Origin of the sequence: Curtobacterium sp. JUb34, from assembly GCF_003755065.1 — a bacterium.
In the GTDB taxonomy this organism is placed as follows: domain Bacteria; phylum Actinomycetota; class Actinomycetes; order Actinomycetales; family Microbacteriaceae; genus Curtobacterium.
On sequence record NZ_RJVH01000004.1, the window covers coordinates 340601 to 452137 of the forward strand.

Annotated in this window: 115 protein-coding genes (2 of these 115 only partly in view); 55 read left to right on the plus strand and 60 right to left on the minus strand. The window is 71.9% G+C overall.

The genetic code is table 11. The features are described from left to right. Window positions 1–232 carry the final stretch of an amidohydrolase family protein gene (locus EDF63_RS15645; RefSeq protein WP_123313915.1) on the plus strand. Its footprint begins 1403 nt before the window's first position, so 232 of the gene's 1635 nt are visible here — the last part of the coding sequence; its start codon lies off the left edge, out of view; the stop codon is at window positions 230–232. A 24-nt stretch (window positions 233–256) separates the two neighbouring features. Here EDF63_RS15645 and EDF63_RS15650 read toward each other — a convergent pair whose 3' ends face one another. Beyond that, on the minus strand, window positions 257–658 hold the full coding sequence (locus EDF63_RS15650; RefSeq protein WP_123313916.1) for a RidA family protein: 402 nt from the start codon (window positions 656–658) through the stop codon (window positions 257–259). 206 nt (window positions 659–864) lie between these two features. On the opposite strand from EDF63_RS15650, the gene EDF63_RS15655 reads away from it, so the two are divergent. Beyond that, window positions 865–2106, plus strand: a complete 1242-nt coding sequence (locus EDF63_RS15655) for a hypothetical protein (RefSeq protein WP_123313917.1) — start codon at window positions 865–867, stop codon at window positions 2104–2106. Window positions 2107–2203: 97 nt separating this feature from the next. On the opposite strand, the gene EDF63_RS15660 is transcribed toward EDF63_RS15655, so the two are convergent. The 3 genes from EDF63_RS15660 to EDF63_RS15670 all read right to left on the minus strand — a co-directional run bounded on the left by EDF63_RS15660 (window position 2204) and on the right by EDF63_RS15670 (window position 4820). Next, window positions 2204–2695: a pyridoxamine 5'-phosphate oxidase family protein gene (locus EDF63_RS15660; protein WP_123313918.1), complete on the minus strand. Its 492-nt coding sequence runs from the start codon at window positions 2693–2695 to the stop codon at window positions 2204–2206. A 228-nt stretch (window positions 2696–2923) separates the two neighbouring features. Then, a complete protein-coding gene (locus EDF63_RS15665; RefSeq protein ID WP_123313919.1) occupies window positions 2924–3553 on the minus strand; it encodes a hypothetical protein in 630 nt (209 codons plus the stop codon). 157 nt (window positions 3554–3710) lie between these two features. Next, entirely contained in the window at window positions 3711–4820 is a 1110-nt protein-coding gene (locus EDF63_RS15670) for an LLM class flavin-dependent oxidoreductase (RefSeq protein WP_123313920.1), read from the minus strand. Between the two features lie 124 nt (window positions 4821–4944). Between EDF63_RS15670 and EDF63_RS15675 the strand changes: the two genes are divergently transcribed. Continuing rightward, window positions 4945–5853: an SDR family oxidoreductase gene (locus EDF63_RS15675; protein WP_123313921.1), complete on the plus strand. Its 909-nt coding sequence runs from the start codon at window positions 4945–4947 to the stop codon at window positions 5851–5853. Window positions 5854–5926: 73 nt separating this feature from the next. Here the strand turns inward: EDF63_RS15675 and EDF63_RS15680 are convergent, their stop codons facing one another. Next, window positions 5927–6718 (minus strand): NRDE family protein, encoded by a 792-nt coding sequence (locus EDF63_RS15680; RefSeq protein WP_185021463.1) that lies wholly within the window; start codon window positions 6716–6718, stop codon window positions 5927–5929. A gap of 64 nt (window positions 6719–6782) precedes the next feature. Here EDF63_RS15680 and EDF63_RS15685 point away from each other — a divergent pair, with 64 nt between their 5' ends. The 8 genes from EDF63_RS15685 (at window position 6783) to EDF63_RS15720 (ending at window position 13530) form a co-directional block, all read left to right on the plus strand. Next, window positions 6783–8051, plus strand: a complete 1269-nt coding sequence (locus EDF63_RS15685) for a phosphopantothenate--cysteine ligase family flavoprotein (protein ID WP_123314087.1) — start codon at window positions 6783–6785, stop codon at window positions 8049–8051. A gap of 29 nt (window positions 8052–8080) precedes the next feature. Then, complete coding sequence (locus EDF63_RS15690; protein WP_123313923.1) at window positions 8081–8479, plus strand: hypothetical protein; 399 nt, start codon at window positions 8081–8083, stop codon at window positions 8477–8479. Continuing rightward, window positions 8476–9267, plus strand: a complete 792-nt coding sequence (locus EDF63_RS15695) for a YqjF family protein (RefSeq protein WP_185021464.1) — start codon at window positions 8476–8478, stop codon at window positions 9265–9267. Before EDF63_RS15690 ends, EDF63_RS15695 begins: the two co-directional genes overlap by 4 nt. Then, window positions 9264–9737 (plus strand): DUF1810 domain-containing protein, encoded by a 474-nt coding sequence (locus EDF63_RS15700; protein ID WP_123313925.1) that lies wholly within the window; start codon window positions 9264–9266, stop codon window positions 9735–9737. The genes EDF63_RS15695 and EDF63_RS15700 overlap by 4 nt, the downstream gene beginning before the upstream one ends. Window positions 9738–9817: 80 nt before the next feature. Then, window positions 9818–10468 (plus strand): GntR family transcriptional regulator, encoded by a 651-nt coding sequence (locus EDF63_RS15705; protein WP_123313926.1) that lies wholly within the window; start codon window positions 9818–9820, stop codon window positions 10466–10468. Between the two features lie 186 nt (window positions 10469–10654). Further along, window positions 10655–11110 (plus strand): MarR family winged helix-turn-helix transcriptional regulator, encoded by a 456-nt coding sequence (locus EDF63_RS15710; RefSeq protein ID WP_123314088.1) that lies wholly within the window; start codon window positions 10655–10657, stop codon window positions 11108–11110. A gap of 291 nt (window positions 11111–11401) precedes the next feature. Then, the gene (locus EDF63_RS18755) at window positions 11402–12289 is read left to right on the plus strand and encodes a hypothetical protein (protein ID WP_185021465.1); all 888 of its coding nucleotides are present in this window, start codon (window positions 11402–11404) and stop codon (window positions 12287–12289) included. Between the two features lie 74 nt (window positions 12290–12363). Next, the gene (locus EDF63_RS15720) at window positions 12364–13530 is read left to right on the plus strand and encodes a low temperature requirement protein A (protein ID WP_260233132.1); all 1167 of its coding nucleotides are present in this window, start codon (window positions 12364–12366) and stop codon (window positions 13528–13530) included. Here the strand turns inward: EDF63_RS15720 and EDF63_RS15725 are convergent. Then, a complete protein-coding gene (locus EDF63_RS15725) occupies window positions 13441–14361 on the minus strand; it encodes a helix-turn-helix transcriptional regulator (RefSeq protein ID WP_123313927.1) in 921 nt (306 codons plus the stop codon). The two genes, EDF63_RS15720 and EDF63_RS15725, sit on opposite strands and share 90 nt — an antisense overlap. A gap of 321 nt (window positions 14362–14682) precedes the next feature. On the opposite strand from EDF63_RS15725, the gene EDF63_RS15730 reads away from it, so the two are divergent. The 3 genes from EDF63_RS15730 (at window position 14683) to EDF63_RS15740 (ending at window position 17148) form a co-directional block, all read left to right on the plus strand. Then, complete coding sequence (locus tag EDF63_RS15730; RefSeq protein ID WP_123313928.1) at window positions 14683–15834, plus strand: FAD-dependent monooxygenase; 1152 nt, start codon at window positions 14683–14685, stop codon at window positions 15832–15834. A gap of 75 nt (window positions 15835–15909) precedes the next feature. Next, a complete protein-coding gene (locus EDF63_RS15735) occupies window positions 15910–16569 on the plus strand; it encodes a DUF1275 family protein (protein WP_185021466.1) in 660 nt (219 codons plus the stop codon). A gap of 192 nt (window positions 16570–16761) precedes the next feature. Continuing rightward, a complete protein-coding gene (locus tag EDF63_RS15740) occupies window positions 16762–17148 on the plus strand; it encodes a nuclear transport factor 2 family protein (RefSeq protein WP_123313930.1) in 387 nt (128 codons plus the stop codon). Window positions 17149–17152: 4 nt separating this feature from the next. Here the strand turns inward: EDF63_RS15740 and EDF63_RS15745 are convergent, their stop codons facing one another. Both EDF63_RS15745 and EDF63_RS15750 read right to left on the minus strand, forming a co-directional pair. Further along, a complete protein-coding gene (locus tag EDF63_RS15745) occupies window positions 17153–17959 on the minus strand; it encodes a family 1 encapsulin nanocompartment shell protein (RefSeq protein WP_123313931.1) in 807 nt (268 codons plus the stop codon). Beyond that, on the minus strand, window positions 17956–19050 hold the full coding sequence (locus EDF63_RS15750) for a Dyp-type peroxidase (RefSeq protein WP_123314090.1): 1095 nt from the start codon (window positions 19048–19050) through the stop codon (window positions 17956–17958). The genes EDF63_RS15745 and EDF63_RS15750 overlap by 4 nt, the downstream gene beginning before the upstream one ends. 332 nt (window positions 19051–19382) lie before the next feature. Here EDF63_RS15750 and EDF63_RS15755 point away from each other — a divergent pair, with 332 nt between their 5' ends. After that, window positions 19383–22007, plus strand: coding sequence for a helix-turn-helix transcriptional regulator (locus tag EDF63_RS15755; RefSeq protein WP_123313932.1), 2625 nt, complete (start codon window positions 19383–19385; stop codon window positions 22005–22007). A gap of 9 nt (window positions 22008–22016) precedes the next feature. Here the strand turns inward: EDF63_RS15755 and EDF63_RS15760 are convergent, their stop codons facing one another. Beyond that, window positions 22017–23240 (minus strand): MFS transporter, encoded by a 1224-nt coding sequence (locus EDF63_RS15760; RefSeq protein ID WP_123313933.1) that lies wholly within the window; start codon window positions 23238–23240, stop codon window positions 22017–22019. 255 nt (window positions 23241–23495) lie between these two features. On the opposite strand from EDF63_RS15760, the gene EDF63_RS15765 reads away from it, so the two are divergent. Next, window positions 23496–26405, plus strand: a complete 2910-nt coding sequence (locus EDF63_RS15765; RefSeq protein ID WP_123313934.1) for a LuxR family transcriptional regulator — start codon at window positions 23496–23498, stop codon at window positions 26403–26405. Here EDF63_RS15765 and EDF63_RS15770 read toward each other — a convergent pair. Continuing rightward, window positions 26383–27114 (minus strand): acetolactate decarboxylase, encoded by a 732-nt coding sequence (locus EDF63_RS15770; protein WP_185021467.1) that lies wholly within the window; start codon window positions 27112–27114, stop codon window positions 26383–26385. The genes EDF63_RS15765 and EDF63_RS15770 overlap by 23 nt on opposite strands. Before the next feature lie 171 nt (window positions 27115–27285). On the opposite strand from EDF63_RS15770, the gene EDF63_RS15775 reads away from it, so the two are divergent. Continuing rightward, window positions 27286–27645 (plus strand): UBP-type zinc finger domain-containing protein, encoded by a 360-nt coding sequence (locus tag EDF63_RS15775; RefSeq protein WP_123313936.1) that lies wholly within the window; start codon window positions 27286–27288, stop codon window positions 27643–27645. 23 nt (window positions 27646–27668) lie between these two features. Here EDF63_RS15775 and EDF63_RS15780 read toward each other — a convergent pair whose 3' ends face one another. Both EDF63_RS15780 and EDF63_RS15785 read right to left on the minus strand, forming a co-directional pair. Then, window positions 27669–28379: a hypothetical protein gene (locus EDF63_RS15780; RefSeq protein ID WP_123313937.1), complete on the minus strand. Its 711-nt coding sequence runs from the start codon at window positions 28377–28379 to the stop codon at window positions 27669–27671. A 19-nt stretch (window positions 28380–28398) separates the two neighbouring features. Then, window positions 28399–29676 (minus strand): NAD(P)/FAD-dependent oxidoreductase, encoded by a 1278-nt coding sequence (locus EDF63_RS15785; protein ID WP_123313938.1) that lies wholly within the window; start codon window positions 29674–29676, stop codon window positions 28399–28401. Window positions 29677–29934: 258 nt separating this feature from the next. Between EDF63_RS15785 and EDF63_RS15790 the strand changes: the two genes are divergently transcribed. Further along, window positions 29935–30477 carry a hypothetical protein gene (locus EDF63_RS15790; protein WP_123313939.1) on the plus strand — a complete coding sequence of 181 codons (543 nt, stop codon included), beginning with the start codon at window positions 29935–29937 and terminating at the stop codon, window positions 30475–30477. A 23-nt stretch (window positions 30478–30500) separates the two neighbouring features. Here the strand turns inward: EDF63_RS15790 and EDF63_RS15795 are convergent, their stop codons facing one another. The 6 genes from EDF63_RS15795 to EDF63_RS18760 all read right to left on the minus strand — a co-directional run bounded on the left by EDF63_RS15795 (window position 30501) and on the right by EDF63_RS18760 (window position 34183). After that, entirely contained in the window at window positions 30501–31403 is a 903-nt protein-coding gene (locus tag EDF63_RS15795) for a helix-turn-helix transcriptional regulator (protein WP_123313940.1), read from the minus strand. A 23-nt stretch (window positions 31404–31426) separates the two neighbouring features. Further along, complete coding sequence (locus EDF63_RS15800; protein ID WP_185021468.1) at window positions 31427–32407, minus strand: AraC family transcriptional regulator; 981 nt, start codon at window positions 32405–32407, stop codon at window positions 31427–31429. A 122-nt stretch (window positions 32408–32529) separates the two neighbouring features. Then, window positions 32530–32838 (minus strand): hypothetical protein, encoded by a 309-nt coding sequence (locus EDF63_RS15805; RefSeq protein ID WP_123313942.1) that lies wholly within the window; start codon window positions 32836–32838, stop codon window positions 32530–32532. Then, entirely contained in the window at window positions 32835–33452 is a 618-nt protein-coding gene (locus EDF63_RS15810) for a hypothetical protein (RefSeq protein ID WP_148061799.1), read from the minus strand. Before EDF63_RS15810 ends, EDF63_RS15805 begins: the two co-directional genes overlap by 4 nt. Next, on the minus strand, window positions 33449–34003 hold the full coding sequence (locus tag EDF63_RS15815) for an RNA polymerase sigma factor (protein WP_123313944.1): 555 nt from the start codon (window positions 34001–34003) through the stop codon (window positions 33449–33451). Before EDF63_RS15815 ends, EDF63_RS15810 begins: the two co-directional genes overlap by 4 nt. Before the next feature lie 9 nt (window positions 34004–34012). After that, window positions 34013–34183 (minus strand): hypothetical protein, encoded by a 171-nt coding sequence (locus tag EDF63_RS18760; protein WP_185021469.1) that lies wholly within the window; start codon window positions 34181–34183, stop codon window positions 34013–34015. 104 nt (window positions 34184–34287) lie between these two features. Here EDF63_RS18760 and EDF63_RS15820 point away from each other — a divergent pair, with 104 nt between their 5' ends. Next, entirely contained in the window at window positions 34288–34917 is a 630-nt protein-coding gene (locus EDF63_RS15820) for an MOSC domain-containing protein (protein ID WP_123313945.1), read from the plus strand. Here EDF63_RS15820 and EDF63_RS15825 read toward each other — a convergent pair whose 3' ends face one another. Continuing rightward, window positions 34918–35307 (minus strand): MmcQ/YjbR family DNA-binding protein, encoded by a 390-nt coding sequence (locus EDF63_RS15825; RefSeq protein WP_123313946.1) that lies wholly within the window; start codon window positions 35305–35307, stop codon window positions 34918–34920. Between the two features lie 155 nt (window positions 35308–35462). Here EDF63_RS15825 and EDF63_RS15830 point away from each other — a divergent pair, with 155 nt between their 5' ends. Beyond that, window positions 35463–35762: an excalibur calcium-binding domain-containing protein gene (locus tag EDF63_RS15830; RefSeq protein ID WP_243649928.1), complete on the plus strand. Its 300-nt coding sequence runs from the start codon at window positions 35463–35465 to the stop codon at window positions 35760–35762. 56 nt (window positions 35763–35818) lie between these two features. Here EDF63_RS15830 and epsC read toward each other — a convergent pair whose 3' ends face one another. The 4 genes from epsC to EDF63_RS15850 form a co-directional block, all read right to left on the minus strand. Further along, window positions 35819–36403, minus strand: a complete 585-nt coding sequence (epsC, locus tag EDF63_RS15835) for a serine O-acetyltransferase EpsC (protein WP_260233133.1) — start codon at window positions 36401–36403, stop codon at window positions 35819–35821. After that, entirely contained in the window at window positions 36400–37338 is a 939-nt protein-coding gene (gene cysK / locus EDF63_RS15840) for a cysteine synthase A (RefSeq protein ID WP_123313948.1), read from the minus strand. The genes epsC and cysK overlap by 4 nt, the downstream gene beginning before the upstream one ends. A 63-nt stretch (window positions 37339–37401) precedes the next feature. Beyond that, complete coding sequence (locus EDF63_RS15845; protein WP_123313949.1) at window positions 37402–38505, minus strand: YhcG family protein; 1104 nt, start codon at window positions 38503–38505, stop codon at window positions 37402–37404. A 78-nt stretch (window positions 38506–38583) separates the two neighbouring features. Then, a complete protein-coding gene (locus tag EDF63_RS15850) occupies window positions 38584–39621 on the minus strand; it encodes a dipeptidase (RefSeq protein WP_123313950.1) in 1038 nt (345 codons plus the stop codon). 44 nt (window positions 39622–39665) lie between these two features. Here EDF63_RS15850 and EDF63_RS15855 point away from each other — a divergent pair, with 44 nt between their 5' ends. Both EDF63_RS15855 and EDF63_RS15860 read left to right on the plus strand, forming a co-directional pair. Continuing rightward, window positions 39666–40241: a GNAT family N-acetyltransferase gene (locus tag EDF63_RS15855; protein WP_123313951.1), complete on the plus strand. Its 576-nt coding sequence runs from the start codon at window positions 39666–39668 to the stop codon at window positions 40239–40241. Next, window positions 40238–40735: an SRPBCC family protein gene (locus tag EDF63_RS15860; RefSeq protein WP_123313952.1), complete on the plus strand. Its 498-nt coding sequence runs from the start codon at window positions 40238–40240 to the stop codon at window positions 40733–40735. The genes EDF63_RS15855 and EDF63_RS15860 overlap by 4 nt, the downstream gene beginning before the upstream one ends. On the opposite strand, the gene EDF63_RS15865 is transcribed toward EDF63_RS15860, so the two are convergent. From EDF63_RS15865 to EDF63_RS15890, 6 genes are all read right to left on the minus strand, one after another. Further along, window positions 40702–41535 carry a MurR/RpiR family transcriptional regulator gene (locus EDF63_RS15865; RefSeq protein ID WP_111084374.1) on the minus strand — a complete coding sequence of 278 codons (834 nt, stop codon included), beginning with the start codon at window positions 41533–41535 and terminating at the stop codon, window positions 40702–40704. The genes EDF63_RS15860 and EDF63_RS15865 overlap by 34 nt on opposite strands. After that, entirely contained in the window at window positions 41532–42791 is a 1260-nt protein-coding gene (locus tag EDF63_RS15870; protein ID WP_123313953.1) for an allantoate amidohydrolase, read from the minus strand. Before EDF63_RS15870 ends, EDF63_RS15865 begins: the two co-directional genes overlap by 4 nt. After that, window positions 42788–44035 carry an alanine--glyoxylate aminotransferase family protein gene (locus EDF63_RS15875; protein WP_123313954.1) on the minus strand — a complete coding sequence of 416 codons (1248 nt, stop codon included), beginning with the start codon at window positions 44033–44035 and terminating at the stop codon, window positions 42788–42790. The genes EDF63_RS15870 and EDF63_RS15875 overlap by 4 nt, the downstream gene beginning before the upstream one ends. Before the next feature lie 43 nt (window positions 44036–44078). After that, window positions 44079–45503, minus strand: coding sequence for an allantoinase AllB (gene allB / locus EDF63_RS15880; RefSeq protein ID WP_123313955.1), 1425 nt, complete (start codon window positions 45501–45503; stop codon window positions 44079–44081). After that, the gene (locus tag EDF63_RS15885) at window positions 45500–46264 is read right to left on the minus strand and encodes an aspartate/glutamate racemase family protein (RefSeq protein WP_123313956.1); all 765 of its coding nucleotides are present in this window, start codon (window positions 46262–46264) and stop codon (window positions 45500–45502) included. The genes allB and EDF63_RS15885 overlap by 4 nt, the downstream gene beginning before the upstream one ends. 64 nt (window positions 46265–46328) lie before the next feature. After that, window positions 46329–47888 carry an NCS1 family nucleobase:cation symporter-1 gene (locus EDF63_RS15890; protein ID WP_123313957.1) on the minus strand — a complete coding sequence of 520 codons (1560 nt, stop codon included), beginning with the start codon at window positions 47886–47888 and terminating at the stop codon, window positions 46329–46331. A gap of 173 nt (window positions 47889–48061) precedes the next feature. Here EDF63_RS15890 and EDF63_RS15895 point away from each other — a divergent pair, with 173 nt between their 5' ends. Together EDF63_RS15895 and EDF63_RS15900 are read left to right on the plus strand one after the other, a co-directional pair. Next, on the plus strand, window positions 48062–48817 hold the full coding sequence (locus EDF63_RS15895; protein WP_260233134.1) for an SGNH/GDSL hydrolase family protein: 756 nt from the start codon (window positions 48062–48064) through the stop codon (window positions 48815–48817). A 116-nt stretch (window positions 48818–48933) separates the two neighbouring features. Continuing rightward, window positions 48934–49521: a VOC family protein gene (locus EDF63_RS15900; protein ID WP_123313958.1), complete on the plus strand. Its 588-nt coding sequence runs from the start codon at window positions 48934–48936 to the stop codon at window positions 49519–49521. Between the two features lie 3 nt (window positions 49522–49524). Here EDF63_RS15900 and EDF63_RS15905 read toward each other — a convergent pair whose 3' ends face one another. The 3 genes from EDF63_RS15905 to EDF63_RS15915 all read right to left on the minus strand — a co-directional run bounded on the left by EDF63_RS15905 (window position 49525) and on the right by EDF63_RS15915 (window position 51928). Then, window positions 49525–50028 (minus strand): N-acetyltransferase, encoded by a 504-nt coding sequence (locus EDF63_RS15905; RefSeq protein WP_123313959.1) that lies wholly within the window; start codon window positions 50026–50028, stop codon window positions 49525–49527. 4 nt (window positions 50029–50032) lie between these two features. Next, window positions 50033–51436 carry an LLM class flavin-dependent oxidoreductase gene (locus tag EDF63_RS15910; protein ID WP_221180575.1) on the minus strand — a complete coding sequence of 468 codons (1404 nt, stop codon included), beginning with the start codon at window positions 51434–51436 and terminating at the stop codon, window positions 50033–50035. A gap of 123 nt (window positions 51437–51559) precedes the next feature. Next, window positions 51560–51928 (minus strand): VOC family protein, encoded by a 369-nt coding sequence (locus EDF63_RS15915; protein ID WP_123313960.1) that lies wholly within the window; start codon window positions 51926–51928, stop codon window positions 51560–51562. Window positions 51929–51991: 63 nt separating this feature from the next. On the opposite strand from EDF63_RS15915, the gene EDF63_RS15920 reads away from it, so the two are divergent. From EDF63_RS15920 to EDF63_RS15940, 5 genes are all read left to right on the plus strand, one after another. After that, the gene (locus tag EDF63_RS15920) at window positions 51992–52462 is read left to right on the plus strand and encodes a MarR family winged helix-turn-helix transcriptional regulator (RefSeq protein ID WP_123313961.1); all 471 of its coding nucleotides are present in this window, start codon (window positions 51992–51994) and stop codon (window positions 52460–52462) included. Between the two features lie 115 nt (window positions 52463–52577). Next, window positions 52578–53183 (plus strand): hypothetical protein, encoded by a 606-nt coding sequence (locus EDF63_RS15925; protein WP_123313962.1) that lies wholly within the window; start codon window positions 52578–52580, stop codon window positions 53181–53183. 4 nt (window positions 53184–53187) lie between these two features. After that, window positions 53188–53430 carry a hypothetical protein gene (locus EDF63_RS15930; RefSeq protein ID WP_221180576.1) on the plus strand — a complete coding sequence of 81 codons (243 nt, stop codon included), beginning with the start codon at window positions 53188–53190 and terminating at the stop codon, window positions 53428–53430. Window positions 53431–53483: 53 nt separating this feature from the next. Continuing rightward, complete coding sequence (locus EDF63_RS15935) at window positions 53484–54059, plus strand: HdeD family acid-resistance protein (protein WP_123313963.1); 576 nt, start codon at window positions 53484–53486, stop codon at window positions 54057–54059. A 23-nt stretch (window positions 54060–54082) separates the two neighbouring features. Further along, window positions 54083–54538 (plus strand): GNAT family N-acetyltransferase, encoded by a 456-nt coding sequence (locus EDF63_RS15940; RefSeq protein WP_123313964.1) that lies wholly within the window; start codon window positions 54083–54085, stop codon window positions 54536–54538. Here EDF63_RS15940 and EDF63_RS15945 read toward each other — a convergent pair. Next, entirely contained in the window at window positions 54492–55067 is a 576-nt protein-coding gene (locus EDF63_RS15945; RefSeq protein WP_123313965.1) for a TetR family transcriptional regulator, read from the minus strand. The genes EDF63_RS15940 and EDF63_RS15945 overlap by 47 nt on opposite strands. A gap of 95 nt (window positions 55068–55162) precedes the next feature. On the opposite strand from EDF63_RS15945, the gene EDF63_RS15950 reads away from it, so the two are divergent. Continuing rightward, window positions 55163–56215 carry a zinc-binding alcohol dehydrogenase family protein gene (locus tag EDF63_RS15950; RefSeq protein WP_123313966.1) on the plus strand — a complete coding sequence of 351 codons (1053 nt, stop codon included), beginning with the start codon at window positions 55163–55165 and terminating at the stop codon, window positions 56213–56215. Here EDF63_RS15950 and EDF63_RS15955 read toward each other — a convergent pair. The 6 genes from EDF63_RS15955 to EDF63_RS15980 form a co-directional block, all read right to left on the minus strand. Next, window positions 56202–56678, minus strand: coding sequence for a GNAT family N-acetyltransferase (locus EDF63_RS15955; protein WP_123313967.1), 477 nt, complete (start codon window positions 56676–56678; stop codon window positions 56202–56204). The genes EDF63_RS15950 and EDF63_RS15955 overlap by 14 nt on opposite strands. Before the next feature lie 136 nt (window positions 56679–56814). Further along, window positions 56815–57264 (minus strand): Fe-S cluster assembly sulfur transfer protein SufU, encoded by a 450-nt coding sequence (gene sufU / locus EDF63_RS15960; protein ID WP_123313968.1) that lies wholly within the window; start codon window positions 57262–57264, stop codon window positions 56815–56817. Continuing rightward, window positions 57261–58553 carry an aminotransferase class V-fold PLP-dependent enzyme gene (locus tag EDF63_RS15965; protein WP_123313969.1) on the minus strand — a complete coding sequence of 431 codons (1293 nt, stop codon included), beginning with the start codon at window positions 58551–58553 and terminating at the stop codon, window positions 57261–57263. Before EDF63_RS15965 ends, sufU begins: the two co-directional genes overlap by 4 nt. A gap of 135 nt (window positions 58554–58688) precedes the next feature. Next, complete coding sequence (locus tag EDF63_RS15970; RefSeq protein WP_311316890.1) at window positions 58689–58943, minus strand: antitoxin; 255 nt, start codon at window positions 58941–58943, stop codon at window positions 58689–58691. Window positions 58944–58997: 54 nt separating this feature from the next. After that, on the minus strand, window positions 58998–60281 hold the full coding sequence (locus EDF63_RS15975) for a chloride channel protein (protein ID WP_123313971.1): 1284 nt from the start codon (window positions 60279–60281) through the stop codon (window positions 58998–59000). Window positions 60282–60341: 60 nt separating this feature from the next. Then, window positions 60342–61325 (minus strand): magnesium and cobalt transport protein CorA, encoded by a 984-nt coding sequence (locus tag EDF63_RS15980; protein ID WP_260233135.1) that lies wholly within the window; start codon window positions 61323–61325, stop codon window positions 60342–60344. A 137-nt stretch (window positions 61326–61462) separates the two neighbouring features. On the opposite strand from EDF63_RS15980, the gene EDF63_RS15985 reads away from it, so the two are divergent. Further along, window positions 61463–62263, plus strand: coding sequence for a tryptophan-rich sensory protein (locus tag EDF63_RS15985; RefSeq protein ID WP_123313972.1), 801 nt, complete (start codon window positions 61463–61465; stop codon window positions 62261–62263). 161 nt (window positions 62264–62424) lie between these two features. Here EDF63_RS15985 and ald read toward each other — a convergent pair whose 3' ends face one another. The 4 genes from ald to EDF63_RS16005 form a co-directional block, all read right to left on the minus strand. Continuing rightward, window positions 62425–63525, minus strand: a complete 1101-nt coding sequence (gene ald / locus EDF63_RS15990; RefSeq protein WP_123313973.1) for an alanine dehydrogenase — start codon at window positions 63523–63525, stop codon at window positions 62425–62427. Between the two features lie 127 nt (window positions 63526–63652). Further along, on the minus strand, window positions 63653–65041 hold the full coding sequence (locus EDF63_RS15995; RefSeq protein ID WP_123313974.1) for an FAD-binding oxidoreductase: 1389 nt from the start codon (window positions 65039–65041) through the stop codon (window positions 63653–63655). 53 nt (window positions 65042–65094) lie between these two features. Continuing rightward, window positions 65095–66054: an AraC family transcriptional regulator gene (locus tag EDF63_RS16000; protein ID WP_123313975.1), complete on the minus strand. Its 960-nt coding sequence runs from the start codon at window positions 66052–66054 to the stop codon at window positions 65095–65097. Between the two features lie 49 nt (window positions 66055–66103). After that, window positions 66104–67066: a sugar-binding transcriptional regulator gene (locus EDF63_RS16005; protein ID WP_165901120.1), complete on the minus strand. Its 963-nt coding sequence runs from the start codon at window positions 67064–67066 to the stop codon at window positions 66104–66106. 191 nt (window positions 67067–67257) lie between these two features. On the opposite strand from EDF63_RS16005, the gene EDF63_RS16010 reads away from it, so the two are divergent. Continuing rightward, window positions 67258–69018, plus strand: a complete 1761-nt coding sequence (locus tag EDF63_RS16010) for a glycerol-3-phosphate dehydrogenase/oxidase (RefSeq protein ID WP_123313976.1) — start codon at window positions 67258–67260, stop codon at window positions 69016–69018. A gap of 94 nt (window positions 69019–69112) precedes the next feature. Here the strand turns inward: EDF63_RS16010 and EDF63_RS16015 are convergent, their stop codons facing one another. Together EDF63_RS16015 and ykgO are read right to left on the minus strand one after the other, a co-directional pair. Further along, a complete protein-coding gene (locus EDF63_RS16015) occupies window positions 69113–69769 on the minus strand; it encodes a histidine phosphatase family protein (RefSeq protein WP_123313977.1) in 657 nt (218 codons plus the stop codon). A gap of 28 nt (window positions 69770–69797) precedes the next feature. Next, a complete protein-coding gene (ykgO, locus tag EDF63_RS16020) occupies window positions 69798–69920 on the minus strand; it encodes a type B 50S ribosomal protein L36 (RefSeq protein ID WP_123313978.1) in 123 nt (40 codons plus the stop codon). A gap of 57 nt (window positions 69921–69977) precedes the next feature. Between ykgO and EDF63_RS16025 the strand changes: the two genes are divergently transcribed. Continuing rightward, window positions 69978–71006 (plus strand): GTP-binding protein, encoded by a 1029-nt coding sequence (locus tag EDF63_RS16025; RefSeq protein ID WP_123313979.1) that lies wholly within the window; start codon window positions 69978–69980, stop codon window positions 71004–71006. A 161-nt stretch (window positions 71007–71167) separates the two neighbouring features. Here the strand turns inward: EDF63_RS16025 and EDF63_RS16030 are convergent, their stop codons facing one another. Continuing rightward, window positions 71168–72700 (minus strand): MFS transporter, encoded by a 1533-nt coding sequence (locus tag EDF63_RS16030; protein WP_123313980.1) that lies wholly within the window; start codon window positions 72698–72700, stop codon window positions 71168–71170. Between the two features lie 191 nt (window positions 72701–72891). Here EDF63_RS16030 and EDF63_RS16035 point away from each other — a divergent pair, with 191 nt between their 5' ends. Further along, on the plus strand, window positions 72892–73416 hold the full coding sequence (locus EDF63_RS16035; protein WP_123313981.1) for a DinB family protein: 525 nt from the start codon (window positions 72892–72894) through the stop codon (window positions 73414–73416). 189 nt (window positions 73417–73605) lie between these two features. On the opposite strand, the gene EDF63_RS16040 is transcribed toward EDF63_RS16035, so the two are convergent. Further along, complete coding sequence (locus EDF63_RS16040) at window positions 73606–74568, minus strand: sugar-binding transcriptional regulator (RefSeq protein WP_123313982.1); 963 nt, start codon at window positions 74566–74568, stop codon at window positions 73606–73608. A gap of 25 nt (window positions 74569–74593) precedes the next feature. After that, the gene (locus EDF63_RS16045) at window positions 74594–75412 is read right to left on the minus strand and encodes a GolD/DthD family dehydrogenase (protein ID WP_123313983.1); all 819 of its coding nucleotides are present in this window, start codon (window positions 75410–75412) and stop codon (window positions 74594–74596) included. Between the two features lie 106 nt (window positions 75413–75518). Here EDF63_RS16045 and EDF63_RS16050 point away from each other — a divergent pair, with 106 nt between their 5' ends. From EDF63_RS16050 to EDF63_RS16065, 4 genes are read left to right on the plus strand one after another with little or no spacing between them, the layout of a single operon-like run. After that, a complete protein-coding gene (locus EDF63_RS16050) occupies window positions 75519–76649 on the plus strand; it encodes a zinc-binding dehydrogenase (protein ID WP_123313984.1) in 1131 nt (376 codons plus the stop codon). Between the two features lie 27 nt (window positions 76650–76676). After that, window positions 76677–77993 (plus strand): MFS transporter, encoded by a 1317-nt coding sequence (locus EDF63_RS16055; RefSeq protein ID WP_221180577.1) that lies wholly within the window; start codon window positions 76677–76679, stop codon window positions 77991–77993. Window positions 77994–78004: 11 nt separating this feature from the next. Then, the gene (locus tag EDF63_RS16060) at window positions 78005–79744 is read left to right on the plus strand and encodes a dihydroxyacetone kinase family protein (protein WP_123313986.1); all 1740 of its coding nucleotides are present in this window, start codon (window positions 78005–78007) and stop codon (window positions 79742–79744) included. Further along, window positions 79741–80223 carry a ribose-5-phosphate isomerase gene (locus tag EDF63_RS16065; RefSeq protein WP_123313987.1) on the plus strand — a complete coding sequence of 161 codons (483 nt, stop codon included), beginning with the start codon at window positions 79741–79743 and terminating at the stop codon, window positions 80221–80223. The genes EDF63_RS16060 and EDF63_RS16065 overlap by 4 nt, the downstream gene beginning before the upstream one ends. Window positions 80224–80310: 87 nt before the next feature. Here EDF63_RS16065 and EDF63_RS16070 read toward each other — a convergent pair whose 3' ends face one another. The 3 genes from EDF63_RS16070 to EDF63_RS18765 are packed head-to-tail and all read right to left on the minus strand — an operon-like array spanning window position 80311 to window position 82814. Next, a complete protein-coding gene (locus EDF63_RS16070) occupies window positions 80311–81780 on the minus strand; it encodes an FGGY-family carbohydrate kinase (protein WP_123313988.1) in 1470 nt (489 codons plus the stop codon). Between the two features lie 47 nt (window positions 81781–81827). Beyond that, window positions 81828–82616, minus strand: coding sequence for an Abi family protein (locus tag EDF63_RS16075; protein ID WP_311316893.1), 789 nt, complete (start codon window positions 82614–82616; stop codon window positions 81828–81830). A gap of 39 nt (window positions 82617–82655) precedes the next feature. Then, window positions 82656–82814 carry a hypothetical protein gene (locus EDF63_RS18765; RefSeq protein WP_185021470.1) on the minus strand — a complete coding sequence of 53 codons (159 nt, stop codon included), beginning with the start codon at window positions 82812–82814 and terminating at the stop codon, window positions 82656–82658. Window positions 82815–83016: 202 nt separating this feature from the next. On the opposite strand from EDF63_RS18765, the gene EDF63_RS16080 reads away from it, so the two are divergent. Genes EDF63_RS16080 through EDF63_RS16090 form a run of 3 tightly spaced genes read left to right on the plus strand, consistent with a single transcriptional unit; the run spans window position 83017 to window position 85974 of the window. Then, window positions 83017–84093, plus strand: coding sequence for a sigma-E factor regulatory protein RseB domain-containing protein (locus tag EDF63_RS16080; RefSeq protein WP_148061800.1), 1077 nt, complete (start codon window positions 83017–83019; stop codon window positions 84091–84093). Window positions 84094–84131: 38 nt separating this feature from the next. After that, the gene (locus EDF63_RS16085; protein WP_123314096.1) at window positions 84132–85094 is read left to right on the plus strand and encodes an ABC transporter ATP-binding protein; all 963 of its coding nucleotides are present in this window, start codon (window positions 84132–84134) and stop codon (window positions 85092–85094) included. After that, window positions 85081–85974: an ABC transporter permease gene (locus EDF63_RS16090; RefSeq protein ID WP_123313991.1), complete on the plus strand. Its 894-nt coding sequence runs from the start codon at window positions 85081–85083 to the stop codon at window positions 85972–85974. Before EDF63_RS16085 ends, EDF63_RS16090 begins: the two co-directional genes overlap by 14 nt. A gap of 24 nt (window positions 85975–85998) precedes the next feature. On the opposite strand, the gene EDF63_RS16095 is transcribed toward EDF63_RS16090, so the two are convergent. The 5 genes from EDF63_RS16095 to EDF63_RS16115 form a co-directional block, all read right to left on the minus strand. Beyond that, entirely contained in the window at window positions 85999–87060 is a 1062-nt protein-coding gene (locus EDF63_RS16095) for an NADP-dependent oxidoreductase (protein ID WP_123313992.1), read from the minus strand. Window positions 87061–87247: 187 nt separating this feature from the next. Further along, a complete protein-coding gene (locus tag EDF63_RS16100; RefSeq protein WP_123313993.1) occupies window positions 87248–88162 on the minus strand; it encodes a metallophosphoesterase in 915 nt (304 codons plus the stop codon). Window positions 88163–88231: 69 nt separating this feature from the next. Then, a complete protein-coding gene (locus tag EDF63_RS16105) occupies window positions 88232–88663 on the minus strand; it encodes a DNA methylase (protein ID WP_123313994.1) in 432 nt (143 codons plus the stop codon). Between the two features lie 21 nt (window positions 88664–88684). Beyond that, entirely contained in the window at window positions 88685–89026 is a 342-nt protein-coding gene (locus EDF63_RS16110) for an L-rhamnose mutarotase (RefSeq protein WP_123313995.1), read from the minus strand. After that, the gene (locus EDF63_RS16115) at window positions 89023–90378 is read right to left on the minus strand and encodes an MFS transporter (protein ID WP_221180578.1); all 1356 of its coding nucleotides are present in this window, start codon (window positions 90376–90378) and stop codon (window positions 89023–89025) included. The genes EDF63_RS16110 and EDF63_RS16115 overlap by 4 nt, the downstream gene beginning before the upstream one ends. Before the next feature lie 419 nt (window positions 90379–90797). On the opposite strand from EDF63_RS16115, the gene EDF63_RS16120 reads away from it, so the two are divergent. From EDF63_RS16120 to EDF63_RS19005, 11 genes are all read left to right on the plus strand, one after another. Beyond that, window positions 90798–91808, plus strand: coding sequence for a LacI family DNA-binding transcriptional regulator (locus tag EDF63_RS16120; RefSeq protein ID WP_123313996.1), 1011 nt, complete (start codon window positions 90798–90800; stop codon window positions 91806–91808). A 47-nt stretch (window positions 91809–91855) separates the two neighbouring features. Continuing rightward, the gene (locus EDF63_RS16125; RefSeq protein WP_123313997.1) at window positions 91856–92941 is read left to right on the plus strand and encodes a LacI family DNA-binding transcriptional regulator; all 1086 of its coding nucleotides are present in this window, start codon (window positions 91856–91858) and stop codon (window positions 92939–92941) included. A 291-nt stretch (window positions 92942–93232) separates the two neighbouring features. Then, window positions 93233–94582, plus strand: coding sequence for an ABC transporter substrate-binding protein (locus EDF63_RS16130; protein WP_123313998.1), 1350 nt, complete (start codon window positions 93233–93235; stop codon window positions 94580–94582). A gap of 4 nt (window positions 94583–94586) precedes the next feature. Beyond that, a complete protein-coding gene (locus tag EDF63_RS16135; protein WP_260233136.1) occupies window positions 94587–95522 on the plus strand; it encodes a carbohydrate ABC transporter permease in 936 nt (311 codons plus the stop codon). Then, the gene (locus EDF63_RS16140) at window positions 95519–96397 is read left to right on the plus strand and encodes a carbohydrate ABC transporter permease (RefSeq protein ID WP_123313999.1); all 879 of its coding nucleotides are present in this window, start codon (window positions 95519–95521) and stop codon (window positions 96395–96397) included. Before EDF63_RS16135 ends, EDF63_RS16140 begins: the two co-directional genes overlap by 4 nt. 120 nt (window positions 96398–96517) lie before the next feature. After that, complete coding sequence (locus EDF63_RS16145) at window positions 96518–98845, plus strand: family 78 glycoside hydrolase catalytic domain (RefSeq protein ID WP_123314000.1); 2328 nt, start codon at window positions 96518–96520, stop codon at window positions 98843–98845. Window positions 98846–99212: 367 nt separating this feature from the next. Then, complete coding sequence (rhaI, locus tag EDF63_RS16150; RefSeq protein WP_123314001.1) at window positions 99213–100385, plus strand: L-rhamnose isomerase; 1173 nt, start codon at window positions 99213–99215, stop codon at window positions 100383–100385. Window positions 100386–100389: 4 nt separating this feature from the next. Further along, a complete protein-coding gene (locus EDF63_RS16155; protein ID WP_123314002.1) occupies window positions 100390–102474 on the plus strand; it encodes a bifunctional aldolase/short-chain dehydrogenase in 2085 nt (694 codons plus the stop codon). Between the two features lie 36 nt (window positions 102475–102510). After that, the gene (locus tag EDF63_RS16160; protein WP_123314003.1) at window positions 102511–103986 is read left to right on the plus strand and encodes a rhamnulokinase family protein; all 1476 of its coding nucleotides are present in this window, start codon (window positions 102511–102513) and stop codon (window positions 103984–103986) included. A 128-nt stretch (window positions 103987–104114) separates the two neighbouring features. After that, window positions 104115–105308 (plus strand): alpha-hydroxy acid oxidase, encoded by a 1194-nt coding sequence (locus EDF63_RS16165; protein ID WP_123314099.1) that lies wholly within the window; start codon window positions 104115–104117, stop codon window positions 105306–105308. A gap of 285 nt (window positions 105309–105593) precedes the next feature. After that, entirely contained in the window at window positions 105594–106583 is a 990-nt protein-coding gene (locus tag EDF63_RS19005; protein WP_260233137.1) for a glycoside hydrolase family 16 protein, read from the plus strand. Window positions 106584–106696: 113 nt separating this feature from the next. On the opposite strand, the gene EDF63_RS16175 is transcribed toward EDF63_RS19005, so the two are convergent. Beyond that, window positions 106697–106945, minus strand: a complete 249-nt coding sequence (locus EDF63_RS16175) for a hypothetical protein (protein ID WP_260233138.1) — start codon at window positions 106943–106945, stop codon at window positions 106697–106699. A 221-nt stretch (window positions 106946–107166) separates the two neighbouring features. On the opposite strand from EDF63_RS16175, the gene EDF63_RS16180 reads away from it, so the two are divergent. Continuing rightward, a complete protein-coding gene (locus EDF63_RS16180) occupies window positions 107167–107616 on the plus strand; it encodes a DUF4279 domain-containing protein (protein ID WP_159572418.1) in 450 nt (149 codons plus the stop codon). 265 nt (window positions 107617–107881) lie between these two features. Here the strand turns inward: EDF63_RS16180 and EDF63_RS16185 are convergent, their stop codons facing one another. Together EDF63_RS16185 and EDF63_RS16190 are read right to left on the minus strand one after the other, a co-directional pair. Further along, window positions 107882–108496: a bifunctional 2-polyprenyl-6-hydroxyphenol methylase/3-demethylubiquinol 3-O-methyltransferase UbiG gene (locus EDF63_RS16185; protein WP_123314005.1), complete on the minus strand. Its 615-nt coding sequence runs from the start codon at window positions 108494–108496 to the stop codon at window positions 107882–107884. Continuing rightward, window positions 108493–109029, minus strand: a complete 537-nt coding sequence (locus tag EDF63_RS16190) for a hypothetical protein (RefSeq protein WP_123314006.1) — start codon at window positions 109027–109029, stop codon at window positions 108493–108495. Before EDF63_RS16190 ends, EDF63_RS16185 begins: the two co-directional genes overlap by 4 nt. A gap of 113 nt (window positions 109030–109142) precedes the next feature. Between EDF63_RS16190 and EDF63_RS16195 the strand changes: the two genes are divergently transcribed. Next, on the plus strand, window positions 109143–109973 hold the full coding sequence (locus tag EDF63_RS16195) for a siderophore-interacting protein (RefSeq protein WP_185021472.1): 831 nt from the start codon (window positions 109143–109145) through the stop codon (window positions 109971–109973). A 168-nt stretch (window positions 109974–110141) separates the two neighbouring features. After that, the gene (locus EDF63_RS16200) at window positions 110142–110858 is read left to right on the plus strand and encodes a CoA pyrophosphatase (protein WP_123314007.1); all 717 of its coding nucleotides are present in this window, start codon (window positions 110142–110144) and stop codon (window positions 110856–110858) included. Here EDF63_RS16200 and EDF63_RS16205 read toward each other — a convergent pair. After that, window positions 110764–111537, minus strand: partial view of an ROK family protein gene (locus tag EDF63_RS16205; protein ID WP_123314008.1) — the 3' portion only. Its footprint extends 483 nt past the window's final position; the window shows 774 of its 1257 coding nt (coding positions 484–1257); its start codon lies off the right edge, out of view — the gene reads right to left on this strand; the stop codon is at window positions 110764–110766. The genes EDF63_RS16200 and EDF63_RS16205 overlap by 95 nt on opposite strands.

Consider the following 111537-nt stretch of genomic DNA (forward strand, 5'->3'; position numbering starts at 1 on the left):
GGCGGTCGGGGCGGTCGCGGACCTGGTGGTCGTCGATCCCGATCGGGTGGCGGCGCGGTCGAGCTACGACGAACCGATGCGCCTGGCCGAGGGCATCGACGACGTCCTCGTCGCCGGCGCCCCCGTGCTCGTCGACGGCGGCCTGACGCACGCGACCCCCGGCGCCGGGCTGCGCCGCTGTCCGGGTCGGATCGACCACGAGCAGGGAGCAGCAGGCACCGGGGGCCGGTGAGGCTTCACACAGCCTGCCCGGTCGTCACGAGGCGCTGGGCAGCACCGCGACGACGTCGATCTCGACCAGGATGTTCGCCAGGTGCGACTGCACGGTCGTGCGGACCGGGTACGGCTGCGAGAAGTGCTTCGCGTACTCCTCGTTGAAGGCCGGGAAGTCGCGGTCGGAGTGCTCGAGGTGCACCGTGGACTTCACGACGTCGTCGAGCGTGGCACCGTGCTCGGCGAGGACCGCTGCGACGTTGGCCAGCACCTGGGCGGTCTGTCCGGCCACGTCGTCGGCGATCGCGCCGGTGGCGGGGTCCTGCGGGCCGAACCCGGCGGTGTAGATGAAGCCGTTGGCGACGATGCCCTGGCTGTAGGGTCCGGCGGGCTTCGGGGCGTCGTCGGTCACGATGGCGGTCTTCGGCGCGGTGGGGTTCGGCACGGTTGCTCCTGGGTTCGTCGGTCGTCGGCGGAGACTCCAGGCTAGGCGGAGGCCGTGCGGTGGTGCCGACCACGCGACCGACGCTTTCCGCACTGCAGAACGCGGGGCGTGCCTCCCGTCCGGGGTGCCGCACCGATCACCCAGGTGGAGGGCGACTACCCTGGCCGGGTGCCGTCCTCCCTGCCCGAACGCCGCCGAGCGCGCGCGTGAGCCGGCTGGACGGCGCGGTCACCGGGACCGCCGCGAGCGGACGGCGCCGCGCACTCGACACCGTCACCTCCCTGCCGGCGTGGGCGGCCGTGCTGCTCGTCTGGACCGGCGGCCGGATCGTGTCGACGCTCTGGCTGGCGCTCGCGTACCCGCTCATCGGCAGGGCGATGCCGGACAACGCCATCTGGGGCAACGAGCACGGCTTCACGGCGTTCCTCACCGCCTGGGACGGGCAGTACTACGAGCAGATCTCGTTGCACGGCTACCCCGACGTGCTGCCGGTCGACGCGCTCGGCAACGTGGCCCAGAACGCCTGGGCCTTCCTGCCGGCCTTCCCGTTCACGATCCGGATGCTCACGGCCTCGACCGGGCTGCCGTTCACCGTCGGCGCACCGCTCATCTCCGTCCTCGCCGGCCTGCTGGCGACCTACCTGCTGCACCGTCTCGTCCGTGACCGTGCGGGCAACGCCGCGGCGATGTGGGCGGTCTTCTTCTTCACGTGCGGTCCGCTGTCGTTCCTGCTGCAGGTCGGCTACGCGGAGAGCATGTTCCTCGCGCTCACGTTCGGCGCGCTGCTGGCCCTGGAACGTCGGCGGTACGGGCTGCTCACCGTGCTCGGGGTCGCCGCCGCCTTCACCCGTCCGGGTGCGTTGGCCGTCCCGCTCGTGCTCGGGGTCATCGCCCTGGTGCGGTGGGTCCGGGCGCGCCGTGAGACCGGGCGCGTACTCGACACGTTCCCGCTCCGTGAACAGGTGCAGGTCGTCGCCGCAGGCGTCGTGATGGTCGCGGCGGGACTCGCGTGGCCCGTCATCGCGTCGCACGTGACGGGGACGCCGAACGCCTACCTCGAGACCGAGATGTCCTGGTGGGTGAACTTCATCGGCCGCGTGGACTTCGTGCCGCTGTCGCCGTGGTTCCTCATCGCGGGGCGCTGGCTCGGCGTCGGCGGGATCCTCATCGTCGTGTTCCTGCTGGTCGGGTTCCCGATCTGGCTGCTCCGCCGGTCGACGAAGCGGCTCGGGTCGACGACCGTGCTGTACTCGGCCGCGTACGCGCTGTACATCTTCGCGGTGTCGCTGCCGATGGCCTCGACCCCGCGGCTGCTGATGCCCCTGGCGCCGTTGTTCGGCTCGCCGGAGCTCGTCGCGAAGCCCTGGATGCGGTGGACGTTCGTCACCGCGGCGCTGGCCGGGCAGCCGGTGCTCGTCGCGGTGCTCTGGCTGCTCGGGCCCCCGTAGCGGTCGCCGACGGCAGCTCTGGCGGCGGTTCCGACGCGGAACGACGAACCTGCTGTCGCACGACAACGGGTTCGTCGTTCGGCGTCGGACCCGGACGCTACAGTTCGACGGTCCCGTGGTCGCCGGTGTCCGGCTGGCTCTGCTTGCCGAGCGCGGCCTTGAACATCTGCACCAGGCTGCCGACGGGGCCGGTGTCCTGGGTCCAGTACTCGACCGAGACCCCTTCGACGGTGAGGAGTCGGATCGACGGGTCCTGACGCCCCTCGGGGAACCAGGCCTCGGCGAACGGGGACCAGAGCTCGTCGACGACCGAGTCGTCCTGCGTCACGGTCGCGGTCCCGGCGATGGACAGGTACCCGCCCTGCGACTCGATGGCGACGTTGACGTGCGGGTTCCGAGCGATGTCCTCGACCTTCTCGCTGCCGTCCTGCACCAGGAACCGCAGGGTCCCGTGGAACGTCTTGTCCTGCACGGCGAGGGGCCGGGCGTGCAGGCTCCCGTCCTCGCTCACCGTGGTGAGCAGTGCCGTGTGGGCGCCGTGGACGATGTCCGAGATGGCGGCGCGCTGGTCCGTCTGCGTGTCGGTCATGATGCTCCTTTGCGTCGTGCGCCCCACCCGTCCCGACGTTCGACCGCGGGTCCGGCGGGGCCGTACCGTTCCCGCCAGTGTGCCCCTCCACGCTGGGCGCGTCCGGCACCACCCCGACCGGGAGGCCCGCGCCGGCTCCCGCGGGCACGTCCGGACGGGCGGGTGGCCGGTTCGCAGAGCCCGCGCCCCGTCCGGCGCGGATCATGCGCACGCACGGGTCGGCGAGGGTCAGGCGGGCTCGCGGATGGTGGTCTCGACGTCGACGACCTGCGGGACCCGCGGCATCGAGGCGAAGCCGAACGCGACGGGCGGGTCGAGCGGCGCGAGCGTTCCGAGGGGCTCCCCCGCCCAGGTCCCGCGCACACCGGTGACGTCGTGCGCACCGGTCACGCCGTAGTACTCGCGCCGGCCGTTCCCTGCCGAACCGGCGGTGCCGGAACCGGGTGCGACGAGCCGGGCGATCGGGTCGATGGCGGCGAGCCAGCGGGGATCGCGGGCGACGGGCTTCGGCACGATGCGGAGCAGGCGTCCGAGCGGCGAGATCGTGCCGACGTCGACCGAGACCTGCAGGGCGCCGGCGCCGAGCTCCAGACCGCGGGCCGTCCGTCGCGCCCGGACGTCGACCACGGACACGGTGTCGAAGCGGTAGGTGCCGGAGACGTACGCGGCGACGATCTCGTCCGGCGCGAGCAGCACGCTGGTGCCGTCGGGGAGTTCCAGGAACACGTCGGTGAACGCGCCGAAGGGCGAGCGGTCCCACATCCCGACGACGATCCGGACGCCGGAGGTGGTCCCGACGCCCATGATCCGACCGCGGAACCGGCGCTCGACGGGAGGGGTGCTGGGACGTGACGGCATGCCGTGGACCGTACCCGGCGCCCCCGTGAGCCGGACCGACGGAGTCCACCCGGGCCTCCCGGCCGACCGATTCGCGAAAGCGACAGATCGCCGCGAACGTTCCGCGGTGATCTGTCGCTTTCGCGGGGGGGGCGACCCGGCCGACCGCTCCGACCGCTTACGGGACGGGGACGGGCTCGGCGAGCAGCTCGCGCACGCGGGGCGCGACCTGGGTGCCGTAGAGCTCGATCGACCGCAGCATGTCCTCGTGCGGCAGGCGACCGGTCGCGTACCGCATGTCGAACCGCGAGGCACCGAGGATCCGCATGTTCCGGGCGACCTTCCGCGCCACCGTCTCGGGCGACCCGACGTAGAGCGAGCCGCCGGCGGACAGGCCGGCGCGGTAGCCCGCGACGTCCAGGGGCGGCCAGCCGCGCTCCCGGCCGAGCTGGTCGGTGACGGCCTTGTGGTACGGCCAGTAGCGCTCGGCGGCTTCCTCGTCGGTCGCGGCGATGAAGCCCGGCGAGTGCATCGCGATGGGCTGCTGCGGCAGGTCGAGCTGCGTGAGCGCCTGCCGGTACAGCCGTGAGAACGGGGCGAACTGCGCCGGCTGCCCGCCGATGATGGCGAGGAACAGCGGCAGGCCGTACGACGCCGCGCGGATGACCGACTGCGGTGAGCCGCCGACGCCGATCCAGGTGGGGATGGCGCCGTGCTCGAGCTTCGGGAAGACGTCCTGGTCGACCAGGCCGGCGCGCTTCGTGCCGGACCACGTGACGGCGTCGCCGCCGCGCAGGGCCGCCCAGAGCTGCAGCTTCTCCTCGAACAGGACCTCGTAGTCGCTCAGCTCGTAGCCGAACAGCGGGAACGACTCGGTGAACGAGCCACGGCCGAGGATGACCTCGGCACGACCGTTCGAGATCGCGTCGACGGTGGCGAACCGCTCGTACACGCGGACCGGGTCGTCGGAGGACAGCACGGTCACGGCCGAGCCGATGCGGATGCGCTCGGTGCGTGCGGCGATCGCGGCGAGGACGACCTCGGGCGCGCTCACCACGAAGTCGGCGCGGTGGTGCTCGCCGACGCCGATGAAGTCGATGCCGACCTGGTCGGCGAGGACGGCCTGGTCGACGACGTCGCGGATGCTCTGCGCGTCGGACTGCAGCGTGCCGTCGGCGAGTTCGGTGACGTCGCCGAAGGTGTCGATGCCGAGCTGCACGGGGCCGATCCGCTCGGGTGCGGGCGGCGGCACGTCCGAGGGGCGGTCGGTGCCGAATGCGTTGCTCATGGTTCCTCCTGATCGCATTTCCATGCGTTTGCATCAACCTACCACGACCGGGGCAGTCCGGCCAGCCGGCACGGCCAGCGCGGCCAGGCTGGCACGGCCAGCGCCCGCGTGTACGGTCGCCCGCATGCCGAAGCTCCCTGACCAGACCGGACGCAGGATCGTCGTCACCGGCTCCAACAGCGGCACCGGGAAGGAAGCCGCGACCCGCCTCGCCGCCGCCGGTGCCAGTGTCGTGGTCGCCGTCCGCAGCACGGAGAAGGGCGACGCCGCCGCGGCCGAGATCCGCGCCGCCCACCCGCAGGCCGACGTCGAGGTGCGCGAACTCGACCTGGCGGACCTGGCGAGCGTGCGACGCTTCGCCGCGGGCATCGTCGACGAGGACCGACCGATCGACGTCCTGGTCAACAACGCCGGCGTCATGGCACCACCGCAGCGGTTCGAGACGGTCGACGGCTTCGAGCTGCAGTTCGGCACGAACTTCCTCGGCCCGTTCGCACTGACGAACCTGCTGCTGCCGTCGCTGCTCCGTGCCGAGGCACCGCGGGTCACGACGATGTCGAGCCTCGCGGCGATCCCCGGTCGGATCCGGTTCGGCGACCTGCAGTGGGAACGCGGCTACAACGGCTGGCGCGCCTACGGCCAGTCGAAGCTCGCCGACCTGCTCCTCGCGCTGCACCTGCACCGGCTGACCGTCGAGGCGGACCGCACCCTGGTCAGCACCGCGGCGCACCCCGGCTACACCCGCACCAACCTGCAGTCGGCCGGCCGCTCACTCGGCCGTGCGAAGCCGGTGCGGTCGAGCAACCGTGCGCTCCCCTTCACGCAGGCGGTCGAGCAGGGCACGGAGCCGCTGCTCTACGCCGCGGTGGGCCCGAACGCGGTCGGCGGCGCGTACTACGGTCCAGCCGGCCCCTTCGGCCTGACCGGACCGACGACCGCCGTCTCGATCCCCGGCTCGGCGCGGAGCGCGGACCTCGCCCGCTCGCTCTGGGCCGTCGCCGAGGACCTCACCGGGACGCGTCCGCCCCTCTGAGCGCGGGGCGTGGCTCGCACGGTGCGAGGCACGCGGCCGGGAGGCCCGTGGCACGTCCGGCGCGCCGCTCGCGTCAGGCGCGGTGCAGCTCCACGGACCCGTCCAGCCGACCGGGTTCGGTCAGGCGGGCGTGTTGGAGGACCGTGCGCTCCGCGCCGATCGCCGCGGCGACGATCGACAGCGTGGTCATGTGCCCCTCGGCCTCGTGGGCGTCGCGGAGGATCGCGTCGGGGTGGTCGCTCGGCAGCGCAGCGGACTCGGCCAGGACGCCGAACCACCCGCCCCAGCCGTCCCCGGCGTCGTCGCCGGCGTCCACCGAGCGGAGTTCGTCGAACGGCCCGAGCACCGGCGGACCGACCGGGGCGTCGACCGCGCGGAAGGCCTCCAGCCAGCGGCCGATGCGCGGCGACGACGGGTCGTCCGGTTCACCGTGCGTCACCATGTGCACGCCCGGGCCGAGCTCGGTCGTGCGGACCCGCGTGCCGTCCCAGGTCAAGACCGCTGCGCCGTCGGCGGTCGCCCGCACCAGGTTGAACGCGCGGGTGGTCGGCAGGGTGCCGTCGTGTCCGGGCAACAGGCCGTCGGCGACGGCGTCGACCGGCACCACGCCCCGGGTCGTCCACGTCCCGTCGGCGGTCGGCACCGGCTCGCCGCGGTTCAGCACGACCGCGAGTCCGGCGCGGTCCGAGGCCGCCAGCCACGCACCGCCGGCAGCACGGTCACGGACACCGCGGACCCCGGGGTCGCGGTCCGGCCACCACGCCGCCGGCGGGTCCCAGGGCCGCTCGGGCGACTCGTCCCGCAGGGCGAGCACGGTGACGGACCACACGGACCCGGGGTCGACGCGGACGACGACGGTGCACATGCCGTCGATCCTCGCACGTGCCCCCGGTAGCGTGAGCGACGTGAACGCAGCAGCAGAGCGCACCCTGACCGTCATCGTGGGGATCACCGGGGGCATCGCCGCCTACAAGGCCGTCGGCGTGGTCCGCGACCTCGTCAAGCGCGGGCACGAGGTGCACGTGGTCCCGACCGAGGGGGCGCTGCGCTTCGTGGGCCTGCCGACGCTCGAGGCACTCAGCCGCAACCCCGTCACCACGAGTGTCTGGGACGACGTCTCCGAGGTCCGTCACGTCGCCCTCGGCCGTCGCGCGGACCTCGTCGTGGTGGCCCCGGCGACCGCGGACTCCCTGGCGCGGATGGCGAACGGCCTGGCGAGCGACCTGCTCGGCACGACGCTGCTCGCCACCGACGCGCCCGTCGTCGTCGCTCCGGCGATGCACCCGCAGATGTGGGAGCACCCCGCGACCCGGGCCAACGTCGCCGTCCTGCGCGAGCGCGGCGTGCACCTGGTCGGACCGGTGGTGGGCGCACTGACGGGCGACGACGCGGGCATCGGCCGGATGGCGGAACCCGAGGACATCGTCACGGCAGCGCTCGCCGTGCTGGACGGACCGGACGCCGCGGGCCGACGCACCGGCACCGACCGGGTGCCGACGTCCGGCGCCCGGGCACGTGGCGAACAGGGCGACCTGTCCGGCGTCCGGGTGGTCGTCAGCGCGGGCGGCACCCGCGAACCGTTCGACCCGGTGCGCTTCGTCGGCAACCGGTCCAGCGGTCGCCAGGGCCTGGCGATCGCCGCCGACGCCGCAGCCCGCGGCGCCGTCGTCACCGTCGTCGCCGCGAACGTCGAGGCCGGCCTGACCGCAGGGATCGACGCGACCGTCGTGCCGGTGGGGTCCGCGCTCGAACTCGCCGAGGCCGTGCACGCCGCGGCGGCCGAGGCAGACGTCGTCGTGATGACCGCAGCCGTCGCCGACTACCGGCCGGCCGAGGTGCTCGCCGAGAAGCTGAAGAAGGACGCACAGGGCGAGCGGATGACGCTCGAACTCGTGCGCAACCCCGACGTGCTCGCCGACCTGGTGGCCGCGCGGCGCACCGGGCAGGTCATCGTCGGGTTCGCCGCCGAGACCGAGCCCGACCGCGCCGCCCGCATCGAGCTCGGACGGGCGAAGATCGCCCGCAAGCCCGCCGACCTGCTCGTCGTGAACCACGTCGGCTGGTCGGCCGGGTTCGAGCGCGAGGAGAACGCCATCGAGGTCCTGGTGCCGGGCGGCGAGGTCGTCCGCGAGACCTCGGGCACGAAGGCCGAGGTGGCGGCGGCGGTCCTCGACCTCGTCGCGACCGCACTGACCTGATTCCGAGGACCGGCGAGCACGATGGGGCGATGCGACGACGTGAGCGGATCAGACGTGCCACCCGGACCGCCGGCCTCCTCGCCGTGCTCCTCGGCGGAGCCGGCGTCACCCACTTCGCACGGCCGCGGCACTACGACCGGATCGTGCCGGACGCCCTGCCGCCCCGGCTGACGACGGTCGTGTCGGGCGTGGCCGAGCTCGGGATCGCCGCGGGACTCGCGTTCCCGGCGACACGACGGGCCTCGGGGTGGGCCGCGGCAGCCCTGTTCGCGGCCGTGTTCCCGGCCAACGTGAAGATGGCGAACGACCTGCTCGACAGCCCGCGGTCGACCCGGGCGATGCGGCTCGTCTCGGTGCTGCGACTCCCACTGCAGGCCCCGCTCGTCCTGTGGGCCGTGCGCGTCGGCCGGCACGCGCCGAAGCGGTGAGCCAGCCGTCCTGGACGCGTGCGGCCGTGCCGCTGCTGCACCGCCCGGTGACCCAGCACGCGTGGGACGACATCGTCTTCGCGCACTGGCGGCACGACCCCGACGCCCTGACCCGACTCGTCCCACGGGGAACGCGGCCCGACGTGGTCGACGGCAGCGCCTGGGTCGGACTGACGGCGTACGTCTTCCGCGAGACCCGGGTGCCGCCGTTCCCCTCCGCCGGACGCCTCGGCCGCATGACCGAGGTCACCGTCGAGGTCCTGACCGTGGACGACCAGGGCCGTCGCGGTGTCGCCTACCGCACCGTGGACACCGCGAACGTGCCCGCGATCGTGGCCGCACACGCGCTGCTCGGGGTGCCGTACACCTTCGCGCACGCCCGGTCCCGCCGCCGTGGCGAGGTCGTCGCGCACCGGTCGGTCCGGCACCCGGCACGTGCCCTGCACCCGGTGCGCTGGGCACGGTCGCTGCGGCAGGAGCGGCCATCGGGCACGATCAGGCCCCGGCACGCGGCCTCGATCCGGGTCACCGCCGGCGACGTCGTCGACACGCCGCTCGCCGCCGAGCTCACCACCCGGGCCGGGATCCACGCCCGGTACCTGGCGCAGACGCTGTTCTGGCAGCGGCAGCACCCGCCGCTGACGGTCCGGTCGGCGCGCCTCGACCGACTCGAGGGCGACCTGCCGGACGCCGTCGGCATGCCGGGGCTGTTCGACCGGGCACCGGACTCCCTGCTCGTCGTCGACGGCACCACGGTGCGGTACGCCTGGGGCGGGGTCGTCCGGTGAGCGACCACACGACCGGCGACCCCACCCGGTACGACCTCGACCGCTTCCTGCGGGCGCAGGACGGCGTGCTCGACGACGCCCTCGCCGAACTGCGGCGCGGGCGGAAGACCTCCCACTGGATGTGGTTCGTCTTCCCGCAGCTCGCCGGCCTCGGGCGGAGCGCCACCGCGGAGCACTTCGGCGTGCGTGGGCTCGCCGAGGCGCGTGCGTACCTGGCGCACCCGGTGCTCGGCGAACGGCTGCGGACCGCCGCCACCGTCGTCACGGACACGCCGGCGCCCTCGGCAGAGGCGCTCCTGGGCGGGACGGACGCCCTGAAGCTCCGGTCCTCGATGACGCTGTTCGGCCGGGCGGCCACCGGTGCCGAGCCCTTCGCAGCGGTGCTCGACCGCTGGTTCGGCGGCGAGGAGGACCCGGTCACCGTCGGCCTGCTGGACGCCGGCGACCGACCACCCGGGGACACGCGCTGAACCGAGCGGAACGCCGGTCTTATATCAGGTACGGTGATCGGTGCGCGTGCACCGACCGCGCCCCGATCGAAGGAGAACGCATGCCGGTCCCCCGCAGCGCCCCGACCGAGCACCAGCTGCTCCGCGACACCGTCCGCCACAAGATCCACGACGCGATCATGGACGGCACCCTCGTCCCCGGCGAGCGGCTCAACGACGACGAGCTGATCGCCTGGCTCGGTGTCTCCCGCACCCCGATCCGCGAGGCGCTGAGCCAGCTCTCCCGCGCCGGCCTGATCGAGATGGCGCCGAACCGGTACACGCGCGTCACGACGCCGGACCCCGCCGAGGTCATCGAGGCGATGCAGACCCTCGGGGTGCTGTTCGGCGGTGTCGTCCGCCTCGCGGTGCCGCGCCTCGGCGCCGGTGCGCGCAAGAAGATCCTGGCGCAGCTCGACAAGACGATCGCCGAGCTCGAGTCGCACGACGTGCCGGCCGTCAACCACGACGCGCTCGACGTGTTCGCGCTCTACGTCGCCGAGTGCGGGAACGAGAACCTGCAGCGTGTGTGCCGAGACACCATGGACGGCCTGGCGTTTCGCCTGCGCCTGCCGAACCTCGACGAGCTCGTCGACTGGGACCGCATGACCGAGGACTTCCGCCGGCTGCGCGCCGCGACCGAGTCCGGCGACAACGTCGCCGCCGAGCTCGCGACCGAGGCGATCCACCAGCTGCCGGGCGAGAAGCGCTGAGTCCGGCTGTACCGACGTACAGGAACCCGCCCGTCTCGCCAGCGCGAGGCGGGCGGATCACGTTCCCCGGGCCTCCCGGACACCCCGTCCAGGCCCGTGATCGACGCGCACGACGCTCCCAGACTGGGCGTCCGGCGAGCCGATAGCATCGCTGGCGACCACCCGATCGCCCACCCGGAGCAGCACATGAGTCCTCGATCGACGGACCGTACCGAGGTCGCCGCACGTCTGGCCGCGGCGGTCGGACGGATCAACCGGCGAGCACGGACGGACTCGGCCTCGCTCGGGTACGGGATCGTGTCCGCACTCGCCACCATCCAGCGCGAAGGACCCCTGCGTCCGGGCGACCTGTCGCGGATCGAGGTGGTCACGAAGCCCACGATGACCCGCATCCTGACCGAGCTCGAGCAGCGCGGGTTCATAGAGCGCGAAGCCGATCCCCGAGACGGCCGCGCCTTCATGGTCTCGGCCACCGCCGAGGGCATCGAGGCGGTCGAACGTGCGCGGTCCGACCGCACCGGCATCGTCGCCGAGCTCATCGCGGAGCTCGGCGAGTCCGACGTCGCGGCGATCGCCGGGGCCCTCGACGCCCTCGAACGCGTCGCCCAGGGCGACCGGGTTCAGGAACCTCACACGTTCTAGGCCCGAGCGGGCCGTTACCGAACCGTTACCAACAGGTGGACGGACGGTTCTGCCAGCGATCCTGGACGCGTCACCCAGTCGGGCGGGTCATCGTGTCGGCTTCGCCCGACGACGGCCTCCCCAGGGCCGGTCGCGGCGGACGGACGGGCCCCACACCACCGTCCGGTCCTCCCCGGTTCGCCGGACTCCCCCACCGACGCTCGTCCCGACGAGCGTCACGCCCCCAGACCGCCACCGGCGCGTCCGGGTGCCCGGAGTCCCGCACCACGAACCGCCCGACCACCGGAACCGATGCCAGGACGTACTCCCGACCTCCCCACCACCGCCTCGACCCGACGTGAGGCCCTGGACTCCCCCAGCCGGCGCATGCGCCGAGCCCTGCACCACCGGGCGCTCCGCCACCGTGCGACCCTCGTCGTCGGCGGCGCCGCGGTGCTCGCCGTCGCCGGCGGCGCCCTCACGATCGGTACGCAGCCCGCCATCGGCGAAGCCCTCGGCATGCCGACCGGCACCGCGAGCGCGTCCGCGACGGCCCAGCCGGCCCTGCACGGCACCGCCCTCGACCGTGCCCAGGCGGCGGCGACCATCTCGACCGCGAAGACCGTGCTGGCCACAGCGAACGACAAGACCGACACGGCGTCGCTCGAGCAGCACGTCCATGCGCTGCGCGACTACCCGGAGCTGTCCGGCGCCGCGCTCACGACGCGCATCTCGTCGACCGTCGAGTCGACCGCACACGTCGCCCAGGCCAGCGCGACGCAGGACAAGCGGGACGTGGACGCGAAGGCAGCAGCAGCCGCGAAGGCCGCCGCCGAGAAGCGGGCCGCAGCAGCCGCCGCCGAAGCCGCCCGCGCCCTCGCGGCCGGCAACACCGTCGCCGGCGCCAAGGCGACGGCCACCTCGCTGGCGTCCTCCGAGTACGGCTGGGGCGCCGACCAGTTCCAGTGCCTCGACAACCTGTGGACCAAGGAGTCCGGCTGGGATTACCAGGCCGTCAACGCCAACGGCGGGGCGACCGGCATCCCGCAGGCACTGCCCGGTTCGAAGATGGCGACCATCGGCTCGGACTGGCGGACCAACGCCACGACCCAGATCAAGTGGGGCCTGCAGTACATCAGCGCCGCGTACGGCACCCCGTGCTCGGCGTGGGCGCACTCGCAGGCGAACAACTTCTACTGAGCAGCGACTGCACCTGATCGTCGCTGAACGGCCCCGGGTTCCGCCCGGGGCCGTTCGTCCTGTAGGCATACCGGGTGACGACGATCGGACTGCGCCGGATGGCGCCCCGCGACCCCGCCGAGGACCACCGCGCCGCGAGCCCCCTGGAACTGCTGTTCGACCTGGTGTTCGTCGTCGCAGTCGGGTTCGCCGCCACCAACCTGCACGAGATCGAGGCCGAGGGGCACGTCAGCTCCGCGGTGGTGGCCTACGCGATGGTGTTCTTCGCCATCTGGTGGGCGTGGCTGAACTTCAGCTGGTTCGCGACGTCGTTCGACACCGACGACTGGCTGTACCGCGTCACGACGTTCGTGCAGATGGCCGGCGTGCTCGTGCTCGCCGCCGGGGTGCACGCCGCCATGACCGAGGGCGACTTCACGGTCCCGGTGATCGGCTACGTGGTGATGCGCCTGGCGATGGTGGCGCAGTGGCTCCGCGTCGCCGTGTCGTCCCCGCGCTACCGCCGCACCGCACTCCGGTACGCCGTGGGCATCGTCGTCGTGCAGGTGCTCTGGGTCGGCATGCTCGCGCTGCCGGAGGGATCGACGGCGTGGGCGTTCCCCGTCCTCGTCCTGCTCGAGGTGCTCGTCCCGCCGATCGCCGAGGGCACGGGGGAGACGACGCCGTGGCACACGCACCACATCGCCGAGCGGTACGCGCTGTTCACGCTCATCGTGCTCGGCGAAGGACTCGTCGCCTCGGCGAACGCGGTCATCGACGGCATCGCCGAGGCAGACCACCTCGCGTCGCTGCTCGTGCTGGCGGCCGCCGGACTCGTCATCGTCGCCGGACTGTGGTGGATCTACTTCTCACGCGAGCAGCACGACCACATCCGGAACCTGCCGAGCGCCCTCGTGTTCGGCTACGGCCACTACTTCGTGTTCGCCGCCGCCGGGGCGCTGCCGGCCGGGATCGAGGTCGCGGTCAGCGCGGACGCCGGCGAGGCCCAGCTGTCGCACGCCACGGTCGCAGCGACCGTGGCCGTCCCGGTCGCGCTGTTCGTGCTCGCGATCTGGGCGCTCGCACTCCGTCCGTCGCTGTCCGCCGGGTGGAACGCGACCGTCGTCGTGCTGGCCGTCGCGGTCCTCGCGACGATCACGGTGCCGGACGTCTCACTCGTCGCCACCGCGGTGCTCGTCGCTGGGATCGTCGTGGTGCTCGAGGTCGCCGAGCGGCGGCCGGGGACGCGCCGCGCTCGGTGACGGGCTGAGCGACGGGTGCCCGTCGTGCGCCAGGTGCTCGCGCACGAACGCGATGACCGCGGCCGCACGCGACCGCGGCTCCGCGTAGAGGGTCGTCAGGGTCAGACCCCGCCGCCCCGGGATGCCGAGGTCCTCGCACTCGAACTCGAGCAGCCCGAACGGCGGGATCACCTCGTACGCCGGACCGGTCGTGAACACCCGGGTCTCGTGCGACGCCCAGGCCGCGGCGAAGTCGGGGTCGCGGACCGAGAGCCGTCCCACGATGTCGACGAGGCGGGGGTCGGCGGGGTCGGCGCGCATCCGGAAGACCGCCACCATCTCGCGGGCCCGTCGGGACCACTCCGGGTAGATCGTCCGGTCCATCGCGGTGAACATCTGGACGAGCCGGTTCGCCCCCGGCCGCATGCTCTCGCTGAGCGCCGCCGCCAGCGGGTTGGCCGCGACGACGCCGATCACCTCGTCCGCGACGAAGGCCGGTGCGTCGTGACGGGCGACGAGCCGTCGGAGCTCCGGGTCGTCCGGGGTCCTGGTGCGCGGGTCCGGCGGTGGTGGAGCCGGTTCGGACAGCCGGAGCAGGTACGTCCGGCCGGTGTCGTCCAGTGCGAGTGCCCGCGCGAGGGCGAGGAGTACCTGTGTGGACGGCTGGTGGTCACGCCCTTGTTCGAGTCGCAGGTAGTACTCGGCGCTGATGCCGGCGGCGGCGGCGACCTCCTCGCGACGCAACCCGGGCACGCGGCGGTTCGGGTCCGGGGCGAGGCCGACGGCCTCCGGCGGGGTGGCGTCGCGCCGAGCCCGGAGGTAGTCGCCGACGAGCGTTGCCCTGCTGACCACGTCCGCCTCCCGTCACCGTGTCGTCCATCGAGCCTAGCGAGCGGCGCCACCCGGCCGGCCGCCCAGCCGGCCAGCCGGCCGGCCGTGGAGCCGAGCCGAGTCGGGTCGAGTCGGATGGCGCTACCCGTGGGCCCGGGCTCGTCCGTACCGTCGACGCAGACCTCGACGGCGCCGTCCCGGTGCCGCACCACGCCGAGAGGAACGACCATGACCGACAAGAAGCCCCGCGAAGAAGCGATCGAGAAGCTCGAGGAAGCCCGCGAAGCGGAGAAACGACGGGCCGAGCAGGCCGAGCAGCGTCACCTCGAGTAGGCCGACGCCGTGACGACACCGCACCGGTCCCCCACGCCCCGCCGGGTCGCCGTCGTCGGCGGATCGCTCGGCGGCCTGTTCGCCGCGACCCTGCTCGAGCAGGACGGCCACGACGTCACCGTCTTCGAACGGTCGACACGTGGTCTCGCGCGCCGCGGCGCCGGGCTCGTCGCCCAGCAGGATCTGTACGACGTGCTCCGACGGCTCGGTCTGGACCGGGCCGCGGAGGTCGGGGTCGTCGCACGGGAACGCATCACCCTCGACCGGTCCGGCCGGGTCGTCCAGCGCGACCCGACCCCGCAGACGCAGGTGTCGTGGGACCACCTGTGGGTGACGCTGCGCGAACGGCTCGACGACCACCAGTACCTGCTCGACCACCGCGTCGAACGGGTGGACGCCGACGACGACCACGCCGAGCTCGTCTGCTCCGACGGCGTGGTCCGTCGGTTCGACCTGGTCGTCGGCGCGGACGGCGCGAACTCGGTCGTCCGACGGTTCGTCGCGCCCGGGCAGTCCACCGCACGGTACGTCGGGTACAGCACCTGGCGCGGACTCGTGCCGGAGACGGCGATGCTCGACGGCGCCGGGGACGTGCTGCTGGAGCGGTTCGCGTTCTTCAACGGGCCCAGGTCGCACATGCTCGGGTACCTGGTGCCGGGGCCGGACGGCGAGACCCGCGTCGGCTCCCGCCGCTACAACTGGGTCTGGTACCGGCCGATCACGCCGCCGCAGCTCGAACGCGTCATGCGTGCCTCGGGTCGCCGGGCGGACGACCTGTCCCTCGCGCCCGGCGACCTGCCGGAGTCCCTGCGCGACGAGTTGCGGGCCGACGCCGTCGCGGAGCTCCCGCCGCCCTTCGCCGACGCGGTCCTCGCCGAACCGGAGCCGTTCCTGCAGGGCATCGTCGACTACGTCGCCCCCAGGATGACGGCGCGCCGGGTCGTCCTGACCGGTGACGCCGCCGCGGTCGTGCGACCCCACACCGCGATGGGCGCCGCGAAGGCGGCCGGCGACGCACTGGCGCTGAGCGACGCGCTCCGTCGGTGGCCGCTGGACGCCGCGCTCGCGACGTACGACAGCGACCGGCTGGAGGTCGCCCGGGCGATCGCGCAGTACGGGGTGCGGCTCGGGCGCTCGCTGCCGTTCGCGCACCAGGTCTGAACGGAGTCCGGGGCGATGACCTCCGCACCACGCACGTCGACCACCGAACGTCACGCACCCCCGTCCGGTCCCGGCGTGCACGTCGCGCTGGTCCTGCTCGCCGTCGCCTCGGGGGCGGCCGACGCCTTCGCCTTCCTGCAGCTCGGTGGGATCTTCACCGCCAACATGACGGGCAACCTGGTGCTGGCCGGGATGTTCACGCGCCCCGGCTGGCCCGCGACCGTGGCCGGTGCGGCCACCGCCGTGGTCGTCTTCGCCGCGGCGACCTGGTGGGGTTTCCGGGCGTCGCCACCACCCCGCGCCGGGGTCCGGTACCCACGGCGCTCGATCGGTGTGCTGGCCGCCACCGCGATCGCCGCCCAGAGCGCCCTGGTCGGCGTGTGGGCAGCCGTGTCGGGCGTGCTCGGTGGGACCGTCGACCTGGCGTGGAGCTGTCTCCTCGTGGCGCTGTCGGCCGCGGCCCTCGGCGTCCAGACCGTCCTCGCCAAGCGCCTGTCCGGCGCCTCCGGCCTCACGACGACGTTCGTCACGGGGACGCTCACCAGCTTGATGGAGGGGATCGCCGAGCACCGGCAGGGGTCCCGGCTCGTGCAGGCCGCCGTCGTCGTGGCGTTGGTGGCGGGTGCCGTCGCCGGCACGGCGCTCGCGCACGTGGCGCCGCCGGTGGCGCCGCTCCTGCCGCTGGTGCTCGTGGCGGTCGCCACCGTCGTGCTGCTGCGTCCACCGCGTCGGTGACGCCGCATCCCGGCGCGTGGTCGGCCCCGCTCCGCCGCACCGCGTCCTGCAGGCGGCCCGGATCGGACGGGAGGCCCGTGGCGGGCCCGCCACGGGCCTCCCGTCCGGTCGCCGAACCGGTCATCTGACCGACTCGCGACAGCACGTCGGCGTCGGAAGATCAGATCCTCACCGATCACGGAAGGCAGCACCATGTCGGAACCGCTTGACGAGGCCGTCGCGGAGATGACCGCCGCGATCGAGAACGAACTCGTCGTCCGTGACTTCCTGGAGAACTTCCGGGCGCGCGAGGTCGAGCAGCTCGTGCCGTTCCTGGACGCGGACGTCGTCTACCAGCCGAGCACCTGCGGAAGCGTCCGTGGACGCGCGGAGGTGCTCCGCCTGTGCCAGGCCATCCTCGAGGCGTTCGAGCTCTTCGAGATCATCCCGAACCGGGTCGTCGCGAGCGGGTCCGTCGTCCTGCTCGACCAGACGCTCCGGGTCCGGTTCCCCGGCGAGGACGAGCGAGCGTTGATGAGCTTCGCGTGCTTCGAGGTGCACGACTTCCAGATCACCAGCTGGCGACAGCTGCAGGGGTGACGCCTCAGAGCGCCCGGCGGAGCAGCACGGCAGCCTCCGGCGTGTTCACGCGGAACGTGAAGGACTCCTCCACGTAGAGGGCGACGTCGACGCCGTCGTGGTGGAGGTAGCCGAGCGCGAGGTCCTGGCCGACGGTGAGCGCGAAGTCCCCACCGCGCAGGCTGACGAGCAGGGACTCGTCGATGCCGGGCGTGCGCTCGACGTCCGCACCGGTGATGCCCTCGAGCTGGCGCCGGAGCGAGGCGCCGGCGTCGTCGGTCTCCACGATGTCCGCCCAGTCGACCGGGCTGCACGCCAGGGCGTACGGCCCGCCGACGCCGACGTCCCGCAGCGCGGCGACGGCCGCGGTCACCGCGGCACGGAACGACTCCGGTGTGCCGTCGTGCGACTGCGTGTGCTGGGTGGAGGCCGCGCCGGCGCCGGTGATGCCGCCCTCCGGCCACCCGCGCAGGGTCGACCGGTTCTCGTGCGCGGCCAGCCGCAGGACGGCCTGGTCCAGGTCGGAGAGGTCGACGTCGGTCGCACCGCGCGAGAAGTCGACCATCTCCTCGAGCTTCACGGTGAACGGGGCACGGACCTCGCAGAGCGGCAGGACCTTCCGGCGACGTGCGTCGAGTCCGTCGGGCGTCCCGCCGGTCACCGTCTCGGTCCGGCCGAGGTCGACCGCGGAGCGCTGCCAGCCGTGGGGGCCGTCGAAGTCGACGATGCGACGGGCCGAGAGCGCCGGGACCAACCGGTCGCGGGCCTCGCCGTCGAGCATCTCCCACGCGTCGGCGCCGAACGGTGCGAGTTCTCGGAGGAGGTGGTTCATGGGGTGGGTCCTTCCGTGCGTCGGAGTGAACCGATGCCGAGACCGGGGTCCGGTGCATCGGGCGGGGTCGGTCGGCTCGGCTCGGGTGGTGCGCTCGGCTCGGGCGGCGCGCTCGGGTCGGATGGGGCTCGCGCCAGGTCGGCGAGGCCCAGCAGCCGGTCGCGGGACGGTGCGAAGAACGTCGCGCCGGTGACCGCGCGGGAGAAGTCGAGGAGCCGGTCGTGGGTCCCCGGCGGATCGCCGATGAACATCCGGTCGAGCATCCGCTCGAGGACCCACAGCTGCCCGCTGTACCCGATGAAGTACGTGCCGTACTCGCCGCTGCCGGGCCGGCCGAAGGGCATGTTGTCGCGCAGGACGTCGTGCTCGACCCCCTCGTCGTCGACGATCGTGGCGAGCGTCTTGTGCGACGGCCGGGCCTCGGTGGCGCTGTCGCGCTCGACGTTGTCCGACTTCGACCGACCGATGATCCGCTCCTGCTCGTCCGTCCCGAGGGCGTTCCACGCGTCGAGGTCGTGCAGGTACTTCTGGACGACGACGTAGCTGCCGCCGGCCCACTGCGGGTCGTCGTCCCCGACCAGCGCGGAGGCAGCGAGGTCCTGGGCCACCGGGTTGGCGGTGCCGTCCACGAAGCCGAGCAGGTCGCGCGTGTCGAAGTAGCGGAACCCGGCGACCTCGTCGACGACCCGCACGTGCTCCCCCAGCGCGGCGAGCAGCAGGCGCTCGAACTCGAAGCAGACGTCCGTGCGCTCACCACGGATGTGGAAGAGCAGGTCGCCGCCGGTCGACGGGGCGTGGTGGACGGCACCGGACACCGGTCGGAACGGGTGCAGCTCGGCCGGTCGCGCGAACGGCGAGAAGCGGTCCCAGGCCGTCGCACCGAACCCGACGACGCACGACAGGTGCGCGCCGAGGTCGCGGAACCCCACGGTCTTGAGCAGGCCGTCGAGGTCACCGAGGACGTCCCGCACGGCGGCGAGGTCGTCGTCGTCGGGGCCGATCGTCAGGGTCAGGAAGACCGCCGACCGGGACAGCGGGGCATCGACGCTCTGCGCGTCGATCGGCACACGATCGCCGGACGCGCCCGTCATCGGTGCACCGGCTGTGGTGCGGCGACCGGCGCAGCGATCGCCGCGGCCCACCGGTCGGCCCTGGTCGGTTCCACCGGTCTCGGCGCGTCCGGGAAGGTCATCTGCCCAGGGTCTCCGGTCGACGCGTCGTCCCGCCTGAGTCGGATGACCCGCTCTGCGAGGGCCCCGACGGGGGATGCCGGCAGCGTCGTGGGGTGATGTGCCGTGCCTCGCCGTCCCGTTAGCGTCCGGGAGTGCCGACGCGGTCCGCTCCGGGCCGGTGCGGACCACTCCGGGCCGGCACGGTCCACTCCGGGCCGTGGGGACGGCCGAACGACGAGCGAGGAACGACGATGAGCATCAGCATCTCGAACGCGCGACCGGTGCACGGGACCGTGCACGACGACGACGTCCTGCGACGGGCGGTCCACACGTCGTCGAGCACGAACGACCGCTTCGTGGTCGTCGAGGGACCGCGCGGCTCCGGCAAGTCCCACGCGCTCGCCGGCATCGCCGCCGCAGCCCGCGCGGACGGCCACGCCGTCGTCGAGTTGCGGTCGTCCGACGGAGACCCGGTCATCGCGTCGAACTCCCTGGAGCCGTGGCTGAGGCTCGTCCAGGACGTCGGAGCACCCGCGTCGACGCGGCGGAGCTTCGTCCTCGTCGACGACTTCCACACGCTCGTCGACACCGCCAGGTCCGTGCTCCGGACGGTGCTCGCCGGACTCGTGCGCGAGAGCGACACCGTCTGCGTCGTCGCCGTCGACGACCGCCAGTGCGTCCCCGGCTGGGTGGACCTGCAGTACGTCCCCCTGCGCCCGCTCGGGGACGCCGACGCCGAGGAGCTGCTGCGCCGGGCCCGGGTCGACCTCCCCACGTCGCGCGCCGGGTTGCTGCTGCGGCTGGCCGACGGCAACCCCGCCCTGCTGCACGCGGTGGGGCGGGCGTGGTCGGCCGGGTCCGCAGCGGAGCGCACCACGCCGTTCCCGACGTCCTACCCGCGGCTCGGTGCGTCGGGCGACGCCGTCTTGGCGTTGGACGGCCTCTCCGAGCGCGCTCGATCGACAGCGCTCGCGATCGCGGTGGCGTCCGTCGAGTTCCCCGAGGACCACCCGACGTGGGACGACCAGGGGGCGCTGCTGCTCGACGAGCGTCTGCGCGAACTGGTCGTCGAGGGACGGGCCGGCCTCGGGTTCCGCGACCCGTTCGTCCGGCTGCACCTGCTGTCGACCGCCACCGCCGCCGAGCTCCGACGAGTCCGGTCGCTGGTCGCGGCGTCGGCTGCCGTCCCGGAACGGCTCCGGGTCTTCGCCGAAGCCGCTGCGTCGCCCGCGCACGACGACGGCCTCGTCCCGCGACTCCTCGCACTGGTCGACGAGTCGCTCCGGTTGCGCCGTTCGGACGACGCGGCCACGGCGCTCGTCGAAGCAGCGCGCCTGACCTCGTCCGACGCGGACCGCGCGCAGTTCGGTGCCCGCGCCGCGACGATCGCCGCCTTCACCGGCGACTTCGCACTGGTCGACGCCGAGGCCGAGCGGGTCGCGTCGGACGACGAGCCGGCCCACCCCGCCCTGGTCGGGGCGCTCGAGTTCGTCCGAGCCGCGCGGACGGGCGACGTTCGAGCCGGGCGGCGCGCGGTGCTCGCCGCCCTGGACCGCTCGACCCGGCCCGACGAGGACGACGTGCTCGTCGCGACGCTGCACGTGCTCTGCTACCTGCGCGGGGACGGGTCCTGGTGGGACGAGGCGCTCGCGGTCACCGCCGACCGCGACGTCGACCCGGTCCTGCGGGTCGTCGAGGACTGCCTCGACGACGAGCCGGCCGGCGAGGACCGGGCGGCCCTCTACCGCGCCGCTCGGGTGTCGATGGCGGATGCCCAGCCGTGGAAGGCCGTGGCGCTGCACGTCGCGTGGTCGCTCCTCGACGCGACGGACCCGCGCCGCGAGGTCCTCGACGCCGTGCTCTCGCGCAGTGCGGACGCCGGTCTGCTCCGGTACTTCGGATCGTGCCGTGCAGCCGTCGCCGCGTACCAGGCCGGCCGGTTCACCACGGCGAGCGCAGCCCTCGACGGCGTCCGTCGGTCGGCCGAGGAGTGGGGCGCCGACACGTTCGTCGCGCTGACCGACGCCCTGCAGGCGCTCATCCACTCGCTGCAGGGCGAGCCGGAGCAGGCGACGACGAAGGCGGACCGCGCCGCCCGGTGGGCCCTGCAGCACGGCGCTCCACTCGTGGCACGCGCGGCCGACCACGCCCGATCGTCCCTCGACGTCGCGATGGGTCGCTTCGAGGAGGCCCACGCGCGGTCCACGACACGGCCGGCACCGGCCGGTCGGTGGTTGGAGAACAGCTACGGACCGATCGGGTTGCTCGACGCGGTCGAGTCGGCGGCCCGGCTCCGGCTGACCGACCACGGGCGCTCGCTCGTGTCCGCGGCCGAACGCACCGTCGGCTCCGGGGCGACGCCGCGCAGGTCCATGGTCCTCAAGGCGGCGAGGGCGGTCCTCGACGCCGACGCCGACGCACGGGTGCTGTTCGAGGACGCCCTGGCCGACGTCGACACCGAGGTCGCGCCGTTCGAGGTGGCTCGAGTGCGCCTGGCCTACGGCGAGTGGCTCCGGCGCAGCATGCACGCGCTCGAGGCCCGCACGCAGTTCCGGCTCGCGGCGAGCACGTTCGAGGTGCTCGGCGCCGGGCAGTGGCAGGCCAGGGCCGAGCGCGAGCTGCGGGTCGCCGGCGGCACCGGTGCACCGTCCGTGCCCCTCGAGTCGACCGGCCTCAGCGAGCAGGAACGCCGCGTGGCGTCACTGGCGGCAGCGGGGCTGACGAACAAGCAGATCGCCAACCAGCTGTTCCTGTCGCCCCGCACCGTCAGCGGACACCTCTACCGGCTGTTCCCGAAGCTGGGCGTGACCACACGAGCCGGTCTCCGGGACGCACTGCTGGGCCTCGAGGCGCCCCGGTCGGACGCCCTCCGGTAGTCCACCCGCTCAGCGTCCCTGGTGCAGCATCCGCGTCGCGGAGACGAGGACGGCAACCAGGACGAGCCCAGCGAACACGACGAGGACCGTCACCGGCGGGACGACGACGAGCGCGGCACCGACGAGCAGCACGGGGACGCACAGCCCGGCGTACGCGATGAGGAACACCGCGGCGAGGACCTCGCCCCGGGTCGACGGTTCGCTCGTCGACCCCGCTCGCGCGAGTGCGCACCGGAAGAGCAGTCCGACGCCGCCGCCGGCGACGACTCCCCCGAGCGCGAAGAGGGGCAAGGACCTGAGGACCGCACCGACGGCCAGCAGGACGAGCCCCGTCGGCAGGAGCACCAGCACCGTCCGGAGCTGCCGGTCGATCGGCGTCCTGCGGAACAGCACCTGCGCGACGCACGCCGCGGCGAAGACCGAGAACGACACGGCGCCGGCGACCAACCGGTCGGTCTCGTGGAGCGAGACCACCAGGAACGTGGGCGCGAGCGACGTGAACAGTCCGAAGACCGCGAAGGCCGAGAAGGCCGCCGCGCCCGCGGCGACGAAGGTCGCACGGGCCGACGGCGGGACGGAGATCCGCTGCGGTCGGTACGGACGGTGCTCGGCCGGCCGGGTGGCGGTCTCCGGGACCATGGCGAGCGCGATCGCCGACGCCACGAAGACGACCAGGAACACCAGGTGCGGCAGCAGCAGCGGCGCGGGCAGGAACTCCGCGAAGAGTCCACCGATGAGCGGTCCGAGCCCCAGCCCGCCCAGGTTCGCGACGCCGGACACGGTCACGGCGTTCGCCGGGTCCTCGTCCGGTCGGGCGCGGGACCGCAGCTCGCTGATGTGCGCGGTCGCCGTCGCGGTCAGGAGGCCGACGCCGACACCGTTGACGAACCGGGCGACGACGAGGCCGGGGAGTTCCGGCCACAGTGCGAACACGACCGCGGAAGCGGCCTCCACCCCGACGGCGATCAGGATCATCCGCCGACGACCGAGCACGTCGCTGAGGTGCCCGGCGAAGTAGAGGGCCGCGACCACGCCGACGGCGTACGCCGCGAACACGAAGGTCACGACGACGGACGGGAAGCCGTCGGCAGCCTCGTACAGCCCGTAGAGCGGCGTGGGGACGGTCGAGTACGCCATCACCGCGGTGAAGGCGACGGCGACGATCCAGAACCCGACGCCGTGGTGGAGCAGCGGGAGCGGCTTGAACGCGGAACCATCTCGGACGGTCGTCATACGTCGAGGATCCCGAGCGGCGGTCGTGGCCCCAAGCGTCAATCGGCTCGAACCGGACGCCGTGGTCCTGCGAGGGACACCCTCGGCACCGGCGACCGTCGATGCGGTCCGCCCGCCCCTCCAGGACCCACGATCCGTCCCCGTGACGCGCTCCCCCGCGGGTGGCAGGGGTCCGACGACCCCCGCTGGGGTAGTCACAGGGCCAGTCGGGCGGCGTCGATCCGTTCGTAGACTCCTGCCACCCGACGAGAGCTGGTGACCACCGTGTTGACGAACGAGGAGTACCTCCCGCGGACGGGCACACCCCGCTCGTCGGTGCTCGTCGCACCCGACGTCGACCGGCCGATCCGCGGGAGGGTGGCCGAGCGGACCGTCGTCGCCGAGGCACTGGCCCGGCTCGACGACGGTGCCGGCGCGGTGCTGATCGTCCGGGGACCCTCCGGCATCGGCAAGACCCGCCTGCTCGAGGACACCGTCGCGCGGGCGACGGCGGCCGGGCTCCGCGTGGCCGAGGCGAGCACCGACCGGGATGCCCGTCTGATCCCGCTCACCCCGGTCATGGACGCGTTCGGCACCGGACCGCGGCCGATCTCCGACCGCTCCCGGTTCGGGTCGATCGCGCGCGACCAGGAGTCCCGGTACTGGCTCCTGCAGCAGTTGCAGGACGACATCGAGCGGGCCGCCGCGTCGAGCGGGGTCGTCGTGGTCATCGACGACCTGCAGTGGTGCGACACCACGACGTTGGCCGTCCTGCGGTCGTTGTCCCGTCGCCTCGCGGACCTGCCCGTCCTCTGGGTCCTCGCGGTGCGTGCCGAGGACCTCGACCCCTCGGTCGTGTCGACCGTGGACGACCTGGCGGCGGCCGGTCGGGTCGTCGACCTCGAACCGCTGAGCGACGACGCGACGGCGGCGATGATCGGCGACCTGTTCGGGGTGGCCCCCGACGACACCGTGCTCCGGGCCGCGCGACGGACGGAGAACACGCCGCTGCTCGTGGTCGAGCTGGTCCGCGGGCTCCTCGACGAGGAGCTCGTGGAGTTCGCCGACGGCCGGGCGACGATGCCGGGGCGGACGCTGCCCGCGACCTTCGGCGCCTCCGTCCGCGAGACCGTCCGTCGCCTGTCGAAGCCGACGCAGCAGATCGTGCAGGTCGGCGCGGTCCTCGGGCGCTCGTTCGACGTCCGGTCGCTGGCCGCGCTCCTGGACCAGCCCGTGCACCGGCTCCTGCCCGGACTGCAGGAAGCGATCGATGCCGGTGTGCTCGTCGACGGTGGCGAGCAGCTCGCGTTCCGGCACGACGTCCTCCGCGAGGCAGCGGAGTCGATGATCCCGCTGGCCGTCCGCGACGCCCTGGTCCGGCAGGCTGCCCAGGAGCTCCTTCGGCAGGGCGTCGAGCCGCTGTCCGTGGCCACGCGGATCGCCGACGTCGCGAGGCCGGGCGACGTCGACGCGGCCGAGCTGCTCCGCACCGTCGCGATCGACCTGGCCGAGACGGACGCGGCGCAGGCGAGTGCGTTCGCCCTCCGCGCGGTCGACATCGCCCGCGACACCGCAATCCTGCCGGGCATCGTCCTCGACGTCCTCCCGCTGCTCTGGCACAGCGGCCGGGTGACCGAGGCGAGGGCGCTGACGGCGCGCCTCGACGGCCGTCTGGGCCCGGAGGACGAGGGACGACTGCGACTCACCACGGCGCGGTTGCAGACGGAGAGCTCGGCGGCGGACGCGCTCCGCTCGGTCGAGACGGCGCTGGAGCTCCCGGGCCTCAGCGACGGCCTGCGGTCGCGGCTGCTCGCACTCCGCGCGCTCAACCTCGCGCACGTCGGACGCCACGAGGATCTCCGGGTCGCGCTCGACGGCAGCCCCGACGGCCCCGGCTCCGACCAGACGGCACTCGCGACGTTCGAGGCAAGTGCCTCGGTCCTCGCGTTCAACCAGGGCCGCTTCGCCGACGCCGGTCGGCTCATCACCGCCGCGATGAGCCGGATGGCGGGCGCCGAGCAGCCGTCGACGACCTGGTTGCCGGAGGGGCTCTGGGCCGCCTTCCTCGCGAACTCGCTCGGGGACACGGACCGCGCCGACCGCATCGCCGAGGCGAACGCCATCGAGACGCGCAGCAACCACCTCGCGCGCGCGACGGCGTCCTGGATGATGCTCCGGACACGGGTGCTCTTCGACCAGGGCGACCTGGAGGGCGCGAGGACCCTGGCCGAGGCCGTGCTCGACCTCGCCCAGGACCTGGAGCTGGGCGGGTTCGCGGCGCTGACCGCCGGGTCCGTCCTGTTCCGCATCGCGCTCGTGCAGGCCGACCGCGGCGGGACGGAACGGTACCGGCACTTCGCGGAGTCGCTGTGCGCCGATCCGACCTTCGAACGGGCGGGTTCGTGGCTGCTCGCGCTGGAGGCCGAGTCCGTCGGTGCGATCGACGACGCGGTGGCGTTCACCGAACCCGCGTGGCGCACGCTGGACGCTCCGGTGTCCTCGATGTCGAGCCCCGCCGACTTCGCCGACGACGTCCACCTGGCGCGCATCGCCCTGCGCAGCGGCCGGCACGACCGGGCCGAGCGGGTCGAACGCACCGCACGACGCCGATCGGAGGCCAACCCCGAGAACGACCTCTGCGCGGGGACCTGGCTGCACGTGCGCGGGCTCGTCACCGGGTCGGCCGACAGCCTCCGGGCGGCGGTCGCCCGGCTGCGCGGCGTCCCCAGACGGCTCGTGCTCGCCGCGGCGCTCGAGGACCTCGGTCGGCTCGTGCACGACGAGGGTGCCGCCGGGGCCGGGCCACCAGCCGCGGCGAGTGCCGCGACGACTGCCCCGACGACCGCCGCAGCCGTCGCCGAGGCGAGCGAGGCCTGGCAGGAGTCGGCTCGGTTGTTCCACGACGCCGCGGCGAACCGCGATGCCGAGCGGGTCCGCCGTCGGCTCCGCGAGGTCGGCGTCGTCTACCGCACGAGCGCGCCGGACCGGACCGTGACCGGTCTGACGGCACGCGAGTCGCAGGTCGTCGAACGGGTCGCGGCGGGGTTGACGACGCAGCAGATCGCGTCGGACCTGTTCATCTCGACGCACACCGTGGTCAGCCACGTCCGGCACGTCTACACGAAGTGGGGTGTCTCCTCACGCCGCGAGCTCGCTGCACGGTTCACGGCGCACCGCGCGGGGTGACCCCATCGGTCGCGAACCCTGCGCCGAGCCGGGGGAACGACAGCCGCACCCCGGTCGAGAGCCCGAGTTCGACCCGCCCGCTGAACCCCTCGAAGTCCACCAGGGCACCGCCGTGCCGGTGCGACGCGTCGAGGAAGGCGAGGTGGTGCACGGCGTCCTCCCCGCCGCCGACCGGGCCGGGTGTCCGGAACCCGACCAGGCTCCCGGTGACCGACCGGTGCTCGGAGACGCGCGCTGTCGTCCCCAGCGTGCGCACCCGGGCGAACGCGCCCTCGGCCCGCACGCCGACCGCGAAGTCCTCCGACGGCAACGCCGCGTCGACCTGCGCCTGGAGCGCCGCCCGCGAACCTGCCGCACGGACCGGCACCGCCAGGTCCGGTGAGAACGTCGAGACCACCGCGAACGGGATCGGGTCCGCCGGGTCCGCCTCGACCGCCGTGCCGTCCGGCCGCAGTGCGAAGCACCGCCGGTCGATGACGACGACCGCCGTCCCCGCACCGTCGGCCGCCCCGAGGCCGAGGGTGCCGTTACGGAGCACGTCCGCGACCGTGACCGTCGACGGTCCGCCTCGCGACAGGAGCGTCCGCGCCGGCGATGCGTCCCAGCCGACGTGGTGCTCCGCCGTCCGACCGCCCGCAGGGCTCCCGGCCGCCCAGGAGCGGCCGATCGCTGCACGGGCCCAGACGAGCAGCGTCTCGACGGCCGGCACCGCCTCATCCATCGTCGTCCACGTCGTGCTCCTCCGCCCGATCCGTCGTCCCGACCGTACGGTGGGGGCGGACGGGCCGACCAGCGCCGTTTGACTCCTCCCCGGCGCGTCAGGGCAGGATCGGGTCGAACGACTCTCGCGTTCCGACACGGATCAGGGCATGGTGCAGGGATGAGCGACCTCGCGAAGATGATCACGGTGTCCGTGCCGCCGTCCGGTAGCGGGTGCGTCGAGTGCGACGCGTCGGGCTCCTGGTGGGTGCACCTGCGACGGTGCGCCGCCTGCGGACACGTCGGGTGCTGCGACGACTCGCTGAACCGGCACGCGACGGCGCACTTCGCCACCACGGGTCACGAGGTCATGCAGTCGTTCGAACCGGGCGAGGACTGGTTCTGGGACTTCGTGTCGCAGGACTTCGTGGACGGCCCGCGTCTGGCCGACCCGCAGGCGCACCCGAGCACCCAGTCGGTCCCCGGACCCGCCGAACGGCTGCCGTCCGACTGGATGCAGCAGCTCGCCGACCGCGGCTGACGCCCGGAGCCGTCGGCCGCGCCTCAGCTCCGCGCGTCGCGTGCGTCGCGTGCATCGCGCGCGTCCAGGGCCTCCGACCGGGCGATGAGCTCGTGCACCGTCCCGTACGCGTGCACCTGGTACGCCAGGTGCGCCACGGCCAGCACCACGGACGACCCGATCCCCCAGACGATCGACGCCGGGTCGTCGGCTCCGAGCTGGTCGACGAGGATCGCGATCCCCGCGCCCGCCACGATGGAGTTCACCACGGCGACCGCGGAGGACATCGTGAACAGCAACCGGTACCACGACGGGGCCCGCCCGATGTCGAGGAGCTCGTTCGCCGCGTGCCGTCCCCGGGGCATCGTGAAGTACGTGTCCGCCTCGGGCAGGAGCCGGCCGTAGTACCGACGGATGCGCTGCATCGCAGCGAGCGCCGCGACGTCCTCCAGCGCCGTCTCCACGAGCCGTTCGTAGGTGAAGACGCCGAGCAGGACGATCACCGGGATGATCGCCCCGAGGAACCCGAGCGCGAACGGCGTGTGGGCGAGGAAGCCGAACGCCACGAGCGAGCTGGAGAGCGTCGTGAGGTACAGCGACGACCGGCTGCTGGACTCGCTCACGGTGATGCTCCGGGCACTCTCCAGCACGAACTGCTCGGTCAGCAGCGCGTTGAAGAACGCGGTCGGCCGGTCCAGGTGGGTGACCGACTCGGACGCGGTCGGCAGCTGCGGGGGTTCGACGTCGTCGGGCATCGGCGGGTCTCCTCGTCGTTCAGTCGGATGCTGCGAGGTGGCGGTGCACGAAGGTGACGGCCATCGCGCCCTCTCCGACCGCCGCCGCGACGCGTTTCACGGACCCCGCGCGCACGTCGCCGGCGGCGAACGAGCCGGGGACGTTGGTCTCGAGGTAGTACGGACGCCGGCGCAGCGGCCAGTCCCGGAGCGACTGCGGGACCACGTCCAGGTCGGGACCGGTGACGAGGTAGCCGAGGCGGTCGCGGACCATCGGAGTGTCCGCCGCCCACGTCGTGTCGGGTTCGCCGCCGATGCAGATGAAGAGGCGCGTGGCGGCGAGCTCCGTGGTCGTGCCGTCGCCCGCGGTGACCTCGATCGAGGACAACCGGGTGTCCCCGACCAGGCCGGTCACCCGGGTGTCGGTCCGGACCGACACGTTCGGCGCGGCCTCGATCCGGGCGCTCAGGTACTCGGACATGGTCGCGGACAACGAGGACCCCCGGACCAGCATGGTGACGTGCGCGGCGGACCGGGAGAGGTTCATGGCGGCCTGCCCCGCCGAGTTCGCGCCGCCGACCACGAAGACCTGTTCGCCCACGCACCCGTCGGCCTCGCTCGTGCCGGCTCCGTAGTAGACGCCGCGGCCGAGCAGGTCGCGCTCCCGCGGCAGCCCCAGCCGTCGCCACTCAACCCCGGTCGCGCAGATGTTCGCCCGGGCGACGACGTGGCCGCCGTCGGCGAGGTCGGCGTGGATGCGGCCGTCGTGGAAGACGCCGTGCACGCCCTCGCGCATGACGAGGACCTCTGCGCCGAACCGGACGGCCTGTTCGCGGGCCCGCTCGGCGAGTTCCGCGCCGGCGACGCCCTCCGGGAAGCCGAGGTAGTTCTCGATGAGGCTGCTGGACCCCGCCTGCCCGCCGACGGCGTCCCGCTCCAGCAGGACGACGTCCAGGCCCTCGGACGCCGCGTAGACAGCGGCGGACAGCCCGGCGGGACCGGCACCGTAGATCGACAGGTCGTACTCCGCCCGACGGGGCGCGTGGACCCAGCCGAGTCGGTCGGCGATCTCCCGCACCGTCGGCGCTGCGAGCCGGGTGCCGTCGGGGAACACCACGACCGGCAGCCGGGCGGCGTCGAGCGGAGCACCGGCGACCGACACCGCGTGCGCGTCGTCCCGCAGCGGCACCCAGTCGAAGTGCACGACGGACCGCGACAGGAAGTCCCGCACGGCGTACGCGTCGGCGTCGAACTCGCGGCCGTACACACGGACGCGTCGGGACGGCACCCGGTCGGCGGGTTCGACGTGGGGCTCCATGGATCCTCCCGGTGCGGTGGGACGAGGAACGGCCGCCAGCTGGGCGCCGACGGGCGTCCCGGTGACCTGACAGCACGGTACGGACTGCGACGGCGTCGCACCTGGCCCTGTCAGGGTCCGGCCGTGCCCCGGTCCGGCGTCGTCCGGCCGTGACCGGCCCCGGGATCGCGCTCCGGGCCACCCCGGCGTGCCGCCGTCGATCACCAGTGGTCCTCGAAGGGCCACCCTGGGCGGCTGCCGCGCCGCTAGCGTGACGGTATGAGCCGCAACGGTGCCGGAGGCGTCGCGCCCCGCGGTGTCCGCGAGCTGGTGGCCGCGATCGGGTGCCTGCCGGCGGTGGTGACCGACCGCCACCTCACCGTCGTGGTGTCGAACCCGCTCGCTCGCGCCCTGAGCGGGGCGTTCCACCCGTCCGTGAACATCGCGCGCTACACGTTCCTCGACTCGGTCACGGACGACGAGTCACCGGAGTGGCTGGACGCGTCGGGACAGATCGCGGCAATGCTCCGGGACTCGCTGGAACAGCACGAGGAGGACGACGGCTTCCGACGGCTCGTCGGTGAGCTGTCGTCGCAGAGCGTCTCCTTCGCCAGGGCCTGGGCGCACGACGCCCGACGCCCGGCCCGGAGCGCGGCCGTGCGGTTCGTGCAGCCGTTCGTCGGTCCGATCACGATGGTGTTCCAGGAGCTGCTGATCCCGGACGACTTCGCACTGCGGATGCTGCTGTGGCGGCCCGCCGACGACCCGACGGAACGTGATGCGTTCGCGCGCCTGGTGGAGTACGCGGCCGGAGAGCGCTGACGATCCAGGAGGACCCACCGTGGCTACGCGACGCCGACCGCCGGGGTCGCGGGGTCGATCGACCGCGGTGGCGCCTCGACCATGTACGCGAGCACCGCGGCCCCGCGGGACCCGGCCGGGGCGTAGAGGGTGTTGAGCGTCAACCCCTCGCGACCGGGGATGACGAGTCCCTCCCACTCGAACTCGAGGACGCCGAAGGGCTCGACGTGCTCGAAGCAGGTACCCGACGTGTAGACGTGCACGTCGTGCCGGGCCCACATCGCGGCGAACTCGGGATCACGGATCGACAGTCGACCCACGATCTCCTGGGTGCGGGGGTCCTCGAGGTCGGCCCGCATCCGGAACACCGCGACCATCTCCTGCGCCCGGCGGTGCCACTCCGGGTAGGTGGTGCGGTCGACGACGGTGAACATCCGCAGCAGCCGGTTCGCACCGCTCCGCATGCTCGGGCTGAGGGCGGCGGCGAGGGCCGTACCGGCGACGACGTCCATCCGGTCGTCGACGACGAACGCCGGCACGTCGTTGCGCCGCGCCAGGAGTCGCTGCACCGCGGGGTCGTCCGCTGCTGGTCTGGTGGGACGCGCTGCCCGCACGGCGGGACGCGCGAGTCGGCGGAGGTGGGTGAGAGCGTGCTCGTCGAGGCCCAGGGCCCGACCGAGACAGACGATCACCTGCTCCGAGGGCTGGTGGTCACGGCCCTGCTCGAGCCGGAGGTAGTACTCGGCGCTGATCCCGGCGAGGGCCGCGACCTCTTCCCGCCGCAGCCCGCTGACGCGGCGGTTCGCCTCTCGCGGAAGCCCGACGTCCTCGGGCTGGGTGACGTCACGACGGGCACGGAGGTACTCGCCGACGCGCGATGCACCGGACGTGGTCGCAGCACGCCGAGGGGCGGGAAGCCGCTGCTGGCCGGGCTGTGTGGACGACATCGCACCTCCGGACGCTCGGGCGATCAGGGCCCGGTCACGGCCGATCGCTTGCGTCGATCGTCCCGCGCCCCCGTGAACACCTCGGCATGGTGTTCGCGCTCTGCACAGACGGCCTGCGCGGATTGCGCAGCCGCCGCCCGGAACTCGCGGGGCGTGACGCCGTGGTGCGCTCGGAACGCACGGCTGAACGACGACGCCGAACCGAAGCCCGCGCGCCGCCCGACGGCGTCGAGGCCGACGTGCTCGGCCAGATCCCCGTCGCGCAGCATCGCGGCGGCGTTCGCCAGACGGGTCTCGGCGATGAGGCGGCCGGGTCCGGGTGCGTCGTGCTCGAACGCCTTCTGCAGAGTGCGCGGCGAGACCTGCATGGCGTTCGCCAGCGACTCGACGGTGAGGGTCGGGTCGCCGGAGTACAGGTCGATGTGGCGTCGTGCACGGGTCCGGAGCGCCAACCGGGCGGCGTCGGGCGGCACCTGCCGGACGGTCGCGTCGATGGCGAAGCCGTTCGCGAGTGCGATGAGCGCCTGCGCCGCCGCGGCCTCGCTGGCGGTGTCGTGCCCGTTCCCCAGGTCGGAACGCAGCACGTTCGTGGCGACCGAGGCGATCATCACCGGGACGCCCGAGGTCAGGGGGAAGACGCCGTCGGTCAGGGCGTCGAGCTCACTGCCGCGCAGGTGCAGCGACGACCGGTCCATCCGCACCGACACCGCCGAGAACCCGGGACTGACGCTGAACTCCTGGATCCGCTGCATGCGGTCCACGCTGAGCGTGCCCGCGTCGTTCACCGTCTCGCTCGACGACCGACGGACGCGGATCCGACCGGACACGATGAAGGCCCACACGACGGCGTCGCCCGGGTCGACGTACCCGAACTCGTCGGGGTCACCGGGTGCGGGGGCACGGGTCTTCGTCACGCTGACCGAACCGAGCGAACGGCTCTCGACGGTCGAGACGCTCCGGCCGGGGAACCGGCCGTCCTCGCGACGCGCGAACGGGAGGTACATGCTCGGCCTCCCGTCCTCACCCGCCATTCTCGTCCACATCGGGGCGTGAGCGGCGACCGCGTGTCGGACGGGAGGCCCGTCACGCTGGCGCCACGGGCCTCCCGTCCGTCAGTGAGCCGGGTTCACCCCACCCGCGCGACCCGCACGTCGACCCGCGTGAGTGCCAGGCCATGCGCCGACGCCGCCGCGAGGGCGACGTCGTGCACCGCACGGGCCACCTCCGGCGCGGGCCGGTACCCGTCGGTGCCGATGACGACGCGCAGGACGCCGTCGTCCACGACGACGCGTGCGGGGGTCGCGCTGGACGCGATGCCACGGACGGCGCTGACGGTGCTCGCCACGGTCGGGCGCGCACGGTAGAGGTCGGTGACGCCGGGGACGCCGACCACGGCCTGTTCGACCGCGGCGAGGGTGTCGTCGTCGGAGCTCATCGGGTCTCCTCGGTGTCGGTGTCGGTGTCGGTGTCGGGATCCGGTTCGAGCAGGTCGCGCACCACCACGTCGACGGCCTCGACGAGCAGGTCGGTCTGCTCCGCCAGCGCCTGGGCGACACCGGTCCGGACCAGGTCCGCCGTCGCGACGATCGACGGGCCGGAGACGATCGCGACCTCGACGACCACGCGGATCGGTGCGGCGAGTTCGGTGACGTCGCCGTCGAGCCGGCACCGAGCGACGAGCACGCCCGGCACACCGTCGCCGGTCCGGCGGATCAGCGATCGGATCGCGCCCTCGGTCATCACCGGGCGCTCCGACTCGGACTGCGGGCGGAGGGGCACGTCGCGCCCGGAGCGAGACTCCAGGGAGATGTTGGCGAGCACGCCGCCGATCCACGACTCGTCGGCCGGGGCCTCGTCGCGGGCCGCGGCCTCGAGCGATCCGAGCGACGCGTGCCGCACCCGCAGGATCGCCGCCAGGGCGTTCTGGCACGCGGGTGAGCCGTCGATGCTCGGGTCCGGCGGCTGCATCCCGGCGTCCAGGTAGTCGGCGAGCTCGTCGATGGAGTGGCCGTCGAGGTCGTCGGGTTCGAGTGCGTCGAGGTCGCTCATCGCCATCCCTCCATGAGTCGGATCATGTTCTTCCTCGCTCGGGACAGGAGTCCGCGGACCGTCGACGGAGGCAGGTCGAGTTCGGCGGCGATGTCGTCGTAGCTGTACTCGAGCACCTCCTTCATGATCCAGCAGCGTCGTTGGGCTTCGGGCAGTTCGGCGAGCGCCGTCTCCGCCGCTTCCTCGCGTGAGCGAGCCTCGGCGACCCGGTCCGGGGCGTCGGCGGCGGGTGCGGCTACCTCGAGTTCGGTGACGTCGTCGTGGAACCGTCGGGCCCGGATGCGGTCCAGGCACTTCCGGCTGAGGATCCGCATCAGCCAGGACTTCACCTTGGCGTGGTCCTCGAGACGGTCAAGACGGTCCCAGGCGGTGATGAAGGTCTCCTGCACGACGTCGTCGAGTTCGTCGGTCGACCCCAGGGTCCGACGGGCGTAGGCGCGCAGGAGCGGTGTGTAGCGGCGGATCAGGACCTCGAAGGCCCGGACGTCGCCATCGGACGACCGGCCGGCGAGGACCGCGTCGTCGAGCTCGGCGAGGGACTGGTGGTGCACGCTTTCCTTCTACTGGTGGTGGATGGTGTTCCGCTGGACGCGCTTCCGGACGGGGACGACGCGCAGCGGCCCGACCGGTCGGGCGCTGAGCGAGCGGATCCGCACCAGCGCCAGACCGTGCGTCGGTGCGTGCCTGCCGTGCGACGTCAGGCGGACGGCAACGATGTCGTCGTCGAGCATGGGAACTCCTCGGTCGGACCATCGGGCACGGTCCCTCACCGGTGTGACGCACCGGACCGGCGGTTCGTCACACCTGCCGACGGACTTGCGCCAGAGTTGGAGGCATGTCGCTCGTCACCGCCGTCTGCCGCGTCGACCGTCTGCTCCCCGATTCCGGCACGATCGGCGTCACCGCCATCGACAAGCGTCCGGTCGCGGGGAAGGTCCGGGTCCGGCCGCTGGGGCTCTACGCCGACGTCCAGGCCGACCGGAAGCACCACGGCGGTGAGGACCAGGCCGTGTACGCCTACGCGGACGAGGACGCCGAGTACTTCGCCGCGTCGCTGGGGCGCGAGATCCCGCCGGGCCTGTTCGGCGAGAACCTGCGGACCACGGGCGTCGACGTCACCGGGGCCGTCACGGGCGAGCGGTGGCGCATCGGCGAGACGCTGGAGCTCGAGGTGACGATCCCGCGGATCCCGTGCGGCACGTTCGCGCGGCGGATGGGCGTCGACAAGTGGGTCCGGCGCTTCACCGAGGAAGGGCGGCCGGGCGCGTACCTGCGGGTCGTGAAGTCCGGTCCGGTGGCAGCGGGCGACCCGGTCGTGGTGACCCACCGGCCAGCGCACGGGGTGACGATCGGCGAGGTCTTCGCGGGTCTCACGCCCGAGCGCGCCCGTGCCGTGCTCGAGTCCGGCGAGCGGCTGGCGCCGAAGGTGGTCCGGGACGTCTCGAAGGCGCTCGCCCGCTCCTGATCAGCCGCCCGCTCGGTCTCCGCCGCGTGTCGGGTCGAGGGGCCGCTTCGCTCGGGGCAGCCCGGCGACGACCAGGTCGTAGGCGTTCGCGACGAGGTCCTCGACCAGGGTCTCGTCGATGCCGTCCCCGGGCGCGAGCGTGATCCAGTGCCGCTTGTTCATGTGCCACCCCGGTGTGATCTCGGTGTGGTCGCGGACGAGGGCGGCGCCGTGCGGTGGTGCGCACTTCAGGTTGACGATGGGCACACCCCGGAGCTCGCTCGTCATCACGAACATCTTGTCGACGACCTTGTAGACGACGGCGCCCTCGCCGAAGGGTTCGGTCTCGAACACCGCGGGCAGGCCCATCGCGGTGCGACTCGCGGTCTCGTGCAGCTGCGCGCCGTCCATGCACCCAGCATGCCCGAGACGCCCGACACCGCAACGGACGGAGCGGACCTGTTCGGGGGCATGTCGTGAGCGTCGTTCACATCGTAGGATCAGCTCGCCGCGTACCCGACGCGGCGGTCGCTCCGGCGATCACCCACTCCTTCCAGGGGGAACCCGTGCGCATCATCCGTACCCTCGGCATCGCCGCCGCCACCGCCGTCCTCGCCACCACCGTCGTCGTCGGTGGGGCCTCCACCGCGCAGGCGGCACCGAAGACCTACGCCAACTGCACCGCGGTGCACAAGGTGTACTCGGGCGGCATCGCGAAGAAGTCGGTCACGAAGAACAAGGTCACTTCGAATGGCAAGGTGACCTACCGCGCCCTCAAGGGGACGGTGAAGAAGGACGACGCCCTGTACAAGGCGAACAAGAAGATGGACCGCGACGCCGACGGCATCGCCTGCGAGAAGAGCTGACGCGCTGACGCGCCGAAGCACTGGCCCTCGGACGCCCCGTCACCGCGACGGGGCGTTCAGAGCGTCGGCACGCCCTCGTGCCCGGACCTCGGACGGGCGGTCCCGGCGACCCCGGTGACGACCGAGCCGGCAGGGACGTCCTTCGTCACCACGGTGTTCGCGCCCACGACGGAGTCCTGTCCGATGGTGATCGCCCCGATCAGCGAGGATCCCGCGCCGAGCACGACCCGGTCGCCCACCACCGGGTGCCGTCGGGCCCCCGGGCCGTGGTCCCCGCCGCGTCCGCCGAGGGTCACCCCGTGGAACAGCACGACGTCGTCCCCGATCACCGCGGTCGCCCCGATCACGACGCCCATGCCGTGGTCGATGAAGAACCGCCGACCGATGCGGGCGCCGGGGTGGATCTCGATGCCGGTCACGGACCGTGCCGCCTGGCCGATGACCCGTGCGACGAACCGCGATCCGGGCAGACTGCTGGCCGTCCAGAGCCGGTGCGTCAGACGGTAGGCCCAGATGGCGTGCAGCCCGGAGTAGACGATCGCGTTCTCGAGGTCACCACGGGCGGCGGGGTCGCCGCGGCGTGCTGCGGCCAGGTCCTCCCGGACCGTCCGCAGCACGCCTCGTCGGACGGGACGACTCACGCAGTGAGTCCCTCGAAGAGCACCGTCGACAGGTAGCGCTCCCCGGTGTCGCAGACGATCGCGACGATGCGCTTGCCGGCGTTCTCGGGCCGGGCGGCGATCTCGATCGCGGCGTGGATGATCGCACCGGAGGAGATGCCGGCGAGGATGCCCTCGTCGGTCGCGAGCGCCCGCGCCACGCGCAGGGCGTCGTCGAGCTCGACGTCGAACACCTCGTCGATGACGGACTGGTCGAGGACCTCGGGGATGAAGTTCGCGCCGATCCCCGCGATCTTGTGCGGTCCGGCCTTGCCCTCGGTCAGGAGCGGGGAGTCCTTCGGCTCGACCGCGACGATCTGCACGCCGGGCACGCGCTCCTTGAGCACCTGACCGACACCGGTGATCGTGCCACCGGTCCCGACACCCGCGACGAACACGTCGACGTGCTCCTCGGTGTCGCGAAGGATCTCCTCCGCCGTGGTCTTCCGGTGGATCGCGGCGTTCGCGGCGGTCTCGAACTGGTGGGCGAGGATCGCGCCGGGGGTCTCGTCGACGATCGCGGCAGCTCGCTCGACCGCGCCCTTCATGCCCTCGGGACCCGGGGTGAGCACGATCTCCGCACCGTAGGCGCGCATCACCGCGCGACGCTCGACGCTCATCGTCTCCGGCATCGTGATGACCACCTTGTAGCCGCGGGCCGCGCCGACGAGCGCGAGGGCGATGCCGGTGTTGCCCGACGACCCCTCGACGATGGTGCCGCCCGGCTGGAGGTCGCCGGACTGCTCGGCCGCGTCGATGATCGCGACGCCGAGGCGGTCCTTCACGCTGGCGCCGGGGTTGTAGAACTCGAGCTTGGCGAGCACCTCGGCGCCGCCCGCCTTCGGCAGCCGGTTCAGCTTGACGAGCGGGGTGTTGCCGAACGCCTGGGAGATGTTGTCGTAGATGGTGCCGCTCATCTGGTCCGTCCTCTTCGGGTCAGGTCGCGTCCCACATCCTGGAGGCGCGGTGTGCGCCCGATCCTAGCGACCGGACCCGGCGTGCTCCTGTCCACTGCCGCGCGCCCGCCCACCAGACCGGCCGCCGCGCTCCCCCACCTCCGGCTGAGCGTCCTCCGTCGGCCGCAGCGCTCGTCGGAGTTGCGCCTCCGAAGGCAGCGCTCGCTGGATCTCCGCAGGCAGGAACTCGTACGACGAGACGCCGACCGGCGCGCTCGACGTACCGAGCGAGTAGCGGACGACCGCGTCGTTCTTGCCTGCGACCAGCAACAGACCGACCGTCGCCGCGTGAGTGTCGCGACGCAGTCTGTCGTCGACGAGGGCAACGTAGAACGAGAGCTGCCCGATGTTGTCCGGCCGGAACTCCCCGGTCTTGAGTTCCACGACGACGTACCGGAGCTGCTCGACGTGGAAGAAGAGGAGATCGACGAAGAAGTCGTTGCCGTCGACGTCGAAGTGCACCTGTCGCCCGACGAATGCGAAACCCGTGCCGAACTCGCGGAGGGTTTCCTCGATCCGCTGCACCAGTGCGCGCTCGAGCTTTCGCTCGTCGAGGTCGCCGTCGACGGCGAGGAAGTCGAGCACGTACGGGTCCCGGGTCATCTGCCGAGCCAGATCGGCACCGTCTTCGTCCAGGAGACGACTGAAGTTCGTTGGCGGAGTCCCGCTGCGCTCCAGGACACGGGTTCGCAGGTTGTGCACGAGCGCGCTGCGCGACCAGCTGCCCTGAACCGCAGCTACTGCGTACCGAGCCCTGCGATCAGGCTCCGCCACTGGGAGCAGAGCACGGATGTGCCCCCACGGCAATTGGTCCACAAGCTGTGGACCAATTGATGCTTCCTCAGGCCAGGCCGCCGCGAACTGCCGCATGTACTTGAGGTTCGTCGCCGACAGCCCCTTCATCGACGGGAACTCGCTTCGTAGATCGTCGGCGAGCCGGTTCAGGACACCGCTCCCCCACTGCCCGCTCTTCGACCGCTCGAGCAGGACCGTGCCGATCGACCAGTACAGGTGCACCAGTTGCGCGTTCGCTGCCAGCTGCACGCGATGCCGCGTCGTAGTCACCTGTTCGCGGATCACTCGAAACGTGTGTTCGTACTCGGCCGGGAGCGTCGATCCATCAGTCATCCGCCGATCGTGGGGGCTGCTGGCACGCGCCGTCCACGAATCGGTATGGACGTCACGTGTGAGGGCACATGGCCAGGGTCAGCGCACGAACGCCGTCCGCGCGAACCGCTCGTCGGTCGCCTCGAGGACCCGCAGCACGTTGCCCCCGGCGAGCGCCCGCAGGTCATCCGCTCCCCACCCGCGCCGCTGCAGCTCGGCGGCGAGCACCGGGTACCGCGACACGTCGCGCAGGTCCGGCGGCAGCACCGGGGTGCCGTCGTAGTCGCCACCGAGGCCGATGTGCGCCGCACCGGCGACGTCACGGGCGTGCTCGACGTGGTCCGCCACGTCCGACACGGTCACGAGCGGTGGTTCCCCCACCGAGCCGGCGTCCTCCCAGTCCGCCCAGGCGCGCGAGACGAACTTCGGCACGAACGTGATCATCACGAGCCCTCCGTTGTCCGACAGCCGGGCCAGCACGTCGTCCGGCACGTTCCGCGGGTGGTCGTCGACGGCGACGGTGGACGAGTGGCTGAAGACGACGGGCTGCGTGGCGACGTCGAGGGTGTCCCGCATGGTCGCGGGGGCGGTGTGCGACAGGTCGACGAGCATGCCGATGCGCTCCATCTCGGCGACCACCTGGCGGCCGCGGTCGGTCAGCCCGCCGTGCGGACGCGATCCCGTCGCCGAGTCGGCCCACGGGGTGTCGTCGTTGTGCGTGAGGGTCATGTAGCGGACGCCGAGTCGGGCGAAGTCGCGCAGCACCCCCAGGTCGTCCCCGATGGAGTGGCCGCCCTCGGCGCCGAGCAGCGACGCGATCCGGCCGGACTCGACGGCTGCCAGCACCTCGGACGCCGTCCGAGCCAGGACGAGCGAGTCCGGGTACCGCTCGATGATCCGGTGCGCCAGGTCGATCTGCTGCAGCGTGGTCCGCACCGGGTCCGGCTCGTCGGCGGGGACGAAGACCGACCAGAACTGCCCGACGACCCCACCGGCACGGAGCTTCGGCAGGTCGGTGTGCAGCGAGTCGACCTCGGTGTCGATGCCCTCGACCCCGGAGTCGTGCGTCTCGCGGCGCTCCCACGGCAGGTCGTTGTGGCCGTCGATGACCGGGAACGGGATCGCGTCGAACGTCATGTCCCCGACGCTACCGCGCACCCGCCCGTGGCTAGGCTCGGCACGTGGACCCCGTGACCCTCCGGACCGATCGCCTGGTGCTGTCCGTGCCGCTGCCCGCCGACACCGAGGACGTCATCGCGTACGCGAACGACCCCGACGTCGTCGCGTACACACCGGTACCGGTGCCGTACGGCCACGCCGAAGCGCACCACTGGATCACCGACGTCGTGCGCGCGGGCTGGTCCACGGACTCCCGCTACGAGTTCGGCATCCGGCGGGCCGACGACCTCCGACTGCTCGGGACGATCGGACTGTTCGGGTTCGTCGACGGCGCGGCCGAGGTCGGCTACGCCGTGCACCCGGACGGTCGCGGCCACGGCTTCGTGACCGAGGCCGCAGCCGCCGTCCTGGCGTGGGCGTTCGCGTCGTCTCCCGACGGACTCGGGCTCGTCCGCGTGCAGTGGCGGGCGATCGCGACGAACGCCCCGTCCGCGGCGATCGCGCAGCGGCTCGGGCTCCGCTACGAGGGGCGGCTCCGGTCCGGCGTGTTCCACCGCGGACGACGCCACGACCAGCTCATCGCGGCTGCTCTGCGCGATGACGACCGCTCGACGCCGACGGACTGGCCCGCGTCGTGACGGTGTCGTTCCGGGTCGTCACCGAACTCGCTGCCCCGCCCGAGCGCGCGTTCGCGCTGTCGCTCGACATCGGCGCGCACGAGCGGTCGATGGCCGCGACCGACGAACGCGCCGTCGCCGGCACGACCTCCGGCACGATCGGCCTGGGCGAGTCCGTCACCTGGCGCGCGCGGCACTTCGGGATCGTCTGGCGGATGACGAGTGAGATCACCGCTCTGGAGGCTCCGCACCGGTTCGTCGACGAACAGGTGCGTGGGCCGTTCGCCCGGTTCCACCACGAGCACCGGTTCGAGCCGTCGGCCGGCGGCACGCGCATGGTCGACACCATCGCGTTCCGCGCACCGTTCGGCCCGCTCGGTCCGCTGGCCGAGGTCGTCGCGCTCGAGCGCTACCTGCCGCGGCTCATCCGGGAGCGGAACGCGTCGCTCGCCGCCGAACTGCACGCCGACGGCCACGACGGTCAGGGCGCTGCGAGCTCCCCCAGCGCGTCGTAGGCACTCGCCACCGCGTCGACCCGCGCGCGGCCGGCCGGCCCTGAGGCTTCGTACACGTCGTTCGCGATGGCCGCGACGACCGCGAACAGGGCCGCCATCGAGTCGAACGCCGCCGGTGAGTCGACCGGGCACAGGATCGCGGTGTTCGCCGGTGCCGCGATGACGGCGGCGGTCGGGTCGCCCAGCACGACGACGTCGGCGCCGGTCGACACGCAGTGCCGCACGATCCGGTCGACCCCCGCGGTGTGGCGGCGCACGGTCACCAGGACGACGAGGTCACGACGGTCGAGGTCGGCGACCTCTTCTCCGAGCCGCTGCCCCGGCGCCGGACCGACCCGGACGTCGGAGCGGACCTGGGCGAGCTGCGCGCGGAGCTGCAGCGCCACCGGGTAGGCGCCACGCTCCCCGAACACGAGCACACGGCGGGCACGGACGATGCGCCGCGCGAGTCGCGGACGATCGGCGCGGGCAAGCGAGGCGAAGGCGGCGTCGAGGTTGCGCGCCTCGACCGCGCGCTGGTCGACGTGGGCGGCGTCCTCCGCCACCCACGGCAGGCCGGAGCCGCGTGCGGACATCAGGTTCTGCCGGACCTCGGCCGCGTCCTGGAACCCGAGCGACCGGACGAGCCGGGACACCGTCGCCTTCGACGTGCCCGACTCGGCGGCGAGCTCGGCCGAGGTGCCGACGAGCAGGAGTTCCGGGTCGTGCCGGACCATCGCGGCGACGCGTCGTTCGGCGGGCGAGAGCTGCTCCCAGACGGAGTCGATGCGGGCGCGGACGTCGGGTCCGGCGGTGCTCATGCCCGGGCCACCCGGTCCACCGCGAGGGCGAGCGCGTCCAACCCGAGCGCGATGTCGGGCGTCGAGACGAACTCGTCCGGGTGGTGGCTGATGCCGTCCGGGTTGCGGAGGAACAGCATCGCGACGTCGGTGACGAGCCCGAGCGACATGGCGTCGTGTCCTGCCCGCGAGAACAGCTCCATCGGGGCGGTCTCGCCGGTGGACTCGATGCCGGCGCGGACGGCGTCCATCAGCCGCGGCGCGCAGAACACCGCCGGCGCCCGGTGCACCTCGGTCGGGGTGACACTGACCCCGCGCCGTTCGCCGATCAGCGAGAACGCCTTCGTGAGCTCGTCCCAGACCGCGTCGCGGCCGTCGTCGAACTCGCCGCGCAGGTCCACCGAGAACCGCGCGAGCCCGGGGACCACGTTCACGGCGCCGGGTTCGACGGTCATCGTGCCGACGGTGCCGACGTGGTGCGACGCGCGGCAGATCCGCTCGACGGCCAGGGCCGCCTCGGCCGCGGCGAGCAGGGCGTCGTGGCGACGCTCGTACGGGGTGCCGCCGGCGTGCCGTGCCTCACCGACGGCCTCGACCGAGAACCGTCGGGCGCTCGCGATGCTCGTGACCACACCGAGCGCCTGACCGGCCTGCTCGAGGTACGGGCCCTGCTCGATGTGCGCCTCGAGGTACCCGGCGAGCGTCATCGGGTCCGCCGCGGCGTCACCGACGCGGGACGGGTCGAGCCCGAACCGGGTGAAGGCCTCGCGCAGGGTGACGCCGTCGCCGTCCGCCAGGTCCCACCAGGACTCGTCCCACACCCCGGCGACGGCGGACGACCCGAGCAGGGCCTTGCCGAACCGGGTCCCCTCTTCGTCGGAGAACGCGATCACCTCGAGCGCGACGGGCAGCGGTCCCGCAGCCGTCAGCCGAGCGGCGGTGCGGACGGCCATCAGGACCCCGACGATGCCGTCGTACCGGCCGGCGTCCACCACGGTGTCCAGGTGCGAGCCGAGCAGCAGCACGGGGGCGTCGGGCGTCGCGCCGTCGACCCGTCCGTGCAGGTTGCCGGCGGCGTCCTGCCAGGTGCTGAGTCCGGCGTCCTGCATCCACCCGGCGACGATCGCGTTGACGCGCGCGTGCTCGGGCGACAGGTACACGCGGGTGATCCGGCCGGTCTCCTCGGTCACCAGGGCGAGCTCGTCGCACCACCGCGCCACGAGCTCGGCGTCCGCGGTGCCGAGCGCGGTGGCGCTCACGACCGGGGCCGCGTTCATGCCGTCACCCCGACCGGCGCACCGGAGACGGTGCTGTCCCGGTAGAGGTCCAGCGCGGCGTCGACCCCACCACCGTGCGGGACGGCGTGCCCGGCCCGGCGGAGTGCGTGCTCGAGGGCGGCGAGCGTCGTCACCACGGTGTCCTTGCGGGCGTTGTAGCCCATGGTGCCGATGCGCCAGACCTTGCCGTGCAGCGGTCCGAACGAGGTTCCGATCTCGATGCCGTGGTCGTCGAGCATCGATGCCCGCACCTGGTCGCCGACGACGTCGGACGGGATCTCCACCGCGACGACGTTGTGCATCTTGTGCGCGACGTCACCGAACACCCCGAGCCCGAGCGCCTGCACGCCCTGCAGCATCGCGCGCCCCGCGAGCTCGTGGCGTGCGATCGACTGCTCGACCCCTTCGTCGAGCAGGATGCGGGCGCACTCGTTGGCGGCGTAGAGCATCGAGGCGGCCTCGGTGTGGTGGTTCAGCCGCCGCGGACCCCAGTAGTCCAGGATCATCGCGAGGTCGAGGTAGTTCGAGCGGATCGGCTCGTCGGCGACGTCGTCACCGGGTTCGCGGATGCCGGCCTCGACACTGCGGCGCTCGTCGAGCACCGCGGTCGCCCGCGGCGAGACGGTGACCGGCGCGCTGCCGGAGGGGCCGCCGAGGCACTTCTGCAGTCCGGCGCTGACGGCGTCGATGCCCCAGGCGTCGACCTCGAGCGGGTTGCCGCCGACGGTCGCCGTCGCGTCGGTGTAGAACAGCACGCCGTGCCGCTCGCAGATCGCGCCCAGTTCGTCGAGCGGCTGGTTCATCGTCGTGGACGTGTCGCCCTGCACGATCGCCAGCACCTTCGGTCGGACGCGGACGATGGCGTCCTCGATCGCGGTCGGCGTGAACACCTGACCCCACGCGGTCTCGATGGTGTGGACCTCGGCCCCGGCACGGCCGGCGATCTCGGCGAGCAGGTGCCCGAACCGGCCGAACACCGGCACGAGCACGCGGTCCCCCGGTGCGAGGAGCGACACGAGCACCGCCTCGATCCCGGCGCGCGAAGTGCCGTCGACGAGCACGGTGGCCTCGTTCGCGGTGCCGAACACACCGCGGTACAGCTCCTGGGTGTCGTTCATGGCGGAGGTCATCCACGGGTCGTACTGCCCGACGAGCGGGGTCGACAGGGCGCGGAGCACGCGCGGGTCGGCGGTGATCGGGCCGGGGCCCATCAGGAGGCGGGCTGGCGGGTTCACGGGGTGCATGGTGGGTCCTTCCGTTCCGGAAACGAGCGTACCGGAACGATCGTTACAGACGTGTTTCAGTGACGGCAGCGGTCTCGGGGACGCGGCCCGGACGGTCGACGAGCTGCCCCTCGACGGCCGTGACGCCGGAGGCGGTGGACGCCACCACGCGCCCGCGCAACCAGGTCTCGGTGACGCGCCCCCGGGCCTCCAGGCCGGCGAACGCGGACACCGGGTTGCGGTGGGCGAGGCCGGCCACGTCGATGACCGCCGTGGCGGACGGGTCGAACACGGCGAAGTGGGCGAGCGCACCGGGGGCGATGACCCCGCGGTCGGCGAAGCCGACGAGCGCTGCCGGACCGGTGGTGAACAGCGGCAGCAGCGCCTCGAGCGGGACGCCGCGACGGAGGGCCTCGGTCCAGACGGCCCGGAACCCGACCTGCAGACCGGCGATCCCGCCCCAGGCGAGGCCCCAGTCGTCGACCTTGAGGTCGGCGGTCGACGGCGAGTGGTCCGACACGACCATGTCGATCGTGCCGTCGAGCACGCCCGCCCACAGGGCGTCCCGGTTCGCGTCGTCGCGGATCGGCGGGCAGCACTTGTACTCCGTCGCGCCGTCCGGGATCGTCCCGGACTCGAACGAGAGGTAGTGCGGGCAGGTCTCGACCGTGATCCGGACGCCGTCGTCCTTCGCGGCACGGATCATCGGGATCGCTCCGGCGTCGGACAGGTGCAGGACGTGGACCCGGGCGCCGGTGGCCCGCGCGCCGTCGATGACCCGGGCGATCGCGGACCGCTCCGCGTCGACCGGGCGGGTGGCGAGGAAGTCCTCGTAGTGACCGCCGAGCGCGTCGTGGTCGACGAGGAACTCCGGATCCTCGGCGTGCACGATGAGCAGGGCGTCGATCCGGGCGACCTCCTCGATCGCGGCGCGCAGCTGGTCGGCGTCGAGGTGCGGGAACTCGTCGACCCCGGACGGCGCGGTGAAGCACTTGAACCCGAAGACGCCGGCGTCGTGCAGTGCGCCGAGCGAGCCGGCGTTGTCCGGCACGGCTCCGCCCCAGAACCCGACGTCGACGGCGACCCGCCCCTCGGCACTCGCGCGCTTCACGGCGAGCGCTTCGATCGTCGTCGTCGCGGGGATCGAGTTGAGCGGCATGTCGATGATCGTCGTGACCCCGCCGAGCGCAGCGGCCCGCGTCGCGGACGCGAACCCCTCCCACTCGGTGCGGCCGGGTTCGTTGACGTGCACGTGCGTGTCGACGAGGCCGGGCAGCAGGACCTGGCCGTTCGGCACGGTGCGGTCCTCGCGCGTCCGGACCACGGCGTCGGCCGGCAGGACGTCGTCGACGCGACCGTCGCGCACGACGACCGCCGCGGAGCGGAACGCTCCGTCGATCCACGCGCGGTCCGCGCGCAGGACGAGGTCCGCGACGGTGTCGGCGCGGGCGTCGGCGTCGGTCCGGGCGTCGACCGGGAGGCCCGTCATGCGCCCGCCCCAACCGTCGCGCCCGCCGCCGGCCGGCGTTCGAAGCCCGCCAGCAGACCCGACATCGCCTTCGTCGGCGGGGTGGCGTACTCGCCGTGCTTGCCCGTCGCGAGCCCGAGCCGCACGAGCGACTCGGCGAGCACGGTCGCTGCGGCGACGCCGTCGACGACCGGCGCACCGATCGCCCGCGAGACCTCGGCACAGAAGTCCGCCATCCCCGCGCAGCCGAGCACGACCGCGTCGGCTCCGCCGGCGATGACGGCCCGGCACTCCTCGATCACCAGGGCGCGCGCACCGGAGGCGGGGTCGTCGAGTTCGAGCACCGCGACCTCGCACGCCCGGATCTCGGTGACGAGCGGGGCGAAGCCGTAGCGCTCGGCGAGCTCGTGGGCCCGTCCCGTCGTCCGGGCCAGGGTCGTCACGACGCCGAACCGGCGCCCGAGCATCGCCGCTGCGTGGAAGCCCGCCTCCGCGATCCCGATGACCGGCCCGGTGGCGAGTTCCCGCGCCGCGTCGAGCCCGGGGTCGCCGAAGCAGGCGACGACGTAGGCGTCCACGCCGTCCTGCTCCCCGAGCGCGATCTGCTCGAGGAGCCCCGGCACCGCGAGCGCCTCTTCGTAGTGGCTCTCGATCGACGCCGGGCCCATCGTGGGGTTCACCGCCTCGACGATGGTGCCCGGCCCGGCGACCGCGGTGGCGGCGACGCCGATCGAGCGGGTCATCGAGGCGGTGGTGTTCGGGTTGACGACGCGGATGCGCATCGGGGTCCTTCCGGTGGTGCGGGCGGTGCGGGTGTCACTGGTGGTGCGTGGGTCGCGGGGCGTCTCAGGCTCGTCCGACGGCGGCGCCGTCGTCGACCGTCGGGTCGTCCGCAGCGAGTTCCGGCATGCTCGGCCGGACCCGCTCGAGGGCCCAGAAGACCACGAGTCCCAGGCCGCAGCCGATGAACCAGCTGTAGTTGTTCAGCCCGGGCAGGATCCCGAGGGCCGGCGGCAGGACCGCGCTGGCGACCGAGACCACACCGGTGACGACGAGGGTGCCGATGGCGTTGGGGTTGAAGCCGCCGCGGTACCAGTACCGGGCCGAGGTGTCCTTCGTGTACATGTCGTCGACGGCGATCCGCTGCTTCCCGACGATGTAGTACCCGGCGATCAGGATGCCGAACAGCGGTCCGATCAGGGCACCGAGCACGCCGAGCGTGTACAGGATGGCCTGGTCGTTGCCGTACCAGTTCCACGGGGTCAGCAGCACGGAGCCGACCGCCGCGATCATGCCACCGGCTCGCCACGAGATCTTGCGCGGCGCGACGTTCGAGAAGTCGAACGCGGGGCTGATGAAGTTCGCGACGATGTTGATGCCGACCGTCGCGGTGACGAAGGTCAGACCGCCGAGCAGGATCGCGAACGGGGCGCCGATCGCCTGCACCGTCTCGATCGGGTCGGTGATGAGCTTGCCGAACACCGGCACCGTCGCACTCGCGCACAGCACGGTGAGCACCGAGAAGAACAGGAAGTTGATCGGCAGGCCCCAGAAGTTGCCGCGCTTGACCGACCGGAACGACCTGCCGTAGCGCGAGAAGTCACCGAAGTTGAGCATCGGGCCGGAGAAGTAGCTGACCACCAGGGCGACCGCGGACAGCATGACCGGGATGGACGCCCCGAAGGACAGCGGCTCCCCCACCGACAGCGTGAACGAGATGTTGCCGATGCCGGCCTGGCTGACGAGGTAGATCGCCAGCGCGATCATCACGACGTACACCGCCGGGCCCGCCCAGTCGATGAACTTCTTGATGGCTTCCATGCCCATCCAGAACAGGGCGCCCTGCGCGACCCACAGGATCGCGTACGAGATCCAGCCGAGCGCCGACAGCCCCAGGAACGAGTGCTCGAGCAATCCGGCCGAGGCGGGGATGAACTTCAGGAAGATGATGTTGAGCGACTGCGCGGCCAGGAACGTCTGCACGCCGTACCAGGCCATCGCGATGAGACCACGGATGATCGCCGGGACGTTCGCGCCGAGCACCCCGAACACCGCTCGGTTGATCACCGGGTACGGCACCCCGGTGCGCTGGGAGGGCTTGGCGACGAGGTTGGCGAAGACCTGGACGATCAGGATGCCGACCACCAGGGCGATGAGCACCTGCCAGCTCGCGATGCCCAGCGCGAAGAGCGAGCCGGCGGTGACGTAGCCGCCGACCGAGTGCACGTCGGACATCCAGAACGCGAAGAAGTTGTAGCTCGTCCAGCTCTGCTTGCGCAGCGGGGCGAGGTCCTCGTTCGTGAGCGCCGGGTCGTACCCGGGCTTGACGACGCCGGCACCTGCGGGTGCGGCGGTCGTGGTGGGGGCGTGGGGCGCTGCGACGGGTGTCGCGAGATCGGTAGCCATGGCGTCCTCCGAGGGAGTGGGGTGCGGAGGCGGTGATCGCCTCCACCACAGAAGCTAGGGAGCCTCTTCGCGCCCGCCGTTTCCCTCGTGTAACGGTCGTGTGTCGTGGACGCGGTCCTGAAACGCTCGTTCCGAACCAGAACGTGCACAGGTGTGTGCATGATGATGGCCGCATGCCTGACACCATCCGCTACGTCGCGATCGGCGACAGCTTCTCGGAGGGCCTCGGCGACGCCGGTGTCGTACCGTTCCCCGGCTGGACCGGCCGACTCGCGAGCGGCATGGCCCGAGCGCACGACGCCGACGTCCGGTACGCCAACCTCGCCGTCCGCGGGCGCCTGCTCGCCGGGGTCCTCGACGACCAGCTCGACGCCGCGCTGGCGCTCGACCCCACGCCGACCCTCATCACCTTCTGCGCCGGCGGCAACGACCTGCTGCGGCCGCGGTTCGACGCCCGTGCCCTCGTCGCCCCGCTCGAGGAAGCGGTCAGGACGATCCTCGACCGCGGCGTCCACCTAGCGCTGCTCAGCCCGGCCGACCCGAGCGCCCGGCTCCCGCTGGGACACCTCATCAACGCGCGCGGCGACGCCTGGGCCGATGCCCTCGCCGACCTCGCCCGCCGGTACGACCTGCCCTTCGTCGACGTGTCCCGCGATCCGCACCTGCGCCGCGCGGAGTTCTGGTCCGAGGACCGGCTGCACATGAACGGCACCGGCCACCAGCGCGTCGCCGACCTCGCCCTGCACGCGATCGGGGACGGCCCCCTGCCCGCCGAGCCGGTGTCGGAGCCGACCGGCCGGGCCCGGCTCGCCGAGGAACTCCGCTACTACCGCGAGCACGTCCTGCCCTGGGTGCAGCGCCGCATCACCAGGCGGTCGTCGGGCGACGGCCGGTCGGCAACCTACCCGGAGTGGACCGCGGTCGGCTGATCACGCAGGATCACGGCGGTTCTCCGCACGCTCGCCGCAGTCCGCTTGTCGTCACCCGGCGCACCGGTTCTACTCGGGTGGATCACGTCCGAGCCGAACTCAGGGGAGACGGCACCATGACCACTGCGCCACGCCCATCCGGCACCACCGCGACACGCACCCCGACCGTCAGCACCCCGACGGGCACCCCCAGCACCGCGCACGGCATCGACCACATCGGCCTCACCGTGCCCGACATCGACCAGGCGACCGACTTCTTCGTCCTCGGACTCGACGCGGTCCCGCTCTACGACCGGTTCCTCCGGAGCGAACCGCTCCGCGGCGAACCGGACGTGCAGCGCCGGCTCGGCATCCCGAAGACGATGGCTCAGGGTGCGCTGCGGATGCTCGCGCTGCCCAACGGCCCGGGCCTCGAGCTCTTCGAGTACCACGGTCCCGATCAACGCCCGGCAGCCCGGGCGAGCGACATCGGCTGGCAGCACGTCGCGTTCTACGTCGACGACATCGACCACGCGCTGTCGCACCTGGAGACCGCCGGGGGGCAGCGCTACGCCGACCCACGGGACCTGGGCGGCAACGAGGGTGGGTACGGCAACCGGTTCGTCTACGTCGGGACCCCGTGGGGGTCGACGATCGAGCTGATCACCTACCCGAGCAGGCAGTCGTACGAGGACCACGCCCCGCGACGCAAGTGGCGCGTCTGAGGGTCAGCGCACCGAGCCCGTCGCGATGTACGTCCGCGTCGGCTTGCCGGTGAGGGCGTGCGGGAACTCGACCCCGTCCGCCCGGAACCCGCCGGCTTCGTAGAGCCGCAACGCCCGCTCGTTGCCGGCGAGCGCGTGCAGGACCACCGCGGGGTGTCCCGCAGCCGACGCCGCGTCGACCGACGCAGCCAGGAGCGCGCGGCCGACGCCCCGCGCCTGCACGTCCGGACGGACGGCGAGCAGGGAGAGGTACGCGGCGTCGTCCGGGTCGGTCGACCGGCCGGTGCCCGGAGTCGTCACGAGCGCGAACCCGTCGATCGTGTCGGCCGCTCCCGCCGCGACGACGAGGGCGACCCGCGGCACGGCGAACTTCGACGCCGCGCGGGCTCGCACGGCATCGGACTCCGGCACGCCGTCCCGCGCCGCGACCGCTGCGACCCACAGGTCGACGCAGGCCGACACCTCGTCCGGGGCCGCTGGACGCACGGACACGGACGGTTCGATCACCCGATCAGCCTACGACCGCGCTGCTGCCGATCCTGAACGACGCCCCACGGTGCTCGTCGGGCAACCGGTCCCCGCGGCCGTGCAGCTTGTGCCGCAGCGACCCGGGCTCGTAGCCGGTCGGGTACGCGCCGCGGGCCCGGAGTTCCGGGATGACGAACTCGATGACGTCCTCCCACGTGCCCGGCGTCACCGCGTACGCCAGGTTGAACCCGTCGACGTCGGTCAGCTCCTGGATCTCCTGCAGCCGGTCGGCGATGGTCGCTCCCCCGCCGACCGCGACCGGACCGAGTCCACCGATCGCCGTGTGCCGGGCGAGGTCGCGGATCGTCCACGAACTGCCGTCCTCACCCGTCGCCGCCGCGATGTTGGTCGCCGCCGACTGGATCGCGTTCGACTCGACGTCGCCGAGGGGCTCGTCGAGGTCCCACTGCGACAGGTCGACGCCCATCCACCCGGAGTTGAGCACCAGCGCGCCGAGCTCCGACGCGTACGACAGGTAGTCCTCGTACTTCGCCTGTGCCAGCTCGTCGGTGGCGTCCGTGATCACGGTGAGCAGTGTGTAGACGCGGGCGGCGTACCGGTCGCGACCAGCTGCCTCCAGGGCGTCACGCACCTTCGCGATGGTCGACGCGAGCTGCTCGACGGTCGGGGCGCCCACGAAGACCGCCTCGGCGTTCTCCGCCGCGAAGCGGATGCCGCGCGGCGACGCGCCCGCCTGGTAGATGACGGGCGACCGCTGCACCGACGGCTCGGACAGGTGGATGCCCGGCACGTCGAAGTGCGTGCCGTGGTGTTCGATCGGGTGCACCTTCGCCGGGTCGGTGAAGACGCCGGACTCGCGGTCGGCGACGACCGCGTCGTCCTCCCACGAGCCCTCCCACAGCTTGTAGAGGACCTCGAGGTACTCGTCGGCCACGTCGTACCGGTCGTCGTGCGACAGCTGGTCGGTCTGCCCCATGTTGCGCGCGGCACTCGGCAGGTAGCCGGTGACGACGTTCCAGCCGACCCGCCCCTTGGTCAGGTGGTCGAGGGTGGAGATGCGCCGGGCGAACGGGTACGGGTGCTCGTACGCCGTCCCCGCCGTGATGCCGAAGCCCAGGTGCTCGGTCACCGAGGCCATCGCCGACACCAGCAGGATCGGGTCGTTCACGGGCACCTGCGAGCCAGTGCGGAGCGCGGCCTCGTTCGAGTCGCCGTAGACGTCGTACGTCCCCAGGACGTCGGCGATGAAGATGCCGTCGAACGCGCCGCCCTCGAGCGTCTTCGCCAGGTCGGTCCAGTAGGTCAGGTCGCGGTAGTCCCGCGATCGGTCACGCGGGTGCCGCCACAGTCCGGAGGACTGGTGCGCGACGCAGTTCATGTCGAACGCGTTGAAGCGGATCTGCCGGGGCTCGCTGCTGCTGGTCACGCCTGGCGACGCTACGTGCGGCTCCTGCTTCCGTCATGCATCGTGACGAAGCGTGACGGCCCGCGACTGTCGACGGCCGGCTGTCGACGCGCTGGTGTCGTGCGGCGGTGCGCCGGCCGCGACTCAGGCGCGGTCGTGCAGCGTGACCTGGTAGCCGTCCGGGTCGGCGAACGTGAACGTGCGGCCGAAGGGGCCGTCGATCGGCGCCGAGACGATCGTGTGACCGTCGGCCGCGAGTGCGTCGTGGATGGCCTGCACGTCGGTGGCGTGGAGCCAGATCGCCGCCCCGATGCCCGGTTGCGCGACCGTGCCGAGGTCGGTGCCGGGGACGATGTCCCGCAGCGCGAAGGCGATGGGCGTCGTCTCGAAGACGACGGCGTGCGGCGGGCCGGCCTGGGAGCGGACGAGACCGAGGTACTGCTCGTAGAACGCCTGCGACGCCGCCAGGTCGCGGGTCTGCAGGGAGATGAAGTCGGGGCCGGTGACGGGCATGTGGTGCTCCTTCTTTGTTGTGTCAGTCTTCTGACACGGCTCAACCTATGTCAGACTACTGACATGAGTCAAGACGACAGCGACGACAGCGACGGCAGCGACGTCATCGACCTCGAGACGTCCCTCGGATACCTGCTGAAGGAGGCCGCGAGCGCGCTCCGCGCCGCGATGGAGGGGGTGCTGCGCCCGCTCGGCATGACGATGACGCACTACTCGTGCCTCGAACTCCTGGCGCAGCGGCCCGGGCTGTCGAACTCCGAGCTCGCGCGCGGCGCGTTCGTCACCCGGCAGTCGATGAACGTGCTGCTGCAGGCGCTGGAACGGGACGGCTTCGTGACGCGGGCCACCGAGGCGCCGGTCGGCAAGGCACTCCCGACACGACTGACGGCGAGCGGCCGCACGAGCCTCGAGCGGGCGAGTGCAGCCGTCCGCGGTGTCGAGGTCCGCATGCTCGGCGGGCTGTCCGACGAGGAGCAGGCGGCGGCGCGGGGGGCATTGCGCAGCATGGTCCGCGCACTTCGTACCACCTCGTGACCGTTTGGACCCCGGACTGAACATGTTGTACGCAACCTCAGTATTCCAGCGTGTCGGTTATTGACATATATGCATACAACGCAGGCTGTCGTCGTCATCCAACAGAGGAGAGATCATGACGACTGCACTTCGTTCCGTCCTGCGCTTCGGGCTCACCGCGGCCGCCACCGCGGCGTTCCTCTCGGCGGGCATCGCCGCTCCCGCGCACGCCGCGACCGACCCGGCGCTTCCACCGAACGACACCCGACTGCAGGAGATCTCGGAGCGCTACGAGGTGGGCGACGAGCTCTCCCCTGAGGACGAGCGGTTCATCAAGTCGATCGGCACCCCGGTCGCAGCGCCCGGGACCCGCGGCGCCGCAGCGAACTGCTTCAACACCGTGAGGACCGGCGGCGTGAACGGCCGAGGACGCGCACAGGGGTGCCACGGATCCGTCATCGGCAACGGCATCACGAACAGCTGGCGCACCGGCTACACCGCGACCGGGAACTCACAGGTCCGGAAGCTCCGCGCCGCCGAGCACATCCGCGCCTACGGGCTCGTCGGGTCCGGTGGGTTCGGCGTGGTGTACTCGAGGGACGTGTCGTCGGGGATCCTGAACACGCGTTCGCACCAGTTCTCGAGGTCGGCGACGTTCAAGGCGCTCGCTGCGTACGTGACCGTCCAGTACGACGCGACCTTCTGGACGTCCCGCGGTTCCTTCAGCGTCGTCGGCGGGTGACAGCGTGCACGAGGACTTCACCGGCCTGTCCCTGTCGAGCCTCTGGCTCAGCGTCGCGATGCTCGCCGGCGGATTCGCCCGGACCCGGAACCGATCGGCGTGGACCTGGTTCGTCCTGACGCTGCTGTTCGGTCCGCTCGCGGTGCTGCTGCTCGTCACGTGGCCGGCGCGTCCGCCGAGCCGCATCGATCCCGCGCGGACCGATGCGTCCGCATCGGCACCGGACACGGGCGGTTCCGAGGAGTAGCCCTGACGCAGAAGGGCGCAGGACCAGATCCTCTCAGGGAAGGGCTGACACCCATGGCGCTGCAGGACGAGGTCGGCACCGACGTCGGTGGGGACCGACGACTGCGGACCGCGCTGCTGACCGTCGGCATCGTGGCGGTCCTCGTCGGCGTCGCATCGCTCGTGCTCCCACACGCGACACTGTTCGCGGTCGCATGGGTGTTCGGCGTCTACCTGCTGGTGTCCGGACTGTCCATGATCGTCCGTGCGTTCGCCCGCGGGATCGACACCGGCCGCCGCATCGGCCTGGTCGTCCTCGGTGCACTGATCCTGGCCGGCGGCATCGTCGCACTCGTCGCCCCGCCGGTCGGGGTGCGGTGGATCGCGTTCGTGATCGGTTTCGCATGGCTGCTCGAGGGCATCACACTGCTCTACGCCCCGACACCGACGAACCGTGCGCTGACCATCGGTGCCGCGGTGCTCAGCATCGTCATCGGCGTGCTCGTGATCAACCTGCCGTCCATCGGAGCAGCGCTCGCCGTCGTCGCGATCGCGGGCTTCCTGATCCTGTTCGGCATCGTGCAGATCGCACTCGGGATCACCCTCGGACGCGCTGACCGCTCCGAGGCGCCCGCCGGTCGAGCAGCCTGACCGCTGACTCGTAGGCTCGACGGGTGGACGTCGCACTGCGGGACAGCATCTCCGAGGACATCGAGTGGCTCGTGGAACTGCGTGCGCAGGTCCTCCGCGTCGACCTGGAGCGTCTCGGCCGCTTCGACGCGGTCCGGGTCCGGCAACGGATGCGGGATGCCTTCGCGCCCGAGCACACCCGTGTCGTCGTGGTGGACGGCCGCGATGTCGGCTCGATCGCCACACGGATCGACGACCACACCCGCTGGGTCGAGCACTTCTACCTCGCACCCGAGGTACAGGGGCGTGGCGTCGGATCGACCGTGCTCCGGAGCATCCTGTCCGAAGCCCACCCGGGTGCGACGCGACTGAACGTCCTGCAGGGCAGCGCCGCGCGACGGCTCTACGAGCGGCACGGGTTCGTCGTCGACACCGAGGACGACGTCGACGTCTTCATGACCCTGCGCGGTCCTGACCGAGCACGGTACGGAGCATCCTGAGCTGCTCGTCGACCACGTCGGCCATCCGGCGCTCAGCGGGGCCCGTGAGCCACGCTTCGAGTGCCAGGTGGAAGAGCATCACGGTCGTCTCCGCGATCACAGCGGACTCGGGCCGGTCGAGGCCCCGGGCGACGAACGCCGCACGGACCGCGTCGGTGAGGTCAGCGCGCTTCCGGGCGTCGCGCTCCCGCAGTGAGGGCTCGGACAGCACCAGCCGCCGCACCGCACCGACCTGGTCGTGATGCCCCTCGAACCGCCCGTCGGCGACCCGGCGGAGACCGTGCACGACGATGTCGAGCGGGTCGATCCCTGCCGGCGCGGCCTCGATGGCGGCTCGGGCGAGGTCGGGGATCTCGTCGCCGGCGAAGATCACCTCGCGCTTGTCGGCGAAGTACCGGAAGAAGGTCCGGGTGGTGAGCCCCGCACGTGCGGTGATCTGCGGCACGGTCGTCGCCGAGTAGCCCTGCTCGGCGAAGAGCTCGAAGGCCGCTCGCTCGAGTCGCCCTCGGGCATCCGGAGTCCAACGCATGGGTCAACAGTAGTAGTGATGACACGCCGTGTCATGATTGAATGGTCGATGACACGTCGTGTCATGACCCACTTCGAGCAAGGGATCCGGACACCATGTCGTCAACGGACAACGCAGCACTCTGGACCACGTCGACCGGGCGGTTCGCCGTCGGCCCCGCGCCGGTCCCCCAGCCCGGCCCCGGCGAACTCGTCGTCCGGGCTGAAGCCGTCGCCGTGAACCCGGTCGACGCCGTCGGGGGACTCTTCCGACACCTGGTGTTCCCGAAGCTCCGGTTCCCGGCGGTGCTCGGGTCGGACGTCGCCGGCACCATCGTCGCGACCGGCCCCGGCGTCGGACGTTTCCGCGTGGGCGACCGGGTCGTCGGGCACGCAGCGGGGCAGGAGCAGCACCGGAACAGCTCCGCCGAAGGAGCCTTCCAGCACCAGGTCCTGCTGCTCGAACGTGTGACGACCCCGGTGCCGGACGACCTGCCCGTCGAGCAGGCAGCGGTCCTGCCGCTCGCCGTCTCGACCGCAGCGGCCGGGCTCTTCGAACCGGACCAGCTCGCGCTGTCACTCCCGACGGCCGACACGTCCGAGCGCTCGGGGGTCGTCCTGGTGTGGGGCGCGTCGACGAGTGTCGGCGCCAACGCCGTCCAGCTCGCCCGAGCCGCCGGGTACGCCGTGATCGGCACCGCGTCGCCGAAGAACCACGGGTTCGTGCAGTCCCTCGGTGCCGAGGCCGTGTTCGACTACCGCGACGACGGTGCCGCACGCCGCGTCCTCGACGCACTCGCCGACCGCGAGCTCGCCGGTACCCTCGCCTTCGGCCAGGGCTCGCTGACCCGCACGCTCCCGATCGTCCGGGCAGCCACCGGGTCCGGTCGACTCGCATCGGCGTACCCGACGCCGGTGACGACGATCCGTGCGCGGCTCGAGCGTCGACACGGCGTCCACATCACCGCGATCTGGGGCGGCCGCCCGACCGAATCGGAGGTCGGCCCCGCGATCTACCGCGACTTCCTGCCCGAGGCACTCCGCACCGGTCGGTACCAGGCGACGCCGACCGCATCCGTCGTCGGATCCGGACTCACCGCGATCCCGGAGGCCCTCGCGGAACTCCGCGCCGGTGTCTCCGCCCGGAAGCTCGTCGTCACGCTCCCCTGAGCGGCTTCGCGTACCAGCGGTCCGAGTACGGGTCAGCGTTGAACGGGGCGACCCGGACGAACCTGAGCCGTTCGTAGAGTGCACAGGCCTCGACGAGCTCGGCGCGGGTGTCCAGGCGCAACGACGTGATTCCGCGCGCCCGGCAGCGGCCCTCGACGTGACGCAACAGCGCCGAACCGATGCCTCGGCCGCGGTGCTCCGGCAGCGTGAAGACCTTCGTCAGTTCGCCGACGTCGCGCACGAAGCGCACGCCGGCACAGGCGATCGCCGCTCCCCCGTCGACGGCGACGACGAACAGCCCGGAGTCCCCCTGCAGGTCGTCGAACGGCTCGTCGAGCATCGCGCGGTCGACCTCGGCCGACGTCGCCGCCCGCCCGTACCACCGCGACGCGACCTCGGTCAGGTAGGCCCGCACGATCGCGTCGGCCCGGCCTGCGCCGGGTCGCTCCGTCTCGAAGATCACCGCGCCCCCTTCAGTCGGCACACCGTTCAAACCGTCCCGGGCCCGGTCGGCGACCAGCTGCGGACGGGAGGCGTGGGGCGGGCCCGTACCGGGCCTCCCGGTCGGCCGGTGGTCGCGGTCGCGAGCCGCACCCGGCTCAGCGGGACGCGGTCGCCTCGCGCGCGGCGGCTTCCGCCGCGACCCAGGCGAGCATGCCGCACTTGACGCGCATGACGAACTTGGAGACGCCGTGGAAGGCGACGAGGTCCTCGAGGACGTCCTCGTCGGGCTCACCGACGCCGCGGGAACGCATCATGGTGCGGAACTCCTCGGTCAGTGCGAGGAACTCGGGCACCGTTCGGCCGACGGCCATGTCGGTGAGGACCGATGCCGAGGCCATCGAGATCGAGCACCCGTCACCCTGCCAGGCGAGCCCGGCGATGCGGTCGGTGCCGGGATCGAGCCGCAGGCTGACCGTGATCTCGTCGCCGCACGTGGGGTTCCGCTCGAAGTGCGAGGCGTCCGCGTCCGGCATCGCACCGTCGCCGTGCCGCGCCTTGGCGTGGTCGAGGATGACCTGCTGGTACAGGCTGTCGAGGGCGTTCACGCGGTCGCTCCGAAGTAGTCGCGGATCTCGGCGACGGCTGCGAGGAACCGGTCGACGTCGTGCTCGGTCGTGTACACGTAGGTGCTGGCACGGCTGGTGGCGACCAGGCCGAGGCGGCGGTGCAGCGGCTGCGCGCAGTGGTGTCCCGAGCGGACGGCGATGCCCTGCGCGTCGAGGTACTGCGACACGTCGTGGGCGTGCACCCCGTCGACGTCGAACGACACCAGGCCCGATCGCGGGACGCCGACCGGCGGACCGACCACGCGGATGCCCGGTACGGCGGCCAGACCGTCGAGCATGCGGCGGGCGAGGTGCTCCTCGTGCGCGCGGACCCGCTCCATGCCGATGCCCTGCAGGTAGCGGACCGCCTCGGCCAGGGCGACGGCCTGCGACACGGGCTGCGTGCCGGCCTCGAACCGCTCGGGTGCCGGCATGAACTCCGACGCCTGCATGGTCACGGTGGTGATCATGGAACCGCCCGTGCGGAACGGCGGCAGTGCGTTCAGCAGTTCGCTGCGACCCCAGAGCACGCCGATGCCGTTCGGACCGAGCATCTTGTGGCCGGAGAACGCGGCGAAGTCGACGCCGAGCTGTTGCACATCGAGCGGCCGGTGCGGTGCGGACTGGCAGGCGTCGAGGACGACCAGGGCACCGCGGGCGTGGGCGAGACCGACGATCTGCTCGACCGGCGCGACCATGCCGGTGACGTTCGAGACGTGGGCGAACGCGACGACCTTCGTGCGGTCGGTGATCAGGGCGGCGGCGTCCTCCGCGGTCCAGGTGCCGTCGTCGGCGACCGGGACCCAGCGGAGCGTCGCACCGGTCAGGGCGGCGAGCTCCTGCCACGGCACCAGGTTCGCGTGGTGCTCGGCCTCGGTCACCAGGATCTCGTCACCGGGCCCGATGCGGAAGCGAGCGGCGTCGACTCCGCCGCGGCCCCGGCTGGCGTTCGCGATGCCGTACGCGACGAGGTTGAGGGCGTCGGTGGCGTTCGCGGTCCACACGACCTCGCTCGGCCCGGCAGCGCCGATGAAGTCGGCGACGGTGGCGCGGGCGTCCTCGTAGGCGTCGGTGCTCAGCGCCGCGAGCGTGTGCGCCCCGCGGTGGACGGCGGCGTTGTCGTGCTCGAGGAACCGGCGTTCGGCGTCGAGGACCTGGGTCGGCCGTTCGGCCGTCGCCCCGGAGTCCAGGTACGCCAGCGGTTGCCCGTTCACGTCCTGCGCGAGGATCGGGAAGTCGGACTTGATCGTCTCGACCTCGGCCTCGGTGAGCGGCTGGTTCGGCGCCACGACTGTCACGTCTCGTCCTCCTGGTGTTGCTGTCCGGAGCAACCCGTCAATGGTGGCCGTTGTTCCCGACGGCGTCCAGTCGGCAGGGGAACGGCCCAGGACCACGCCGGGTCCTGGGCCGTCGCACCGTACGGGCTACTCGTTGCCGATCTTCTCGTCCGCAGCGTCGCGGGCGCCGTCGATCTTGTCGTCGTACTTGCCGCCGGTGGCCTTCTTGACCGCGTCGGCGACGCCACCGAGGACCTTGTCGCTGATGTCCTCGGCCTTCTCGCTCTTCAGTGCGTCCTGGACCTTGCCGTCCTTCAGGAAGTCCTGGGCCTTCTTCGTGATGTCGTCGAACCCCGCCATGACCTGCTCCTCAGCTCGGTGCGGAGCCCGTCGCTCCGTCATGCCGCAGATGGTAGGCCGCGGAGCCGCCGTCCGTGCCGGAACGTGACGGAGTGTTCAGACCATCTGCGCGCTGCGTCGCCGTGCCAGGACGTAGCCGACCGCGACCGCCCCGGACACCGCGAGGAGTGACGGGATGAGGATGTCGGTGCCCTCCTGCGTGAACTCGACCACGAGGACGAGCGCGGTGAACGGGGCCCGCATCGTGGTCGCCAGGAACGCCGCGGCGCCGACGAACGCGAACGCTGCCAGGCCCGGACCGTCGGCCGGCCAGAGCAGGAGCCACGCGCCGCCCAGACCGCCGCCGATCGCCGACCCGATCGCGATCGAGGGCGTCAGGGTGCCACCGACCGCGCCGGCACCGATGGTGGCCGAGGTGGTGATGGTGCGGACGATGCCGAGCAGCAGGAGCAGCACGATGGGAGCCAGTCCGGCGACGGTGCCGTCGTCCAGCGAGGCGTTCATCGCGACGAGGCCCAGTGCCCGCCCGTTGCCGAGGATCTCGGGGAACGGCACGGCGATGAGCCCGACCATCGCGAACACCACCGGCAGCACGACGAGCAGGTGCCACCCCTTGGGGGCGATGCCCTGCAGCCGGTTGGTGAGCTTCACGAACCCGACGCCGGCCAGGCCGAGGACCGGTCCGACGACGATCGCCCAGACGAGCAGCGACGGCGACATGTGCATGGCCGGCACGTGGTAGAGCACCTCGTCCGGGATCACGAGCCGGGCGACGAACGCGGCGACGGCACTCGTGGCGAACGCGGGCAGGGCCGTGGCGAAGCTGATCTCGCCGAGCAGGACCTCGACGGCGAACAGCGCCCCACCGAGCGGGACGTCGTAGACCGCCGCGAGACCCGCCGCCGCTCCGCAGGCGACCAGGATCTTCGTCTCGCGCGGGGTCAGCCCCGCACGGCGGGTGACGAGCTGGGAGAGCCAGGCGCCGACCTCGCGCGGGGCGACCTCCTTGCCGATCGAGGCGCCGAGACCGACCGCCAGGATCTGGACGCCGGCGTTCGCCAGGGTCGCGAGCGCGGGCATCCGCTTGCCGTCGACCGCGGCGGTGACCGACACGATCGGGCGGCCCCAGCGCCGGAGCGCCCACCAGGCGAAGCCCGTCAGGACACCGGCGGCCACGAGCGCGAGGAACCGGTTCAGCGCCGAGGGCGCGTCCGCCGCCTCGAGGTGCCCGCCGAAACCGTAGCCGAAGGCCACGAACTGGATGAGCTGCAGGGCGAGCCACACGGCGATGCCGGCGATGCCCCCGGAGACGCCCACCAGGGCGGTGACGACTGCGAGCTTGAGCGCCCAGACGGGGGTCGCGTGTCCGGAGCGCGGCATGTCGAAAACCCTAGCGGCTCCGATCACCGGCGCCGGGCCTCCCGGTCGTCCTGCCTGCCGTCAGAACCAGCGCTTGACCTTGAACACCACCCACAGGATCGCGGCGAAGAGGATCATCCCGACGATCGACAGCGGGTACCCCCACGTCCACGTCAGCTCCGGCATGTGGGTGAAGTTCATGCCGTAGATCGCCGCGATGAGGGTCGGGGCGAACAGGATCGCCGCCCAGCCGGAGATCCGCTTCGTGTCGTCGTTCTGCTTCTGCGCGGCCAGGGTGGAGTCGACCGTCAGTGCGTTCTGCAGCAGCTGCCGGAACGTGTCCAGCCGTTCCACCGTGCGGATGGCGTGGTCGAGGACGTCGCGGAACCGGCGCTGCATCTCGATCGGCAGGTGGTACTTCTCGGCACCGCGGTGCAGGTTCTCGATGATGTGGATGAGCGGTCGGGCCGCGCGCTGGAAGTCGACGACCTCGCCGAACAGCTCGTAGACGCGGCGGGAGACCCCGGCCTCGCCGGCGAACAGCTGGTCCTCGATCTGGTTGATGTCCTCCTCCAGCCCGTCGATCACGGGCACGTAGCCGTCGACGATCGTGTCCATCAGCGCCCAGAGCTGCGCCTGCGGTCCGACCGTCACCAGTCCGGGCTTGCCGCTCATCCGCTGCAACGCACGCGGCACGGTCGACCTGCCACGGGGGTCGGCCTTCACCACGACGAGGAAGAAGTCCTCGCCGACGAACGCGTGCACCTCGCCGAACGCCACCTCTTCCTGCCCGTCGTTGTACAGCGCGGGCTTGAGCACCACGAAGAGCGTCGAACCGTACCGCTCGAGCTTCGGTCGCTGGTGTCCCTCGGCGGAGTCCTCGACCGCGAGCTCGTGCAGGCCGAGGGCCACCGCGACGTCACCGAGCTCCTGCGCGTCCGGTTGGTACAGCACGATGCACGCGCTCGCGCCCTGCTCGTCGAGCATGCGGAAGGTGTCGTCCAGCGACGGACTCGCCATCGGGGCGATCCGGTCGACGTACACGGTGTTCATCTCGACGCTCACGCGACCACCGTACGCAGGTGGCGCGGGAGAGGCGGACGGGCCGCGCCCGTCCCCCGCTGGCTGAACGCACGCTGCGCGCCCAGCCCGGCCGCGCGCCTACGATGCAGTTCATCAGCATGCTGACGAAAGGGACGGTCATGAAGAAGATCTGGAAGCGCATCGCGGTCGCCGTGAGCGCCGTCGTCGCGGTGGTCGGGGCCTTCGTCGGGTCCGGGGCGGCCGGTGGGACACCGATCCAGGACGCCGCCGGTGGGGCGCTGTCCGCCTCGTCGACGGCGATCGCGCCCGACGGCCCCGCGTTCTCGATCTGGAGCGTCGTCTACGTCGGCCTCATCGCCTACGCAGTCCGGCAGCTCTTCCGCACGTCGGACGACGCCCGGCACGCGACGCTGGCGGTGCCGGCGATCCTGTCGCTGCTGCTCAACGCGGCGTGGATCCTGTCGGTGCAGTTCGGGTTCCTGTGGGCGAGCGAGCCGATCATCGTCGCCCTGCTCGCGGTGCTGGTCTGGACCTTCACGATCCTGCGGCGGACGAAGCCCTCGGGGATCGTCGAGGCAATCATCACCGACGGTACGTTCGGGCTCTACCTCGGCTGGGTGTGCGTCGCGACGGCGGCGAACACGGCTGCGGTGCTGACGGCAGCGGGCTTCCGGGGCTTCGACCTCGGGCAGGACGTCTGGGGCGTGCTGGTCGCCGCGGTGGCCGGGCTCGTCGGGCTGCTGCTGGCGGCGTGGGGTCGGGGCCGCCTTGCGCCGATGCTCTCGCTGGCCTGGGGTCTGGTGTGGGTCGCGGTCGCGCGGCTCGACGGCCCGCTGGTGTCGACGCCGACCGCCGTCGCCGCGGTGGTCGCAGCCGCCGTCGTCGTGGTGGTGACGGTGGTGGTGCGAGCGCGTGCGGGCTGGTCCGGCGCGCGTGGGCTGGCCCGAGTCTCGGCCTGAGCGGGCCTGTTGGCAGCGTTCTTCCCCGGCAAACCGACACTTCTCGCGGCGCCGAGCCGGTCCGTGCCGCGAAAGCGACAGTCTGCCGCGGATGTTCCGCGGCACACTGTCGCTTTCGCGTTCCGGGGCCGCGCCCGGCGCCCGGCGCCCGGCGCCCGGCCCTACCGCGCGGACGCCACCAACCCGTGCGCAGCCGCCACGGCCTCGTTCGTGACCTGGCCGGCGTGCACGTTCAGGCCGAGGGCGAGCGACGGGTCGGCGGCCAGCGCGGCCTCCCACCCGCGGTCGGCGATCGCCACGGCGTACGGCAGCGTCGCATTCGTCAGCGAGATCGTCGAGGTGCGCGGCACGGCACCGGGCATGTTCGCCACGCAGTAGTACACGGTGTCGTGCACCGCGAACGTCGGGTCGTCGTGGGTGGTCGGGTGGGAGCCCTCGAAGCAGCCGCCCTGGTCGATCGCGATGTCGACGAGCACCGACCCCGGCCGCATGTCCGCGACCATGGCGTCGGTGACGAGCTTCGGCGCGGACGCCCCGGGGATGAGCACGGAGCCGATCACCAGGTCCGCGTCCCGGAGCTCCGAGGCGATGGCGTGCGCGGAGGACCGCAGGGTGGTGATGCGGCCGTCGAACCGGGCGTCGAGTGCGCGCAGTCGGGGCAGGCTGATGTCGAACACGGTGACCTCGGCCCCCATGCCGAGCGCCATCGTCGCGGCGTGCTCACCCGCGACACCGCCGCCGATCACGACGACGCGACCCTTCGGCGTGCCGGGCACCCCACCGAGCAGCAGTCCGCGGCCGCCGTTCGTGCGCATCAGGTGGTAGGCGCCGACCTGGGCGGACAGCCGTCCGGCGACCTCGGACATCGGCGACAGCAGCGGCAGGGAGCGGTCCGGCAGCTGCACGGTCTCGTAGGCGATCGCGGTGGCCCCTGAGCCGATGAGCGCATCGGTCAGGGGGCGGTCGGCCGCCAGGTGCAGGTAGGTGAAGAGCACCTGACCCGGCCGGATGAGCGGGTACTCGGACGCCACCGGCTCCTTCACCTTGAGGATCAGGTCCGCGCGCGCCCAGACCTCGTCCGCGGTGTCGACGATCTCGGCGCCGGCGGTCCGGTACTCGTCGTCGGGGAACGCCGATCCGGTGCCGGCCCCCGCCTGCACCAGGACCTGGTGGCCGTGCAGCGTCAGCTCAGCGACACCCGCCGGGGTGGCCGCCACGCGGTACTCGTTGTTCTTGATCTCGGTGGGGACGCCGATGCGCATCGCAGACTCCTTCGTGGGTGGTGCTCTCGTCCACACCATTCAGCGCCGGATTCGTTGCGCCGAGGTTACGGCCGAACATCCGGACCATCCGCTGCGAATCCGTGCGATGGAATTCGGAGCGTCGTGCTCAGAAGACCTTCCCTGGGTTCAGGATGCCCGCCGGGTCGAACACCCGCCGGATCCCCCGCTGCAGGTCGAGCACGTCGTCGCCGAGCTCGTCACCGATCCACCGACGCTTCAGCACCCCCACCCCGTGCTCGCCGGTCAGGGTCCCGCCCAGCTCGATCGCGGCACGGAACACCGCGTCGGCGGCGTCCCAGACGTGGGCAGGCACCTCGTCGCCGTCGAAGACGAAGTTCGGGTGCAGGTTGCCGTCGCCGGCGTGCGCCACGGTGGGAATCGCGAGACCGTACTGCCGACCGATGGCCTCGACGCGCGCGAACATCTCGGCGAGCCGGCTGCGCGGCACGGCGACGTCCTCGATCAGGACCCGGCCGCGCGACTCCATCGCGGCGTGGAACGACCGGCGGATGGTGAGCAGGCGCTCGCGTTCCGCCGCCGACCCGGCCAGGTGCACGGTCCCACCCTCGGCCTGGAGGCGCGGCACGGCTCCCAGCGCCGCCTCGGTCGCGCCCGCGCCGTCGAACTCCACGAGCAGGAAGACCCCGCCCGCCGAACCGCTCCCCACCGTCTCGGACAACACCTCCGGCCCCAGGTACGCCGCGATCCCCTCGAGGGCGAGCGCGTCCAGCAACTCGACCGTCGACGGCCGCTCCGGTTCCGCCACGACGGCAGCCGCCGCTGCCGCCGCCTGCTGCACCGTCGGGTAGACGGCCCCGAGCGTCGCCGGCTCCCCCGCCGGGACCGGCACGAGTCGGACGGTCGCGCCGACGATGACGCCGAGCGTGCCCTCGGACCCGACGAGCAACGCCGTCAGGTCGAGGCCGGTCACCCCCTTCACGGTCCGGTGGCCGGTCGACACGAGCCGACCGTCGGCGAGCACGACGTCGAGCCCGAGCACGGCCTCGCGCGTGACGCCGTACTTGACGCACCGCAGGCCCCCGGCGTTCGTGGCGATGTTGCCGCCGATGCTCGCGATCGCCGCACTCGCCGGGTCCGGCGCGAAGCGCAGCCCGTGCTCGACGACAGCGGCGTTCAGCGCACCGTTCAGCACCCCGGGTTCGACGACGGCGAGCTCGTCCTCCACCGACACCTCGACGATGCGGTCCATCCGCGCGACGCTGAGCACCACCGTGCCCTCGGTGCCGTTCGCGCCCCCGGCCAATCCGGTGCCGGCCCCGCGCGGGACGACGGGCACGCCCAGCGCCGAGCAGGTGCGGAGCGTCGCCTGCACGTGCTCGACTGTCCGGGCCTCGACGACGGCGGCCGGCCCGCCCGGTGCGATCCAGCCGGACTTGTCGGTCCGCGCGGCGTCGAGCACGCCCGGGTCGGTCCGGACGACGGCGCCGTCCGGGTCGTGCAGGGCGGCGCGGAGCGCGGTGACGACGGTGTCCATGTCGTCACGCTACCGCCGCGGGCTCGACTCCCCCGGCTCGGCGCCCACGGCGGTCAGCGTGCGCGGAGCGACTCGCTCGGCAGCTCGCCGAAGCGGGTGCGGTACGTCGCCGAGAACCGCCCGAGGTGCCCGAAGCCCCATGACCGGGCGATGTCGGCGACCGTGGTCTCGTCGCGCGCACCCCCGAGCAGGTCCGCCCGCGCACCGTCGAGTCGCACCCCGCGCAGCAGGTCGCCGGGGGTCTGGTCGAGGTGCCGTCGCAGCGACTGCTGCAGCCCGCGTGGGCTGAGCCCGGCGGCCGCGGCGATCTCCGGCGTGCCGATCGGCTCACGGGCGTGATCGTGCACGAAGTCGAGCGCCCGGCGGAGTCGGCCGTGCTCCGGGCCGCCGCCGGACACGGTCGACCGCCACCGGTCGCGCCGCGGGAAGGCGCGGACGGCGGCGGTCGCGAACGCCTCGGCGATGTCGCGCTGCGCGATCGGGTCGAGCTCGTGGTCGACGTCGAGCCACGTCGACGAGTGCGCCCGGACCACGTCCTGCCAGACGGCCAGACCCGCAGCCGTCGGGCGCTGCATCGACTCGAACGCGAAGTCGTCGTCGCCGACCAGTGCCCGGACGAAGTCGCGGTCCAGGTGCACGAGGTTCAACGCGATGTCGCGGTGGTGCAGGGAGTACGGCTCGGCGAACGGCAGCACGACGGGGACGCCCGCTTCGAGCGCCCAGGTCTCGCCACCGCAGGTGATCCGGCTCGAGCCGCTCCGCATCCAGGCCACCAGGAACTCGTCGTCGACCTGGCTCTCACTGCGCAGGTCGACCATGAACCGTGACGAGCGCAACGACATCCGGTCGTCGCCGACACCGGCGAAGTCCCAGTGCGCGGTCGGGCGGGTGCGCCGGACCGCGGGCGCCCGGAAGTCGTAGTCGCGCCCGAAGAACGCGAGCGCCTGGTCGACGTCGCTGCCGACCACCCGACGGGAGTACCGGCTGCTCGGTCGTTCGAGGGAAAGCACCATGTCCGAGAACCTACGAGCGACCACCGACAAACCTGCGTCACATCCTGACTCAGGGCTGCAGGATCGCCTGCCCGACGCTCTCGTCCAGGATCAGGTCCGTGACCAGCCCGGAGGCCAGTGCGCCCCGCAACGACGCCGCCTTCGACCGGCCCGCGACGACGCACACCCGACGCGGAGCGCGCTTGATGGTGTCGAGGTCCGGGCCGCCCGCGCGCGCGTTCACCCCGATGTCCCGCCACGACCCGTCGGCCCGGTAGAACACGGTCGAGACGTCGCCGACGACCTGGGCCTTCGTGAGCTCGTCGCGGTCCGCGGGGTCGAGGTAGCCGCCGGAGTAGACGTGCGACGGCACCGGGGCCTGCGGGGCTCCGACACCGAACACCACCAGGTCCATCCGTTCGTGCAGGTCGAGCACACGGCGGATCGAGCGCTCGCGGAACAGCGCCTCCTTCGTGGCGGGGTCGTCGAAGAACGCCGGCACCGGGAACTGCTGGACGAACGCGCCGTACGCCTCGCCGAACCGCCGCAGGATCTCCGAGGCGTAGACGATGCCCGTGGTCCGGGTGTTCGCGGCGCCGTTGATCTGCACGATGGTCGACCCGTGCGTGGTCTTCGGCACCAGGTACCGGCTGACCGCGCTCACCGTCGAGCCCCACGAGATCCCGATGACCATGTTCGACTCGACGTACTGCGTCAGGATCCGGGCGGCGGAGAGGGCGACCCGCTCCAGGCGGTCGACGTCGCTCGTGTGGTCCGGCACCGGGACCACGTGCGCGTGCACGCCGAACCGCGAGCGGATGCTGCGGCTCAGGGCAGCGGCCTGGTCCAGGGGCGAGCGGATCTGGATGTCGACGAGTCCGGTGTCCCTGGCGTACTTCAGCAGGCGCGACACCGAGGAGCGCGAGGTCGCGAGCTCGTCGGCGATGGCGTCCATCGTCAGGTCCTGCAGGTAGTACAGGTGTGCGGCGCGCAGCGCCTGCTGCGTGCGCATGGGCTGAGCCGCATCGCTCATGGTGCTCCGATCTGTCGAACGCAACCATGCACGGACGTGCACGGCCTCTGCAACCCCTGTCGCGCCTCCCGGTCCCCCGATCGGGGCGGACGACACGTGTGCTGCACGTTCGTGCACGTGAGTTGCCCGACCTCCCAATGCGGCGCACGATCGATCCTGACCACGAGAACAGACGAAGGAAGCGACGAACCATGTCGAAGAAGACACAGCCCCGGAACACGGTGACCGCCCTCACCGAGCGCCCGAACGCGCAGGTCCTCGTCGTCGGCGGCGGCATCAACGGCATCGCCACGTTCCGCGACCTCGCGCTGCAGGGCGTCGACGTCGCCCTCGTCGAGCGCGGTGACTACGCCTCCGGTGCGTCCGCGGCGTCGAGCCACATGATCCACGGCGGCATCCGCTACCTGGAGAACGGCGAGTTCCGCCTGGTGCGCGAGAGCGTGCAGGAGCGCAACGGCCTGATCCGCATCGCCCCGCACTACGTCAAGCCGCTGCAGACGACGATGCCGATCTTCTCGACGTTCTCGGGCATCATGAACGCCCCGCTGCGCATGCTGACGCACAAGCAGCGCTCCACCAAGGAGCGCGGCGCGATGCTCATCAAGATCGGCATGACGATCTACGACTCCTTCTCGCGCGACGGCGGCTCCGTGCCGAAGCACGTCTTCCGCACCAAGAAGGCCGCGCTCGAGGACATGCCGGCCCTCAACAAGGACCTGAAGTACACGGGCACCTACTACGACGCGAGCGTGCACGAGCCCGAGCGCCTGGCGCTCGACGTCCTGAAGGACGGCATCGCCGCGGGCACCGGGACCGGCTCCGCCGCCACCGCGCGCGCCACCAACTACGTCGAGGCCGCCGGCACCCGCGACGGCGGTGTGCTCCTGCGCGACCGCGAGACCGGTTCGGAGTTCGTGTTCACCGCCGACGTCGTCATCAACGCCTCCGGCCCCTGGACCGACCTGACGAACGAGGCGTTCGGCGGCGAGACGAAGTTCATGGGCGGCACGAAGGGCTCGCACATCGTCGTCCAGAACGACGAGCTGCTCGAGGCCACCAAGGGCCGCGAGCTGTTCTTCGAGAACGACGACGGACGCATCGTCCTCATCTACCCGCTCAAGGGCCGGGTCCTCATCGGCACGACCGACATCGACGCCGACCCGTCGAAGCCGGTCACGACGACCGACGAGGAGATCGACTACTTCTTCGGGCTCGTGAAGCACGTGTTCCCGCAGATCGACGTCACCCGCGACCACATCGTCTACAGCTACTCCGGCATCCGCCCGCTCCCCCGTCACGAGGACACCGCCCCCGGCTTCGTGTCGCGTGACTACCGGATCGTGGACACCCAGATCGCCGGGCTGCCGAAGTCGACCGTGCTGTCGCTCGTCGGTGGCAAGTGGACGACGTTCCGCGCCCTCGCCGCACACCTGTCGACCGAGGCCACCACGAAGCTCGGCATGACCCGTGCGGTCGACACCACCGGCATGCCGATCGGCGGTGGCAAGGAGTTCCCGACCACCGACGCGCAGCGCGCCCTGTGGATCACCTCGCACCGTGACGGCCTGGACGAGTCCCTGGTCGAGGGCCTGCTCGAGCGGTACGGCACCCGTGCCGCCGAGGTCGTGGACGTCCTGACCGACGGCCCCGTCGAGGCGCTCGAGTCCGACCCGTCGCTCACCCGCGCCGAAGTCGCGTACTTCGCCGAACACGAGCAGGCCGTCCACCTGGTCGACGTCGTCCTGCGCCGCACGAACCTGGCGTTCGTCGGCGGCGTCACGATCGACCTGCTCGACGAGCTGGCCGACGTGCTCGCCGGGGCGCTCGACTGGACGCCCGAGGAACGCGCCGACGAGGTCCAGCGCACGCTCGACGTGCTGCGCGAGGCGCACCGCGTGATCGTGCCGCTGACGTCCGCAACGGCACAGGCGTCGGCGTCGCAGCTCGCGTAGTACACGCGACCACGAGACGGACGGGAGGCCCGGTACCAGCTGGTACCGGGCCTCCCGTCCGTTCGTGGGTCGCCTTCGCGAGCCGCTGGTCGCGTCAGAAACGCTCGCCGGTGGGGTCGAGCGCGGTGCGGTCGATGAGCTGGTCGCCGCCGACCGGCTCACCCTCCCAGTCGACCAGGTGCCAGCCGTCGGCGAAGGACCCCTCGAGCTCGACGATGCCGGTGTTCTCCAGGTGGCGCTTCGTGCCGAAGTGGTCCGGGGTGTTGTCGGCGGCCGCGCTCGCCCACGTGCGGATCGCGGCACCGTGGCTGACGGCGGCGGCGACCGCGACCCCGGTGGCCTCGATCTGCCGGACGGCGTCGTCGTACCGCTCGAAGAACTCGATCCCGCTCTCCGCGCCGGGCATCCGGGTCGTGCGGTCTCCGCCGGACCAGCCGTGCACGGTGGAGATGTAGGTCTGCACGGACACCGTGTCGCGCTTGCCCTGGGTGTCGCCGGCCTCGATCTCACGGAGTCCGGGGAGCACGACGGGCTCGAGCCCGAGCGACGCCGCCAGGGGTGCCGCGGTGATCTGCGTCCGGACCATGGTCGAGGCGAAGAGCCGCTCGATCCCCCGGTCGGCCAGGGCCGCGGGCAGGGCGTCCGCCTGCTGCTGGCCGAGCTCGGTCAGGCCCGGCCCGGGCACCACGGCGTCGAGCACGCCGTTCACGTTCGCGGGGGTCTGGCCGTGGCGGATGAGCAGCAGTCGCATGGATCCACCCTACGGACCACCGCCGACGTCAGCCCTGCCGGGTGTTCCACCGCGGGTTCTGCTTGTTGATGACGTAGACGCGGCCCCGACGCCGGACGACCTGCGAGCCGGGGACCTTCTTCAGTGCCTTGAGCGAGTTGCGGACCTTCATGGTTCTCCTCCGTCGGCGCCCTCTTGTTGAGAACGGTTTTCAGGTAGGGTACCCGACATGCGTGTTGCTGCCATCACCCTCGTCACCGCCCTCCACGAGGTCGACGCCGACCGCGTCGCCGCCCGGATCGCCACGGGGCACCGGATGCACGTCGACGGGAGCGCGTTCGCGGCGGCCCGCGCGGTCGCCGAGCGGGCCGACCACCTCGACCGCGTGTGCGGCCCCGACGCCGACCACGGCCTCGTCGTCACGCTGCAGCCCGGCTCCGACGCCCGCGCCGTGGGCATGCTGCTCGCGAACGCCGCTCGCTCGGAGACCGGTGACGACCGGGTGCTCCGACACGTCGTCGGGGTGCTGCGCGCCGACGACGTCGCGCACCTGCTGTGGTCCGACGTCGACGACGCGTTCGTGGCCGCCGACCGGGTCGCGTCGCTCGTCGAGTACGCGACCGTCATCGCGCTCGACCGGCTCGCGCCGCTCCCCCTCCGCCGCCGTCGTGCCCTGGTCGCGCTGCTGCACCGACTCGCGCCGCAGGCCGTCATCGTGGCGCTGCCCGCGCTCCGGACCGCGCGCGACCTGCCCGCCTCGAACGGCGGGGCCGCACGGGTCCTGGCATCCGGCGCCGGCTGGATGCGGGCACTGTCGAGCGGCGCGGACACCGGACGGGACGCCCGCGACGACCTGGTCGCGATGCGCTACCGGGAGCCGCTGCCGTTCCACCCCGGACGACTTGCGTCCGTCATCGCCGAGGACCTGTCCGCCGGGGTGAACGGCCGCGTGCTGCGGTCGCGCGGGTTCTTCCGCCTGGCGTCCCGGCCGGACCACGTCGGCTCGTGGTCGAGCTTCGGGGCCATGCTCGCGCTCGACCCCACCGCGAACCCGTCGTGGGACGCCGACGCCCCGATCGGGCAGGCGCTGTGGTTCGTCGGCGAGCGGCTCGACGTGCACGCGATCGAACGGGCCCTCGACGGCGCGCTCCTCACGCCGCCGGAGCTGCTCGCCGGGCCGGACCTCTGGCGCGGGTGGGCCGACCCGTTCCCCGTGTGGCCGGCGGTGGACCCGGCGTCCGAGCACCGGCACGAGTGAGGCCGCCGCGCGCCCTGACCCCGAACGACATCCTCGACGTCGTGCGGCGACCACGATGTCGTTCCTGCTCCGACACAACAGTGCGCGTCGGCAACGAACGACGAGGTCGATGTCGTACGACATCGACCTCGTCGTTCCGAATCGACCGAGCGCCCCCGGCGTCAGCGCGCCGGCACGGCCTCGGCGGCCTCGGCGTCGCGGGCAGCCCGGGCGGCGGCGTCCTGCGCGGCGAACGGCAGGTCCCCCAGGTCCAGGTGCGGGTTGGTGTCCTGCGTGAGCACCAGCTCCTTCGCCTCGGCCTCGGTCTCGACCGCGGGCATCGAGCCGGGCAGCGGGCGACGCGAGGACTCCTTCATGCAGAAGACACCGATCGCACCGACGACGCTCATCGCCATCAGGAAGTACGCCGGGGCGAGTTCGTCGCCGGTCACGGTCAGCAGCGCCTGCACGATCAGGGGCGTCGTCCCGCCGAACACCGCGATGGCGATGTTGTAGGCGAAGCCCATGCCGCCGTACCGCGTCGAGGTGGGGAACAGCGCCGGCAGCGAGGCCGCCTGGTTCGACACCCACAGCGCCGTCATCAGCGCGAGCAGCCCGAGCCCGGCGAGCGTCGACCACTGCGCACCGTGCCCGATCAGCATGAACGCCGGAACGACGAGCACCACGGTCGTCGCCGCACCGATCCACATCACGACGCGTCGGCCGAGCTTGTCGGACAGCTTGCCCGTCAGCGGCAGCATCACCGCGAGCAGCAGGAGGACCGGGATCGTCAGCAGCGTGCCGTCGAGGGCGGAGTACCCGAGCGAGTCGGTCAGGTACGTCGGCATGTACGAGGTCAGGGCGTACCCGACGGTGTTCGAGGCCGCGACGAGCATGATCGCGATGACGATCGGTCGCCAGTGGTCGCGCACCATCACGAGCACGTTCGCCGGACGCTCACCGTCGAAGGACGCACGGGTCTCGGACGCAGCCTCCTGCGCCGCCTGGGTCGCCTGGAACACCGGCGACTCCTCGATGCGCAGGCGGAACCAGATCGCCACGACGCCGATCACGCCGGCCGCCAGGAACGGGAACCGCCAGCCGTAGGCGACCATCGCGTCCTCGCCGAGGGTGATCTGCAGCACCGAGACGACGGTCGCACCGAGCGCGAAGCCCAGGTAGCTGCCGAAGTCCAGGATGCTCGCGAAGAACCCGCGGCGCCGGTCCGGTGCGTACTCGGTCACGAAGGTCGTCGCACCGGCGTACTCACCACCGGTCGAGAAGCCCTGCGCCAGCTTCAGCACGACCAGCACGACGGGGGCGAACACGCCGATCGTCGCGTAGGCGGGCAGCGCGCCGATGAGGAACGTCGACGCCGCCATCATGATGAGCGTCGTCGCGAGCACCTTCTGGCGCCCGATGCGGTCGCCGAGCCGGCCGAAGACGATGCCGCCGAGCGGGCGGGCGATGTAGGTCGCGGCGAAGACACCGAGGCTGAACAGGATCTGCACGGCGGGCTCGGCCGTCGGCAGGAAGACCTTCCCCATCGTGACCGCCAGGTAGCCGTAGACACCGACGTCGTACCACTCCATCGTGTTGCCGACGACCATGCCGCTGACCGCGCGGCGCATCATGCTCTTGTCGACCACGGTGACGTCGCTCTCGCGCAGACGTCGGCGCGGCCGGGTGTGGGTACTGCTGGGGTCGGAACCCATGCATCGCTCCTCGGGGGGATCGGTGGGCCGAGGGGTACCGGCCCAGAACAGCGAGCGACGTTACCGAGCAACCGAAATGTCATTGGCCGGTGATTCCCAGGCAACGGCGCGTCACCCGAACGGGGGTGGAGCCCGATCCGCATGCGTCTGCGGATCCGCGAGCCTGAGTAACGAGGACATAACATCGGCGCATGGCGATCGAACCCGAGACGAAGAGCTGGACCTGGGTCATCGAGGGCACCTGCCCCGAGTGCGGCTACGACGGCACGACGGTGTCGATCCGCGACGTGCCGGGGATCATCGACGCGAACACCACCGCGTGGCCGACTGAACTCGGCCGGGATGACGTGCGCGAGCGTCCCGACGACCGCACCTGGTCGGCACTCGAGTACGGCGCCCACGTGCGCGACGTGCACCGGAAGATGACCGAGCGGCTCGCACTGATGCTCGCCGAGGACGCCCCGACGTTCCCGAACTGGGACCAGGACGCCACGGCGGTCGCGGAGCACTACGGCGAGCAGGACCCGGCCGTGGTCGCCCGCGAACTCGGCGAGGCCGCACACCGGGCAGCCCGGGCGTTCGACGAGGTCCGCGACGACCAGCTCGAGCGCACGGGCCTCCGGTCCGACGGCAGTGCCTTCACCGTCGCGACGCTCGCCACCTACTACGCGCACGACCCCGTCCACCACCTGTGGGACGTGCGGCGCACGCACTAGACGCGGGAACCAGCGGCCTGGAGGCGCGGTGCGGCCCCGCCCCGCGCCTCCCGTCCGCCTGCAGTCGCCCCGGAACCGGGCGTACCTGCCCGAACCGGGCGTACCTGCCACGAAGAAACGGCCAGGTATACCCGGAAGCACCATCCATCGCACGCGTGATGGGAAGGATCGGGCGCCGAGCCGGACCGCTCAGGCGAGCGCGTCGAGCAGGGCGCGCGCCGTCGCGGCGTCCGACACCAGCTCGTTGACGAGCCCCCCGCGCACCGCGCCGACGATGCTGCCGACCTTGGCGCTGCCGACGGCGACGCCGACGGCGTGCGGCACACCGGACAGGACCTCGCGCGATGTCCGCACCATCCGGTCGCTGCCGGGGAACTCGATGGGCGAGCCGTCGGCCGCGTAGAAGTTGAGGCAGACGTCGCCTGCGGCGTGGTCGAACGCGGCGTCCTCGACGGGGACACCCCGCGCCAGGGCGTCACGCGTCGGCGCCGGCGCACCGATGCCGAGGATCGCGCCCTTCGCCCGCCCCCAGAGCCCGACGACGTGCTGGAACGCCGGGTCCTCGTCGAGCGAGGAGCGCATCGCGGGCGACGGCAGGGCCTGCGCGAACAGGAACGCGGGGATCGCCCCGGAGTGCTCGGCGGCGGTCCGGGTGATCTCGTTCGTCTGGAACCATGGCATCGGGTCGGCCTGGCCGCCGACCGTCGGGACGAGCTGCACGCCGGGCAGGCTCGGCATGCCCGCGTGCGCGACGTCGTACACGGTGCGGCCCGACGACATCAGGACGGCGTCGCCGGGCACGAGCCCCATGCCCTCGACCGCAGCGGCGAGGGGTGCTGCGAGGTCGGCTCCGAGCGTGGCGGTGTGGGTGACGGCGGCCAGGTGCACGGCGCGGATCCCGAGCACCACCTGCAGCCGTTCGGCGAGCGCGACGGTCTCGTCCTGGAACGGGTCGACGACCTCGATGCGGACGAGTCCGGCCTTGCGCGCCTCGGCGACGAGCCGGCTGACCGTGGGCCGTGAGACCCCGAGGCGCGAGGCGATCTCGACCTGGGTAGCGTCCTCGAGGTAGTACATCCGCGCCGCCTGGTAGACGGTGTCGAGCGGGAAACGGGTCCGGGCACCCTCGGCGGCGGGGATCTCGGCGGACATGGGGCGATCGTAGCCCTGGCGCGCGTCAGCGGATCGTGAACCCGCCGTCCACCCGGAGGTCGGTCCCGTTCACCATCGCGCTCGACTCCCCCGCCAGGAACAGCACCGCGGCGGCGATCTCGTCCGGGGTGGCGAACCGGCCGGTGGGGATCTCGTCCTGGTGCCGGATCCCGTTCTCGTTCGCCCACGCGGCCCGGCCGAGGTCGGTGAGGACGACGGTGGGCGACACGGTGTTCACGGTGACGCCCCGGCCGCCCCACTCGAGCGCGAGCACGCGGGTGAGTCCGATGACGCCGGCCTTCGAGGCGCAGTAGGCGGCGTGCCCGTCGATGCCGACGTGCGCCGCCTGCGAGGCGATGTTGACGACGCGGCCGTACCCGGCGGCGAGCATGTGCCGACCGACGGCCTGGGCGACGCGGAACGTCCCGGTCAGGTTGACGTCGATCGTCCTCGACCAGGTCTCGGCGGACAGTTCGTCCGCCGGAGCGAGTGCGGCGATCCCGGCGCAGTTGACGAGGACGTCGACGCGTCCGAAGCGTGCGATGACCTCGGCGACGGTGCGCGCCACGGAGGTCTCGTCCGTCACGTCGCAGCCGAACCCGGCATGGAGGCCCGTGGCCGCGCCCGGCAGGTCGGCTGCCGCCTTCGTCGCGCCGTCCGCGCGGACGTCGACGATCGCGACCCGCGCACCCCGTGCGGCGAGCGCCCGGGCGATGGCGTTGCCGATGCCGGAGGCGCCGCCCGTCACCACCGCCGTCCGTCCGTCGAAGTCGTTGGTGAAGTCGATCGTGTCCGGCCCCGGTCGGAGGGCTGCGGCGAAGTCGGTCGGGGTGCTGGTGGTCATGTGCGCTCCTTTGCGTTCGGTCGGAACCTACCAGAAATTGTGTTCTGGACAAACGTTCTGCGAGGTGTACAGTCATCGCCGAAGCCATCCAACGAAGGAGCAGCGCATGTCGACGACGACCGAGCACGCGGCCACGACCGCCACCACGACCATCCCCACGACGATGCGAGCCGTCGTCGTCCACGGGCCCGGCGACTACCGGCTCGAGGAACGCCCCGTGCCCACGCCCGGCCCCGGCGAACTCCTGCTCCGCACCGACGCCGTCGGCATCTGCGCGAGCGACCTGAAGTGCTACCACGGCGCCGCGAAGTTCTGGGGTGACGAGAACCGCGCCGCCTGGGCCGAGACCGACCGCATCCCCGGGCACGAGTTCGTCGGGACGATCGTCTCCGGCGACGACGACACCCTGGCGAAGCGGAAGGTCTCGCTCGGCGACCGCATCGCGTGCGAGCAGATCGTGCCGTGCTGGGAGTGCCGGTACTGCCTCGAGGGCGCGTACTGGATGTGCAACGTCCACGACATGTTCGGGTTCAAGGGCCACGACGGCGCGATGGCCGAGTACGTCCTCGTCCCCGCCAAGGCACTGACCCACCCGGTGTCGAGTGCCCTGCCCGGTCAGGTCGCCGCGTTCGCCGAGCCACTGTCCTGTGCGTTCCACGCCGTCGAGCGCGGGGACATCAAGTTCGGCGACACCGTCGTGATCGCCGGCGCCGGACCGATCGGCCTCTCCGCCATCGCCGGTGCGCGGCAGAAGAACCCGCTCCGGATCATCGCCCTCGACGTGGTCGACGCGAAGCTCGAACTGGCCCGCAAGGTCGGCGCGGACCTGACGATCAACATCGCCGAGGAGGACGCGGTCGCCCGGGTCAAGGAGCTCACCGACGGCTACGGTGCCGACGTCTACATCGAGGCGACCGGCCACCCGTCCGCGGTCCCGCAGGGGCTCAACCTGCTGCGGAAGCTCGGCACCTTCGTCGAGTACTCGGTGTTCAAGGACGACGTCTCCGTCGACTGGTCGATCATCTCGGACGACAAGGAGCTCGACGTCCGCGGCGCCCACCTCGGTCCGCACACCTGGCCGGCGGCGATCAAGCTGCTCGAGGCCGAGACCCTGCCGATGTCGGAGATCTGCACGCACCAGTTCCCGCTCGAGCGGTTCCAGGAGGCCCTCGACCTGGTCGGCGACTCCGCCGGCGCGAGCGTCAAGGTCTCGATCGTCCCGTCCCTGCAGGCCTGAGCCCGCCCACCCCAGGAGTCAGCAAGCATGTCAACGACGACACAGCGCGCCACCGGTGCGCCCACGACCCCTCGCGTAGAGGGCCGCCTCGACCGGATGGGCATCCCCCGTCCGCTCGCCCTCGGGTTCGTCGCCGTCCTGGTCTTCATGACCGGGAACGGCGTCGAGTCGAACTTCATCACCCCGCACATGGTCGCGGTCCTCGGCAGCCCCGAGGCCACCGTCGCGACGATCGTCACCTTCTACAGCCTCGCCGCGCTGATCGGCAGCTACGTCTCCGGCGCCCTCTCCGACCTGATCGGGCCGCGGCGCGTGATGATCCTCGGGTTCGCCGTCTGGGTGGTCTTCGAGGTGCTGTTCCTCCTCGCGCTGAACATCGGCAGCGTGCCGTTCGCCGCCGTCGCCTACGCCGTCCGGGGCTTCGGCTACCCGCTCTTCGCCTTCGCGTTCCTGGTCTGGGTGAACATCACCACCCCGGTCGAGCGGAACGGTTCGGCCGTCGGCTGGTTCTACGTCGCGTTCACGGGCGGCCTGCCGACGCTCGGCTCGCTCTTCGCGATCGGTGCCATCCCGGTGTTCGGCGGCGGCACGATCGGCGAGACGGGCGCGATGGTCGCCTCGATCGGCCTCGTCGTGATCGGCTTCCTCATCATGCTGTTCGGCGTGCGCCTGCCGAACGGGTTCTCCCGCATCGCCCCGGCCGGCGAGAGCGCCTGGCAAGTGCTGACGAGCGGCATCCGCCTGACCGTCACCCGGCCGAAGATCCTGATGGGCTTCCTGGTCCGCCTGATCAACACCGCGCCCGAGTTCGGCATGTTCGTCGTCCTGCCCGCCGTCATCGCGAACGAGCGCGGGTGGGGCCAGAGCCGCTGGCTGCTCATGACGGTCTGCGTCTACGCCACGAACATCCTCGTGAACGCCCTGTTCGGCTGGGTCGGCGACAAGATCGGCTGGCAGCGCACCGTCAAGTGGTTCGGCATCGTCGGGTCCGCCCTCGGCCTCATCGCCTGGTGGTACGTCCCGCAGCTCGTCCCCGCCGGGTCCGACTGGGGCTACGTGCTCTCCGTCGTCGCCGGCTGCGTGTTCGGCTGCCTGCTCGCCGGCTTCGTGCCGATGGGCGCGATCATGCCGGCGCTCGCCCCCGAGCACAAGGGCGCCGCGATGGCGATGTACACGACGGCGGCCGGTGGCGCGGCGTTCCTCGGCACCGGCGTGGTCGCGGCGGTGTTCGCGCTCGGCGGTGGCGGTGAGGCCGCGACCTGGACCTTCGTCGGCCTGTACGCGTGCGCGTTCGTGATGATCCACTTCCTCAAGGTGCCCCAGGGCGCCCGTACCTCCCACTGAAGGACTCCAGCATGACCACGATCCACGACGCCCCCGACGAGTTCGCCGAGGACCAGCTCGCCGGCTGGCTCGCGCTCTACGCCGACCGCGTCCGCGGCGTCCACGGCGGCGTCGTCACCCTGCCCACCGAGGGTGCGGAACCCCAGGTCGCGGTGGTCGTCGGCGGCGGCTCCGGCCACTACCCGGCGTTCTGCGGGATCGTCGGCCCGGGGTTCGCCACCGGCGCCGTCGTCGGCAACGTCTTCACCTCGCCGTCGACCGCGCAGGTCTACTCGGTCGCCAAGGCAGCGGACCAGGGGAAGGGCGTCGTGCTGTCCTTCGGCAACTACGCCGGCGACACCATGAACTTCGGACTCGCCGCCGAGCGCCTGCGTGCCGAGGGCATCGACACCCGCATCGTCGTCGTCACCGACGACATCGCGAGCGCCGACGAGGAGTCGAAGCGCCGCGGCATCGCCGGGGACTTCTCGGTCTTCAAGGCGATGGGCGCGGCCGCCGCAGCGGGTGCCGACCTCGACGAGGTCGAACGGCTCGGCACCGCCTCGAACGCGGCGACCCGCACCATCGGCGTCGCGTTCTCCGGGTGCACCATGCCCGGTGCGACCGAGCCGCTCTTCACCGTGCCCGACGGCCACCTCGGCCTCGGGCTCGGCATCCACGGGGAGCCCGGCATCGAGGACGTCCCACTCCTGCGTGCGACCGAACTCGCCGACCTGCTCGTGTCACGACTCCTCGCCGACCGACCGGCCGGCGCGCGGACCCGGGTCGCCCCGATCCTCAACGGCCTCGGCGACACGAAGTACGAGGAGCTCTTCCTGCTCTGGGGCCGCGTGCTCCCGCTGCTGCAGGAGGCCGGCCTCGAGGTCGTCGAACCCGAGGTCGGAGAACTCGTCACGAGCCTCGACATGGGTGGCTGCTCGCTGACCCTGCAGTGGCTCGACGACGAGCTCGAACCCCTGTGGCGCGCGGACACCTACACGCCCGCGTACCGCAAGGCGGCGGCGCCGATCGCGGCGTTGCTGCCGGCCGCCGCAGTGGACGACGCCGAGGACGAGGCGACGGTCGTGCCGGACGCGAGCAGTGCCTCCCGGCAGGCCGCGCAGACGGCGCGCGACGCGATCGACGCGATCGACGCGCTCCTGCGGGAGCACGAGGAAGAACTCGGACGCATCGACGCGGTCGCCGGCGACGGCGACCACGGACGCGGCATGGTGAAGGGGATCGGTGCGGCCCGCAAGGCCGTCGGCCGGGTCGGCCAGGAGGCGGGGGTCGCCTTCGTCCTCGGACGCGCCGGTGACGCGTGGGCCGAGTTCGCGGGCGGCACCTCGGGAGTCCTGTGGGGTGCGGCACTCGAGGCCTTCGGTCGGTCGCTGCGCGACGACCGCTCCGCGTACGAGGCGTCCGACGTCGTCGAGGCCGCGCAGGCCTTCGCCGACTCGATCGTGCACCTGGGTGGGGCGTCCCGCGGGGACAAGACGCTGCTCGACGCACTGCTGCCGTTCGTGGACGGCCTGCGCAGCGGCGTCGACGCTGGCCGTCCACTCACCGTGGCGTGGCAGGCTGCCGCCCAGGTCGCGGTGACGGAAGCCGCTGCGACCGCAGACCTCTCACCGAAGGTCGGGCGTGCCCGACCGCTGGCGGGGAAGAGCCTGGGGACACCCGACGCGGGTGCCACCTCGATGGGGATGATCCTCACGCGGATCGGCGAGGTCCTCGCCGCCCGTGCTGACAAGGAAGGAACACACGCATGACGTACCGTCTCGTGATCGGGTCCGACGACGCCGGGTTCGACTACAAGGAGATCATCAAGGCCGACCTGCTCGCCGACGACCGGGTGTCGGACGTCACCGACGTCGGCGTCGACGCGGACGGCCACACCGCGTACCCGCACGTCGCCGTCGACGCCGCACGCCTGGTCGCGAACGGCGAGGCCGACCGCGCGATCCTGATCTGCGGCACCGGCCTCGGTGTGGCGATCAGCGCCAACAAGGTGCCGGGCATCCGTGCCGTCACCGCGCACGACTCGTACAGCGTGGAGCGCTCGGTCCTGTCGAACGACGCCCAGGTCCTCTGCATGGGCCAGCGCGTCGTCGGCGTCGAGCTCGCCCGCCGTCTGGCGAAGGAGTGGCTCGGCTACACGTTCGACGCTTCGAGTGCCAGCGCATCGAAGGTCCAGGCGATCTGCGAGTACGACGGCAGCGCGCCCGCCGGCGTCGACGCTTCGGCGTAGGCGCGGCGCACAGTCCCGCGGAACCAGGTTCCGGACACAGCACCGTGCAGCTGCGCGGTGCTGTGTCCGTTGCGCGGTGTTGAACGGTCAGCTGCGCGCGGCCAAGCGGTGCACGACGGCCTTCGTCGCCTCGTACAGCTCGCGGTAGTCGTGGTACCCGGGCTCGTACGCAGCCGTCGCGACGGGGTCCGGCTCGATGACCGTCGCCGGCGGGTTCCACTGCCGGATGTCGACGTCGGCCACGAGCGCTGCCGCCAGGAACGCCGACCCGTACGACGCTCCCACGGTCACCGACGGCACCGTCTGCCGCAGACCGGTCACGTCGCTCACGATCGTCGGCCAGAGCCGTCCGAGCAGCCCGCCGCCGGCCCCGACGAGCTCGCGGACCTCGACCCCGGCGGCACGCAGCACCTCGATGTTGTGCCGGACCGCGTAGGCCGTCGCCTCGAGCGTCGCCCGGTAGACGTCGCCACGCGTGTGCCGCACGGTCAGTCCCGCGATCACCCCGCGCGCGTCCGGATCGGCGATGGGCGTCCGCTCCCCCGCGAAGTACGGCAGCATCAACAGCCCGTTCGCGCCGATCCCGGCACACCGTGCCTCCTCGAGCATGGTCGCCCACTCGCCGTCGACCAGCCGTCGCAGCCAGTCGGTGATCGCCCCGGAGGTCGCCATCCCTCCCGACACGCTCGGCTGCCCCGGGTGCGTCCCGACCGTCGTCCACATCCCCGGGACCGGCGTCGGCTCGGGGGTCGGCACGATCATGAACATCGTGGTGCCGTACTGCAGGAACATCCGGCCCGGCACGGACTCGCCGACGCTCACGCCCTCCGCCCACGCGTCGATGGTGCCGGCCGTCACGGGGATGCCGACCGGGAGGCCCGTGGCCGCGGCCGCCTCGCGCGTCACCACGCCCGCCTGATCACCGGACCACAGCAGCCGCGGCATGGGCAGGCCGGGCGCGAGCCGCTCGCACCACTCGGGGATCCACACGTTCTCGTGCACGTCGTAGAGCGGCGTGGTCTGGCTGGCCGAGTGGTGGTCGAGGACGTACTCCCCGGTGAGCAGCTCCACCACGCGCGACGCCGGCATCGTGAAGCGGACGGCACGCGCCCACACCTCGGGCTCGTGCCGGGCGACCCACGCGAGCTTCGCCCCGGCGGCCTGCGTGCTCAGCCCGGAGCCGCAGCGCGCACGGACCGCGTCCTCGCCGCCGAGTTCCGCGGTCAGCTCGTCCAGCAGGTCGGCGGTCCGGGTGTCGACGCCGTACAGGACCGCCGGGCGCAACGGCTCGCCGACCGCGTCGGTGAGCAGCACGCACGGGCCGATGCCGCTCACCCCGACCGCCTGCACGTCGGCATCGGGGACGAGCGCGAGGAGCTCGTGCGTCAGCGTCGTGAACTCGTCCCACCACACGGCCGCGTCCATCTCGACCAGCCCCTGGGCAGGGCGGTCGACGTCGTGCTTGCGACCCACCTCGGCGATCACGGTGCCGTCGAACCGGGCCAGCAGCGCCTTCGTGCTCGACGTCCCGATGTCCAGACCGAGCACCGCCCGCATGCCGCCTCCTTCGCCGCCACACGACCGCCGTCGGTCGTGTCCCGAGTCTACGAACCTTCCGCGGGCCGCCAGATCGACTCCAGGGCCCAGCCCACCGGCGCACCGAGATCCGCAGTGCTCATACCCGGTACGTCGGGAAAATCGTGGAGCAGGGCGGTGGCACGCTGGCGCCACGCGCAGTCAGCATCGATGCGGCGCAGCAGGAAGGCCATGACCACCAACACTCCGTAGACCCCGAACACCACCTTCGCGTGTTCGGTTCGGCGGAGGTGATCGAACTCGGGAACGTTCGCGGGGCGTTTCGGAGCAACCACGAGCTTGCGGTTGAACAGCCTGGCGTGATGCGCCGCGACGTTGCGGACGTAGTTGACCGAGGCGAGCCAGCTGCCGAGGACACGCTTCGACGGCGCACCGAGCGCCATCGCGATCTCCGTCCCCAGCACGTTCGAGAGACCGCCGTACAGTCGGGCGACCTGTCCGAACTCCAGGATCTCGGTCAGCGCCCAGACCGGCAGCTGTCCGTCGTACTTGGTCCGGAAGTGCGCGACGAAGACCTCGTCCGATCGGTCCTGCCGGGCTCGAACCCGCTCGATCCAACGTTCGTGCCCGCTCGTTCCTGCTTCGCCCACCTGGAGGAACGACGGGGTGAACGAGGCCGGATCCCGATGCGCGAACGGTCCGTTCCGGCCGAGCACATGGGCGATCTTGGTGCGGACTGCGACCTCGATCCGCTCGACTCCGTCGAGCACGAGGAGCCGCAGCGCGCGGTCGTGGTCCATCAGGGAACGGGCGTGCTCGATCGACGCTCCGGTTCGGTACGTCTCACGCAGCGTGATGTGCTGCGGGACCTCGTGTCCATCACCGACGACGTCCGGCTACCGGAGCGGGTAGAGGTAGCCCGTCAGGCGGTAGTAACCGACCCGGTCGAGCAGGTCGACAGCCGCCGGGTGCGACTCCACGACGAGCCCGCGGCCGCGCAGCCGCTCGACCTGCTGATCCAGCGTGAGCCAGGGCTTCGAGTACTCGACCACCACACCCCCAGGTGAAAAGAAAATCAGCCCGGGCCAGACGGCGACGGGCTGATCGTGATGCATCGATCATACCCGAGGCTGACGACGCGGTGGGGTCCGATGAACGAGTGTGGACAACCTGTTCTCCCCGGCCGAGACGCCCAGCTGCCTGTCGGGGGCCGGACGTACCGTACTCACGACTCCGATGCACCACGAGGGGAACCCGATGAAGAAGTCAGCCTGGCTGCCAGCAGTCATCGCGCCGGTGGTCGTCGCCGGCGCCGTCGCCGCTCCGATGATCGCGAACGCCGCGAACGACCCGATCGCGGGGACGAACCCGACCGCAGCGGACGTCATCGCCAGCATCGCGAAGTCGTCGGACGCGCAGTACTCCGGCAAGCTCACGCAGTCGAGCGACCTCGGACTCCCCGAGCTGCCGACCGGCTCCGGCGGATCCTCGCTAGAGGGCGACGCCTCGGACGTGCTCGGCCTGCTCACCTCGTCGCACACCGCCCGTGTCTACGTCGACGGTGCCAGCAAGCAGCGCGTCCAGCTGACGCAGCAGCTCGCCGAGCAGGACCTGGTCCGCAACGGGTCCGAGGTCTGGACATGGGACTCGAAGGAGCGCACCGCCACGCACGTGACGCTCCCCTCCGACTCGGCGAAGGCCCCGCAGGACGGCACCACCACGCCGACCGACATCGCGGAGCGGGCCGTCGACGCCATCACCCCGACCACCACGGTCTCGAAGCCGACCGAGGTCAGCGTCGCAGGTCACGACGCCTGGCAGATCACCCTGACGCCGAAGTCCTCCGACACCCTGGTCGGCACCGTCCGACTGGCGGTCGACCAGCAGACCGGGCTCCCGCTCCGTGCGACGATCCAGGCCGCCGGGCAGGACGACCCCGCGGTGCAGGTCGGGTTCACCAGCCTCGACTACGGCGCCCCGGCCGCGCGGCTCTTCGACTTCACGCCGCCGTCGAACGCGAAGGTCACCGAGAAGGACCTGTCCGACGCCGAGCACGACGCCCACGCGAAGGGCGACCACGCTCGCGGTGCGCACGACGGCGACGAGCCGACGTTCACCGGCGAGGGCTGGGGCACGATCGCCGAGCTCCCCGCCGGCACCGTGGACCAGTCGTCCCTCGGCGACGAGGCCTCGGGTCTGCTCGGCCAGCTCACGAAGGCGGTCGACGGCGGCCGTGCCGTCCAGACCTCGCTCGTGTCGGTGTACCTGACCGACGACGGCCGGGTCCTCGCCGGCGCCGTGCCGGTGTCGTCGCTGGTCGCCGCCGCGAAGTGAGCGCACCGGAACCCGCGCGCACGACGGTCCCCGCCGCCGTGGACGCGACCCGCCCGACCCCGGACACCGACCTCGCCATCCGCACCACGGGCCTCCAGAAGGTCTTCCGCAAGCAGCGCGCCGTCGACGGGATCGACCTGTCGGTGCCGCGCGGCGCGGTGTTCGGGTTCCTCGGACCGAACGGCTCCGGCAAGACGACCACGATCCGGATGCTCCTCGGACTGTCGAGCGCGACGGGTGGCACGATCGAGGTGCTCGGCCAGTCGATGCCGAAGGCGCTGCACCAGGTGCTGCCGCGTGTCGGCGCTCTGGTCGAGGGGCCGGCCTTCTACCCGTACCTGTCCGGACGGGCGAACCTGCAGCGATTCGACGCGGCGGACCCCACGTCGGACCCGCGCACTCGGAAGGACCGCGTCGCGCATGCCCTCGACCGTGTCGGCCTGACCCACGCCGCCGACAAGAAGGCGCACGCGTACTCGCTCGGCATGAAGCAGCGGCTGGGCCTGGCGAACGCCCTGCTCTCCCCGCGGGACCTGCTGGTGCTCGACGAGCCGACCAACGGCCTCGACCCGCAGGGCACCCGCGAGGTCCGCAACCTCATCCGTTCGCTGGCGGACGACGGCACCACCGTGTTCGTGTCGAGCCACCTCCTCGCCGAGATCGAACAGGTCTGCACCCACGCAGCGGTGATGCGCACCGGCAAGCTCGTCGCGCAGGGCGAGCTCGACGAACTGCGATCCGCCGGAGCCCGCACCGTGACCGTCCGCACACCCGACGTCGGGCAGGCGGGCAGCGTACTGACGCGGCTCGGGCTCGCGCCCCGGCACGACGGCGGCGCCGACGTCCTGGTGGCGGACCTGCCGCACGAGCTCCTGCCGGAGACCATCACCACCGAGCTCGTCCGCGCCGACGTCCGGGTCCGTGGGCTGACGGTCGGCGGCGGCACGCTCGAGGACCTGTTCGTCGCACTCACCGGAGAGGGCTTCGATGTCGCTGCCTGACACTGCAGGCTCGCTGCCCGAGACCGCACGTCCGTCGGCGGACACCGCCGCGCCGACTCAGCGCCGGCAGCGCCCCTTCGCCCTGCTCGGCTCCGAGCTCGCACTGGTGTTCCGACGTCGCCGCACCTGGGCGATGCTCGGTGCGCTCGCCCTGGTGCCGATCCTCATCGCGGTCGCCGTGAAGCTGACGACCGACGGTGACGACGGTGGCCCGGCGTTCCTCGGCGACATCACCAACAACGGCCTGTTCGTGGCGTTCACCGCGCTGACCGTGTCGATCCCGCTCTTCCTGCCGCTCACCGTCGGCGTGGTCGCGGGCGACACCGTCGCGGGGGAAGCCAGCCACGGCACCATCCGCTACCTGCTCGTCGCGCCGACCGGCCGGGTGCGGTTCATCCTCGTGAAGTTCGCCGGGGCGGTGGCGTTCTGCCTGGCGGCCACGCTGCTGGTGGTGCTCGTCGGTGCCGCGATCGGTGCCGTGCTGTTCCCGATCGGCCCGGTCACGCTGCTGTCCGGCACCCAGGTCGGCGGAGCGTCCTACGCCGGACGGGCGCTCCTGCTCGCCCTGTACGTGGCGATGTCGATGGTCGGGCTGGTGGCGATCGGCATGTTCGCCTCGACGCTGACGAACGTGCCGGTCGGCGCGATGGCCGCGACGGTCGTGCTGGCCGGGGCCTCGCAGGTCCTCGACCAGCTGCCCCAGCTCGACTGGCTGCACCCGTACCTGTTCTCGCACCAGTGGCTGGGGTTCGGTGACCTGCTGCGCGACCCGATCTCGTTCGACTCGTTCGGGTCGAACGCGGTGCTGCAGCTCGGCTACGTCGTCGTGTTCGGTGCGCTGGCGTACAGCCGGTTCGCCTCGAAGGACATCCTGAGCTGAGCCCGACCGCCGGGCCCGACCGCGTCAGCTCGCAGGTGTCGCCGATCCGCCCGCCATCGTCTCCGTCTCGGAGCCGCGCGCATCCGCGTAGCGGTCTCGCAGGTCGCGGGCCTTCTCGGAGCGGTACCAGTCGAGCCGCGCTCCGGTCTCGACGGTCTGCATGCCGATGACGACCTTGCCGCGCGACTTCATCTCGGCGAGGTCCTCGTACGCCTCGACGATGTACTCGAACGGGTAGAAGCCCGAGATGAGCACCTGGAAGCGGCGTTCCTGCAGGGCCTTCGCCAACAGGGTCAGGAGCTCCCGGGTCTCCTCGTCCTCTGCCGGGGCGCGCAGGAACCGGAGCTCGATGTCGCGGCGGTCGTCCGACGACACGAAACGCTTCGCCCCGACGCCGAGGCGATCCGCCAGGAGCTCGGCGTTGCTCTCCCCGTGGTTGTCGATGAAGGCGGTGATCGGTCGGCCGTCCGCGATCGCTCGGATGCGCTCTTCCTCACCCTCCCCGTACACGACCGGCAGCGTCCCGATCTGCCGCAGGTAGTCGTGGTTGCGCGCGCTACCGAGGGTGATCACGGTCGCACCGGCGTCGTGCGCCAGCTGACTCTCGATGTGCCCGACACCGCCCGCTGCCGCGGTGATGACGACGGTGTCCTCCGGGCCGAGGCGCAGCGATCGCACCACCGACACCGCCGTGCACCCGGCGAGGTACAGACCACCGGCGACCTCCCACCCGACGTACTCCGGCTTCTTGATGACCGCTCCACGCGGCACCGCGATCCAGTTCGCGTGCGATCCACCCTGCGGCGCGTGCCCCATGACCTCGTCGCCGACCCGCAGGTCCTTCACGCCGTCGCCACGCGCCCGGACGATGCCGGCGAAGTCGACGCCCTGCCGTGCCGGGAACTCGAGCTCGATGTGGTCCCGGAGCTTCCCCTCGCGCAGGAACCGCTCGATGTGGTTCAGCCCGGCGGCGACGATCTCGACGACGATCTCGCCGGGGCCGGCCGTCGGCTTGTCCTGGGGGACGAGCTCGACGACGCTGAAGTCGCCGTACCGGTCGTACTGGACTGCCTTGCCGTTCCGCATGGGTGCTCCTTCGCTGGCGTGTGCGTCCGGCCTACTCGGTTTCCCCGCGTGCAGCCCGAGCAGGCGGGGTACCAGCAGTGGACGGTTCCGACGAGCGGACGGGAGGCCCGTGGCGGCGTCGCCACGGGCCTCCCGTCCGTCAGCCGCGCACGTCCAGTGCGCGTCGCGCGCGCAGCGCAGGGTGCGCTCAGTGCTTGCCGGCGGCCGCGATGACGGATGCGACGGTCTCTGCGTCGAGGTGGAAGGCGAGCGGGTCGGCGTCGGGGCGCGGGACGCGCAGCGGCGTCGACCAGACGGAGCCGTCCTCGGCGACGTCGACGACGAGGGCGCCGCTGTCGACGTACGCCGATTCCTCGTCGTACGCGCCGGTGACGTCCGTGTCGTTCGCGACCCCGGGGGCGACCAGGACCGGGACGCCGGCCAGCGAACCGGCGAAGTGGTGGTGGTAGTGCCCGCCCAGGACGACGCGCACGTCGGAGCCCCGGACCACGTCGGCGAGCGCTTCGGGGTTCTGCAGGCGCAGCGCCTCGTGCAGCTCGGTCGGGGCCGGCAGGGGCGGGTGGTGCAGGACGACGATCGTGCCGTGCGGGGCGTGGTCGCCGGCGAGCGCGGTGCGGAGCCGTTCCAGGCTCGCTTCGCTGACCTCGCCGTAGCCCGCACCCGGCACGCTCGTGTCGACGGTGACGATCCGGCGGCCCGCGACGAGGGACTGCCCCCACACCGGCACGGTCGGCGGGTGGTACTCCATCGTGTGCATCACCGGGCGGCCGCCCTCACCGAGGACGTGGCCGTTGGACAGGACCTGGCGGAAGCCCTCGCGCAGATCGTGGTTGCCCGGGACCGCGACGAGGGCGGCTCCGTGCCGCTCCGCCCATCCGCCGACCCGTTCGAGGACGGCGGCGTAGGACTCGGGGCTGCCGTCCTCGGACACGTCGCCCGAGACGACGACGAGGCCGATGCCGGGCACCCCGTCGACGCGGGCGAGCACGCTCTCGAGGGCCGCGGTGGTGTCGACGGAGCCCTGGTGCAGGGCACCGTCGCCGGTCAGGTGGGTGTCGGAGAGGTGGAGGACGCGGAGGGTTCCGGCTGCGGGCGGCTGCATGGCTCCACGCTAGCCACGGGGGCGATGGACGGGCTGGGCGGTTCGTCGGCGCTCCGTGAGCACCTGCGGTCAGTCCGGCAGCACCGCGTCCGGGATGTCCCGCAGGAAGATCTCGATGGTCTTCGGGCCGACCCCCTTGAGCGAACCGAGCCGGTCGCGCAGGTCCTTCCGCGACGCCGCGGTCTTCACCAGGTGCGACACGGAGCCCTCGTCGGCGTCGAGCGTGTGCATCGTCTCGTGCAGGGCATCGGTCATCTGGTAGTCGAACCGCGCGTAGCCGCCCTCGTCCAGAACCCTCCGCAGCTGCTCGCGTCCGGCGCCCGCGAACTTCCCCGGGCTGGTGAACCCGTGGTCGATGAGGACGCGGTAGGTCGCCGCCGCCTGCTCCTGCCGGATGGGCCGGCCGAAGAGCATGCTCGCGAGGAACCACCGGTAGAGCTGTTGGGGCTTGCCGTCGGACAGGTCGATCCCGAGGTCCGCGGCGTGGGTCACGTCGGCCATGGACCGGACGCTACCCGCTCCTCACTCCGCGGCGGCCGCAAGCTGGTCCTCCAGGTTGAACACCTCGGGCAGCACCCGCGCGGTCTGGTCCGCCCGACCCGTGGCACCGTCGAACAGGTCCCGCATGTGCGCCTCCCACGCGGCTGCGACCTCGGACGCCGCGAGCGACGCGTCGGCATCGGTCACCGAGTCGGTCTCGTAGTAGCCGATCAGCAGGCCGTCGTCGTCGAGGAACAGGGAGTAGTTCCGCCGTCCGGCCGCCTCGATCGCCCGGAGCATCGCCGGCCAGACCGCGGCGTGCCGCTCGCGGTAGGCGTCCAGGTGCTCGGCCTGCACCTGGAGTCGGAAGCAGACCCGCGTCACCGGTCGGCCTCGGCGCGCCGACGCTGCTCGGCCTCCCGGACGGCTCGTTCGTCCGCGGTGCGCACGGTGCCGGTGACGGTGGTCACGGTGCCGTACCGCTCGGCCTCGATGGCCTCGAGCGTCCTGCCCTGCGTGCGCGGCGCCCAGATCGTGCCGACCAGGAACGACATGGCGAGCAGCCCGAGGATGAGCCCGCCGAGTGCGCGGAGCCCGATGTCCGACAGGAGCAGCGGGAACCAGATGCTCAGCAGTCCCACCATGACCCGCGCGGCGAGGAAGAGCACCCCCTGCGCACTGGCCCGGTACCGGGTCGCGAAGAGCTCGCTCGTCCAGAGGCCGTAGAACGCCTGCGCACCGATACCCGACGACACACCCCACGTGATCGCGAAGAACAGCAGCGTCCCGAGGTTCGCCGGTGCGTAGATCAGGACGGCCCAGGCGACGATCGCGAGCACCGCGCCGAGGGCGAACAGCAGCCGTCGACTGACCCGGTCGCCGTAGCGCATGAAGCCGAAGTACGTCGCGGCCACGGTGCACCCCCACACCAGGATCTGCAGGCTGTACTGCTCGGTGACGCTCGTGACCCCGGTGGCCGAGTACACCCGCGGCTGGAAGATGCCGGCCTGCCCGGCGACGGTGTTCCAGAGCGCGTAGACGCCGAACAGGAACAGCATCGCGGTCAGGTTCCGGCGCCGACTGAACAGCTGGGTGATCCCGTGGAAGAAGTTCGCCGTGCCGGTCGCGGCGCGTTCGTCCTTCCAGATCGCCGACTCCGGCAGCCCGCGTCGGAGCCACCAGACGACGGCGGCGACGACGAACAGGTGCGCGAAGATGAGCCGGCTGCCGAGCAGTCCGAGTGGTGCGGCGGCGATGGCCAGCGCGAACCCGACCATCGGGCCGATCGACCAGGCGAGCTGCGCGGTGCCGACGTGGGCGGCCCGCTTGTCCGCTGGTGCCTGCTCGGCGATGTAGGTCCAGCTCGCGGGGACGCCGGCGCCGACCGCGATCCCGGTCAGGATGAAGCCGACCAGCAGCATGCCGTAGCTGCCGGCGAAGACCGCGAGCAGGATGCCGAGCATGTAGAGCAGCAGGTCGTAGGTGTAGATGAACTTCCGGCCGTAGCGGTCGCACAGGGGCCCGCCGATGATGGCGCCGGCGGCGGCGCCGAACGCGTTGGCGGACAGGCTCGCCAGGAGGCCGACCTCCAGGTCGCCGACGTGGAACTGCGCCTGCCACAGGCTGAGGCTCGTGGCGATCGCGATGATCGACCCCGACTCGATGTAGTTCGACATGGCGACCGAGACGGTCGCCTTCCAGCCCGTGGTGCTCCGGGCTCCGATGCGGACCGCCATTGGTCCTCCGTTCGCGTGTTCGTCGGTGAATCGTTTCAACGGGACAGCGAGACGATAGTGCGCCCCGGCGGGCGTTGGCAAGTCCGCACCGTGCGCGCTTTGCGCGTGCGCGCGCGGCGCGCCCGCGTCCGCACGGTGCGCGGTCGCTCAGTCGGTGCGAGGTTGCCCGCTCCGTGCGGCGCTGCAAGCGCGCACCGATCGGCCAACCTCGCACGTGGCGGCGCAGCACGCACGGTGCACGCCGGAGCGGAGCACGCACGGGGCGCGGCCGCACCCACGATCCAGCACCGTGCGGTGGACCTGCCCACCCACCGGACGGGAGGCCCGGGTCCAGCCCGCACCGCGCCTCCCGTCCGCCGTTTTCCACAGATCACGGCGCGGGCCGACCGCGCGGACCGCCCCGATGCCAGGATGGCCACATGGCGGTCAGTGTGCGAGAGGTGGCAGCGCTCGCCGGCGTGTCCCTGGGGACGGTGTCGAACGTCCTGAACCGCCCCGACAAGGTGGCCCCGACCACGGTGGACCGGGTGCAGTCGGCCATCGCCACGCTCGGGTTCGTCCGCAACGACTCCGCACGGCAACTCCGGGCCGGCCGCAGCTCCACCGTCGGCCTGATCGTGCTCGACGGCGGCAACCCGTTCTTCACCGACGTCGCCCGCGGCGCCGAAGACGCTGCGATGGACAAGGGGCTGGCGGTCCTCATCGGCAACTCCGACGAGTCCACCGACCGCGAACGCACCTACGTCGACCTGTTCGAGGAACGCCGGGTCGCGGGTCTGCTCATCTCCCCCGCCGGTGACGACCTGTCCCGACTCGCCCGTCTGCGCGACCAGGGCACCGCGGTGGTGCTCGTCGACCGCCGCGCCGACGACGAGCACTTCGCCTCGGTCTCCGTCGACGACGTCGCGGGCGGCCGCATCGCGGTCGAGCACCTCGCTGCCACCGGGCGGACGCGCATCGCGTTCGTCGGCGGCCCGTCCAGCATCCGCCAGGTGGCCGACCGGCACGCCGGGGCACTGTCGGCGGCTCGGGCAGCGGGCATCGAGCTCGAAGTCCTGCCGACCGCGTCGCTGTCCGTGCTCGAAGGGCGTCGTGTCGGCGAAGCACTCCAGGCACGGCCGCGCGCCGAACGGCCGGACGCGGTCTTCGCGGCGAACGACCTGCTGGCGGTGGGCCTCGAACAGGCGTTCATCATGCGGGGCACGATCGCGGTGCCGGAGGAGATCGCGATCGTGGGCTACGACGACATCGCCTTCGCCGAAGCAGCCGTCGTCCCGCTGACCTCGGTGCGCCAGCCGGCACAGGACCTCGGGCGTCAGGCGATCGAGCTGCTGACGAAGCAGGTCGAGCTCGGGCAGGACATCGACCTCGAGCACGTCGAGTTCACGCCGGAGCTCGTGGTCCGGCAGTCCTCCGTCGCCGACGCGTAGCCGAGCCCCAGCGCGGAGCGACCGCCGCTGCGGCCTACGATCGGAGCATGGTGCATGTCCCCCGGCGTGACGGCCCGCCGAGCGTGCACCACGTCGCCGCTCGCGCGGGCGTCTCGCTCGCGACGGTCTCGAACGTCCTGAACCACCCCGAGCGGGTGGCCGACTCCACCGCCGCACGCGTGCACGACGCGATCGCCGAACTCGGGTACACGCCGAACCGCAACGCCCGGGTGCTCGCATCCGGCAGCAGCCGTTCGATCGGACTCGTCGTGATGTCGCTCCGGAACTCGCTGTTCAGCGACATGGTGAACGGGGCACAGCTCGCGGCCCGGAAGCGGGGGTTCACGCTCCTGATCGCGAGCAGCGAGGACGACCTGCAGGCGCAGGGCGAACACCTCGCGTACCTCGAGAGCGCTCGGGTGTCCGGTATCCTGCTCGCCTCGATGACCGAGTCGCGCGACCAGGTCGAACTCACCCGCCGGCACGGTCGTCCGGTCGTCTACGTCAACTTCGCGCCGACGACGGTCGATGCCTGCTCCGTCGTCGTCGACAACGAACAGGCGGGGTTCCTCGCCGCCGAGCACCTGATCACCCGCGGGTGCCGACGCGTCGGCTTCGTGAGCGCCCGCGCCGAGCTGCAGCCGGTCGCACTCCGCCGCGCCGGCGTGCTCCGGGCGATCGCGGGCCACCAGGGGGTGGAACTCGTCGACATCGACGCCGGTGACATCGACCCGCCCGGCGGCACGCACGCCGGGTCCCGGATCGCCGCGATGCCTGCGGACGAACGGCCGGACGGCGTCCTGGGCGTCACGGACCTGCTCGCGATGGCGGTCGTCTCGGAGCTCCGAGCTGCCGGCATCCGCGTGCCGGAGGACATCCCGGTGTCGGGGTGCGACCACAACTCGGTGGCGTGGGGCGGCGCCGTGCCGCTGACCTCGGTCACGATGCACGGTGCGGAGATGGGCGCGGCCGCCGTCGAGCTCCTGCTCGAGGAGCTCACCGATCCGATGCACGTCCACCGCGCGGTCGTGCTCGGCAGTGAGCTCGTCCCCCGCGAGAGCACGCTCGGCCGCGCCGGTGCAGCAGCCGCACGCACGGCGCCACCGAGCGACCCGCGCCGCACCGAGGCCTGAGCGCCCGAAAGCGACAGTCCCGCGGCTCGGGACACCGTCTGGCCCGGCAACGCGACAGATCCACGAGAACAGTTCGCGGCACGGTGTCGCTTTCGCGGATGGGGTGGGTTGCGGTGCGCGGCGTGCGCGTTCCCGTAACGAAATCGGCGCAGCGATTGACACGCTTCAATCGACGTGGTTCCATCCTGATTGAAACGTTCTAAACAGCAGCAACCGGAGCCCACGACGACGCGGGATCCGGGTCCGTTTCACCCGGGGTACCCCGCCCCGGGCCTTACGAGGAGGTAAGGAATGTCAGCTCGTTCCCTGACCACGAGGACGCTCACCAAGCGCGCGGTCGTCAAACGGCTTGTCGCCATCGGCGGCGCGACGGTCCTGATCGGCGGGCTCGCGGCGTGTTCGTCCGGCGGCTCCGCCGACGAAGGCGGCGGCAAGGTCCAGATCACCTACCAGGCCGACAACTCGCCCGCGACGGCCGCCACCGCGAAGCCGCTCATCGAGGCGTTCGAGAAGGCCAACCCCGACATCACCGTCAAGTTCGACACCCGCCCGCAGGGCACCGACGGCGACAACCTGGTGAAGACCCAGCTGTCGACCGGCGAGATGGCCGACGTCTTCAACTACAACTCCGGTTCGCTCATGCAGGCCCTCAACCCGGACAACACCCTGGTGGACCTGTCCGACGAGAGCTGGACGAAGGACGTCGACGAGCAGTTCACCAAGGTCGTCAGCACCGACAAGGGCCTCTACGGTGCGCCGTTCGGCACGAGCTTCGGCGGCGGCGTCATGTACAACAAGAAGGTCTACGCCGACCTCGGACTCAGCGTCCCCACGACCTGGGACGAGTTCATCAGCAACAGCGAGAAGATCAAGGACGCCGGCAAGGTCGCCCCGATCATCCAGACGTACGGCGACACCTGGACCAGCCAGCTGTTCGTGCTCGGCGACTTCGCGAACATCACGGCACAGGACGAGGACTGGGCGGACAACTACACCGCCAACAAGGAGTCCTACGCCGACGAGCCCGCTCTCGCCGGCTTCGACCACCTGGCCGAGGGCAAGGACAAGGACCTCTACAACGAGGACTACGCCTCGGCCACGCAGGCGAACGGTCTGAAGATGCTCGCCGACGGCACCGGGGCGCAGTACCCGATGCTGACGAACGCGATCTCGGCCCTGCAGCAGGACAGCCCCGACGCGGTCAAGGACATCGGAGCGTTCGCGCTGCCGGCCGAGGACGCCGACGACACGAACCTGACCATCTGGGAGCCGAACGGCCTGTACATCCCGAAGACGAGCGAGGGTGACAAGCTCGCCGCCGCGAAGAAGTTCATCGCCTTCGCGAACTCGGCCGACGGCTGCAAGGTGCAGAACGACACCGGCACCCCCGGCGGCCCGTACGTCATCTCGACCTGCTCACTGCCGGACGACGTGCCCCCGATGATCGACGACCTGCAGAAGTACCTCGACGACGGCAAGGCGAGCCCGGCGCTCGAGTTCCTGTCGCCGATCAAGGGCCCGAACCTCGAGAAGATCTGCGTGCAGGTCGGCTCCGGCATCACGAACGCCGCCAAGGGTGCTGACCAGTACGACGACGACGTCGTCCAGCAGGCACAGCAGCTCGGCATCAAGGGCTGGTGACACGGTGACCGCGACCCTCACGACGGCACTCGAGCCGGCGAAGACCCGAGCGGGCTCCGGCGGGGCCGGACCCGCGCGCAAGCGGATGCGCTCGTTCTACCCCGCGTGGTTCTTCATCCCCGCGATCGCGCTGTACGTCGTGTTCTTCGCGGTCCCCACCTTCGCCGGGTTCTACTTCTCCCTCACCCGCTGGACGCTGTTCGACCAGACCTTCATCGGGTTCGACAACTTCGTCCGCTTCTTCCAGGACCCGCAGCTCGTCTCCGGGTTCGTGCACACGTTCCAGTACGGCTTCGTGACGAGCGCGGCGAAGGTGGTCATCGGACTCGCCCTCGCCCTGCTCCTCACGTCGCCCGTGCTGGGGCGCGGCTACCTGCGGGCGGTCGTGTTCTTCCCGGTGCTCGTGTCGACGATCGGCATCGGCATCACGTTCAAGGCGCTGATGGACCCGTTCCACGGGATCATCAACGGCGTGCTCGGTTCGGTCGGCCTCCCCACTCCGGGGTGGCTGACCGACCCGGCCCTCGCCCTGTGGAGCGTCGCCGCGGTGGACGTCTGGAAGGGCGTCGGCATCGCGACGCTCATCTTCATCGCCGGCATCGTGGCGATCCCGCAGGAGTACTTCGAGGCCGCACGGGTCGACGGCGCGAGCGCGTGGTCGATCTTCCGGAACATCACCCTGCCGCTGTCGCGTCCCGCGATGGGCACCGTCATCATCCTGTCGCTGATCGGCGGGCTGCGGTCCTTCGACCTGATCTGGGCGATGACCGGCGGTGGACCAGGGTTCACCAGTGACGTCATCGCGAGCGTCATCTACAAGCAGTACCAGGCCGGTTTCTACGGCCTGTCGACCGCCGGCAACGTGGTCCTGTTCGTGGTCGTGACCGCGATCATGGTCCCGATCTCGTGGCTCCTGAACCGCAAGGAGGCGGAACTGTGACCACGCTCACCAGCCCCCGCGTCAGCACCCCGACGAAGCACCGCCACCCGGGCCGGACCCGCCGGTGGATCATCGGCACGATCGCCATCGTCGTGAGCTTCGTGGTCTTCCTGGTGCCGTTCGTCTTCGTCCTGCTGCAGGCCGCGAAGAACCCGGCCGAGGCGAACCAGCTCGGCTTCAGCCTGCCGACCGAGTGGCAGCTCTGGCAGAACCTGCAGGCCGTGTTCGGCTCCGGCGACGGCGTGATCGTCCGCGCGTTCCTGAACAGCGCGGTCCTGACCGTCGGCAGCGTGGCCGTGATGGTCGTGTTCTCCGCGATGGTCGGCTACGTGCTGCAGCGTCGTCCGAGCAAGTGGAACGGCGTGATCAACTTCTTCGTCCTGGCGGGCCTCATCGTGCCGCCGGCGATCGTGCCGACGATCTGGGTGCTGCAGGGGCTGAACCTGTTCAAGACCATGGGCGGGATGATCCTCATCGAGGCGACCTTCGGCCTGTCGTTCTGCATCCTGCTGTTCCGGGCGTTCGTCGCGACGATCCCGAAGGAGCTCGACGAGGCAGCCGTCCTCGACGGTGCCGGCCCGGTCCGGCTGTTCTTCGGTGTCGTGCTGCCGCTGCTCAAGCCGGTGATCATCACGGTCGTGCTCGTGCAGTCCGTCACGGTGTTCAACGACTTCACGAACCCGCTGTACTTCCTGCCGGGGTCCGAGAACGCCACGGTGCAGCAGACGCTCTACGCGTTCCAGAGCCAGTCGGTCAGCCAGCTCAACCTGCTGTTCACCGACGTCCTGCTCATCACGATCCCGCCGCTCATCCTCTACGTCTTCTTCAACCGCCAGATCGTCGCCGGCATGACCAGCGGCGCCGTCAAGGGCTGACCGCCCACCCCGGCCAGGAGGCGCGACCCGCCTCCGCCGGGTCGACCCACCCCGGCAGACGGCCGGGCCCACGACCCCGCACCGGTCGACGACGACCGGTCGCGCGAAAGGACACACCACATGACCGCCTGGACAGCTCCGTTCATCACGAGCGACGCCGACCTCGGGAGCGCACCGATCCTGCGCCGGGAGTTCACGCTCGACGACGGCCACGGCGCCGTCACCGGGGCGACCCTCGACGTCAGCGCCCTCGGCGTCGTCGAGGCGTGGCTCGGTGGCGAACGCGTCTCCGACCACCTGCTCGAACCGGGGTGGACGAGCTACGAGTGGCGCATCCGCGTCGTCTCGCACGACGTCACGGCCCACCTGACCGACACGGCCGCCGGCAGCGCCGCCGTGCTCGCGCTCGTGCTCGGCAAGGGGTGGGCCGCCGGTCGGCTCGCCTGGGGTGGTGGCGGCGGCTGGTACGCCGACGAGCCCGCCGGGTTCGCCGAACTCCGCATCACCTTCGCCGACGGCCACGAACAGCTCGTCGCCACCGACAGCGACTGGCAGGCCCTGTCCAGCGCGATCACCGCCGACCAGCTGTACGACGGCGAGGACATCGACGCCCGGCTCCGCGACGGCTCCTTCCTGACGCCCGGCGAGGTCACGACACCGAGCATCGACGGCCACGAGGGACGCACGAGCGCCGTGCGCACCGTCGACATCGGCGAGCGCGAACTCGTCGCCGACACCGTGCCGCCGGTCCGGCCGCTCGCCGAGATCGCCCCCGTCGACGTCTGGACGAGCCCGTCCGGCGCCACGCTGATCGACTTCGGGGTCAACCTGGTCGGCTGGCTCCGTGTCGTCGCTTCCGGTCCCGCCGGCACGGTGCTGACCCTCAAGCACGCCGAGGTGCTCGAACACGACGAACTCGGCACCCGGCCGCTGCGCACCGCGAAGGCCACGGACCACTTCACCCTGAGCGGCAGCGGCGCGGACGGTTCCGGCGCCCCGGACGTGTTCGAGCCCCGCTTCACATTCCACGGCTTCCGGTACGCCCAGGTCGACGGGTGGACCGGCACGCTCGACGAACTCCGCGCGGCCGTCACCGCGGTGCAGATCGGCTCCGACCTGACCCGGACGGGCACGTTCGCGTCCAGCCACGAACTGCTCAACACGTTCCACGACAACGTCGTCCGGGGCATGCAGGGCAACTTCCTGAGCGTCCCGACCGACTGCCCGCAGCGCGACGAGCGCCTCGGTTGGACGGGCGACATCGCCGCGTTCGCACCGACGGCGTCGTACCTGTTCGACACCCGCGCGTTCCTGGGCGACTGGCTGCGTGACGTGTGGCTCGAGCAGCAGCACGCCGACGGTGTCATCCCGTTCGTGGTGCCGGACGTGCTGAAGTACTCCCCCGCCGAGGACTTCGGCACCCCGGACGCCACCGCCATCTGGTCGGACGCCGGCGTGTGGGTGCCGTGGACCCTGTACCAGGCGTACGGCGACACCGCGGTGCTCGAGGAGCAGCTCGACTCGATGACGGCACACCTCCGCCGGATCAAGGGCCACCTGTCACCCGAGGGCCTGTGGGACACCGTCTTCCAGTTCGGCGACTGGCTCGACCCGGACGCCCCGCCGGAGGACGCCGCCAAGGCGAAGGCCGACCCGGGCGTCGTCGCGACGGCGTGCGCGTACCGCAGCGCGACCCTGGTGGCGCAGGCGGCGCGGTTGACGGGCCACGAGGCGGAGGCGCGGGAAGCCGAGGAGCTCGCCACGGGCCTCCAGGCCGCGTTCCGGCAGCACTACGTGACCGACGGCCGCATCCGGAGCGACTGCACCACCGTCTACGCGCTCGCGATCGTGTTCGGCATCCTCGACGAGGACGACGAGCGCCGGGCGGGCGACCGCCTGGCGGAGCTGGCCGAGCAGTCCGGGTACCGGATCTCGACGGGCTTCGCGGGCACGCCGTTCATCACCGACGCGCTGACGCAGACCGGCCACCTCGACGACGCGTACCGGCTGCTGCTGCAGACGGAGTGCCCGTCGTGGCTGTACCCGGTGACGATGGGTGCGACGACGGTGTGGGAACGCTGGGACTCGATGCTGCCGGACGGCACCATCAACCCGGGCGAGATGACCTCGTTCAACCACTACGCGCTCGGAGCGGTGGCGGACTGGATGCACCGGGTGGTGGGCGGCCTGTCGGCGCTCGAGCCGGGGTACTCCTCCGTGCTGATCGCGCCGCAGCCGGGCGGTGGGCTGACGTGGGCGTCGACCTCGCTCGATTCGGTGCACGGGCACATCGCGGTGCGGTGGGAGCTCGTCGACGGTGAGCTCCTGGTGCGGGCCGAGGTGCCCGAGGGGGTCACCGCGGTGGTGCGCCTGCCGGGTGCTGCGGAGCAGCGGCTCGGCGGCGGGACGCACGAGCTGCGCGCGCCTGCTGCCGTCCCCGCCGCGTAGCGCGGGGAGCGGACGGTGGGCCGGTCACGGTGGGTGCGCGGGACACCTGACAGCGCCCGCACGGCGTCGCGCCCCCGGGCGGTCTTCGCGCCCCGACTCTTCGGGGCGCGAAGGCCGCAACGGGGCGCGCAGCCCGCCACCGCAGTCCGCCCCCTCGCTCCGCGAGCAACCCGCTCGTCCCGTGCCTGCCCTGCGCCCGTCCCGCGCCCGTCCCGCATCGCGCCCCCGTGCGGTCATCGCGCCCCGACTCTCCGGGGCGCGATGACCGCAACGGGGCGCGCGACGCAACACACCCCACACGGTTGCGGCAGCCCGCCGCGCGCCGTACTGTATGAAACGATTCAATCGCACACGAGGAAGTGACACGATGACATCGACACCGACCTTCGCCGGCATCGCCGACCAGCTCGCACGACAGCAGATCGAGCTGCCCAGCTGGGCCTTCGGCAACTCCGGCACCCGCTTCAAGGTGTTCAGCACGCCCGGCACCCCGCGCGACCCCTACGAGAAGATCGCCGACGCCGCCAAGGTGCACGAGTACACGGGCCTCGCCCCGACCGTGGCACTGCACATCCCCTGGGACCTCGTCGACGACTTCAGCGACCTCAAGCGCCACGCGGAAGAGCACGGCGTCGCGCTCGGGACGATCAACTCGAACACGTTCCAGGACGACGACTACAAGTTCGGCGCCCTCACCCACACGGACGCGAGCATCCGGCAGAAGGCGATCGACCACCACCTGCGCTGCATCGACGTGATGGACGCCACGGGCAGCCGCGACCTGAAGATCTGGCTCGCCGAGGGCTCGAACTACCCCGGCCAGGCCGACATGCGTGAACGCCAGGACCGCCTGCACGAGTCGCTCAGCACGATCTACGACCGCCTCGGTGCCGACCAGCGGCTGGTGCTCGAGTACAAGTTCTTCGAGCCGTCGTTCTACCACACCGACGTGCCGGACTGGGGCACGAGCTACGTGCAGACGTCGGCGCTCGGCGACAAGGCGATGGTCTGCCTCGACACCGGCCACCACGCTCCCGGCACGAACATCGAGTTCATCGTGATGCAGCTCCTGCGCCTCGGCAAGCTCGGCAGCTTCGACTTCAACTCGCGCTTCTACGCCGACGACGACCTGATCGTCGGCGCGGCAGACCCGTTCCAGCTGTTCCGCATCCTGGTCGAGGTCATCCGTGGCGGCGGCTACGACAACCCCGACGTCGCGTTCATGCTCGACCAGTGCCACAACATCGAGGACAAGATCCCCGGTCAGATCCGCTCCGTGCTCAACGTGCAGGAGATGACCGCCCGGGCGCTGCTCCTCGACCGCGTCGCCCTGACGGCCGCGCAGGAGGCGCACGACGTCCTCGGCGCGAACGAGGTCTTCATGGACGCCTACCAGACCGACGTCCGAGCAGACCTCGCGGCCTGGCGCGAGTCCCGCGGCCTGCCGGCGAACCCGATGCGCGCGTACCTGGAGTCGGGTTACCAGCAGTCGATCGCCGAGGACCGCGTCGGCGGCGTCCAGGCCGGCTGGGGCGCGTAGACACATGACACACACACTGGAGGCACGGGTGGACCCCGCAACGCAGCGCACCGATGCAGACGAGACGATCAGGGCGCTCATCGCGCGTTCGAACGCGCTCGGCTCGGATCCGCGGATCACGAACTACGCGGGCGGCAACACCTCGGCGAAGGGCACCGCGACCGACCCGGTGACCGGCGAACCGGTCGAGCTGCTCTGGGTGAAGGGCTCCGGGGGCGACCTCGGCACCCTCACCCCGGCGGGCCTCGCAGTCCTGCGCGTCGACCGCGTCCGTGCGCTCCAGGCGGTCTACCCCGGCGTCGAGCGCGAGGACGAGATGGTCGCCGCGTTCGACTACACGCTGCACGGCAAGGGTGGTGCCGCCCCGTCCATCGACACGGCGATGCACGCCCTGGTCGACGCCGCACACGTCGACCACCTGCACCCGGACGCCGGCATCGCGATCGCCACGGCGGCGGACGGTCCGGCCCTGACGGCGACGATCTTCGGCGACAAGGTGGTGTGGGTGCCGTGGCGCCGACCGGGGTTCCAGCTCGGGCTCGACATCGCCGCGATCAAGCGGGACAACCCCCAGGCGATCGGGACGATCCTCGGCGGCCACGGCATCACGGCCTGGGGTGACACGAGCGACGAGGCGCAAGGCAACTCGCGCTGGATCATCGACACCGCCGAGCAGTACATCGCGGAGCACGGGAAGGCCGACCCGTTCGGAGAGCCCCGAGCAGGCTTCGAGGCGCTGCCGACCGACGAACGCCACGCACGCGCAGCCGCCCTCGCCCCGACCATCCGCGGCATCGCCGGCCACCACAAGCCGGTGGTGGGTCACTTCACCGACAGCGACGTCGTCCTCGACTTCCTGGCGGCCTCGCGCGCCGAGGAGCTCGCCGCGCTCGGCACCAGCTGCCCGGACCACTTCCTGCGCACCAAGGTCAAGCCGCTCATCCTCGACCTGCCGGCCACGGCCACCGTCGAGGAGCAGAGCACCCGCCTGCACGAACTCCACGAGCAGTACCGCGCGGACTACCAGGCGTACTACGACCGCCATGCCGACGCGACGAGCCCCGCCATCCGCGGTGCCGACCCGCTCATCGTGCTGGTCCCCGGCGTCGGGATGTTCTCGTACGGCAAGGACGCCCAGACCGCCCGCGTCGCCGGCGAGTTCTACGTCAACGCGATCAACGTCATGCGCGGCGCCGAGTCGCTCAGCACCTACGCCCCCATCGACGAGGCCGAGAAGTTCCGGATCGAGTACTGGGCCCTCGAAGAGGCGAAGCTGCAGCGCATGCCCGCCCCCAAGAAGCTCGCCACCCGCATCGCCCTGGTCACCGGCGCCGCGAGCGGCATCGGCAAGGCGATCGCGAAGCGCCTGGCCGCCGAGGGCGCCGCGGTCGTGATCGCCGACCTCGACCTGGCGAAGGCGCAGGCAGCCGCCGCCGAGATCGGGAACACCGACCAGGCGATCGGCGTCGCGGCGAACGTCACCGACGCCGCCGCGATCGACCAGGCGGTCCAGCAGACACTCCTGCACTTCGGCGGCCTCGACCTCGTCGTCAACAACGCGGGGCTGTCGCTCAGCAAGAGCCTGCTCGACACCACCGAACAGGACTGGGACCTGCAGCACGACGTCATGGCGAAGGGCTCGTTCCTGGTGTCCAAGGCTGCGGCGAAGGTCCTCATCGAGCAGGGCCTCGGCGGCGACATCGTCTACATCTCGTCGAAGAACTCGGTGTTCGCCGGCCCGAACAACATCGCCTACTCGGCGACGAAGGCCGACCAGGCGCACCAGGTCCGACTCCTCGCGGCCGAACTCGGCGAGCACGGCGTCCGCGTCAACGGGATCAACCCCGACGGCGTCGTCCGCGGCTCGGGGATCTTCGCGAGCGGCTGGGGTGCGAACCGCGCGAAGACCTACGGCATCGAGGAACAGGACCTCGGCGCGTTCTACGCCCAGCGCACGATCCTCAAGCGCGAGGTCGTGCCCGAGAACGTCGCGAACGCCGTCTACGCCATCTGCACCGACGACTTCTCGCACACGACCGGACTGCACGTGCCCGTCGACGCCGGCGTCGCCGCGGCGTTCCTGCGCTGATGGCCGACAAGCTGATGTCCGGCAAGGGGTAGCGACATGACGAACAGCGGCACCGTCGCCGCGGTCGACCTCGGCGCGACGAGCGGCCGCGTGATCCTCGGCCACGTCGACACCGCCGGCGTCCGGATGGAGCACGTCGCCCGGTTCCCGAACGGTCCCGTCACCCTGCACGAGCACGATCGCGAGGCCCTGCACTGGGACGTCGTGGAGCTGTACCGGCAGGTGACCGACGGCCTCCGTCAGGCGTTCGCCGCGCACCCCGAGATCGTCAGCATCGGCATCGACTCGTGGGCGGTCGACTACGGACTGCTCCGCGACGGCCGGCTGCTCGGTCTGCCCTCCCACTACCGCGACGAGCGGCACGAGGGCGGCGTCGAGGCAGTGCACGAGCGGCTGGACGCAGCCGAGCTGTACGCCCGGAGCGGTCTGCAGCACCTGCCTTTCAACACGGTGTTCCAGTTCGCCGCCGACCCGTCCCTGCAGCTCGCGCAGCGCGCGCTGCTCATCCCGGACCTGCTCGGCTACTGGCTCACCGGTGTCGAGGCGGCCGAGCGCACCAACGCGTCGACGACCGGGGCACTGAACGCGACCACCCGCGGGTGGGATCCGGCGCTGCGGGCTGCTGCGGGCCTCCCGGCCGGCCTCCTGCCCACCCTGCGCGACCCGGGCGACCGACTCGGGCACCTGCTGCCCGCCGTCGCCGACCTGGTCGGCGGCACCGCGCCCGTCACGCTCGTCGGCTCGCACGACACCGCGTCGGCCGTCGTCGCGGTCCCCGCGACCGAACCGGACTTCGCGTACATCTCGTCGGGCACCTGGTCACTCGTCGGCGTCGAGCTCGACGCACCCGTCCTGTCGGACGCGGCGCGCGACGCGAACTGCACCAACGAGGGCGGGGTCGACGGCCGCGTCCGCTTCCTCAAGAACGTGTCCGGACTGTGGTTGCTGTCCGAGAGCGTCCGCACCTGGGAGCGTGGTGGCGCTTCGCTCGACCTGGAAGCCCTGCTCGCCTCCGCCGCGGCCGTCACCGCCCCGGTCCCCGTCTTCGACCCCGCGGACGAGTCGTTCACGGCCCCTGGCGACATGCCCGCGCGCATCGCCGCGTGGTGCGGCGCACACGGGCTGAGCGCGCCCGCGTCGCGGGCCGAGTTCGTGCGGTCGATCCTCGAGTCGCTGGCCACCGCGTACGCGGACACCCTCACGACGATCGGTGCCATCACGGGCAAAGACGTCCGACAGGTGCACATCGTCGGTGGCGGATCGCAGAACCGGCTGCTCTGCCAGCTGACGGCCGACCGCACCGGGTTGCCCGTCCTGGCCGGGCCCGTCGAGGCGACAGCGCTCGGCAACATCCTCGTGCAGGCGCGGGCCGCCGGACTCGGTGGCCTGGGTGGAGCGTCGCTCGAGGCCCTGCGCGCGACGATCGCCCGCACCGTCGAGCCCGTCCGGTACACCCCTCGGGCCGATCACACCTCCCCACAATCCACTCCGAGACGTAGGATGTCTGTATGACCTCGATCGACGACCAGCACCGAGTCGACCCCGCGACCGGGGCTCCGGCAGCGACCCCCGGGGCACCGTCGACCCGGCGGACACCGATCAAGCGGCAGCTGCCGACGGTGCGGGACCTCGCACCGCTCATGCAGTTCAAGAAGCCCTCGCTGCCGGGTCGGCGACAGCGGCTCGAGTCGGCGCTGACGATCTGGGACCTGCGCGACATCGCCGCCCGACGCACGCCGAAGGCCGCGTTCGACTACACCGAGGGCGCCGCCGAGGCCGAGATCTCGCTCGCCCGCGCCCGCCAGGCGTTCGAGGACATCGAGTTCACGCCCGCGATCCTGCGCGACGTCTCGTCCGTGGACACCTCGCGCTCGGTGTTGGGTGCGCCGGTCGCGTACCCGTTCGGCATCGCCCCCACCGGGTTCACGCGCATGATGCAGACCGAGGGCGAGCGTGCCGGCGCCCGGGCAGCCGGACGCGCGGGCATCCCGTTCTCGCTCTCCACCATGGGCACCACCGCCATCGAGGACGTCCGCGACGCCAACCCGCACGGTCGCAACTGGTTCCAGCTGTACATGTGGAAGGACCGCGAGAAGTCGATGGCGCTGGTCTCCCGCGCCGAGAAGGCCGGGTTCGACACGTTGCTCGTCACCGTGGACGTGCCCGTCGCCGGCGCGCGCCTGCGGGACAAGCGGAACGGGTTCTCGATCCCGCCGCAGCTGAGCGCCCGGACCGTGCTGAACGCCATCCCGCGACCGTGGTGGTGGTTCGACTTCCTGACCACCGAGCCGCTGGCCTTCGCGTCGCTCGACCGGTGGTCCGGCACCGTCGGGGAGCTCCTCGACCACATGTTCGACCCCACCGTCACCTACGAGGACCTCGCCTGGATCCGCGACCAGTGGAAGGGCAAGGTCGTCGTCAAGGGCGTGCAGTCCCTGGCGGACGCGAAGCGCTTGGCCGAGATGGGCGTCGACGGGATCACGCTGTCGAACCACGGCGGACGCCAGCTCGACCGGGCACCCGTGCCGTTCCACCTGCTGCCCTCCGTGGTCAAGGAGGTCGGCATGGACACCGAGGTGCACCTCGACACCGGCATCATGTCCGGCGCGGACATCGTCGCCGCCGTGGCGCTCGGTGCGAAGTTCACCATGGTCGGCCGGGCGTACCTGTACGGGCTGATGGCGGGCGGCGAGGCCGGCGTCGACCGGATGATCCAGATCCTGTCGGAGCAGATCGAGCGCACGATGCGGCTGCTCGGGGTCACGTCGCTCGACGAGCTCGAGCCCGGGCACGTGACGCAGCTGCAGCGGCTGCAGCCGGTACCGCGCGGCTGAGGCTGCGGGCTGCGGGCTGCCCGCCGTTCACCGCGCGTTCGACTGCCGATTCGGGCGATTACCCCCGAACGGGGCACAAATGATGCAAGATGTCCGTGGACGCGTCACCGAACCCCTCGGCATCCTGCCCCCCCCCCCCCCCTGGCGCGCCGTCCCCTCCCCGCATCCTGCGCCCGAGCACCACGAGGAGCCCGACATCTCGACCCGAAGCACGTGCACGCCCATGCGCGGCACGACCCCCGCGACCACCACGCCCATCACCTCCACCACCGAACGGCACACCCGATGAGCCGCCGTCGCGCGATCCTGGCGGCGGCGACCGCCGGTTGCCTGGCGCTCGGAGTCCCCACCGCCTCCGCCGCCTCCGCTGACAGCTGGTGGGGCTGGGGCGGACACCGCCACGGGCACCACGCCCCGGTGACCCCGACCCCCACCCCCTCGGACACCGCGACCCCGGCCCCGTCGGACGACGAAGAGTCGGACACGACGCCGACGGAGACGCCCGCGCCGACCGCCGAGGCCGCGCCGGTCGAGGACACCACCCCGACCGCGGAACCCGAGGCAGCAGTTCCGTCGGACGAGCCTTCGTCCGACGGAGAGGCGGAGGGCTCGGCTGAACCGCAGGACGAGGTCGCCGAGACTCCTGACGCAGCCGCCGCGCCGGACGCCTCGTTCGTCGAGGACTTCACCACCGACGCCGTGACCGGCCTCGTCTCGCGGCTCTACCCGCAGTCGTGGCAGCCCTACCCCGACGGCACCTCCGGCATCTACGCACCGAGCAAGACCGTCTCGGTGCACGACGGCGTGATGGACGTCGCCCTCGGCACCGGTGCCGGGGCAGCCGGCACCTTCGGGTCCTCGGCCGGCGCCTGGGACCACGTCGGCGGCTCGTTCTCCGTCCGCGCCAAGGCCACCGGTGGCGACGGCAACGGCGCGGCCTTCATGCTGTGGCCGACGTCGGGCACCTGGTCCGACGGCGAGATCGACTTCCCCGAGGGCAACTTCGAGGACAGCCCCTCGGCCTTCCACCACTCGATGACCCCTGGCAAGGAAGCCGACCGCGTCCAGATCGGCACCGGCGTCTCGTGGCGCGACTGGCACACCTACACGGTGGACTGGGTGCCCGGCGAGTCGGTCACCTACAGCGTCGACGGCAAGGTCCTCGACACCGTCACCCACGACGTGCCGACGACCCCGCACCGCTTCATGTTCCAGGTCGGCAACTGGGGCGACCAGGGCAACCTGCTCATCGACTGGGTCTCCACCACGGAGTGAGCGTTCGGCCCAATGAATGAGCAGAAGACGTCGGGTCCCCACCAGGGACCCGACGTCTTCTGCTCACTGGGACCGCGCTCGCAGGGTGACCGACAGGCCGACGGAGGCCGACTTCAGTCCTCGGCCTGGTAACGAACTGCGCCATCGGTGGACCGGTACGGGATCGAGAAGCTCTCGCAGATCACGCCGTTCTCGTAGTCGTCCTTGACCGTGTCCATGAAGGCGTACGCCTCGTCGTCCGTGGCGAAGACGCCGAGGACCGTGTTGTCCGGTGACTCGTCGTGTTGGACGATCCAGACCTCCCCGCCGGCGAAGGGCTTCGGGCGTCGGAAGAAGCGTGGCCCCGAGCTCCGTCTACTCACGATGGAGAGTGTAGGTGCGCGCTGTCCGTTGGCCGCTCCTCAGCGCACACCACGGCTGGTGGAAGTCCGGCGCATCCACGGCGGAGAGCCCGCCGCGACAATGCGGAAGGGACTCGACCGGCGTGACGTCGTGAGCGCGGACCCCACCCGTCCTCATCGCCCCACCAGACGCACTCGCCCTCGACGCGATCTCGGCGCAGCCTGAGTGGGACACTGCCGGAGTGATCAAGAACATCCAGGTGGAGCTGAACATCCATGGCCAGCGGGGCTCTTCGGAGCACGTGACACAACTCCTGGGTGTCAGGCCCGACGAGCAGTACGAGATCGGCGACCTCAAGGGTGAGGGGCCCCGCGTGTTCGACGTATCGATTTGGAACGTGTTCAGCGTCGTTCACGTCGACGAGATCCGCGCCGACCACGGGCAGGACCCTTGGGGGCGTGTGCAGTGGGTCCTGCAGCTGTTGCCAGAGAACGCGGCGGACCTTTTCGCGCGTCTGCGCGAGGAGGGCTACGTGGTCAGCCTGTCGGTGTCCCTCATCACCGACCACAAGGAGAACACCTTCGTTGTGCCGGCGGAGGTGTTGCGCCAGGTGGGAGCCGCTGGGCTCGATCTCGAACTGACACCCGTGTCGACCGAGCACATGGAGATCTCGTACCGCGACGTCTGGTGAGTCCCGGCGCCGTCAGTGTGAGGTGCGCACGATCTTCCGATGACGGTTGGCTGACCGGACGACTGATGACTTCCGACATCTCCCGCAGCGAAGTGAGGCCGACGGACCCGGCCCGGCTTGAACGGGCAGCCACCCTCGCCGTGCTGCGGGCAGGACGCACCCTTACCGGGTAGATGCGCCTTGGGCGGGTTCACGGCGAGAACAGCGCCTCGGAGACGAGGCGCCTGGTGCGAGCGGATTCCGACTCCGTCCCGTCATCCGTGCGTCAGCGCGGCCGGCGCCACGTGATCACGTACCGCCACAGCGGGTGTCGGCGGTACTCGGACCCCATCAGGACCGCATGCGCGATGTGCTGGACCTGGGCGTACGAATGCGGTGGCGGCCAGCACGTCGGCGCGGAGTGCTCCCAGTAACCGCGCCGCCATGAGGACCAACGATGCTGCGCGACACCCGCCACCCCGAGCACGTGATCACGCAGCCGGGTGGGCTTCGCGAGTCCGACGACCACCAGGGCGCCACCTGGCGCCGTGAGGTCTGCGAGCCGCGCAAGCCCGGCTGACAGGTCCGGCAGGTGGTGCACCGTCGCGACCGAGGCCACCACGTCGAACTGCTGACCGAAGTCGTGTCTCATCACGTCACCGTGCAGCCAGTGGATCCCGGTGTCGGCGTTCGCGGTGCGGGTGGCGCGCAGGACGTCCGCATCCAGGTCGATCGCCGTGACGTCGAGCCCCGCGTCGTACAGGTCACGGGCGAGCAGACCGTTGCCGGTCCCGACGTCCAGGGCGGTGTGGGCCCCGACCGGCACGGCATCGAGCATCCGGGCGTGGAAGTGCGTGTTGTGGTTCCAGCGCCGCTCCGGACTCGGGACGTGCCGGGTCACGGGCTGCTGGACTGCGGGACGGTCCAGGTCCCACGCAGGGTGGTGAGCAGCTGCTCGATGTTGCGCAGCGCCCGGCGGGTCTCCCAGACGGAGTACGCGCACATCCCCACGAACAGCGCCAGGATCGCCCACCAGAACGGACTGACCGTCAGGGCTGCCCAGACCGAGAAGGCCGCGAAGACGACGACCATGATCGGGACGATGACCCGGTTGTTCCGGTACCGCTTGCGGGTCGACTCGAGCTCGCGGGTCCACACGACGTGGTCGACGTTGTCCGGCAGGTCTCCGGAGCGCACCGCTCGCTGGATCGCGGCAGCACCCTCGGTGCCACCCGCTCGGCGGCGACGGTAGGCGATGAGGAAGCCGAAGAACACCGTCATCAAGACGGCGTAGAAGAGCGATCCGATCGCGCGGGCGGCCAGACCGGCACCGTCGGGGTTCGAAACCAGACCGATGGCGAAGTACAGTCCGCCGACCAGCACGAACAGGATGGGCAGCAGCGCCGGCAGCGGCAGCCTTCGGAAGCGGTCCACGGTGTCTCCTCATCGAATGTTCGAGTGCTCCTCGGTTCTTCCACCATGCCGACGACTCCCGGGAGTCGACTGAACCATCCCACCGGAGACTTGGTTAGGTTAGCCTTACCTACATGGCACGGACGAACATGCAGGCGACCCGCACGAAGCCGGAACGCGTCGAGCTCCTCACCCTGCACGTCGTGCGGACCGAACGGATCTCGCCGTCCTTCATCCGCGTGGTGTTCGGCGGCGACGACCTGAGCCGATTCACCCACATGGGCTACGACCAGTGGTTCCGCCTGTTCCTGCCGGTGGACGGCGGTGACCTCACGCGGGCCCCGCAGAAGCTCGACACCGTGAGCTACCTGAAGTTCCTGACGATGGCGAAGGCGAGCCGACCGATCCTCCGCAGCTACACCGTGCGGAGCCTCCGCCGACTGCACCACGGCGACGAGCTCGACGTCGACTTCGTGGTGCACGGCAGTGGCGACGACCACGCACCGACCGGGCCGACCGCGGCTGGGTGGGCACTCGGCGCACAGCCCGGCGACGTGGCCGGGCTCATCGACGAGGGCATCGGCTTCGACCGGGACGCCCTCGGTCGTCCGATCGTGATCGTCGCGGACGAGAGCGCCCTGCCCGCTGCAGCCGGGATCCTCGAGTCGCTCCCCCGTTCGACCAAGGGCACCGCGGTCCTCGAGGTCCCGACGGACGCCGACGTGCGGACCATCGATGCCCCGACCGGCATCGACGTGACGTGGATCACCCGCGAACCCGGTCGACGTCCCGGAGCCGCGGCGCTCGACGCGGTCACCCGATCGTCGGTGAGCCCCGACCACGCTGCCTGGGTCGCCGGCGAGCAGTCCCTCGCCGGCGGAGCGCGACGACACTGGGTCGGCGCGGGCATCCCGAAGGAGCGGATCGCCTTCACCGGGTACTGGCGCGCGGGCCGGTCCGGCTGACTGCGTTCGGGCACCTCCGGCGACTTCGTGAGCAGGAATGGTCGAGTGCCGATTCCCGACCCGACCATTTCTGCTCACGAAGCACGGCGCGGACGCACGAAGCACGGCACAGACGCGCGAAGCACCTTCGCACGGCCACCAGCGCCGCACGCCTAGGGTGGGCGGGTGATGGGCGACGACGGGCGCGCACGGGCGGCACTGGCGAGGGTCGCGGCGACCGGATGGGGCGACGCCGAGCCTCCCGTCGAACCCGGCGGCACGACCACCCCGCGGCACGCTGCCGTCCTGATGCTCTTCGGCGCACTCGACCGCACGCCGAGCGACCGCCCCGCCGTCGCCGCCGACGTCCCCCGCGACCTCGACGTCCTGTTGCTCGCTCGCGCCACGACCCTGCGCGCACACCCGGGCGAGGTCGCGTTCCCCGGCGGGCGGATCGATCCGGGCGATGCCGACGCCGTCGCCGCAGCCCTCCGTGAAGCACGCGAGGAGACCGGGCTCGACCCGACGGGCGTCGAGGTCCTCGGCACGCTGCCCGCGGTGCCGCTGGCGTTCTCGAACCATCTGGTCCGCCCGGTGCTGGGCTGGTGGCGCGAGCCGTCCCCGATCCGGGTCGTCGACGAGCGCGAGTCGGCCGCGGTCTTCCGGGTGCCGGTGGCGGACCTGCTCGACCCTGCGAACCGCGGGGTCACGGTGATCAGACGCGGTGGTCAGGAGTGGCGCGGGCCGGGCTTCACGGTCGATGCGGAGGGCAGCGAGCACCCCGCCGACGGCGGTCACCTGGTGTGGGGGTTCACCGCGATGCTGCTGGATGCGCTGTTCGACCGGCTCGGGTGGACCGAGGACTGGGACCGGACGCGGGAGCTTCCCCTCGACCGTCGGCACTGACGACAGCAGGGTCGACCAGCGGGAACGACAGCGGATCAGCACGGACGGCGTCCACCGCGTGGGCGACGGCCCCGATGACGACGACGTCGCCACCGAGCGTGGACGCCACCAGGTCGGGCACGGGGTCGAAGTGCCAGCCGTCGAGCAGCGCACGCGCCCGGTCGATGACGGCGACCGCAGGCTGGGCGATCGCACCGGCGACCACCACGCGGTCGATGTCGAGCAGGCTCGCGAGCAGGACGCAGACACGGGCCAGCCGGTCGCCGAGGCGGTCGACGATCGCCAGCGCCACGGCGTCGCCGTCCTGCGCCGCTCGGAACACGGCGGAGGCGCCGTCGTCCACGGCGAGCGGGCTACCCGGCCGCACGTCGCCCGCCGCGACGGCCTCGGCGACCAGCGTCCGCGCCGTCGCGCCGATGCCGTCCGACGACCCGACGCCCTGGACGATGTCGAGCACGCGCATCTCCCCCGCGCCGCCGTGGGCACCGCGGAGCAGCACACCGTCGACCACGAGGCCGCTGCCGAACCGCTCGCCGGAGAGCAGTGCGGCGAACGACGCGTCCCCCGACGACGGCCGCTCGGCGAGTGCGGCGAGGTTCGCGTCGTTCTCGACCACGACGCGGCCGTGCGGGACGGCGTCGGCGAACCCGGGGTTCATCCGGTCCCAGAAACCGCCGTC

Bases quoted from the DNA above. Each gene is read 5' to 3' on its own strand.
- EDF63_RS15660 (WP_123313918.1), bottom strand. From the start codon at position 2,695: ATGACCGACACGCAGACGGACCAGCGCGCCGCCATCTCGGACATCGTC.
- EDF63_RS15665 (WP_123313919.1), bottom strand. From the start codon at position 3,553: ATGCCGTCACGTCCCAGCACCCCTCCCGTCGAGCGCCGGTTCCGCGGT.
- EDF63_RS15670 (WP_123313920.1), bottom strand. From the start codon at position 4,820: ATGAGCAACGCATTCGGCACCGACCGCCCCTCGGACGTGCCGCCGCCC.
- EDF63_RS15675 (WP_123313921.1), top strand. From the start codon at position 4,945: ATGCCGAAGCTCCCTGACCAGACCGGACGCAGGATCGTCGTCACCGGC.
- EDF63_RS15680 (WP_185021463.1), bottom strand. From the start codon at position 6,718: ATGTGCACCGTCGTCGTCCGCGTCGACCCCGGGTCCGTGTGGTCCGTC.
- EDF63_RS15690 (WP_123313923.1), top strand. From the start codon at position 8,081: ATGCGACGACGTGAGCGGATCAGACGTGCCACCCGGACCGCCGGCCTC.
- EDF63_RS15705 (WP_123313926.1), top strand. From the start codon at position 9,818: ATGCCGGTCCCCCGCAGCGCCCCGACCGAGCACCAGCTGCTCCGCGAC.
- EDF63_RS15710 (WP_123314088.1), top strand. From the start codon at position 10,655: ATGAGTCCTCGATCGACGGACCGTACCGAGGTCGCCGCACGTCTGGCC.
- EDF63_RS18755 (WP_185021465.1), top strand. From the start codon at position 11,402: ATGCCAGGACGTACTCCCGACCTCCCCACCACCGCCTCGACCCGACGT.
- EDF63_RS15740 (WP_123313930.1), top strand. From the start codon at position 16,762: ATGTCGGAACCGCTTGACGAGGCCGTCGCGGAGATGACCGCCGCGATC.
- EDF63_RS15745 (WP_123313931.1), bottom strand. From the start codon at position 17,959: ATGAACCACCTCCTCCGAGAACTCGCACCGTTCGGCGCCGACGCGTGG.
- EDF63_RS15750 (WP_123314090.1), bottom strand. From the start codon at position 19,050: ATGACGGGCGCGTCCGGCGATCGTGTGCCGATCGACGCGCAGAGCGTC.
- EDF63_RS15755 (WP_123313932.1), top strand. From the start codon at position 19,383: ATGAGCATCAGCATCTCGAACGCGCGACCGGTGCACGGGACCGTGCAC.
- EDF63_RS15760 (WP_123313933.1), bottom strand. From the start codon at position 23,240: ATGACGACCGTCCGAGATGGTTCCGCGTTCAAGCCGCTCCCGCTGCTC.
- EDF63_RS15775 (WP_123313936.1), top strand. From the start codon at position 27,286: ATGAGCGACCTCGCGAAGATGATCACGGTGTCCGTGCCGCCGTCCGGT.
- EDF63_RS15780 (WP_123313937.1), bottom strand. From the start codon at position 28,379: ATGCCCGACGACGTCGAACCCCCGCAGCTGCCGACCGCGTCCGAGTCG.
- EDF63_RS15785 (WP_123313938.1), bottom strand. From the start codon at position 29,676: ATGGAGCCCCACGTCGAACCCGCCGACCGGGTGCCGTCCCGACGCGTC.
- EDF63_RS15790 (WP_123313939.1), top strand. From the start codon at position 29,935: ATGAGCCGCAACGGTGCCGGAGGCGTCGCGCCCCGCGGTGTCCGCGAG.
- EDF63_RS15795 (WP_123313940.1), bottom strand. From the start codon at position 31,403: ATGTCGTCCACACAGCCCGGCCAGCAGCGGCTTCCCGCCCCTCGGCGT.
- EDF63_RS15800 (WP_185021468.1), bottom strand. From the start codon at position 32,407: ATGTACCTCCCGTTCGCGCGTCGCGAGGACGGCCGGTTCCCCGGCCGG.
- EDF63_RS15805 (WP_123313942.1), bottom strand. From the start codon at position 32,838: ATGAGCTCCGACGACGACACCCTCGCCGCGGTCGAACAGGCCGTGGTC.
- EDF63_RS15810 (WP_148061799.1), bottom strand. From the start codon at position 33,452: ATGAGCGACCTCGACGCACTCGAACCCGACGACCTCGACGGCCACTCC.
- EDF63_RS18760 (WP_185021469.1), bottom strand. From the start codon at position 34,183: ATGCTCGACGACGACATCGTTGCCGTCCGCCTGACGTCGCACGGCAGG.
- EDF63_RS15820 (WP_123313945.1), top strand. From the start codon at position 34,288: ATGTCGCTCGTCACCGCCGTCTGCCGCGTCGACCGTCTGCTCCCCGAT.
- EDF63_RS15825 (WP_123313946.1), bottom strand. From the start codon at position 35,307: ATGGACGGCGCGCAGCTGCACGAGACCGCGAGTCGCACCGCGATGGGC.
- cysK (WP_123313948.1), bottom strand. From the start codon at position 37,338: ATGAGCGGCACCATCTACGACAACATCTCCCAGGCGTTCGGCAACACC.
- EDF63_RS15845 (WP_123313949.1), bottom strand. From the start codon at position 38,505: ATGACTGATGGATCGACGCTCCCGGCCGAGTACGAACACACGTTTCGA.
- EDF63_RS15850 (WP_123313950.1), bottom strand. From the start codon at position 39,621: ATGACGTTCGACGCGATCCCGTTCCCGGTCATCGACGGCCACAACGAC.
- EDF63_RS15865 (WP_111084374.1), bottom strand. From the start codon at position 41,535: ATGAGCACCGCCGGACCCGACGTCCGCGCCCGCATCGACTCCGTCTGG.
- EDF63_RS15870 (WP_123313953.1), bottom strand. From the start codon at position 42,791: ATGAACGCGGCCCCGGTCGTGAGCGCCACCGCGCTCGGCACCGCGGAC.
- EDF63_RS15875 (WP_123313954.1), bottom strand. From the start codon at position 44,035: ATGCACCCCGTGAACCCGCCAGCCCGCCTCCTGATGGGCCCCGGCCCG.
- allB (WP_123313955.1), bottom strand. From the start codon at position 45,503: ATGACGGGCCTCCCGGTCGACGCCCGGACCGACGCCGACGCCCGCGCC.
- EDF63_RS15885 (WP_123313956.1), bottom strand. From the start codon at position 46,264: ATGCGCATCCGCGTCGTCAACCCGAACACCACCGCCTCGATGACCCGC.
- EDF63_RS15890 (WP_123313957.1), bottom strand. From the start codon at position 47,888: ATGGCTACCGATCTCGCGACACCCGTCGCAGCGCCCCACGCCCCCACC.
- EDF63_RS15895 (WP_260233134.1), top strand. From the start codon at position 48,062: ATGCCTGACACCATCCGCTACGTCGCGATCGGCGACAGCTTCTCGGAG.
- EDF63_RS15900 (WP_123313958.1), top strand. From the start codon at position 48,934: ATGACCACTGCGCCACGCCCATCCGGCACCACCGCGACACGCACCCCG.
- EDF63_RS15915 (WP_123313960.1), bottom strand. From the start codon at position 51,928: ATGCCCGTCACCGGCCCCGACTTCATCTCCCTGCAGACCCGCGACCTG.
- EDF63_RS15920 (WP_123313961.1), top strand. From the start codon at position 51,992: ATGAGTCAAGACGACAGCGACGACAGCGACGGCAGCGACGTCATCGAC.
- EDF63_RS15925 (WP_123313962.1), top strand. From the start codon at position 52,578: ATGACGACTGCACTTCGTTCCGTCCTGCGCTTCGGGCTCACCGCGGCC.
- EDF63_RS15935 (WP_123313963.1), top strand. From the start codon at position 53,484: ATGGCGCTGCAGGACGAGGTCGGCACCGACGTCGGTGGGGACCGACGA.
- EDF63_RS15945 (WP_123313965.1), bottom strand. From the start codon at position 55,067: ATGCGTTGGACTCCGGATGCCCGAGGGCGACTCGAGCGAGCGGCCTTC.
- EDF63_RS15950 (WP_123313966.1), top strand. From the start codon at position 55,163: ATGTCGTCAACGGACAACGCAGCACTCTGGACCACGTCGACCGGGCGG.
- EDF63_RS15970 (WP_311316890.1), bottom strand. From the start codon at position 58,943: ATGACGGAGCGACGGGCTCCGCACCGAGCTGAGGAGCAGGTCATGGCG.
- EDF63_RS15975 (WP_123313971.1), bottom strand. From the start codon at position 60,281: ATGCCGCGCTCCGGACACGCGACCCCCGTCTGGGCGCTCAAGCTCGCA.
- EDF63_RS15985 (WP_123313972.1), top strand. From the start codon at position 61,463: ATGAAGAAGATCTGGAAGCGCATCGCGGTCGCCGTGAGCGCCGTCGTC.
- ald (WP_123313973.1), bottom strand. From the start codon at position 63,525: ATGCGCATCGGCGTCCCCACCGAGATCAAGAACAACGAGTACCGCGTG.
- EDF63_RS15995 (WP_123313974.1), bottom strand. From the start codon at position 65,041: ATGGACACCGTCGTCACCGCGCTCCGCGCCGCCCTGCACGACCCGGAC.
- EDF63_RS16000 (WP_123313975.1), bottom strand. From the start codon at position 66,054: ATGGTGCTTTCCCTCGAACGACCGAGCAGCCGGTACTCCCGTCGGGTG.
- EDF63_RS16005 (WP_165901120.1), bottom strand. From the start codon at position 67,066: ATGAGCGATGCGGCTCAGCCCATGCGCACGCAGCAGGCGCTGCGCGCC.
- EDF63_RS16010 (WP_123313976.1), top strand. From the start codon at position 67,258: ATGTCGAAGAAGACACAGCCCCGGAACACGGTGACCGCCCTCACCGAG.
- EDF63_RS16015 (WP_123313977.1), bottom strand. From the start codon at position 69,769: ATGCGACTGCTGCTCATCCGCCACGGCCAGACCCCCGCGAACGTGAAC.
- ykgO (WP_123313978.1), bottom strand. From the start codon at position 69,920: ATGAAGGTCCGCAACTCGCTCAAGGCACTGAAGAAGGTCCCCGGCTCG.
- EDF63_RS16025 (WP_123313979.1), top strand. From the start codon at position 69,978: ATGCGTGTTGCTGCCATCACCCTCGTCACCGCCCTCCACGAGGTCGAC.
- EDF63_RS16030 (WP_123313980.1), bottom strand. From the start codon at position 72,700: ATGGGTTCCGACCCCAGCAGTACCCACACCCGGCCGCGCCGACGTCTG.
- EDF63_RS16035 (WP_123313981.1), top strand. From the start codon at position 72,892: ATGGCGATCGAACCCGAGACGAAGAGCTGGACCTGGGTCATCGAGGGC.
- EDF63_RS16040 (WP_123313982.1), bottom strand. From the start codon at position 74,568: ATGTCCGCCGAGATCCCCGCCGCCGAGGGTGCCCGGACCCGTTTCCCG.
- EDF63_RS16045 (WP_123313983.1), bottom strand. From the start codon at position 75,412: ATGACCACCAGCACCCCGACCGACTTCGCCGCAGCCCTCCGACCGGGG.
- EDF63_RS16050 (WP_123313984.1), top strand. From the start codon at position 75,519: ATGTCGACGACGACCGAGCACGCGGCCACGACCGCCACCACGACCATC.
- EDF63_RS16055 (WP_221180577.1), top strand. From the start codon at position 76,677: ATGTCAACGACGACACAGCGCGCCACCGGTGCGCCCACGACCCCTCGC.
- EDF63_RS16060 (WP_123313986.1), top strand. From the start codon at position 78,005: ATGACCACGATCCACGACGCCCCCGACGAGTTCGCCGAGGACCAGCTC.
- EDF63_RS16065 (WP_123313987.1), top strand. From the start codon at position 79,741: ATGACGTACCGTCTCGTGATCGGGTCCGACGACGCCGGGTTCGACTAC.
- EDF63_RS16070 (WP_123313988.1), bottom strand. From the start codon at position 81,780: ATGCGGGCGGTGCTCGGTCTGGACATCGGGACGTCGAGCACGAAGGCG.
- EDF63_RS16080 (WP_148061800.1), top strand. From the start codon at position 83,017: ATGAAGAAGTCAGCCTGGCTGCCAGCAGTCATCGCGCCGGTGGTCGTC.
- EDF63_RS16090 (WP_123313991.1), top strand. From the start codon at position 85,081: ATGTCGCTGCCTGACACTGCAGGCTCGCTGCCCGAGACCGCACGTCCG.
- EDF63_RS16095 (WP_123313992.1), bottom strand. From the start codon at position 87,060: ATGCGGAACGGCAAGGCAGTCCAGTACGACCGGTACGGCGACTTCAGC.
- EDF63_RS16100 (WP_123313993.1), bottom strand. From the start codon at position 88,162: ATGCAGCCGCCCGCAGCCGGAACCCTCCGCGTCCTCCACCTCTCCGAC.
- EDF63_RS16105 (WP_123313994.1), bottom strand. From the start codon at position 88,663: ATGGCCGACGTGACCCACGCCGCGGACCTCGGGATCGACCTGTCCGAC.
- EDF63_RS16115 (WP_221180578.1), bottom strand. From the start codon at position 90,378: ATGGCGGTCCGCATCGGAGCCCGGAGCACCACGGGCTGGAAGGCGACC.
- EDF63_RS16120 (WP_123313996.1), top strand. From the start codon at position 90,798: ATGGCGGTCAGTGTGCGAGAGGTGGCAGCGCTCGCCGGCGTGTCCCTG.
- EDF63_RS16125 (WP_123313997.1), top strand. From the start codon at position 91,856: ATGGTGCATGTCCCCCGGCGTGACGGCCCGCCGAGCGTGCACCACGTC.
- EDF63_RS16130 (WP_123313998.1), top strand. From the start codon at position 93,233: ATGTCAGCTCGTTCCCTGACCACGAGGACGCTCACCAAGCGCGCGGTC.
- EDF63_RS16145 (WP_123314000.1), top strand. From the start codon at position 96,518: ATGACCGCCTGGACAGCTCCGTTCATCACGAGCGACGCCGACCTCGGG.
- rhaI (WP_123314001.1), top strand. From the start codon at position 99,213: ATGACATCGACACCGACCTTCGCCGGCATCGCCGACCAGCTCGCACGA.
- EDF63_RS16155 (WP_123314002.1), top strand. From the start codon at position 100,390: ATGACACACACACTGGAGGCACGGGTGGACCCCGCAACGCAGCGCACC.
- EDF63_RS16160 (WP_123314003.1), top strand. From the start codon at position 102,511: ATGACGAACAGCGGCACCGTCGCCGCGGTCGACCTCGGCGCGACGAGC.
- EDF63_RS16165 (WP_123314099.1), top strand. From the start codon at position 104,115: ATGCAGTTCAAGAAGCCCTCGCTGCCGGGTCGGCGACAGCGGCTCGAG.
- EDF63_RS19005 (WP_260233137.1), top strand. From the start codon at position 105,594: ATGAGCCGCCGTCGCGCGATCCTGGCGGCGGCGACCGCCGGTTGCCTG.
- EDF63_RS16195 (WP_185021472.1), top strand. From the start codon at position 109,143: ATGGCACGGACGAACATGCAGGCGACCCGCACGAAGCCGGAACGCGTC.
- EDF63_RS16200 (WP_123314007.1), top strand. From the start codon at position 110,142: ATGGGCGACGACGGGCGCGCACGGGCGGCACTGGCGAGGGTCGCGGCG.